The sequence below is a fragment of the Streptomyces sp. B15 genome, assembly GCF_018070605.1.
GTDB classification, from domain to species: Bacteria; Actinomycetota; Actinomycetes; order Streptomycetales; family Streptomycetaceae; genus Streptomyces; species Streptomyces smyrnaeus.
Window position 1 is genome coordinate 1 of the sequence record NZ_JAGPXJ010000019.1, and the last position, 97,830, is coordinate 97,830.

At 71.0% G+C, this 97,830-nt stretch carries 91 protein-coding genes, 5 tRNA genes and 1 pseudogene; 36 read left to right on the plus strand and 61 right to left on the minus strand.

Annotation, left to right across the window (positions count from 1 at the left end; translation table 11 throughout):
• The 4 genes from KBY19_RS11540 to KBY19_RS11555 form a co-directional block, all read right to left on the minus strand.
• Nucleotides 1-772, minus strand: a 772-nt coding sequence (locus tag KBY19_RS11540; RefSeq protein WP_210965705.1) for a thioredoxin domain-containing protein, incomplete at its 3' end; no start/stop codon positions are given.
• Nucleotides 773-846: 74 nt separating this feature from the next.
• Nucleotides 847-1,293, minus strand: a complete 447-nt coding sequence (locus tag KBY19_RS11545; protein WP_185017708.1) for a hypothetical protein — start codon at nt 1,291-1,293, stop codon at nt 847-849.
• Between the two features lie 36 nt (nt 1,294-1,329).
• Nucleotides 1,330-3,441, minus strand: a complete 2,112-nt coding sequence (locus KBY19_RS11550) for a tetratricopeptide repeat protein (protein ID WP_210965706.1) — start codon at nt 3,439-3,441, stop codon at nt 1,330-1,332.
• A gap of 67 nt (nt 3,442-3,508) precedes the next feature.
• The gene (locus tag KBY19_RS11555; protein WP_307842451.1) at nt 3,509-4,165 is read right to left on the minus strand and encodes an ElyC/SanA/YdcF family protein; all 657 of its coding nucleotides are present in this window, start codon (nt 4,163-4,165) and stop codon (nt 3,509-3,511) included.
• Nucleotides 4,166-4,281: 116 nt separating this feature from the next.
• Between KBY19_RS11555 and hrpA the strand changes: the two genes are divergently transcribed.
• The 3 genes from hrpA to KBY19_RS11570 all read left to right on the plus strand — a co-directional run bounded on the left by hrpA (nt 4,282) and on the right by KBY19_RS11570 (nt 8,905).
• The gene (hrpA, locus tag KBY19_RS11560) at nt 4,282-8,355 is read left to right on the plus strand and encodes an ATP-dependent RNA helicase HrpA (protein WP_210965707.1); all 4,074 of its coding nucleotides are present in this window, start codon (nt 4,282-4,284) and stop codon (nt 8,353-8,355) included.
• A gap of 89 nt (nt 8,356-8,444) precedes the next feature.
• Nucleotides 8,445-8,519, plus strand: a tRNA-Asp gene (locus tag KBY19_RS11565).
• Between the two features lie 230 nt (nt 8,520-8,749).
• Entirely contained in the window at nt 8,750-8,905 is a 156-nt protein-coding gene (locus KBY19_RS11570; protein WP_210965708.1) for a DUF6274 family protein, read from the plus strand.
• Nucleotides 8,906-9,396: 491 nt separating this feature from the next.
• Here KBY19_RS11570 and bldC read toward each other — a convergent pair whose 3' ends face one another.
• Both bldC and KBY19_RS11580 read right to left on the minus strand, forming a co-directional pair.
• On the minus strand, nt 9,397-9,603 hold the full coding sequence (bldC, locus tag KBY19_RS11575; protein WP_003949541.1) for a developmental transcriptional regulator BldC: 207 nt from the start codon (nt 9,601-9,603) through the stop codon (nt 9,397-9,399).
• Nucleotides 9,604-10,138: 535 nt separating this feature from the next.
• Nucleotides 10,139-11,014 carry a hypothetical protein gene (locus KBY19_RS11580; RefSeq protein WP_099883123.1) on the minus strand — a complete coding sequence of 292 codons (876 nt, stop codon included), beginning with the start codon at nt 11,012-11,014 and terminating at the stop codon, nt 10,139-10,141.
• A gap of 200 nt (nt 11,015-11,214) precedes the next feature.
• Between KBY19_RS11580 and KBY19_RS11585 the strand changes: the two genes are divergently transcribed.
• Together KBY19_RS11585 and KBY19_RS11590 are read left to right on the plus strand one after the other, a co-directional pair.
• The gene (locus KBY19_RS11585; RefSeq protein ID WP_099883121.1) at nt 11,215-12,339 is read left to right on the plus strand and encodes a Glu/Leu/Phe/Val dehydrogenase dimerization domain-containing protein; all 1,125 of its coding nucleotides are present in this window, start codon (nt 11,215-11,217) and stop codon (nt 12,337-12,339) included.
• A 282-nt stretch (nt 12,340-12,621) separates the two neighbouring features.
• Entirely contained in the window at nt 12,622-12,882 is a 261-nt protein-coding gene (locus tag KBY19_RS11590) for a DUF3073 domain-containing protein (RefSeq protein ID WP_099883119.1), read from the plus strand.
• Between the two features lie 258 nt (nt 12,883-13,140).
• Here the strand turns inward: KBY19_RS11590 and purM are convergent, their stop codons facing one another.
• The 6 genes from purM to purS all read right to left on the minus strand — a co-directional run bounded on the left by purM (nt 13,141) and on the right by purS (nt 20,134).
• Entirely contained in the window at nt 13,141-14,211 is a 1,071-nt protein-coding gene (purM, locus tag KBY19_RS11595) for a phosphoribosylformylglycinamidine cyclo-ligase (RefSeq protein WP_099883117.1), read from the minus strand.
• 157 nt (nt 14,212-14,368) lie between these two features.
• Nucleotides 14,369-15,919 (minus strand): amidophosphoribosyltransferase, encoded by a 1,551-nt coding sequence (purF, locus tag KBY19_RS11600; RefSeq protein WP_099883115.1) that lies wholly within the window; start codon nt 15,917-15,919, stop codon nt 14,369-14,371.
• Nucleotides 15,920-15,973: 54 nt separating this feature from the next.
• Entirely contained in the window at nt 15,974-16,804 is an 831-nt protein-coding gene (locus KBY19_RS11605) for a maleylpyruvate isomerase family mycothiol-dependent enzyme (protein WP_099883113.1), read from the minus strand.
• Between the two features lie 86 nt (nt 16,805-16,890).
• Complete coding sequence (purL, locus tag KBY19_RS11610) at nt 16,891-19,149, minus strand: phosphoribosylformylglycinamidine synthase subunit PurL (RefSeq protein WP_210965709.1); 2,259 nt, start codon at nt 19,147-19,149, stop codon at nt 16,891-16,893.
• A complete protein-coding gene (gene purQ, locus KBY19_RS11615) occupies nt 19,146-19,829 on the minus strand; it encodes a phosphoribosylformylglycinamidine synthase subunit PurQ (protein ID WP_210955950.1) in 684 nt (227 codons plus the stop codon). Before purQ ends, purL begins: the two co-directional genes overlap by 4 nt.
• The gene (gene purS / locus KBY19_RS11620) at nt 19,826-20,134 is read right to left on the minus strand and encodes a phosphoribosylformylglycinamidine synthase subunit PurS (protein WP_099883107.1); all 309 of its coding nucleotides are present in this window, start codon (nt 20,132-20,134) and stop codon (nt 19,826-19,828) included. Before purS ends, purQ begins: the two co-directional genes overlap by 4 nt.
• Nucleotides 20,135-20,490: 356 nt before the next feature.
• Between purS and KBY19_RS11625 the strand changes: the two genes are divergently transcribed.
• From KBY19_RS11625 to KBY19_RS11635, 3 genes are all read left to right on the plus strand, one after another.
• Nucleotides 20,491-20,808, plus strand: coding sequence for an Lsr2 family protein (locus KBY19_RS11625; protein ID WP_210955949.1), 318 nt, complete (start codon nt 20,491-20,493; stop codon nt 20,806-20,808).
• Between the two features lie 441 nt (nt 20,809-21,249).
• Nucleotides 21,250-21,321, plus strand: a tRNA-Gly gene (locus tag KBY19_RS11630).
• An 80-nt stretch (nt 21,322-21,401) separates the two neighbouring features.
• Nucleotides 21,402-21,474 (plus strand) — tRNA-Gly (locus tag KBY19_RS11635).
• Between the two features lie 497 nt (nt 21,475-21,971).
• On the opposite strand, the gene KBY19_RS11640 is transcribed toward KBY19_RS11635, so the two are convergent.
• Together KBY19_RS11640 and KBY19_RS11645 are read right to left on the minus strand one after the other, a co-directional pair.
• On the minus strand, nt 21,972-22,556 hold the full coding sequence (locus tag KBY19_RS11640; RefSeq protein ID WP_210965710.1) for a hypothetical protein: 585 nt from the start codon (nt 22,554-22,556) through the stop codon (nt 21,972-21,974).
• Nucleotides 22,553-22,765 (minus strand): hypothetical protein, encoded by a 213-nt coding sequence (locus tag KBY19_RS11645; RefSeq protein WP_099883101.1) that lies wholly within the window; start codon nt 22,763-22,765, stop codon nt 22,553-22,555. The genes KBY19_RS11640 and KBY19_RS11645 overlap by 4 nt, the downstream gene beginning before the upstream one ends.
• A gap of 145 nt (nt 22,766-22,910) precedes the next feature.
• Here KBY19_RS11645 and KBY19_RS11650 point away from each other — a divergent pair, with 145 nt between their 5' ends.
• The 8 genes from KBY19_RS11650 (at nt 22,911) to KBY19_RS11685 (ending at nt 29,424) form a co-directional block, all read left to right on the plus strand.
• Complete coding sequence (locus KBY19_RS11650; RefSeq protein WP_210965711.1) at nt 22,911-24,179, plus strand: Twin-arginine translocation pathway signal; 1,269 nt, start codon at nt 22,911-22,913, stop codon at nt 24,177-24,179.
• 1 nt (nt 24,180) lies between these two features.
• On the plus strand, nt 24,181-24,495 hold the full coding sequence (locus KBY19_RS11655; protein ID WP_099883097.1) for a 4a-hydroxytetrahydrobiopterin dehydratase: 315 nt from the start codon (nt 24,181-24,183) through the stop codon (nt 24,493-24,495).
• A 174-nt stretch (nt 24,496-24,669) separates the two neighbouring features.
• Entirely contained in the window at nt 24,670-25,194 is a 525-nt protein-coding gene (locus KBY19_RS11660; protein ID WP_099883095.1) for a flavoprotein, read from the plus strand.
• A gap of 148 nt (nt 25,195-25,342) precedes the next feature.
• Nucleotides 25,343-26,323, plus strand: coding sequence for an ABC transporter ATP-binding protein (locus KBY19_RS11665; RefSeq protein ID WP_099883093.1), 981 nt, complete (start codon nt 25,343-25,345; stop codon nt 26,321-26,323).
• Nucleotides 26,320-27,141: an ABC transporter permease gene (locus KBY19_RS11670; RefSeq protein ID WP_210965712.1), complete on the plus strand. Its 822-nt coding sequence runs from the start codon at nt 26,320-26,322 to the stop codon at nt 27,139-27,141. Before KBY19_RS11665 ends, KBY19_RS11670 begins: the two co-directional genes overlap by 4 nt.
• 121 nt (nt 27,142-27,262) lie before the next feature.
• A complete protein-coding gene (locus KBY19_RS11675) occupies nt 27,263-28,630 on the plus strand; it encodes a sensor histidine kinase (RefSeq protein ID WP_210965713.1) in 1,368 nt (455 codons plus the stop codon).
• Nucleotides 28,623-29,261, plus strand: a complete 639-nt coding sequence (locus tag KBY19_RS11680) for a DNA-binding response regulator (protein ID WP_221506008.1) — start codon at nt 28,623-28,625, stop codon at nt 29,259-29,261. The genes KBY19_RS11675 and KBY19_RS11680 overlap by 8 nt, the downstream gene beginning before the upstream one ends.
• Nucleotides 29,262-29,351: 90 nt before the next feature.
• Nucleotides 29,352-29,424 (plus strand) — tRNA-Gly (locus KBY19_RS11685).
• Nucleotides 29,425-29,556: 132 nt separating this feature from the next.
• On the opposite strand, the gene KBY19_RS11690 is transcribed toward KBY19_RS11685, so the two are convergent.
• From KBY19_RS11690 to purD, 4 genes are all read right to left on the minus strand, one after another.
• Entirely contained in the window at nt 29,557-30,477 is a 921-nt protein-coding gene (locus KBY19_RS11690; RefSeq protein ID WP_099883087.1) for a phosphoribosylaminoimidazolesuccinocarboxamide synthase, read from the minus strand.
• 189 nt (nt 30,478-30,666) lie between these two features.
• On the minus strand, nt 30,667-32,298 hold the full coding sequence (locus KBY19_RS11695) for a N,N-dimethylformamidase beta subunit family domain-containing protein (protein ID WP_247690879.1): 1,632 nt from the start codon (nt 32,296-32,298) through the stop codon (nt 30,667-30,669).
• 131 nt (nt 32,299-32,429) lie between these two features.
• Nucleotides 32,430-34,448 carry a hypothetical protein gene (locus KBY19_RS11700; protein ID WP_307843493.1) on the minus strand — a complete coding sequence of 673 codons (2,019 nt, stop codon included), beginning with the start codon at nt 34,446-34,448 and terminating at the stop codon, nt 32,430-32,432.
• 347 nt (nt 34,449-34,795) lie between these two features.
• Complete coding sequence (purD, locus tag KBY19_RS11705) at nt 34,796-36,070, minus strand: phosphoribosylamine--glycine ligase (RefSeq protein WP_185017699.1); 1,275 nt, start codon at nt 36,068-36,070, stop codon at nt 34,796-34,798.
• Between the two features lie 202 nt (nt 36,071-36,272).
• Between purD and KBY19_RS11710 the strand changes: the two genes are divergently transcribed.
• The gene (locus KBY19_RS11710) at nt 36,273-36,968 is read left to right on the plus strand and encodes an SLATT domain-containing protein (protein ID WP_099883081.1); all 696 of its coding nucleotides are present in this window, start codon (nt 36,273-36,275) and stop codon (nt 36,966-36,968) included.
• A 77-nt stretch (nt 36,969-37,045) separates the two neighbouring features.
• Here the strand turns inward: KBY19_RS11710 and KBY19_RS11715 are convergent, their stop codons facing one another.
• The 5 genes from KBY19_RS11715 to KBY19_RS11735 form a co-directional block, all read right to left on the minus strand.
• Nucleotides 37,046-37,705 (minus strand): hypothetical protein, encoded by a 660-nt coding sequence (locus tag KBY19_RS11715; RefSeq protein ID WP_099883079.1) that lies wholly within the window; start codon nt 37,703-37,705, stop codon nt 37,046-37,048.
• An 84-nt stretch (nt 37,706-37,789) separates the two neighbouring features.
• Nucleotides 37,790-38,719 (minus strand): alpha/beta fold hydrolase, encoded by a 930-nt coding sequence (locus tag KBY19_RS11720; RefSeq protein WP_210955943.1) that lies wholly within the window; start codon nt 38,717-38,719, stop codon nt 37,790-37,792.
• Nucleotides 38,716-39,546: a GntR family transcriptional regulator gene (locus tag KBY19_RS11725; RefSeq protein ID WP_210955942.1), complete on the minus strand. Its 831-nt coding sequence runs from the start codon at nt 39,544-39,546 to the stop codon at nt 38,716-38,718. Before KBY19_RS11725 ends, KBY19_RS11720 begins: the two co-directional genes overlap by 4 nt.
• Complete coding sequence (locus KBY19_RS11730; protein ID WP_099883073.1) at nt 39,543-40,985, minus strand: aspartate aminotransferase family protein; 1,443 nt, start codon at nt 40,983-40,985, stop codon at nt 39,543-39,545. The genes KBY19_RS11725 and KBY19_RS11730 overlap by 4 nt, the downstream gene beginning before the upstream one ends.
• Nucleotides 40,986-41,246: 261 nt before the next feature.
• Nucleotides 41,247-41,876, minus strand: coding sequence for a LysE family translocator (locus KBY19_RS11735; protein WP_099883070.1), 630 nt, complete (start codon nt 41,874-41,876; stop codon nt 41,247-41,249).
• A gap of 111 nt (nt 41,877-41,987) precedes the next feature.
• Here KBY19_RS11735 and KBY19_RS11740 point away from each other — a divergent pair, with 111 nt between their 5' ends.
• From KBY19_RS11740 to KBY19_RS11750, 3 genes are all read left to right on the plus strand, one after another.
• Nucleotides 41,988-42,440, plus strand: coding sequence for an Lrp/AsnC family transcriptional regulator (locus KBY19_RS11740; protein WP_099883068.1), 453 nt, complete (start codon nt 41,988-41,990; stop codon nt 42,438-42,440).
• A 96-nt stretch (nt 42,441-42,536) separates the two neighbouring features.
• Nucleotides 42,537-43,121, plus strand: a complete 585-nt coding sequence (locus KBY19_RS11745; RefSeq protein ID WP_099886663.1) for a DJ-1/PfpI family protein — start codon at nt 42,537-42,539, stop codon at nt 43,119-43,121.
• Nucleotides 43,118-43,627: a MarR family winged helix-turn-helix transcriptional regulator gene (locus KBY19_RS11750; protein ID WP_099883066.1), complete on the plus strand. Its 510-nt coding sequence runs from the start codon at nt 43,118-43,120 to the stop codon at nt 43,625-43,627. Before KBY19_RS11745 ends, KBY19_RS11750 begins: the two co-directional genes overlap by 4 nt.
• A 120-nt stretch (nt 43,628-43,747) precedes the next feature.
• Here the strand turns inward: KBY19_RS11750 and KBY19_RS11755 are convergent, their stop codons facing one another.
• Nucleotides 43,748-45,412 carry an ABC transporter permease gene (locus tag KBY19_RS11755; RefSeq protein ID WP_210965714.1) on the minus strand — a complete coding sequence of 555 codons (1,665 nt, stop codon included), beginning with the start codon at nt 45,410-45,412 and terminating at the stop codon, nt 43,748-43,750.
• Entirely contained in the window at nt 45,409-46,512 is a 1,104-nt protein-coding gene (locus tag KBY19_RS11760) for an ABC transporter ATP-binding protein (RefSeq protein ID WP_247690880.1), read from the minus strand. The genes KBY19_RS11755 and KBY19_RS11760 overlap by 4 nt, the downstream gene beginning before the upstream one ends.
• Before the next feature lie 93 nt (nt 46,513-46,605).
• Here KBY19_RS11760 and KBY19_RS11765 point away from each other — a divergent pair, with 93 nt between their 5' ends.
• On the plus strand, nt 46,606-47,082 hold the full coding sequence (locus tag KBY19_RS11765; RefSeq protein ID WP_307842448.1) for a MarR family transcriptional regulator: 477 nt from the start codon (nt 46,606-46,608) through the stop codon (nt 47,080-47,082).
• Between the two features lie 134 nt (nt 47,083-47,216).
• Here KBY19_RS11765 and KBY19_RS11770 read toward each other — a convergent pair whose 3' ends face one another.
• Nucleotides 47,217-48,173: a hypothetical protein gene (locus tag KBY19_RS11770; RefSeq protein ID WP_099883058.1), complete on the minus strand. Its 957-nt coding sequence runs from the start codon at nt 48,171-48,173 to the stop codon at nt 47,217-47,219.
• A gap of 313 nt (nt 48,174-48,486) precedes the next feature.
• Between KBY19_RS11770 and KBY19_RS11775 the strand changes: the two genes are divergently transcribed.
• Together KBY19_RS11775 and KBY19_RS11780 are read left to right on the plus strand one after the other, a co-directional pair.
• Nucleotides 48,487-49,770 carry an adenylosuccinate synthase gene (locus tag KBY19_RS11775; protein ID WP_099883056.1) on the plus strand — a complete coding sequence of 428 codons (1,284 nt, stop codon included), beginning with the start codon at nt 48,487-48,489 and terminating at the stop codon, nt 49,768-49,770.
• 107 nt (nt 49,771-49,877) lie between these two features.
• Nucleotides 49,878-50,462, plus strand: coding sequence for a Uma2 family endonuclease (locus KBY19_RS11780; protein ID WP_210965715.1), 585 nt, complete (start codon nt 49,878-49,880; stop codon nt 50,460-50,462).
• On the opposite strand, the pseudogene KBY19_RS11785 reads toward KBY19_RS11780, so the two are convergent.
• A pseudogene (locus KBY19_RS11785) lies at nt 50,450-50,996 on the minus strand (HXXEE domain-containing protein). The gene KBY19_RS11780 and the pseudogene KBY19_RS11785 sit on opposite strands and share 13 nt — an antisense overlap.
• Before the next feature lie 255 nt (nt 50,997-51,251).
• Between KBY19_RS11785 and KBY19_RS11790 the strand changes: the two are divergent.
• On the plus strand, nt 51,252-51,509 hold the full coding sequence (locus KBY19_RS11790) for a hypothetical protein (RefSeq protein WP_099883052.1): 258 nt from the start codon (nt 51,252-51,254) through the stop codon (nt 51,507-51,509).
• A gap of 79 nt (nt 51,510-51,588) precedes the next feature.
• Here the strand turns inward: KBY19_RS11790 and KBY19_RS11795 are convergent, their stop codons facing one another.
• The 5 genes from KBY19_RS11795 to KBY19_RS11815 all read right to left on the minus strand — a co-directional run bounded on the left by KBY19_RS11795 (nt 51,589) and on the right by KBY19_RS11815 (nt 55,703).
• A complete protein-coding gene (locus tag KBY19_RS11795; protein WP_099883050.1) occupies nt 51,589-52,302 on the minus strand; it encodes a S9 family peptidase in 714 nt (237 codons plus the stop codon).
• A complete protein-coding gene (kynU, locus tag KBY19_RS11800; RefSeq protein ID WP_099883048.1) occupies nt 52,299-53,579 on the minus strand; it encodes a kynureninase in 1,281 nt (426 codons plus the stop codon). Before kynU ends, KBY19_RS11795 begins: the two co-directional genes overlap by 4 nt.
• Entirely contained in the window at nt 53,572-54,393 is an 822-nt protein-coding gene (locus KBY19_RS11805) for a tryptophan 2,3-dioxygenase family protein (RefSeq protein WP_099886662.1), read from the minus strand. The genes kynU and KBY19_RS11805 overlap by 8 nt, the downstream gene beginning before the upstream one ends.
• Nucleotides 54,394-54,604: 211 nt before the next feature.
• Nucleotides 54,605-55,018: a DUF3151 domain-containing protein gene (locus KBY19_RS11810; RefSeq protein ID WP_099883046.1), complete on the minus strand. Its 414-nt coding sequence runs from the start codon at nt 55,016-55,018 to the stop codon at nt 54,605-54,607.
• Nucleotides 55,019-55,067: 49 nt separating this feature from the next.
• Nucleotides 55,068-55,703 carry a YitT family protein gene (locus KBY19_RS11815; protein WP_099886661.1) on the minus strand — a complete coding sequence of 212 codons (636 nt, stop codon included), beginning with the start codon at nt 55,701-55,703 and terminating at the stop codon, nt 55,068-55,070.
• Nucleotides 55,704-55,993: 290 nt separating this feature from the next.
• Here KBY19_RS11815 and KBY19_RS11820 point away from each other — a divergent pair, with 290 nt between their 5' ends.
• From KBY19_RS11820 to KBY19_RS11835, 4 genes are read left to right on the plus strand one after another with little or no spacing between them, the layout of a single operon-like run.
• Nucleotides 55,994-56,635, plus strand: coding sequence for a DUF6875 domain-containing protein (locus KBY19_RS11820; RefSeq protein WP_210965716.1), 642 nt, complete (start codon nt 55,994-55,996; stop codon nt 56,633-56,635).
• Complete coding sequence (locus tag KBY19_RS11825; RefSeq protein WP_307843494.1) at nt 56,632-57,603, plus strand: tryptophan 2,3-dioxygenase family protein; 972 nt, start codon at nt 56,632-56,634, stop codon at nt 57,601-57,603. Before KBY19_RS11820 ends, KBY19_RS11825 begins: the two co-directional genes overlap by 4 nt.
• Nucleotides 57,604-57,646: 43 nt before the next feature.
• Nucleotides 57,647-58,975, plus strand: a complete 1,329-nt coding sequence (locus KBY19_RS11830; RefSeq protein WP_210965717.1) for a kynureninase — start codon at nt 57,647-57,649, stop codon at nt 58,973-58,975.
• Complete coding sequence (locus tag KBY19_RS11835) at nt 58,972-59,769, plus strand: SDR family NAD(P)-dependent oxidoreductase (protein WP_210965718.1); 798 nt, start codon at nt 58,972-58,974, stop codon at nt 59,767-59,769. Before KBY19_RS11830 ends, KBY19_RS11835 begins: the two co-directional genes overlap by 4 nt.
• 131 nt (nt 59,770-59,900) lie before the next feature.
• Here the strand turns inward: KBY19_RS11835 and KBY19_RS11840 are convergent, their stop codons facing one another.
• The 7 genes from KBY19_RS11840 to KBY19_RS11870 all read right to left on the minus strand — a co-directional run bounded on the left by KBY19_RS11840 (nt 59,901) and on the right by KBY19_RS11870 (nt 66,592).
• Nucleotides 59,901-60,368: a hypothetical protein gene (locus tag KBY19_RS11840; RefSeq protein WP_210965719.1), complete on the minus strand. Its 468-nt coding sequence runs from the start codon at nt 60,366-60,368 to the stop codon at nt 59,901-59,903.
• An 81-nt stretch (nt 60,369-60,449) separates the two neighbouring features.
• Entirely contained in the window at nt 60,450-61,481 is a 1,032-nt protein-coding gene (gene fbaA / locus KBY19_RS11845; RefSeq protein WP_099883036.1) for a class II fructose-bisphosphate aldolase, read from the minus strand.
• A gap of 239 nt (nt 61,482-61,720) precedes the next feature.
• Entirely contained in the window at nt 61,721-62,263 is a 543-nt protein-coding gene (locus tag KBY19_RS11850) for an orotate phosphoribosyltransferase (protein ID WP_185017689.1), read from the minus strand.
• Nucleotides 62,264-62,307: 44 nt separating this feature from the next.
• The gene (locus KBY19_RS11855; RefSeq protein WP_099883032.1) at nt 62,308-63,132 is read right to left on the minus strand and encodes an aldose epimerase; all 825 of its coding nucleotides are present in this window, start codon (nt 63,130-63,132) and stop codon (nt 62,308-62,310) included.
• Between the two features lie 165 nt (nt 63,133-63,297).
• A complete protein-coding gene (locus KBY19_RS11860) occupies nt 63,298-64,281 on the minus strand; it encodes a hypothetical protein (RefSeq protein WP_210965720.1) in 984 nt (327 codons plus the stop codon).
• Between the two features lie 91 nt (nt 64,282-64,372).
• Nucleotides 64,373-65,869 carry a polyamine aminopropyltransferase gene (locus tag KBY19_RS11865; RefSeq protein WP_210965721.1) on the minus strand — a complete coding sequence of 499 codons (1,497 nt, stop codon included), beginning with the start codon at nt 65,867-65,869 and terminating at the stop codon, nt 64,373-64,375.
• 144 nt (nt 65,870-66,013) lie between these two features.
• Nucleotides 66,014-66,592, minus strand: coding sequence for a DUF2617 family protein (locus KBY19_RS11870; RefSeq protein ID WP_099883026.1), 579 nt, complete (start codon nt 66,590-66,592; stop codon nt 66,014-66,016).
• A gap of 642 nt (nt 66,593-67,234) precedes the next feature.
• Here KBY19_RS11870 and KBY19_RS11875 point away from each other — a divergent pair.
• A complete protein-coding gene (locus KBY19_RS11875) occupies nt 67,235-68,479 on the plus strand; it encodes a pyridoxal phosphate-dependent aminotransferase (protein ID WP_247690881.1) in 1,245 nt (414 codons plus the stop codon).
• Between the two features lie 299 nt (nt 68,480-68,778).
• Here the strand turns inward: KBY19_RS11875 and KBY19_RS11880 are convergent, their stop codons facing one another.
• Together KBY19_RS11880 and clpB are read right to left on the minus strand one after the other, a co-directional pair.
• On the minus strand, nt 68,779-69,309 hold the full coding sequence (locus KBY19_RS11880) for a YbjN domain-containing protein (RefSeq protein ID WP_099883022.1): 531 nt from the start codon (nt 69,307-69,309) through the stop codon (nt 68,779-68,781).
• Between the two features lie 113 nt (nt 69,310-69,422).
• Nucleotides 69,423-72,062 carry an ATP-dependent chaperone ClpB gene (gene clpB, locus KBY19_RS11885; RefSeq protein ID WP_099883021.1) on the minus strand — a complete coding sequence of 880 codons (2,640 nt, stop codon included), beginning with the start codon at nt 72,060-72,062 and terminating at the stop codon, nt 69,423-69,425.
• Nucleotides 72,063-72,289: 227 nt separating this feature from the next.
• Here clpB and KBY19_RS11890 point away from each other — a divergent pair, with 227 nt between their 5' ends.
• Complete coding sequence (locus KBY19_RS11890; RefSeq protein ID WP_210965722.1) at nt 72,290-73,198, plus strand: serine hydrolase; 909 nt, start codon at nt 72,290-72,292, stop codon at nt 73,196-73,198.
• Nucleotides 73,199-73,317: 119 nt separating this feature from the next.
• Here KBY19_RS11890 and KBY19_RS11895 read toward each other — a convergent pair whose 3' ends face one another.
• Genes KBY19_RS11895 through dnaK form a run of 4 tightly spaced genes read right to left on the minus strand, consistent with a single transcriptional unit; the run spans nt 73,318 to nt 77,634 of the window.
• Nucleotides 73,318-73,788, minus strand: coding sequence for a heat shock protein transcriptional repressor HspR (locus KBY19_RS11895; RefSeq protein ID WP_099883019.1), 471 nt, complete (start codon nt 73,786-73,788; stop codon nt 73,318-73,320).
• Between the two features lies 1 nt (nt 73,789).
• The gene (dnaJ, locus tag KBY19_RS11900) at nt 73,790-74,983 is read right to left on the minus strand and encodes a molecular chaperone DnaJ (RefSeq protein ID WP_099883018.1); all 1,194 of its coding nucleotides are present in this window, start codon (nt 74,981-74,983) and stop codon (nt 73,790-73,792) included.
• Between the two features lie 27 nt (nt 74,984-75,010).
• Nucleotides 75,011-75,754, minus strand: a complete 744-nt coding sequence (gene grpE, locus KBY19_RS11905; RefSeq protein WP_099883017.1) for a nucleotide exchange factor GrpE — start codon at nt 75,752-75,754, stop codon at nt 75,011-75,013.
• Nucleotides 75,751-77,634 carry a molecular chaperone DnaK gene (gene dnaK / locus KBY19_RS11910; RefSeq protein WP_099883016.1) on the minus strand — a complete coding sequence of 628 codons (1,884 nt, stop codon included), beginning with the start codon at nt 77,632-77,634 and terminating at the stop codon, nt 75,751-75,753. The genes grpE and dnaK overlap by 4 nt, the downstream gene beginning before the upstream one ends.
• Nucleotides 77,635-77,905: 271 nt before the next feature.
• Here dnaK and KBY19_RS11915 point away from each other — a divergent pair, with 271 nt between their 5' ends.
• From KBY19_RS11915 to KBY19_RS11925, 3 genes are all read left to right on the plus strand, one after another.
• A complete protein-coding gene (locus KBY19_RS11915) occupies nt 77,906-80,275 on the plus strand; it encodes a (Fe-S)-binding protein (protein ID WP_185017672.1) in 2,370 nt (789 codons plus the stop codon).
• A 572-nt stretch (nt 80,276-80,847) separates the two neighbouring features.
• The gene (locus KBY19_RS11920) at nt 80,848-81,252 is read left to right on the plus strand and encodes an ATP-binding protein (protein ID WP_099883014.1); all 405 of its coding nucleotides are present in this window, start codon (nt 80,848-80,850) and stop codon (nt 81,250-81,252) included.
• A gap of 159 nt (nt 81,253-81,411) precedes the next feature.
• Nucleotides 81,412-82,398 carry a Yip1 family protein gene (locus KBY19_RS11925; protein ID WP_099886658.1) on the plus strand — a complete coding sequence of 329 codons (987 nt, stop codon included), beginning with the start codon at nt 81,412-81,414 and terminating at the stop codon, nt 82,396-82,398.
• Between the two features lie 109 nt (nt 82,399-82,507).
• Here KBY19_RS11925 and KBY19_RS11930 read toward each other — a convergent pair whose 3' ends face one another.
• Complete coding sequence (locus tag KBY19_RS11930; protein WP_247690891.1) at nt 82,508-84,067, minus strand: GDSL-type esterase/lipase family protein; 1,560 nt, start codon at nt 84,065-84,067, stop codon at nt 82,508-82,510.
• A gap of 333 nt (nt 84,068-84,400) precedes the next feature.
• Here KBY19_RS11930 and KBY19_RS11935 point away from each other — a divergent pair, with 333 nt between their 5' ends.
• The gene (locus KBY19_RS11935; RefSeq protein WP_210965723.1) at nt 84,401-85,834 is read left to right on the plus strand and encodes a recombinase family protein; all 1,434 of its coding nucleotides are present in this window, start codon (nt 84,401-84,403) and stop codon (nt 85,832-85,834) included.
• Nucleotides 85,835-85,982: 148 nt separating this feature from the next.
• Here KBY19_RS11935 and repSA read toward each other — a convergent pair whose 3' ends face one another.
• The 9 genes from repSA to KBY19_RS11980 all read right to left on the minus strand — a co-directional run bounded on the left by repSA (nt 85,983) and on the right by KBY19_RS11980 (nt 91,033).
• On the minus strand, nt 85,983-87,374 hold the full coding sequence (repSA, locus tag KBY19_RS11940; RefSeq protein WP_307843495.1) for a replication initiator protein RepSA: 1,392 nt from the start codon (nt 87,372-87,374) through the stop codon (nt 85,983-85,985).
• The gene (locus tag KBY19_RS11945) at nt 87,371-87,538 is read right to left on the minus strand and encodes a hypothetical protein (RefSeq protein WP_210965736.1); all 168 of its coding nucleotides are present in this window, start codon (nt 87,536-87,538) and stop codon (nt 87,371-87,373) included. Before KBY19_RS11945 ends, repSA begins: the two co-directional genes overlap by 4 nt.
• Before the next feature lie 5 nt (nt 87,539-87,543).
• Complete coding sequence (locus tag KBY19_RS11950; protein ID WP_210965724.1) at nt 87,544-87,729, minus strand: hypothetical protein; 186 nt, start codon at nt 87,727-87,729, stop codon at nt 87,544-87,546.
• A gap of 95 nt (nt 87,730-87,824) precedes the next feature.
• The gene (locus KBY19_RS11955) at nt 87,825-88,187 is read right to left on the minus strand and encodes a hypothetical protein (protein WP_247690883.1); all 363 of its coding nucleotides are present in this window, start codon (nt 88,185-88,187) and stop codon (nt 87,825-87,827) included.
• Nucleotides 88,188-88,203: 16 nt separating this feature from the next.
• A complete protein-coding gene (locus KBY19_RS11960) occupies nt 88,204-88,392 on the minus strand; it encodes a mobile element transfer protein (protein WP_210965725.1) in 189 nt (62 codons plus the stop codon).
• A 20-nt stretch (nt 88,393-88,412) separates the two neighbouring features.
• A complete protein-coding gene (locus tag KBY19_RS11965; protein WP_210965726.1) occupies nt 88,413-89,096 on the minus strand; it encodes a DUF2637 domain-containing protein in 684 nt (227 codons plus the stop codon).
• 68 nt (nt 89,097-89,164) lie between these two features.
• Nucleotides 89,165-89,335 (minus strand): hypothetical protein, encoded by a 171-nt coding sequence (locus KBY19_RS11970; protein ID WP_210965727.1) that lies wholly within the window; start codon nt 89,333-89,335, stop codon nt 89,165-89,167.
• Between the two features lie 85 nt (nt 89,336-89,420).
• Nucleotides 89,421-90,701 (minus strand): FtsK/SpoIIIE domain-containing protein, encoded by a 1,281-nt coding sequence (locus KBY19_RS11975; RefSeq protein ID WP_210965728.1) that lies wholly within the window; start codon nt 90,699-90,701, stop codon nt 89,421-89,423.
• A gap of 2 nt (nt 90,702-90,703) precedes the next feature.
• On the minus strand, nt 90,704-91,033 hold the full coding sequence (locus KBY19_RS11980; RefSeq protein WP_209268238.1) for a hypothetical protein: 330 nt from the start codon (nt 91,031-91,033) through the stop codon (nt 90,704-90,706).
• Nucleotides 91,034-91,223: 190 nt separating this feature from the next.
• Between KBY19_RS11980 and KBY19_RS11985 the strand changes: the two genes are divergently transcribed.
• A complete protein-coding gene (locus KBY19_RS11985) occupies nt 91,224-91,982 on the plus strand; it encodes a GntR family transcriptional regulator (protein ID WP_210965729.1) in 759 nt (252 codons plus the stop codon).
• 10 nt (nt 91,983-91,992) lie between these two features.
• Here the strand turns inward: KBY19_RS11985 and KBY19_RS11990 are convergent, their stop codons facing one another.
• The 3 genes from KBY19_RS11990 to dcd form a co-directional block, all read right to left on the minus strand.
• Complete coding sequence (locus KBY19_RS11990) at nt 91,993-92,637, minus strand: nuclease-related domain-containing protein (RefSeq protein WP_307843496.1); 645 nt, start codon at nt 92,635-92,637, stop codon at nt 91,993-91,995.
• A 1,031-nt stretch (nt 92,638-93,668) separates the two neighbouring features.
• Entirely contained in the window at nt 93,669-94,178 is a 510-nt protein-coding gene (locus KBY19_RS11995) for a phosphoribosyltransferase (protein WP_210965735.1), read from the minus strand.
• A gap of 107 nt (nt 94,179-94,285) precedes the next feature.
• Complete coding sequence (gene dcd, locus KBY19_RS12000; protein ID WP_099883011.1) at nt 94,286-94,861, minus strand: dCTP deaminase; 576 nt, start codon at nt 94,859-94,861, stop codon at nt 94,286-94,288.
• 505 nt (nt 94,862-95,366) lie between these two features.
• Between dcd and KBY19_RS12005 the strand changes: the two genes are divergently transcribed.
• A tRNA-Gly gene (locus KBY19_RS12005) sits at nt 95,367-95,440 on the plus strand.
• A 50-nt stretch (nt 95,441-95,490) separates the two neighbouring features.
• On the opposite strand, the gene KBY19_RS12010 is transcribed toward KBY19_RS12005, so the two are convergent.
• The 3 genes from KBY19_RS12010 to KBY19_RS12020 all read right to left on the minus strand — a co-directional run.
• Nucleotides 95,491-96,651, minus strand: coding sequence for a tyrosine-type recombinase/integrase (locus KBY19_RS12010; protein WP_069990541.1), 1,161 nt, complete (start codon nt 96,649-96,651; stop codon nt 95,491-95,493).
• Nucleotides 96,651-96,863 (minus strand): excisionase family DNA-binding protein, encoded by a 213-nt coding sequence (locus tag KBY19_RS12015; RefSeq protein WP_069990542.1) that lies wholly within the window; start codon nt 96,861-96,863, stop codon nt 96,651-96,653. The genes KBY19_RS12010 and KBY19_RS12015 overlap by 1 nt, the downstream gene beginning before the upstream one ends.
• On the minus strand, nt 96,860-97,830 hold a 971-nt coding region (locus KBY19_RS12020; RefSeq protein WP_210965730.1), incomplete at its 5' end, for a replication initiator. The genes KBY19_RS12015 and KBY19_RS12020, both read right to left, overlap by 4 nt.

Here is a 97,830-nt window from a genome sequence, read left to right on the forward strand (position 1 = left end):
TGAACACCTTGTCGGGCTGGGCGCCCGCGATCGGCTGCCCGTTGACGAGGAAGGCCGGGGTGGCGGCGGCGCCCAGCCCGTAGGCCTCGGTGCGGTCCTTGTCCAGCAGCTTCCTGGCGGCTTCGCTCGTCCGGTCGCGGTCGAAGCGGTCCAGGTCCTTCACTCCCGCCTGCTCGGCGAGTTCGTGCAGCCGGTCGGTGGTGAAGGAGCCCTTCTCGTGGTCCTTGTCGGCGTAGACGGCGTCGTAGAACTGCCAGAAGCGCCCCTGCTGTCCGGCCGCGTACCCGGCGAGCGCGGCGCGCTCCGAGCCCTTGCCGAAGACCGGGAAGTTGCGCCACTCGATGCGCAGCAGGCCCTTCTCGACGTACTTGCGCACCAGCTTCGGCTCGGTGTCCCGCGCGAACTTGCCGCAGAAGGAGCAGCCGAAGTCGGCGTACTCGATCATCACGACAGGCGCGTCCTTGTCGCCGCGCGCGAACGGGTCGTCGGCGGTGCGGCGGGCGAGCTTCAGCAGCGCCGGGTTGCCGGCGGCGGTGTCCTCGGAGCGGTCCTCGACGGTGGCGTTGCCCGAGCCGGCGCCGCTCCCGCCCCCGGCGGAGTTGCCGCCGACGGCGTACTGCGAGAGCCAGCCCGCCAGCAGCGCGGCCACGGCGACGAGGGCGCCGATGACCACGCCCTTGCGGGGGCGGGGGCGGGAGGAGGACGAGGGGGACGAGGGGGACGAGGGGGACGAGGGGGACGAGGAGGGCGCGGTGGACTTGTTCGACGGCATGCGAACGTCTCCTGTTCTGCGGAGGTGGAAGGCGACAGCCGGACGCCGACGCGAAGCCGCGTCGGCGGGCGCCGCTACACGCGCAGGACGGAGAGTTCGACAGGGGTGGGAGGAGGTATCGGGGCTGGACCGCGAAGGGGCCGTCCGGCGTGCGCCGCACCGATCGCGCTGTGCGACTGCGGCGTCAGACAGACCGGGAGCGCCAGGGGCAGCAGTTGCTGCTGGCCGGAGGCGGGCACGGCCGGAAGCGCACCGCCGCCGTCCTGCGACTTGTGGCAGCGCGAGGGCCCCGAGTCGTCGGCGGACACGGTCGCGGAAGCGGTGGGCTGCACCCCGGAGGCCGCGGTGGCCTCAGTAGCCACAGTGGCCTCAGTAGCCGCGGTGGCGGCAGTGGAAGCGGACGGCGCGGACGGCGCCGACGACGCGCCCGCGAGGTGCACGGCGGCGCTCAGCGCGAGCAGCACCGCCACGAGGACGGCGGCGGCCCGCCGGGTCCCTCGTACCTGCTCACCACCGTGCATGCCGCCACCCTAACGGGGCACAGCCACCGGCTCGCTTCACCCCAGCACGCGCCGCAGGGCCTCCGTCACCTGCTGCGCGGTCAGCAGCGGCCCGGCCTCCTCCCCCTCGGGGGCGTACGACTGTTCGAGGTGGTCGCGCGCGGCATCCAGGTCGCCACGCTGCTCGGCGACGCGTGCCAGCAGATGCCGGGCGGTGCGGTGCTGCGGGGAGCGCTCCAGCACGGGGGCGAGCAGTGTCTCGGCCTCCTCGTACGCCTCCGGCGTCGCGACTTCCTCGACCAGCAGCTTCGCCAGCTCCATCGACGGGTCGAAGAGTGTGGTCAGCATGAAGCCGCTGTAGCCGCGCCGGACTATGTGGTGGACGTCCCGTGCGGTACGCATCCACTCCACCGCCTCAGCGGCCCGCCCCTGCCCGTGCAGCGCTCGCGCCAGCCAGTACGCGGCCTCGTGCAGCGGGTCCTTCTTCTCGCGGCCTGTCCACGCGAGCCGCAACAGCCCCTCCGCCTCCTGGTACCGCTTCCACCGCACGAGCTGCATACCGGCGCGCCAGCCGTACCAGGCCCTCCCGGCCTTCGCGGCGCGCATCCACCAGCGGACGGCCTCCTCCATGTCGCCGTAGTCGTCACCGACCCGGTTGCCGACCCAGCTCGCGGCGTCGGGCCGGCCGAACCGGGCCGCCTTGCGCAGCCACGGTTCCGCCCTGACCGGCTCGTCCAGCCGTACGTACAGCGCGCCCAGTCCTTCGATCGCGTCCAGGTCGCCCTCCTTGGCCGCGGGCAGGTACAGCGGGACGACTGCCTTCTCGTGGGCGCCGCACTCCTCGTACAGCATGCGGCCGAGCGCGTACGAGGCGGCCGGGGCGTGCGGGGTGCCGGGGTCGGCGGCAGCGCGCTTGTAGTGCCGTACGGCCTCGGGGTAGCGGCACAGCGTCTGCATCAGGCGGCCGAGTTCGAGGTCGGCGGCCGGGTCACCGGCCGCGGCGGCGGCGCGGAGCGCGGGCAACCGGGACTCCGTCTGGGCGTCGAGCGCCGGGGCGGTGGCCTGCTCGGCCTCGGCGAGCTCGGCGAGGGAGGCGGCGACGGAATCGTCGTCGTGGTCGTCGCCCTCGGTGCCGGCCTCGGCGGCCTCCAGCCAGCGGCGGGCCTCGGCCAGTCGCCACTGGTCGCGGTAGTGGTCGCCGAGCCGCCGCTGCTGGAGGCGGTCGCCGGCCTCGGCCCCGGGCAGCAGCGAGGCCTCGTACTTCTCCAGCTCGCCGTACTGCAGGTGTACGGCGCTGAGGGTGCGGGCCAGCGTCCGGGAGTCCGGGTGCCTGCGCAACCCGTCCTCCAGCACCCGGCACGCGTCCTGGTACCGGTCGAGGTTGTAGTACAGGAGCCCGTGACAGCGGTCGGTGCGCGGATCGCCGAGCGCCTGCGCCTCCTCGTACGCCTTCTCCACATCGGGGAGGAAGGACGGGTAGGAAGTGAACCACTCCGGTTCCTTGTGCAGTTCACCGAAGGGCTCGTACCTCTCGTCACCGTCCTCCAGGAACTCGTCGACCTGCTCGTCGAGGTCTGCCGGGCGCTCCTCGGGCGGCAGCGCGCACAGTGCGGCGAGCTCGGTGATCCGGTCCCGGTAGTGCTCGATCCGGTCGGCCAGCTCGACCAGCCGGTCCTCGATCTGTTCGGCGATGTGGTCGTGGAGCGCCGCCTGCTCCAGCTGCGCCCTGGCCTCGCTGGTACGGCCCTGGCGCAGCATGAGCAGCGCGCCGTTGGTGCGGCACTCGACGCTGCCGAGTCCGGCGCCCTTCGCGTACCACTCGGCGGCGCCCTCCGGGTCGTCCAGCCGCTCCAGCAGCAGCTCGGCGAGCCCGAACGAGCAGTCGCCGTCCCGCTCGGCCGCCGTCCGGTACCAGTGTGCGGCCACCGTGAACTGGCCCCGGTCCTTCGCGGTGACGGCACGCAGCCGTGCGGCCTGCGCGTCACCGCCCTCGGCCGCCTCCTCCAACCAGCGAACGGCGTCGTCGACGCGTCCTCGGCCGACGAGGTACTCGCCGTACACCCGCTTGTCCGCCGCGTCCCCCTCCTCGGCGGCGGCGCGGTACGTGCGCTCCTCGGCGGAGCGCTCGAACCCGCCCGAGCCGTCGGTGCTGGTCCCCGTTGATGTCATTGCTGGTGTCGCTTTCTCGCGGTTTGAACAACTGGTGGCGGTGGTTGTGGTGGCGGCGGTGCTTCCCTCACTCCGCCAGGGCGCGCCGGACGCCGGGTTCGCGGGGGCCGAGGAAACGCGGGTCGGGGGTGAACGCGGCGTCGTAGGCCGCCTTCACCGCGCCCGGCAGCTCACGCAGCCCGCCCGCGTACCAGGTGGCGTCCCGTGGCTCGCGCACCGGGATGCCGTACGAGTCGATACCCGCCGCCCGGCACAGCGCGAGCGCGCGGCGCACGTGGTAGTCCTGGCTCACCAGCAGCGCCCGGCGCACTCCGAAGACGCGGGCCGCGCGGGTGCACGAGTCCCAGGTGTCGAAGCCCGCGTGGTCGGCGACGACGCGGGAGGGCGGTACGCCGCGCTCGGTGAGGTAGGCGCGCATGGCGCCGGGCTCGTCGTAGTCGCGCCGGCTGTTGTCGCCCGAGACCAGCACCACCCGGACCTTCCCGGCGCGGTAGAGCCGCGCCGCGGCATCGAGGCGGTGGGCCAGATAGGGGGAGGGCTCTCCGTTCCACAGGCCCGCGCCGAACACCAGGGCCGTCGGGGCCTCGGGGGCCGAGGCGACGTCCTCGCGGACCCGGCTGTCGGTCGACAGCCGCAACCACGTGGCCGGCAGCAGCGCCAGTACGCAGGCGAGCACCGCGCCCTGCACCCACCGTCTGCGGCGCGCCGTCGCACTGCCTCCCACGCCCTGTCCCCCCGTGTCCCCCGCCCGGTTTCGTTGCGTACAGCGACGCGGAAGCCGCGCCCCCGGTTGCAAACCGTTCGCCACTGGCTCCCCGCGGGTGCGATCCTTGGCGTGGTATGTCGACTTCCACCCAGACCCCCGCCCCCTCCCCCCAGGAGCTGACAGAGCGCATCCCGCACCTCATGCTCGGCGACCAGCACCGGCTGGCCCGCCGTCTCGCGGGGGCGCGGAAGATTCGCAAGGGGGAGGCCCGTACGGCTGTCCTCGCGGAGATCTCCGCGGCGATGGACGCCTCCGAGCTGCGCGTGGCCGCCCGCCGCGAAGCGCTTCCGCCGATCACGTATCCCCAGCAGCTGCCCGTCAGCCAGAAGAAGGACGCGATCCTGAGGGCCGTCCGCGATCACCAGGTGGTGATCGTCGCGGGCGAGACGGGCTCCGGAAAGACGACGCAGATCCCGAAGATCTGCATGGAGCTGGGCCGCGGCATCCAGGGTGTGATCGGTCACACCCAGCCCCGCCGGATCGCGGCGCGCACGGTCGCCGAGCGGGTGGCGGAGGAGCTGGGCTCCCAGCTGGGCGAGGTGGTCGGCTGGAAGGTGCGCTTCACCGATCAGGTGAAGGACCACACGCTGGTCAAGCTGATGACCGACGGCATCCTGCTGGCGGAGATCCAGCAGGACCGTGAGCTGCGCCAGTACGACACGATCATCATCGACGAGGCGCACGAGCGGTCCCTGAACATCGACTTCCTGCTCGGCTATCTCGCGCAGCTGCTGCCCAGGCGCCCCGATCTGAAGGTGATCATCACCTCGGCGACGATCGACCCGGAGCGGTTCTCCCGGCACTTCGGGGACGCGCCGATCGTGGAGGTCAGCGGACGGACGTATCCGGTGGAGGTCCGCTACCGGCCGCTGGAGGAGAGCGGGGACGACGACGAGAGCGCGGCGTCCGACCGGGACCAGGTCTCCGCCATCTGCGACGCGGTGGACGAGCTGCAGGCCGAGGGGCCGGGCGACGTTCTGGTGTTCCTCTCCGGGGAGCGGGAGATCAGGGACACGGCGGACGCGTTGGAGAAGAAGTTCACCCGCGAGGGCAAAGGGCCACGCCCCGGCGGCCCCGGCGGCCCCGTCGAAGTACTCCCCCTCTACGCGCGGCTGTCCAACGCCGAGCAGCACCGGGTCTTCCAGCCCCACACGGGCCGCCGCATCGTGCTGGCCACCAATGTGGCGGAGACGTCGCTGACCGTCCCGGGCATCAAATACGTCATCGATCCGGGTACGGCCCGTATCTCGCGCTACAGCCACCGCACCAAGGTGCAGCGGCTGCCGATCGAGCGGATCAGCCAGGCGAGCGCCAACCAGCGCAAGGGCCGCTCGGGCCGAACCTCGGACGGCATCTGCATCCGGCTGTACTCGGAGGAGGACTTCCTCGCCCGGCCCGAGTTCACCGATCCGGAGATCCTGCGCACGAACCTGGCCTCCGTCATCCTGCAGATGACGGCCGCCGGTCTGGGGGACATCGAGAAGTTCCCGTTCATCGACCCGCCGGACCACCGCAGCATCAAGGCAGGCGTACAGCTGCTGGAGGAGCTCGGCGCGCTGGAGAGCAAGACGCGGAAGCTGACCCAGCTGGGCCGCCGTCTCGCCCAGCTGCCCGTCGACCCGCGGCTGGCGCGGATGGTGCTGGAGGCGGACCGGAACGGCTGTGTGCACGAGGTGATGGTGATCGCGGCCGCGCTCTCCATCCAGGACCCGCGTGAGCGTCCGTCGGACAAGCAGCAGCAGGCCGATCAGCACCACGCCCGCTTCAAGGAGGAGAGCAGCGACTTCCTGGCGTTCCTCAACCTGTGGCGCTACGTACGCGAGCAGCAGCGCGAGTTGTCGTCGTCCGCCTTCCGCCGGATGTGCAAGGCGGAGTTCCTCAACTATCTGCGGATACGCGAGTGGCAGGACATCTACAGCCAGCTGCGCCAGGTCGCCAGGACGATGAAGATCCAGCTGGGTGACCGGCACGGCGACCAGGACGGCCAGGAGGCGGCCCCCGACGCCGTTCACCAGTCGCTGCTGGCGGGGCTGCTGTCGCACGTGGGGCTCAAGGACACCGAGAAGAACGAGTATCTGGGCGCGCGCAGCGCCAAGTTCGCGATCTTCCCGGGCTCGGCGCTGTTCAAGAAGCCGCCGCGCTGGGTGATGTCGGCGGAGCTGGTGGAGACCTCCCGGCTGTGGGCGCGGGTCAACGCGAAGATCGAGCCGGAGTGGATCGAGCCGCTGGCGCAGCACCTGGTCAAGCGGACGTACAGCGAACCGCACTGGGAGCAGAAGCAGGCGGCGGTGGTGGCGTACGAGCGGGTGACGCTCTACGGCGTGCCGATCGTCGCCCAGCGGAAGGTCAACTACGGCCGGATCGATCCGGAGACCTCCCGCGATCTGTTCATCCGCAACGCGCTGGTGGAGGGTGACTGGCGCACCCACCACCAGTTCTTCCGGGACAACCGCAAGCTGCTGGACGAGGTCGAGGAGCTGGAGCACCGCGCCCGGCGCCGCGACATCCTGGTCGACGACGAGACGCTGTACGACTTCTACGACCAGCGGGTGCCCGAACATGTCGTCTCCGGGGCGCATTTCGACTCCTGGTGGAAGAAGAAGCGTCGCGAAGAGCCCGACCTGCTGAACTTCGAGAAGTCGATGCTCATCAGCGACCGGGCCGAGGAGATCTCCGCCACGGACTATCCCGACGTGTGGCGGCAGGGCGGCCTCGCGCTGCCGGTGACCTATCAGTTCGAGCCCGGTACGGACGCGGACGGCGTCACCGTGCACGTCCCGCTCCAGGTGCTCAACCAGGTGACCGCCGAGGGCTTCGACTGGCAGATCCCGGGTCTGCGCGAGGACCTGGTCACCGAGCTGATCCGGTCCCTGCCCAAGGCGATCCGCCGGCACTACGTCCCCGCGCCGAACCACGCCAAGGAGTTTCTGCGCCGTACGCGGCCGCAGCAGCCCCAGGCGCGGCCCGAGCCGTTGACGTACACGCTGGCGCGGGAGCTGAAGCGGATGGTCGGAGTCCCGGTGGCGGCCCAGGACTTCGACTGGGCGAAGGTCCCGGACCATTTGAAGATCACCTTCCGGGTGACCGACGAGCGGCGTCGCAAGCTCGCCGAGAGCAAGGACATCGAAGCGCTCCAGCTCCAGCTCAAGTCGCAGACCCGCACGGCGATCTCCAAGGCGTTCGACTCGTCGGCGCGGGCGTCCCGCGACAAGGCCCGCAAGGCGGCCTCGGAGGGTACGCCGCCGCGGGAGACGGCCGGCGGTCCCCCGCCCTCCCTTCAGCGCACGGGGCTGACCAGCTGGACGATCGGCTCGCTGCCCCGCACCTTCGAGACCCGGCGTGCCGGCCAGCCGGTGAAGGCCTACCCGGCGCTGGTGGACGAGGGCGACTCGGTGGCCGTGCGGCTGTACGACACCGAGGTGGAGCAGCGAGCCGCCATGTGGCGCGGTACCCGGCGCCTCCTCCTGCTCAACGTCCCCTCCGACCCCGCGAAGTTCGCCCAGTCGAAGTTGGACAACCAGCAGAAGCTGGCCCTCGCACGGTCGCCGCACGGCAGCGTGCAGGCCCTCTTCGAGGACTGCGTCGCAGCGACGGTCGACCAACTGGTGGCCGCCCGTGGCGGGCCCGTCTGGGAGGAGGAGGCCTTCCGCAAGCTGTTCGACGCCGTACGGGCCGACCTGGTGGAGGCCACGCTGCGGACGGTGCGCCAAGTGCGGGAGGTTCTGGCCGCCTGGCACTCGTGCGAGGGCCGGCTGCGGGCGACCACCAGCCCGGTGCTGGCCGACTCCGTCGCCGACGTACGGCAGCAGCTCGCAGAGCTCATCAAGCCGGGGTTCGTGACCGAGCACGGCGCCGGACGGCTGCCGGACCTGATGCGCTACCTCGTCGCCGCGGACCGGCGCCTCCAGCAGCTCCCGCACAACGTGGAGCGGGACCGGACGCGGATGGCCAAGGTGCACGAGATGCGGGACGAGTACCTGTGGCTACTCGAACAGTTCCCGCCCGGACGGCCGGTGCCGCAGGCCGCGCGGGACATCCGATGGATGATCGAAGAGCTGCGGGTCAGCTACTTCGCCCACGCGCTGGGCACCGCGTACCCCGTCTCCGACAAACGGATCGTGAAAGCGGTGGACGCCGCCGCGCCCTGAGGCTCCGGCCCGCGCGGTGGGTGAGCGACCCGTCGCTCAGGGTGAGTTCGCTCCGAGCCCCTGACCTGCTGTAGAGTTCCATCTCGCGAGGTCCTGTGGAGCAGCTTGGAGTGCTCGCCACCCTGTCAAGGTGGAGGCCGCGGGTTCAAATCCCGTCAGGACCGCACCGTCGAAAGGCCCGTGAGTTCCGACTCGCGGGCCTTTCTGCTGCGCCGGTACGGGGTCGCCGGGTCGCCCTTCGCCCGGCGAGGAGCCCCTCTTCGACCGCGTCGCCATGCCCCTGCTGCGACCTCTTCCTTCCCTCCGCGGCGGATCGGCCGGCCCGTTCGTGGACCCTCAAGGGTTTGACGCCCCGGGGGTCCCGGGGTAGTCCTGGGCAGGGAGGGGGTGGCGCATGGCGAGGGAGCCCGTCGACGCGGCGCGCAGCGAGGCCAGGGCGCTTCTGCGGGGACACCTCGCCGTCGCGGGGCGCCGGCACCATGCGACGCGGCACTGCCCGCTGTGTCATCGCCTGCTGCGACTGGCGATGGTGCCCCGGCAGAACAAGTGACGGACGAGGCCCGGCCGTTGGCGCATTACCGCACCGACGCCGATCGCCACAAGATCCCCCTTATGTGACGGGTGTCACGCAATCGTCCCGTACCGACGGGGAACTTGAGGGCCCCTCAGAAGGCCTCAATTTAATATGTGCAATTGCACTCCTCGGTCGACCGATCCCACAACCGCGCCCAGAACCGCTCAGGCGCGCTCACCGACCCCGCCGCCCAGGCCGCACGTGCCCCTCGCACAGCGGTTCACGACACCGCGTGGCACGGTGGCGAAGCCGGGCGAACACAAGAGGGCACGGGCGCGAAGACGTCGGCCCGGCACCGCGCGGGCACAAAAAAGATCGCGCTGGACCCGGCGGAGTCCAGCGCGATCAACGGACAAGCACTGTTGGGGCAGCGACCTGGCCGTGTGGTGCGCAGCAGGCGGATCGATGGGGTGGGGGCCCCGGAAACGCCTCTGTATGGTGCTGTTGTGCCTGCTCAGAGAGTCTGATCAGGCTTCGCTGCGCTGCTGCGGGATGCCCGCCAGCAGGGCGCGAACCTCCGCCTCGCGGTAGCGGCGGTGTCCTCCGAGCGTGCGGATGGACGTGAGCTTGCCCGCCTTTGCCCAGCGCGTGACCGTCTTGGGGTCCACACGGAACATCGTGGCAACCTCAGCCGGGGTCAACAGCGGCTCGGCATCAGGGGTGCGAGCGGTCATGAGCGGCCTCCTCGGGAGAACCGAACCATCACGGTTCTTTCCTCTAAATTCTGCACCTTGACCCGCGTTGCCCGATATGGCGGACGCGAGCCGAGTCGGTTATAGGACGAACGGCTTGTCCTCGGCACTACAACTACACCATCTGTCCAGCCACGTCGGCCAAACCGATGGAATTGCCCTCTCAGGTGTTCAACCTCGGCGGAAGCCGATGGACCGTCCCATAGCGGACAGTCATCCCGCTGTAACGATCAGTCACAGTGGGAGGAGGGGTCATCAGACCCACCAAGGAGCGCAATACCGATCTATCCGCCCATAGTTGGACGGAAGGAGCCCCGTGCGGACTCCTTGTCCTATTTTGACACGAGGGGTAGCTCTGAGAGCAAGACCCGTTTAAGTGCAATCCATCACGCTTGAGGCAAACACCCGGTTCGGGACGTAGGTCCCACTCCCGCCCCTCCCCCAGCCTTCGGCCGGGAGGTACCCCCGGGGCGGGGGTCGCGTGACAGCCGTCCCCGCCGTACGGCAGGGATGGGGCCTAGCTCGCGTACTGAAGCTGGCGAACCGCCCTCCAGCGCGCTGTCAGCCGCTCGTACGCCGCTCCGGCACGCTCACCGTCGCCCGTGCGGAGGGCCTGGAGGCCCTCCGCCACATCGGCGGCGGAGTGGTCGCCCGCCAGCTGCTCCTCGGGGATGGCGTGAGCCAGCCCGCCGTAGTCCAGCTCGACCAGGGAGCGCGGGTGGAATTCCTCCAGCCAGCGGCCCACATCGATCAGTCCCTCGACGAGCGGCCCCTCTTCCAGCTCCTCGCGGAGCACCTTCAGGCCGCGGGCGAGGCGACGCCTCGCCTGGACCATGGGCGTGCGGTAGCGGAAAACGAACTGCTGACCGCTCTCCTGACCCGATTCCGGCTTCGCAAACTCCCTTTCTTCATCCTCGAAGAGAACGAACCAGCGCACGGGCACATGCCACAGCGCCGTGCGGATCCAGGGACGGGCGTCGGGGTTGCGCTCGCGCCACCGCTCGTAGTCGGACGCGGCCTGCCGGCGCACGACGGGCGGCAGCGCGGCGTCCAGCACCGGCTGGGGCAGGGCGATTTCGTTGTCGGCCGCGGCCTGGGTGAGCGCGGTGAGCGCCTGCCAACTGCGCAGCCGGGTGCGCCAGGGACAGACGCACGTCACGCCGTCCACCTCCGTCACGAACGCCTCGGCGCTCTCCCGCACCGGCACCACCACGGGGGGCACCGGCACCAAGTCGGCCAGGGCGCGGCGGATTTCGTCCTGCGCGGTGGGGAAGCGCTCCTCCTTCGCATATGCGATCCAGTGCGAGCGCTCCGGCTCGGGGAAGGCCGCCAACGGTTCGTAGACCCGCAGATACGCCGCGTACGGGACGACGACCGACGCTTTCTCAGCCACGCATTGCCTCCAAGCCTCACGCCTCCACGAACCGGTCTCATGAGCGAGCCTGGAAGACAGTTGACTACCCCGATCGTGGGACCGCAACGTGCCCGCGACGCGTAGGTCGTACGCTGCTTGGCGACCGGCCCTCCCGGGCTTCGACTGCCACAAGCGGCGTGTCCGCCGAGGGCTACGACGCGATTCCAGGAGTCACTACCGTGATCGAGGTATCACCTTCTGCAAGCGTTCCCGCCGGTCTCCCCGCCGGGGACCCGGTCGTCAGTACCCTCTTCCGCTCCGAGCAGGGCGGCCACGAGCAGGTCGTGCTCTGCCAGGACCGGCCCAGCGGCCTGAAGGCCGTCATCGCGCTGCACTCCACCGCGCTCGGCCCCGCGCTGGGCGGCACCCGCTTCCACGCGTACACCGGCTCGGCCGACCCGGAGCAGGCAGCGGTGCTCGACGCGCTGAACCTCGCACGCGGGATGTCGTACAAGAACGCGCTGGCCGGGCTCGACCACGGCGGCGGCAAGGCCGTGATCATCGGCGACCCCGAGCAGATCAAGACCGAAGCCCTGCTGCGCGCCTACGGCCGCTTCGTCGCCTCCCTGGGCGGCCGCTACGTGACCGCCTGCGACGTGGGCACCTATGTGCGGGACATGGACGTGGTGGCCCAGGAGTGCCGCTGGACGACGGGTCGCTCGCCGGAGCACGGCGGCGCGGGTGACTCCTCCGTGCTGACCGCCTTCGGTGTCTTCCAGGGCATGCGGGCCGGCGCGCAGCGGCTGTGGGGCGCTCCCACGCTGCGCGGCCGGCTGGTGGGCATCGCGGGCGTCGGCAAGGTCGGCAAGCACCTGGTCGCGCACCTGCTGGAGGACGGCGCGCGGGTCGTCGTCACGGATGTGCGGGAAGCCTCGGTACGTGCCGTGTTGGACGCGCACCCGGGCGCCGAGCTGACGGCCGTGGCCGACACCGAGACGCTGATCAGGACCGAGGGGCTGGATCTGTACGCACCGTGCGCGCTCGGCGGCGCGCTGAACGACGAGAGCGTCCCGGTGCTCACGGCCAAGGCGGTGTGCGGCGCGGCCAACAACCAGCTGGCGCACCCGGGTGTGGAGAAGGACCTGGCCGAGCGCGGCATCCTGTACGCGCCCGACTACGTGGTGAACGCGGGCGGCGTGATCCAGGTCGCGGACGAACTCCACGGTTTCGACTTCGCACGTGCGAAAGCAAAGGCGGAGAAGATCTTCGACACCACGGTGGCCATCTTCGAGCGGGCGGAAGCGGACGGCGTGCCTCCTGCGGCCGCCGCCGACCGACTCGCCGAGCAGCGCATGGGCCGATGAGCGGCCGGCTCGCCCCGCGCGGGGCCACCGTGACAGTGGTCTCACCACCCCGCGGCGGGTCTCTCAGCTACAGGAAGGTAAAATCGCCACTGACCAGCACGAGAAGGGTCGACGGGCGCGTCGGACGGCGGCCGTGTCGTGCGGGCGACGTACCGTACGGCGGCGGAAGCAGGTACCGTTGAAGCCCTGAGTACCGGTCTCTCGGTCGAGAGGCCGCTCTGAACTATGAACGCGTGTCAAGACTCTGGGGCCGTCGAGCCCCGTCGTTGAGGGGGTCGAGCCATGGGGCGCGGCCGGGCCAAGGCCAAGCAGACGAAGGTCGCCCGCCAGCTGAAGTACAACACTGGCGGGACGGACCTATCGCGCCTGGCCGAGGAGCTGGGCGCATCGACATCGAACGAGTCGCCGAACGGCGAACGCTTCGAGGACGATGAGCAGGACGACCCGTACGCACGGTACGCGGATCTGTACAACGACGAAGGTGAGGACGACGCGGGCGCGCCCGGGTCGTCGGACCCCCAGTCGAAGCGCCGCGGCGCCTGACGTTCGCCCGTACTGACCCGGTCCGGCAACCGCCGGGCCGGGTTCTGGCGCGCGCTGCGGGTCCATGAGGCGCGAGTCCACGGGGCGAGCGCGCCGCGCGCCGTGCCGTACGGGAACCATCCGCAGCCGCGGGGCCGCCGATGTGGCGCGTTGCCACGTGGGCGACTCACGGTACGTACGGGCACGGCGGCCGACAGCAGCCGGTGCCCGGGCGGTGTGCTGCCCGCCCGCAGCCGCGGGAGATCCGCCGTCAGCCGATCACCGCGCATAGTCACCCGTGAGCGTGACCGCTTCGCCGCGCTCCCCGCGCTCGGTGATCTCGCCGGCCACCCAGGCGTCCACGCCCCGGTCGGCGAGGATCGCCAGCGTGCCGTCCACCGACTCCCGCGGTACGACAGCGACCATGCCGACGCCCATGTTCAGCGTCTTCTCCAGTTCGGCGCGCGCCACCTTGCCCGCTTCGGCGACCACCTCGAACACCGGTCCGGGCCGCCAGGTCGAGCGGTCCACGGTCGCGTGCAGCTCCTCGGGGACGACCCGCGCCAGGTTGCTGGCCAGCCCGCCACCCGTGATGTGCGAGAACGCGTGCACCTCGGTGGTCCGGGCCAGCTCCAGGCAGTCCAGCGAGTAGATCTTCGTCGGCTCCAGCAGCTCCTCGCCCAAGGTGCGGCCGAACTCGGGCACGTGCCGGTCCAGGGCCCAGCCGGCGTGGTCGAACACCACGTGCCGCACCAGCGAGTACCCGTTCGAGTGAAGCCCGGAGGACGCCATCGCGACCACCGCATCACCCGTACGGATGCGATCGGGGCCGAGAACGGCGTCGGCCTCGACGACACCGGTACCGGCCCCCGCCACGTCGTACTCGTCCGGGCCCAGCAGCCCCGGGTGCTCCGCCGTCTCCCCGCCCACCAGCGAGCAGCCCGCCAGGACGCAGCCCTCGGCGATGCCCTTGACGATGTGCGCCACGCGCTCGGGGACGACCTTGCCCACGCAGATGTAGTCCGTCATGAACAGCGGCTCGGCGCCGCAGACGACCAGATCGTCCACCACCATCGCGACCAGGTCGTGGCCGATCGTGTCGTGCACGTCCATGCGCTGCGCGATGGCGACCTTGGTGCCGACCCCGTCGGTGGCCGAGGCCAGCAGGGGGCGGGCGTAGCTCTTCAGACGGGAGGCGTCGAAGAGACCCGCGAAGCCGCCGAGGGCACCGATCGACTCCGGCCGCTGGGTCTTGGCGACCCACTCCTTCATGAGCGTCACGGCACGGTCGCCGGCCTCGATGTCGACGCCGGCGGCGGCATAGCTGACGCCTTCGCTGCTGTTGGTCATCGGTACGTCGTCTCTCGTGTCTGCGGGAAGGAGGAGGGCGCCCCGCCCTCCCCTTCCGTGGAGCCGGAGGTGGGGAGGGAGGTGGCGGGAGCCCGGACGGCCGCCAGGCCGAAGAGGCGGCGGCGCCCCCGCGAGGGCGGGGACGGGGCGGCAGGCGCTAGGGGCGCTTCAGTGCGTCGGCGGCGCCGACACCGGAGGCCAGCCTGTTGACGCCGTCCACGTCGGACTCCACCTCGGTTTCGAGGAGGTGCTTGCCCAGCAGCTCGGGGTCGGGCAGCTCCATCGGGTACTGCCCGTCGAAGCAGGCCCGGCACAGCTGGTCCTTGGGGATCGTCGTCGCCTCGATCATTCCGTCGATGGAGATGTAGGCGAGCGAGTCGGCCCCCAGCGACTTGCCGATCTCGTCGGTCGACAGCCCGTTGGCGATCAGCTCGGCGCGGGTGGCGAAGTCGATACCGAAGAAGCACGGCCATTTGATCGGCGGCGAGGAGATCCGCACATGCACCTCGGCGGCTCCGGCCTCGCGCAGCATCCGCACCAGCGCGCGCTGCGTGTTGCCGCGGACGATCGAGTCGTCCACCACGACCAGCCGCTTGCCCCGGATGACTTCCTTGAGCGGATTGAGCTTGAGCCGGATACCGAGCTGGCGGATGGTCTGCGAGGGCTGGATGAAGGTCCGGCCCACATAGCTGTTCTTGACCAGGCCCGAGCCGTAGGGGATGCCGCTGGCCTCGGCGTAGCCGATCGCGGCGGGGGTGCCGGACTCGGGCGTCGCTATCACCAGGTCGGCCTCGGCGGGGGCCTCGGCGGCCAGCTTGCGGCCCATCTCCACCCGGGAGAGGTACACGTTCCGGCCCGCGATGTCGGTGTCGGGACGCGCGAGATAGACGTACTCGAAGACACAGCCCTTCGGCTTTGCTTCGGCGAACCGCTGGCTGCGCAACCCGTCCTCGTCGATGGCGACGAGTTCACCCGGCTCGATCTCCCGGATGAAGCTGGCGCCGACGATGTCCAGCGCCGAGGTCTCGCTGGCGACGACCCAGCCGCGCTCCAGCCGGCCGAGGACCAGCGGGCGGACGCCCTGCGGGTCGCGGGCCGCGTAGAGCGTGTCCTCGTCCATGAAGACCATCGAGAACGCGCCTCGGACCTGGGGCAGCACCCGCGGCGCCGCCTCCTCGACGGTCAGCGGCTTGCCGTCCTCGTCGGTCTGGCCCGCGAGCAGGGCCGTGACCAGGTCGGTGTCGTTGGTGGCAGCCACCTGGGTGGCCCGGCCGCCCGGGGCTTCGGCCTGCTCGGCGACCAGCTCCGCGAGCTGCACCGTGTTGACCAGATTGCCGTTGTGGCCCAGGGCGATGGAGCCGTGAGCGGTTGCGCGGAAGGTGGGCTGGGCGTTCTCCCAGACCGAGGCGCCTGTCGTCGAGTAGCGCGCGTGACCCACGGCGATGTGGCCGCGCAGGGATCCGAGGGAGGTTTCGTCGAAGACCTGTGAGACCAGGCCCATGTCCTTGAAGACCAGGATCTGGGAACCGTTGCTCACTGCGATGCCCGCGGACTCCTGACCGCGGTGTTGCAGGGCGTACAGGCCGAAATACGTGAGCTTCGCGACCTCTTCCCCCGGCGCCCAGACCCCGAAGACGCCGCAAGCGTCCTGGGGGCCCTTCTCACCGGGGAGGAGGTCGTGGCTGAGCTTTCCGTCACCACGTGGCACGTCTTCGAGTCTACGGCCAGCAACCGGCTCCGCCGAACCGGGGACCTGTGACCTTCAGCCCAGTACGGGGAGGACCGCCGAGAGATCGGCGCGGCCGCCACTGGCTGTCAGATGCGGGGTACCCAGGGCTGCGGCCCAGGTCGTACGGCCGGTGGCCAGCCGGATCCAGGTCAGCGGGTCGGCCTCGACCACGTTCGGCGGCGTGCCGCGGGTGTGCCGCGGGCCCTCGACCGCCTGCACGACGGCGAACGGCGGGATGCGCACCTCGACCGAGGCGCCGGGCGCCTTGGCGGCCAGGGCGTCGGCCAGCAGCCGGACGGTGGCGGCCGTCGCCTGCCGGTCCAGCGCCACCCGCAGGCCCGTGGCGCGCGCCAGGTCGTCGCTGTGCACCACCAGCTCGACCAGCCGGGTCACGGTGAAGTCCAGCATCCGCATCGGGCCGAAGGCGTGCGGGATCAGCAGGTCCTCGCGGACGGCCGACTCGATGACCGGCTCCAGATCGGCGACGGCCCGGTCGATACGGGCCGCCCCCTCGGGGGAGGCCGCCGCGTCCTGGCGGGTGTCCGCGTCCAGTTCCTCGGCGAGGGTGGCGGTCGAGACGGCCCAGCGGGACAGGGAGACCTGCGGCGCCCTGCTGGTCACCTCCGTCTCCGGACTGGCCAGGAAGTGGGGCACCGCGTCGATCTGCCCCGCGATGTGGACGAGCAGATGGTGCACGTCCCATCCGGGCAGCCCGGAGGGGAGGGCGAGCTGCTCGGGCGTGAGGCGGTGCGCGGCGTCGGCCACGGCCTCGACCTGGTTGATGAGCGCGGTGCGGATGCGGGTCGGGTCGTAGGTACGCCGGTCTCTTCCAGAGGGGGTGGTGGCGCGTCGAGCAGGCGGCATACGCGTGAGATTAGCCCGTCCCGCCCGGGAACGAGAGGGAGAAAGCCCCTGCCCGCCTCCTTCCGGGGCGGGCAGGGGCGCGTGCGTCAGCCGAAGAGCCCCGGGAGCGTGGCCTCGTGCTCCCGGCGCAGCTCGTCCAGCGGCAGGGTGAACTGACCCTGGATCTCCAGCGCTTCGCCGTCCACCACACCGATCCGCGCCGCGCGCGGGATGGCCACCAGCGCCCGGCCCTGCGACTCCGAGAAGAGGAAGACGAAGGGGTCGAGCCCGTCGGGTACGACGATGCGGGCGCCCTTGCCGCCCTTGAGGCAGGACTCGGCCAGGGCCTGGACGACACCGCCGTCGGAGACGTCGTGCGCCGCGTCGGCCATGCCGTCGCGGGACGCGGAGATGAGGATCTCCGCGAGCAGCCGCTCCCGCTCCAGATCGACCTGGGGCGGCCGGCCGCCCAGGTGGCCGTGGGCGACCTGGGACCAGGCCGAGCCGCCGAACTCCTCCCGGGTCTCGCCGAGGAGGTAGATCAGCCGGCCCTCGTCACGGAACGCCATCGGGGTGCGCCGGGTGACGTCGTCGATGACGCCGAGCACGCCGACCACCGGGGTCGGGTGGATGGCGGCCTCGCCGGTCTGGTTGTAGAGCGACACATTGCCGCCGGTGACCGGGGTGCCCAGCTCCTTGCAGGCGTCGGCCAGCCCCCGGCACGCCTCGGCGAACTGCCACATGGCGGCCGGGTCCTCGGGGGAGCCGAAGTTGAGGCAGTCGGTGACGGCCAGGGGGCGTGCGCCGGTGGCGGCGACGTTGCGGTACGACTCCGCGAGCGCCAGGCGGGCTCCCTCGTACGGGTCGAGCTTGGCGTAGCGCCCGTTGCCGTCGGTGGCGACGGCGACGCCCAGCCCCGTCTCGGCGTCGATCCGGATCATGCCGCTGTCCTCGGGCTGCGCGAGAACGGTGTCCCCGAGGACGTAGCGGTCGTACTGGTCGGTGATCCAGGACTTGGCGGCCTGGTTGGGGGAGGAGACCAGCGCGAGAGCCGCCGCCCGCATCTCCTCGCCGTTCGCGGGGCGGGACAGCTTCGCCGGGTCGTCCGCCTGGAGCGCGTCCTGCCAGTCGGGGCGCGCGTAGGGCCGCTCGTAGACGGGGCCCTCGTGCGCGACCGTACGGGGGTCGACGTCGACGATCTTCTCGCCGTGCCAGAAGATCTCCAGCCGGTCGCCGTCGGTGACCTCACCGACGACGGTGGCGGTGACCTCCCACTTCTCGCAGATCTCCAGGAAGCGGTCGACCTTCTCCGGCTCGACGACCGCGCACATCCGTTCCTGCGACTCGCTCATCAGGATCTCCTCGGGGGAGAGCGAGGAGTCGCGCAGCGGCACGGTGTCCAGCTCGACCTGCATCCCGCCCGAGCCGTTGGAGGCCAGCTCGCTGGTGGCGCAGGACAGACCCGCCGCGCCCAGGTCCTGGATGCCGACGACCAGGTCCGCGTGGAAGGCCTCCAGAGTGCACTCGATGAGCAGCTTCTCCTGGAAGGGGTCACCCACCTGGACGGCGGGGCGCTTGGCGGGCTTCCCCGTGGCGGAGCCACCATCGGATGCAGCGTCGAAGGTCTCGGACGCCAGGATGGAGGCGCCGCCGATTCCGTCGCCGCCCGTCCGGGCGCCGTAGAGGATGACCTTGTTGCCGGTGCCCGCGGCCTTGGCCAGGTGGATGTCCTCGTGCTTCATCACCCCCACGCACAACGCGTTGACCAGTGGGTTTCCCTGGTAGCAGGGGTCGAAGACGACCTCGCCGCCGATGTTGGGCAGACCCAGGCAGTTGCCGTAGCCACCGATACCGGCGACGACGCCCGGCAGTACCCGCTTGGTGTCGGGGTGGTCGGCCGCGCCGAACCGCAGCGGGTCCATGACGGCGACGGGACGGGCGCCCATGGCGATGATGTCGCGGACGATGCCGCCGATGCCGGTGGCGGCGCCCTGGTACGGCTCGACGTACGAGGGGTGGTTGTGCGACTCGACCTTGAAGGTGACCGCGTAGCCCTGGCCGACGTCCACGACGCCGGCCTGCTCACCGATACCGACGAGCATCGCCTCTGCGCCGGGGCCCTCGGTCGGGGCCTTCTCGCCGAACTGCCGCAGATGCACCTTGCTGCTCTTGTAGGAGCAGTGCTCGGACCACATCACGGAGTACATGGCCAGCTCGGCGCCGGTGGGACGGCGGCCGAGGATCTCCCTGACCCGGGCGTACTCGTCCTCCTTGAGGCCGAGCTCCTTCCAGGGCAGTTCGGTCTCAGGGGTCTGTTCGGCGTGCTTGACGGTGTCGAGGGTGTGGCTGTGGCTCTGGGGACTCATGAGGCGACCAGCTTCTTCAGGGCCGAGGTGAAGAATCCGAGCCCGTCGGTCGTCGGCCCGGTCAGGGCCTCCACGGCGTGCTCGGGATGCGGCATGAGGCCGACCACGTTCCCGGCCTCGTTGGTGATTCCGGCGATGTCGCGGCGCGACCCGTTGGGGTTGCCGTCGAGGTAGCGGAAGACGACGCGGCCCTCCCCCTCCAGCTCGTCCAGGGTGCGCTCGTCGGCGACGTAGCCGCCCTCACCGTTCTTGAGCGGGACGACGATCTCCTGGCCGTCGGCGTAGTCCGAGGTCCAGGCGGTCGTGGCGTTCTCCACGCGGAGCCGCTGGTCGCGGCAGACGAAGTGCAGATGATCGTTGCGGGTCAACGCACCGGGCAGCAGATGGGTTTCGCACAGGACCTGGAAACCGTTGCAGATGCCGAGCACCGGCATTCCGGCCTTCGCCTGTTCGACGACCGACTCCATGATGGGCGAGAACCGGGCAATTGCGCCGCACCGCAGATAGTCGCCGTAGGAGAATCCACCCGGCAGCACGATCGCGTCGACCTGCTGCTTGTGCAGGTCCTTGTCGCGGTGCCAGAGGGCGACGGCTTCTCCACCCGCGATACGGATGGCGCGGCGCGCGTCGCTGTCGTCCAGGGAACCGGGAAAAGTGACGACGCCGATACGGGTGGTCACGCCACTGCTCCCTCGGACGCGGCATCCGTGCCCGCCTCGACGGGACGTTCGTTGCCGTCCGCATCCTGGACGCGGACGGTGAAGTCCTCGATCACGGTGTTGGCCAGAAAGGTCTCGGCGAGTTCGTGTATGCGGGCGAGGGCGTCCCCGTCCACGGGGCCCTCCACTTCGAGTTCGAAGCGCTTGCCCTGGCGGACATCGGAGACACCCTCGAAACCCAGGCGGGGCAGTGCGCGCTGCACCGCCTGTCCCTGGGGGTCGAGGATCTCCGGCTTCAGCATGACGTCGACGACGACGCGAGCCACAGGTACTCCTAGTGCTTAGCGGGGCGCTGCGCTGGCCAGCGTACCCGGCATCAGAATCTACGCGCGTTGATATGTGTACTGTGTTCTGTGCCGATCCTGGTAGGACTTCGCGAAGCACTGGGAAAACCGGCGGGAAAAAAGTAGGGTCCCGATTGCGGCCGGAACCGGAATCAATTCCGCGGGCCGCAATCTTTGTGCACCCTTTGCACTCCGGTGCCGGTGCGGCACATAGTTGAATAAGAACCTGTCTCCTACTCGGGTTCGCCCCGCATACCCGCCGGTCGGCGGGGGGCATTGTGACGACGCCGTAATGCCGGGTGACCCCCTTTCGTGATCCTGAGGAAGGACCGATATCCGTGGCACAGCGCGTAGTAGTCATGCTCTCCGACGACATCGATGGCGGAGAAGCGGCGGAGACGGTCTCCTTCGGCCTCGACGGCAAGACCTATGAGATCGACCTGAACTCCGACAACGCGAAGCGGCTCCGCACCGAGCTGGCGCCCTTCGTCGAGGCCGGCCGCAAGCGGGCCAGGTCCGGCAAGACCTACCGCCGGACCTCCATCGACCCGGATCCCCGTGCGGTGCGCGCGTGGGCGGAGTCGAACGGCTTCGAGGTGCCCGCCCGGGGCCGCATCCCCAAGAAGGTCTACGAGGCGTTCCGCGCCGCCAGCTGAAACGCGGACGCCGCGCGACTACGACGTCCCCCTCCCACCCGGCACCCCCCGGCCTCCGGCCGGTAGGCGACCCCCGACGGCTGCGCGCCGCACGGGGCGGGAGGGGCGCCGCGATAAGCGAGAGCGCACGGGAGGGGCGCCGCGGGCAAGCGGCGCCCTCAACCGCAGGACTCAACCGGGGGACTCGGCGCCGGACGACGGTGTGTCGTTCCTCCCCCGCCAGCCCCCTCCCCCTCCTCGCGCGCCGGCCCCCCAATGACTGATCCCCTCTCGCGACAGATCGCTGCCGCGAGGGGCGGTCCGGCACTGCCCGGCAGTCCGGCTCGGCAGCCGGAACGACAGGGTCCGGGGCTCGACTTGCCAGGGACCCCGGGTGATCGGCTAGAGTCAAGGCACGCCGCGAGGGAGCCACCCGAAAGGGAGGAAACCTCAAGCAAGCGTGCGGGTGTAGCTCAGTAGTAGAGCGCCCTCTTTCCAAGAGGGAGGCGCAGTGTGCGATTCCTGTCACCCGCTCTCCAGTACCGACCCATCGATCGGAAACGATCAGGTAGAGTATTGGTCGCGCCACTCGGTGAGAGCCGGGTGGAGGCATTGCGGACGTAGCTCAGTTGGTAGAGCGCAACCTTGCCAAGGTTGAGGTCGCGAGTTCGAGCCTCGTCGTCCGCTCCGTTCAGTGAAACGCCCGGCTGGGTTCCCAGCCGGGCGTTTCTGCGTGACTCCCCGGGGCGCACGCCTCAGCTGGGGGGCGCAGGAAGCGCGCCCGCACCACCTTTCTAAAATGAGACCCCCACCCTCGGCCCACCCCCACCGGCGTGCCACGAGCGGAGCGAGAAGACGAAACCGCCACCACACGGCGGCAGCAGCCAGCTCCCCCGCAACCACAACCCACCGCAAGGTCGGCTCACGAAACCGCACCCCGCGACGGCAGCGGCACGGCGCGCAACCCCGAACGCACCCGCACAGCCCCCAGAACGCACCGCAACCCACGCCCCCTCCCCCCCCCGTAGCCAGCCGCAAGGCGCGTTCGCACAAACGCAAACCCGGCAACCAACGCCAAATTTACGCATCCCAGCGCTGCCGCCCTCCCAGGGCGCAGCCCTCAGAGCGGACTCCCCAGGCCCCGTACGTGGCGGCTTGCCCAGGGCCGGAGGCCTTTGCGGAGCTCAGGCGCGGTGCGACGGGCGCTGTTGTTCCCGCACGCGGCCTTGCCGTAGCCGTCGGCAGAGCGCGTCCACGCCCTCGGGGATCTCGTCCGGATCGGCCGGCAGCCCCGCACACAACGGGCAGAGCAACTCCTCCCGGCCGGGCCCGGACCCCCGTTCATAGCTGCGCGCCTGAAGGTTGCGGTCGGTGCCGCAGACCGCGCAGCGGTAGGGGGCAGGCGGCAGCACGCCGGTCCGTGCGGCGGCCAGCAACCGCACAGCGGCCTCCAACTGCACCTGCGCCGGGATACCCGACAGCCGACCGGACGGCACATGGAAGTAACGGTCCGCGAGGGTGGACGACTTGTGCCGGACAGCGGCCTCAGCCGCCGCCCATGCGGCCAGACGGCTGGCGTCGTGCGTGGCCCGATGCCGCATCTCGGCGCCCCGCGCCCGCCATGCGAGAACGGTGAGGGCCGCGGCCCGTTCAGTGTCCGTCGCCTCCACCCAGGCGCGGGGTGTCACGGGAGCGGTGTCCGTACCGGCGCCGCTGCGCTCCAGGGTTTCGGCCACCAGGACCAGGAGGTCGCCGGGATGCTGGGTCACCGGGCAACCTCACCGACGGGCATCGGGACGGGGACGGGCCCCTGCGGTCGCGGGCAGCAACGAGCCCGGATCACCGTGGTCCCGTTCTCCTCGGTGGTCGTCAGCCGGATCGGCCTCCCGCAGTTGCGGCATGTGCCGTACTGGGCCTTGCGGGTTTGGTCCACCAGGCAGGCGCCCTGTTCGTGGCTGGATTCATCAGTGACGGTCATGACGCCCTCCTCCGTGCCCAGTTCGCGTGTTCCGCGTACGCATCGTTTGTCACGCTTGGATGATGGCCAGGCGCGACAACCGCCAACTAGGCCGAACAGCGGCCACTCCGCGGCCACTCTGCGGCCACACTCAGGAGCGGTACCGATGACACCCCACACTGCGCCCACAGGTGGCAATGACGCCCTGCGAGCCGCCCGGCTGAAACGCGGCTGGCGCTCGCAGGAAGCAGCAGCCAAAGGAGTTTCGGCAGCAGGTCGTGAGGCACTGGATGACATGCACTTCGAGGTGGCGCCCCGCACGTGGCGCCGTTGGGAATCGGCCAAACCAGGGTGGCCCCGCGACGACTACGCCTTCGCGCTCCACGCTGCGTTCGACCGGTGGCCCGAAGATCTCGGCTTTGAGGTACCGGAGGGATGGCAGCGCGAAGAACCGCCGCCAGATGAAGACGATGTGAGGCGCCGCACCTTCGTCTCGGTGACGGCCGCAGCGCTGACGGTCGGCCCTACTCCGCCCCGCCACGTCGACCCGGCACTGATCACGTACTTTCAGGAGCAACTGGAGGGGCACTACAGGGTCGACATGCTCCTCGGTCCGCATGACCTGATCGGCACTGTCTCAGCCCAGTACGAACTGATCGACCGGCTCATCCGGGTGGCCAAGGGCGAGACGCGCCGGGGGCTTCTGCGGGTCGGTGCGGCCTACACCGCGCTGGTCGGCTGGCTCTACCAGGACGCAGGTGACATGGGAGCCGCAGCCTTCTGGCGCGGCCTGACCCAAGAGATCGCACTGCGCTCCCGCAATCCGCACCTGGTCGCCTACTCACTCGTCAACCAGGCGCAGGTGCGAACAGACCTGCGCGACGGTAACGGCGTCGTGGACCTGTGCGAGGCAGCGCTGGAGAAACAGCGTGTCCTCGCCCCAAAGGTGCGTGTGATGGTGCTTCAGCAGCAGGCCCACGGAGCCAGTCTCACAAGGGACAGAGGAAGCGTCGACACGCTGATCGACCAAGCTACCGGCCTCCTACGCCACGTGGAGGATGATTTGCCCTGGGGCAACGCCTGCCGTCGCACCCCGAATTATCTGGAAGTACAGCGGGCCACTTGTTACGGCAGGCTCGGGCTCGGCCGCGAGGCCAACTCCCTGTGGGAGCAACTGCTGAGCGAGGTTCCTGGGACGGCCAGGAGAGATCGTGCCGTCTACCTTGCCCGGCAGGCAACGGCGGCAGCCACGGCGCAGGAGCCGGACCAGGCCGTCGAGATCGCGAGGGAGGCGGCGCAGATCGCGGTGGACACCGGCTCCGTGCGTATGCGGCGGGAACTGGACACTCTTCAAGGCGCCATGCGGCCATGGCACGATGCGCCCATCGGCCAGGAACTCGCCGAGGTCCTGACCGCCGTGGACGAAAGGGGATGACGTGGACGATGCGCCGCAGCCACTGTCCGATCAGGACATCACCGAACGCTTGGAAGAGCTGCCGGGCTGGGTGCGCTCCGGAGACGAGATCACCCGCAGCTACGGCATCCGCTACCACGGCGGCGTCGCGATGATCGTGCACGTGGCGGATGTCGAGCGGCTGATCGGCCACCACGCGGACATCGATCTGCGCTGGGATCACGTGCGTTTCGCCATCACGACACACGATGCCGGACACAAACTCACCACCGCCGACTTCGACCTTGCGGCGAGGATCGACCACATCGCGGCGGCTCACGGAGCTCGGCCGTATTGATGAACAGCTCCGATCTACACACCAGGAAGGCGTGATTGCCAGCTGGGGTCCACCGTCCCCGGGCCGAAGACCGGAGGATATCCGGCCGCATGGCCATGCGGCGTACACCGAGGTGCTGGTGCCGTCTCCCGGGCCGGACTTGCGTGGCCTCGCACAACGCTGTGGACTCCCCGCATGATGCAGCCCGTTCTCTACCTGATCGCCTGTGCGGCAGGGCTCGCCCAGCACATCGACGACGGTGTACGAGCCGCACAAGCTGCCGGGTGGGACACCTGCCTCGTTCTCTCGCCGACAGCCGCAACGTGGTGGGCACCGCGAGAGGCTGAGTTGGAAGCGCTGACCGGGCATCCGGTGCGCCACCGCTATACCCTCCCCGACGAATCGGGCGGCCTGCCCAAGGCGGACGCGATGCTCGTCGCGCCGTTGACGACGACGAGTGCGTGCAAGTGGGCCGCCGGAATCACCGACACTGCCGCGCTGGGAATTCCTGCGGAGGCCGTCCACCTGGGCGTACCGGTCGTAGCCGCACCGTTCTGGTCGACGGCACTGGGTGCGCAGCCCGCCGTGGGCCGCGCCGTGGCGACCCTGCGCGGGCAGGGTGTGCGGGTGGTGTTCGCTCCGGGCGAGCCGCACCGGCCGAAACAGGGGGACGGAGCGGCGTTCCCGTGGGAGCCGCTGCTCGGAGCGATCCGCCTGTGATCTTGGGTAAGCCGCGTACCGCGCGCCGTGTGTGCCCACGAGTTTCCCCGGCGCCGTACCGTCCACGGCGCCCCGGGATGACGTTTGTCATCCGTACCCATGACCGCGTGCACTGCCCCGGCGGCCGGTTCGGCGGAAGCCTGGAGGCATGGATGCGATCGAGGTCGAGGGACTGAAACGCCGCTACGCGGGGCCGGCGGGGGCCGGGCGCCGTGCCGGGGCGGCCGAGGGCGGTTTCGAGGCGGTGCGCGACATCTCCTTCTCCGTGCGGGAGGGAGAGATCTTCGCGCTGCTCGGCACCAACGGAGCCGGCAAGACCTCCACCGTGGAGGTGTTGGAAGGGCTGGCGCCCCCCAGCGCGGGGGCCGTACGGGTGCTGGGGCTCGATCCGTTCGGCGAGCGGGCCCTCGTGCGGCCCCGTACCGGCGTGATGCTGCAGGAAGGGGGCTTCCCCTCCGAGCTGACGGTGGCCGAGACCGCCGCGATGTGGGCGGGCGTCACCAGTGACGCCCGGCCGCCGGGCGAGGCGCTCGAACTCGTCGGGCTGGGCGGCCGGACCGGCGTACGGGTCAAGCAGCTGTCCGGGGGCGAGCGGCGACGGCTGGATCTGGCGCTGGCGCTGATCGGGCGGCCCGAGGTGCTGTTCCTGGACGAGCCGACGACCGGGATGGACCCCGAAGGACGCCGGGACACCGCCGATTTGGTGCGCGGACTGCGGGCCGAGGGCACGACCGTGCTGTTGACCACCCACTATCTGGAGGAGGCCGAACAGCTCGCCGACCGGCTGGCGATCATGCAGGCCGGACGGATCGTGGCGTCCGGAACCCCGGACCAGGTGGTGGCCCAGCGCCCCTCGCGGATCACCTTCCGGCTGCCCGCTGGGGTCACCCCCGAGCGGCTGCCGCTGAGCGTTCCGGCCGCGGCGGACGGACAGACGGTGACGGTCAAGACGCACGAACTGCAGCCCGCGCTGACCGATCTGCTGCTGTGGGCGCGCGAGAACGGCGTCGCGTTGGAAGGCCTGCAGGCGAGGTCGGCCTCCTTGGAGGAGGCGTTCTTGGAGATCGCCCAGGCGGGCAACCGGCCGGGGCACGGGGACGAGCGAGGGGTTATGGAGGTTCCGGCATGAGCGGGACGACGACCACGGCACGGGCCGCGCAGCGGGGGAGCCGGCCCCGTACCAGCAGCCTGTCGGCGCGGCGGGTACGGGCTCTGGCCCGCGCGGAGCTGACGCTGCTGATACGCAACAAGCCGGCGCTGTTCGTGGCGCTGCTGCTGCCGACCGTACTCACCTTCTCGATGAAGACCACCGCCGAGCAGGCCGATCTGTCGGGCACCGGGCTCTCGGTGGGCACGGCCGTACTGCCGGGCGCGGTGGGGATGGTGCTGCTGTTCGCCATCTACAGCAATCTCGTCGGCGTCTACGTGGGGCGCCGCGAGGAGTTGGTGCTCAAGCGGCTGCGCACCGGTGAGGCGGCCGACGGGGAGATTCTGGGTGCCGCCGCGCTGCCGTCCGTCTCCATCGGTCTCCTCCAGTCGGTGCTGCTGCTGGCCGGCGGGGCGCTGCTGCTGGACGTGGGGGCGCCGGCCCGGCCGGACCTGCTGCTGGCGGGCCTGGTACTCGGGGTGGTGCTGATGGCGGTGCTGGCCGCCGCGTCGTCGGCCTTCACCCGGACGACGGAGCTGGCGCAGCTCACGCCGATGCCGCTGATGCTGGCGACGTTCGCCGGTTCCGGGGTCTTCGTGCCGCTGGAGATCTATCCGGACCGGATCGCCGAGATCTGCCGCTGGCTCCCGATGACGCCGATCACGGACCTGCTGCGCGGTGCCTGGACGGAGCAGCTCGGTGGCGGGGAGACGCTGCGGTCGCTGGCCGTCGCCCTGGCGTGGACGGCGCTGGGCGCGTACGCGGTCGCCAAGCGGTTCCGGTGGGAGCCCCGCCGCTGACCGGCCGTCCGGCCGGCCCGTCTCCGGTGAGAGCCCCGCCGTCGACCGGCCGTCGGGGCGGCCCGGTCGGGGGCCGCATACCGTGTGCCGTAGGTGGGACAGGAACGAGAGGCGGTCGCCGATGATCCGCTGGGGTCGGCACAAGCAGCGGAAGTGGCAGCAGCGCAGCAAGCTGGAGCAGGTCGAGGTCTCGACGCGCTGGTTGCTGCTGCTCACGCCGTGGATCTACTTCGTCGCCGGGATGCCGCAGTTCCTGGTCCAGGTGGACGACCAGCAGTCGGCGAAGACGCTGAGCGGCGTCGTCGTCGTGCTGGTCGTCGTCCAGTGTGTCCTGGGAGTGCGCGGTCTGCCGCGCGGGATCGACTTCTATCTGGGACTCGGCGAGGCCCCGCGCCGCCTGCTGGCCGCCGCCACGGTGACGTTCGCCCTCACCACGGCGGTGGTCACCGTGCTGGTCGCCCGCGACTGGGCGGGGGACGCCGCCGGACCGGCGATGGCGCTTTTCGCCGGCGTCCCGAGCGTGACGGGGGTGTACGGGCTCGTCGTATCGCGGCGCCGGTCGGCGGCCGTGACGGCCGGCGGCTGCCTCTTCGTGTGCTGCCTCTTCGCGGCGGCGGGCATGGCGTGGCCGTCCCTGCTGGGCACCTTGTTCGTACTGGGGCTGGGCGTGCTGGTCGGGATCTTCTCGCCGCGCTGCTCCGCCTGGTACCTGTCCGTGATGCGGGAGCTCGACGAGGCGAAGGAGGCCCAGTCGCGGCTGGCCGTCGCGGAGGAGCGGCTGCGCTTCAGCCGGGACCTGCACGATGTGATGGGCCGCAATCTGTCGGTGATCGCGCTCAAGAGCGAGCTGGCGACCCAACTGGCCCGGCGGGGTTCGGAGTCGGCTCTCGCACACATGGAGGAGGTCCAGCGGCTGGCACGCCAGTCGCAGAGCGAGGTGCGCGCCGTCGTCCGCGGATACCGCGAGACCGGCCTGGAGACCGAACTCGCCGGGGCCCGCGCGGTGCTGCGGGCCGCCGGGGTCGACTGCCGTATCGAGTCCGCTCAGCCCGAACTGGCGCCCGGAGCGCAGTCGGCGCTGGGGTGGGTCGTCAGGGAGGGCGCCACGAACGTGCTGCGGCACGCGGAGGCGAGCCACTGTGCGATCCGCCTCATGGCCGGTGCGGCCGACACCGCCGTGCTGATCATGGAGAACGACGGTCTGCGGCCCGGGTCGGCCCCCGGTGGCTCCGGCCTCACCGGTCTGAGCGAACGGCTGGCGGCCCTGGACGGCACCCTGACCGCCGAACGGGACGAGGCCGCGCGGCTCTTCCGGCTGCGGGCCGAGGTACCGCTGTCCCATGGCCACCGGGCGGTGCCACCGGTGGGGGAACCGGATGCGGGTGTGCTCGCCGGCACAGACACCGACACCGACACCGACACCGACGCCCACGCCCACGCCGATGTCGGTGAGACGGCGGGTTCGGTGAGGGGAGAGAGTCTTGAGTGACGAGGGAAGGGGACAGCACCCGGCGGCCATCCGCGTGCTGCTGGCGGACGACGAGCATCTGATCCGGGGCGCGCTGGCCGCCCTGCTGGCGCTGGAGGACGATCTGAGCATCGTCGCCGAGGCGGCCTCCGGGCCCGAGGCGCTCGCCATGGCGCGGGCGCACCGGCCGGACGTGGCCGTACTCGACCTCCAGATGCCGGGCGCCGACGGGGTACGGGTGGCCGTCGCGCTGCGGGACTCCCTGCCCACCTGCCGGACGATGATCGTCACCAGTCACGGCAGGCCCGGCCATCTCAAGCGGGCGCTGGCGGCGGGGGTCCGGGGATTCGTGCCCAAGACGGCGTCCGCCGAGCAGCTCGCGGAGATCATCCGCACCGTCCACCGGGGCAGCCGCTATGTGGACCCGGAGCTGGCCGCCGACGCCATCAGCGCGGGCGACTCGCCGCTGTCCGCCCGGGAGGCGGAGCTGCTGGAGCTGGCCGCGGACGGGGCGCCGATCGCGGAGATCGCCGAGCAGGCGTCGCTGACCCAGGGCACCGTCCGCAACTACCTCTCGGCCGCCGCCGCCAAGCTGGGGGCCGAGAACCGCCACACGGCGGCCCGGATGGCTCGCGAGCGCGGCTGGATCTGAGCAGCCCCCGGCACGGTCCCGGACCCGGGAGAGGTCCGGCTATACTGGGCCCCGCACCACGGCGGCCCGCTCGGGCCGGGTGTGGGGTGTGCGGACGTAGCTCAGTTGGTAGAGCGCAACCTTGCCAAGGTTGAGGTCGCGAGTTCGAGCCTCGTCGTCCGCTCGGGATACACAGCACTGCACAGCATCACAGCGGCCCCGGTCCTGCGACCGGGGCCGCTGTGATGCTGTCTGTCGTGTGCCCTGTGCGGCCTGCCGTGCGCTGTTGCGGCTGCGGGCTGCCGGCTGCGCGGCGTCAGCTCCAGGGGACGCCGGTGAGGCGTTCGTACGCCTCGATGTAGCGAGCGCGGGTGGCCTCCACGACCTCGTCGGGAAGCGGGGGCGGCGGCTGCTCGGAGGTGCGGTCCCAGCCCGACTCCGGGGAGACCAGCCAGTCGCGGACGTACTGCTTGTCGAACGAGGGCTGGGAGCGGCCCGGCTGCCACTGGTCGGCGGGCCAGAAACGGGAGGAGTCGGGGGTGAGCACCTCGTCGGCGAGGGTGAGCACCGGCTCGCCGTCGCCGGTGCCGGTGTCGTCCCAGCCGAACTCGAACTTGGTGTCCGCCAGGATGATGCCCCGCTCCCGGGCGATGTCGCGGGCACGGTCGTACGCGGCGAGGGTCGACTGGCGCAGCGCCGCGGCGGTCTCCGGGCCGACCCGGCGGGCGACCTCCTCGTAGGCGACGTTCTCGTCGTGCTCGCCCACGTCCGCCTTGGTGGCGGGGGTGAAGATCGAGCCGGGCAGCTCCGAGCCGTTCTCCAGGCCGTCGGGGAGGGCGAGCCCGCACACCGTCTGGGACTCCTGGTACTCGGCCAGCCCGGACCCGGCGAGATAGCCGCGGGCCACGCACTCGACGGGCACCATGCGCAGGGAGCGGCAGATCGTCGTGCGGCCCTCCCAGTCGGCGGGGGCGCCCGCGGGCACGTCCGTGCTGATCACATGGTGGGGCAGCATGTCCGCGAGCTGCTCGAACCACCACAGGGACAGCCGCGTGAGGATGCGGCCCTTGTCCGGGATCTCGGTCGGCAGGACCCAGTCGAACGCGGACAGCCGGTCGCTGGCGACCATCACCAGGTCGCCGTCCTGGTTCCGGTAGAGGTCGCGCACCTTGCCCGTGTGCAGATGCACCAGGCCCGGGACCTGGGCGGGCTCGGGCTTTTCGACGAATCCCGTCACGTTCTTTCCTCCCTGGGGCAGCCGACTTACCTCGGCGGGTGCCCCGATTCTTCCTTGTCAGCTGAGGGAGGTGGTCAGCGGTGCCCGCCGTGGGGGCTTCTCACCATGACGATTCACCCACCCGCCCACAGCGGCCGTCACGCGTCAGCGGCCGGAACCGTGTCGACGGCTGCGCTGCCCGCGCAGCGCTCAGTCCCGTTTGCAGATGCGGTCCAGCAGATTGCTGGTGGCGCGCTGGATACGGGAGTCGATGTAGCCGGGGCGGTCCAGGGCGGGGGACCAGGCGAAGGTGCCGGAGGAGAAGACCAGGGCGCCGGAGGTGGCGCGGTACAGAGAGGTCTCCTGGTGGCGCAGGGCGCCGCCGCGGTCGCGGTAGGGCGAGTGCGCCAGCAGGATCCGCCAGGTGTGCTCGGGGAGCACGGTGCGGGGGAAGTAGCGGTCGGCCTCGCCGGCGACGAGGCCGGGCAGTTCGTCGCCCTCGTAGGCGCCGGTGGCCTCCCACAGCCAGTGCTCGGCGTTGCGGACGATCAGCGGATAGGGCTCGGCGACCTGGCCGGCGTACTGGATGCCCAGCAGCCCCTGCTCGGGCTCGCCCTGTTCGCGCCAGAGGGCGGGGCGCCCGGGCCCGCGCCGTTTTCGGCAGGTCAGCAACCGGTCGGGGGCGCCGGAGGGCAGCGCGTCGAGTTCGACCTGCCAGTACATGGTGTTGGCGGACAGGAAGACCAGCGCGGTGCCCGCGTCGCGGGCGCGCGCGGCCGCCCGGCGCATGGGGACGGACCAGTATTCGTCGTGACCGGGGAAGACCAGTCCCCGGTAGCGCGTGGGGTCGATGTGTCCGGCGTGCAGGTCGCGGGTGTCGGCGTAGGCCAGGTCGTAGCCGTACCGCTCGGCCCAGCGGATGAAGTCGTAGGCGTGGCCGACGTGCAGGGGGAGGCCCGAACCCGCGAAGGGGCGGTCGAAGGAGACGGTCATCGCCGCTTCGCTCTCGCCCAGCAGCCGCCCCTGGTCGTCCCAGGCGTGGTAGAGGCTGGCTCCGGTGCGGCCGTCCTCGGGAAAGAGGTTGTACGCCTGCCAGGTGACGTCGGGGAGGACGAGCAGCAGATCGGCGGGGTCGCGGTCGCGGACGGTGAAGGGGATGTGCGAGCGGTGCCCGTCGGCGGTGGTCATGACGGCGACATAGGCGCCGGTCGACCAGTAGTCGGGGATCTGGAGCCGCCAGGAGAGCCACCAGTGGTGGCAGGAGACGGTGCGCTCGGCGGTGAGCGGCGCGGGCTGCATGATGCCGGACAGCCGCGGGCTGGTGGTGATCTTGGTGGCGCCCGCGCCGCCGTAGTGGCCGATGCGGTAGACGTCGACGCTGAACGGCTGCGGCGGATTGACGGTGATCCGGAAGTCGATGGACTCGCCGGGCGGGGTGCCGCCCGCCACGGAGGCGAAGCCCTTGATCTGGCAGCGCACGTCGTCCGCGGCGGGCGGGGCGTTGCCGGACAGGCCGCGGCTGCGCGGCCTGGGGACGGTCTGGCCGCCGCCGGCCAGCTCGCGGACCAGTTCGGGCGTGCACGAGGTCTGGCCCGGTGCCTGGTCGACGCAGTCCACGTACCAGGGCACGAGGCGGCCGTTCTCGAAGTAGTTCTCACTCACCCGCAGCCAGGGCAGCGGGCCCTGGCCGAAGGGATCGGTCACGGCGTGGGCCAGCGCGCCCGACTCCCATCGCCGGATCGGCTCGTCCCCGCCCGCGAGAGATGCGGGCTGTTCGTTCCTTGCGGGCTGCTCGGTCCGCTCGGTCGCACGTACGGGCTGCCCGGTCCGCTCTGTTCCCATGCTGCTCCCTCCCCGGCACCCTCGCTCCGTTCCACGGTGCTGCCGCTGTGCCGCGGGTGTGACGGCAGACAGCACATCACATTACGCAAGGGTGTGGTCACCCTTCGTCGCTAAATGGCTGGAGATGATCTTCAGACGAGCCGAACGGGCTTCTCCGGTCGCACACCGACCGATGCCAGCCAGTCCCGCAGCCCGGCCGCCTCGCCGTCCTCGACGAGGGCGAGCACCAGGGCGCCCAGCTCGTTGCTCCGCTCGCCGTCGACGTACAGCGCCGGGCCGTCCAACCAGTCCAGACCCGGTGTGGCTCCCGCGGTGTCGACGGCGGCGCAGCAGACGGCTGCCGTGACGTGGTCGGCCAGCAGCTCCTTGCCGCCGCGCGGCGGCTGGAGCGGCAGCCCCATGGGGGCGAGGGGCGCGAGGTGTGTGTCCCCCGCACCCGGCAGGGACCCCGCGCCGGGGCTCGCACCGATGACACCGGGGGCGCTCGCCGCCTCCGCGCGCGCCACCTCCGCACTGATACGCGCGGCCAACGCCTCGACACCGCCCGGCGACGCGAACCGGTCCAGCACCCGGGCCAACGTCGGTCCCGGCAGCTCGTGATCGGTCCCGTCGTCGGGCGCGGTTCTGCCGTACCGGGAGGAGAGCGGCCCGTCCCCCTCGGCTGTCCTCGGTGCGGTTCCGACGGTCGTCGCCGGGGCGGGGCGGCCGACGGCCAGCGGGGGTGCCGCGCTCTCGGCGGGCCGGGGGGCGGCGGCAGGCTGCGCCGGGCCGGTGGTGTCCAGTGCGGCGAACAGACGGGCCGCCTCCGCACGCCAGATGCGGTCGACGACCTCCTCCGGATACGCCGACCACTCCACCGGGGTCCACTCCGACGCCGCCTCGTGCGGTCCGGCAGCCGAGGGCAGCGGTGGGCGCGGCCCCAGAAAGAGGCGGGCGGCGAGCAGCGAGACGGCGCCGTCCACGTTGCCCGGCTCCTTGAGCAGGTCGCAGGCGGGGCGCTCGCCGAGCCGCGACGTGAAGCCCTCGGCGAGCCGGTCGCGGCGGGACAGCTCGGTCAGCGCGCAGACCACCCCCGCGTCCAGCCGGGTGGGCCACAGCCCGAGCCGCCAGGCGGGCAGCGCCACCCGGGTCAGCAGCCGGTCCCACCCGGCGTAGGCGAGGCCGACCTGTTCCTGTGCGGCGGCCCGCAGCCCGTGGTCGACGGCCTGGGCGCGGTCGGCTGCGGCAGCGGCGACGCCCTGCTCCATGGCGGCGGCGTGCGGACCGGCGGCGCGGAGCATCAGCCGGGCGACCGGCCCCACCAGACGGTGCACCACCCGGCGCAGCACGGCCGCGCCACCGCGCGCGGCGCGCCCGAGCGGTCCGGAGGGCGGACGGGATCCGGAGGGGGCGGCGGTGCCGTGCGGCCCGGACTGCTCGGCAGGTTCCGGCGCTCCGGGCGGTCCCGGGCCCTGGGCCGAGGCGTGGCCGAACGCGTCCAGCCGCTCCATGGGCCGCTCGGCGTTGGCGACCGCCGCGTCCAGACCGCGTACGAAACGACGCGCGGCAGCTATGTCGGGATGTGCCGAGGGGCCGGTGCCCGCGACGACGGGGGCGAGCAGGGCCCGCAGTTCGGCGACGCGCATCCACCACAGGAACGGCGACCCGATGACCAGGACGGGAGCCGTGCCGCGCGGCCCGCCCCCTCCCCTGGCCGTGCCCGAGCCCTCGCCCGTGGCGGTGCCGGAGTGCGTACGGTCCTCCAGCCAGCTGTCGCAGTCGGGGGTGAGCGCGATGGCGGACGGGGCCGGGACCTCCAGGCGGTCGGCGAGGTCGCGGACCAGGGCGTGCAGATCGGGGGCCGCGCGCTCCTCGACGGGGACCGTCGGCGAGACGGCCGGGCGGCCCCGGGCGATGACGAGACCGGCGACCGCGGCGCAGGCCAGCGCGACCACGGCGAGCCCGGTGACCGACCAGCGCGCCGTCTCCCAGCCGGGGCCGGGGCCGAACTGCCCCGTCGTGCGCCCCACCCACAGGATCACCGCGACGGCGGCCGGGAGCAGGGCCACGGCGAGCGCCGTGCTGCGCACCCGGAGCACGGCCAGGGCGTGGGCTCGCGCGGAGCGCGCCACCGTGCGACGGCCGAGGACTGGACCACCGGGACCGCTCACGTCTCACCCCCGCACCTTCCAGGCTTGCAGCCGGGCTCTCCGGCTTCCACCCACTGTGTCACCGTGCTCCGACACCGCAACGCGCGCTGCGCCGGACGACGGACGGTCCACCGGCGGTCGGTGGCACCGCGCGCGAGCAGCCCGTACGCCGTCCGCACACCGCTCGGGGCACGCCTGACGGCGGCGCCACCGCGCTTGTCGGGCACCATAGTTGGGGCTCTGGCAGGCGTCAGCCGTAAGCGGGCGTCGTCACTCGATGGAATGGCTTTGGGGAGAGCTCTTGCCCGCGCCGGACCGGAGGTATATGGGTCGCGGCCGGCGGAACCGGCTCCGGCACAGCTGCCGGGTCAGCCCTCGGCGGCCTGAGCCGCGGCCCGCCGGGCGATGTCCGTGCGGTGGTGCGAGCCGGCCAGCCGCACCCGGCCGACCGCCGCGTACGCCCGCTCGCGGGCTTCGGCGAGATCCACCCCGGTCGCGGTGACCGACAGCACGCGGCCACCCGCGCTGCGCACCGTGCCGTCCTCGTCCGCCCTGGTTCCGGCGTGCAGGACGTACGCCTGAGGGCCGTCCTCCTGTTCGATCTCGGCCAGGCCCTCGATGACATCACCCGTACGAGGCCCCGCCGGATAACCGTCGGCAGCGACCACGACGGTGACGGCCGCGCCGTCGCTCCAGCGCAGCGCCGGGAAGTCGGCGAGCGCCCCGGTGGCCGCCGCGTACAGCAGCCCGCCCAGCGGCGAGCGCAGCCGCGCGAGGACGGCCTGCGTCTCCGGATCGCCGAACCGGGCGTTGAACTCGATGACCCGCACACCGCGCGAGGTGAGGGCCAATCCCGCGTACAGCAGCCCGGAGAACGGGGTGCCGCGGCGGCGCAGCTCCGCCACGGTCGGCTCCAGGACCGTCGTGGTGATCTCGTCCACCAGCTTCGGGTCCGCCCACGGCAGCGGCGAATAGGCGCCCATACCGCCGGTGTTGGGGCCCTCGTCGGCGTCGTACGCGCGCTTGAAGTCCTGTGCGGGCTGCAGGGGAACGACGGTCTCGCCGTCGGTCACCGCGAAGAGGGAGACCTCCGGGCCGTCCAGGAACTCCTCGATCACGACGGCGCCACCGCAGGCGCGGGCGTGGGCGCGCGCCTGCTCGATGTCGTCGGTCACCACGACGCCCTTGCCCGCGGCCAGGCCGTCGTCCTTGACGACGTAGGGCGGGCCGAACGCGTCCAGCGCGGCGTCGGCCTCCTCGGGGTTGGTGCACACATAGCTGCGCGCGGTCGGCACCCCGGCGCCCGCCATGATCTCCTTGGCGAACGCCTTGGAACCCTCCAGCATGGCCGCCTCGGCGGACGGGCCGAAGACGGGGATACCGCGTTCGCGGACCGCGTCGGCGACGCCCGCCACCAGCGGGGCCTCGGGGCCGATGACGACGAGGTCGGCGCGGACCTCCTCGGAGGCGGCGAGCGCGGCGACCGCGTCACCGTCGAGCGGGTCCACGGCGTGCGGCGTGGCCACCTCGGCGGTCCCGGCGTTGCCGGGCGCACAGTGCACGGCGCCGACCTCGGGGTCGAGGGAGAGCGAGCGACAGATTGCGTGTTCGCGGGCACCGCCGCCAATGACCAGAATCCTCACGCCGCCAACCCTAGCGGGCCGTGCGCCGCCGCTTGAGCGGCCCTTACGAGTGATACGGCGGCGCCCTATACCCGATCGTGCGCCACTTCTGGGGGGAAATCGGCGCGGATCGTCGGCGTGGTCCCACTTTTGGCGGTAGGAAGGGAGGCCGCCGGAGCGCCGGGACCACCGGGACCGCCGGACACACGACGAAGGAGCATGGGTGAAGCGGGTCAAGCAGCCGGATCTGCTGGGGCGGGGGTTCCCGTCCGGGGACTGGAACGAGCCCGCCGAGCGCCTCGAAGAGCTGTACCAGTGGGTGGAGCAGGAGGCGATGCGCCTCGTCGAGTGGTATCTGGCGGACCGGGTACGCAAGCGCCGGTGGGCGCGCTGGCTGCGGGGCGGTGTGGTGGCAGGGGCCGCCGTGGGCGCCCTGGTACCGCTCGCCGATCTGGCGGGCGTCGCCTTAGCGCAGGGGCGCTCCGGCTACATCGGCTATGTCGCGCTGCTGTGCGCCGCCGTCTGCGCCCTCGCGGACCGCTGGCTGGGACTGACGTCCGGATGGATGCGGGACGTCGCCGCCGCGCTGGCCATCCATCGGCGGCTGGAGACGCTGCGGTACGAGTGGGCTGCCGAGAACGTCCGCGAGGTCCTCGGCCCGGCCGAGGGGACGGCCGGTGAGGCGGCCGAACGGGCGCTCGCGGTGCTGCGGCGCTTCTCGGAGGACGTGAACGAGACCGTACGCGCCGAAACGGTCGACTGGATGGTCTCCTTCCGTACCGCGGGCTCCCCCCTCGTACTGGCCTCGCAGAGCGCGGGCCCCGGCGCACGGGGCACCCCGCTGCGCCGGCTGCCGCCACCGCCCAACGGGTCCGGGGGCTGGGCCACCATGCCCCGCCAGCGGCCACCGGGCGGCTGACCGGTGGTCCCCGCCCTCGCGGGGCGCGCCTCCCCGGCCCGCGGGCCGGTGCGGGAGGCGCGTCCGCGCGAGGGCGGTCAGCCGAACACGATCATCGACCCCTGGGCCAGACTGCGGGTGGCGGCCGCGTGCAGGCTCAGCCACACGTGCCGCTCCCTGCCGAAGGGGGTGCCGTCCTCGTAGCCGATGGCGGCGGAGGCCGCGGGCTCGTCCAGTTCGGTGGGGCGCAGCGGCGCGGCCGGCGCCGGCGGCGGGTTGTCGGGGTCGATCCCCAGGTGCGGGCCCACCAGCTGCAGTTCCCGCAGCAGGCCGTGGCTGGAGCCCAACGGGCCGCCGCCCTCCAGCAGTTCGTCGTCGTACAGCGGGGCCTGGAAGTCCACCGGGATGTAGGCGCCCGCGTGGTCGTAGTGCCACACCAGGTGCGACTGCTGCGCCGTCTGCTCGAACATCTCCAGGAGTTGCTCGTAGTCGCTGCCCAACTCCCCCACCGGCGTGACCTCCAGGCCGGAGGCCAGCAGCAGATAGGCGCGGCGCAGATAGTGCAGGGCCTCGTAGTCGAAGCCGGCGACCGGGGCGACGTCGCCGGAGAGGCCCGGCATGTAGCCGAAGACGGGCACCGTGGGCAGGCCGGCCTCGGTGAGTGCCCTGTCGTAGGTGGCGATCTCTTCCGAGAAGGGGTTGTCGGGGCTGTGGCAGAGCACATCGACAAGGGGTACGAGCCAGAGATCACAGGCCAAGGGGCGCTCCAATACCGTCAGGGACCTGCCTGCAGCCCAGCGTAGTGCGGCCTCCTGCGGTCCGTCCCCTGCCGGGCGCGAAGCTCACGCACCCGTTCCGGACCCGGGTGCGCCCCCGGAGCGCTCCGTCAGCACCCGCAGCACCGCGGAGGCGTGCGTCCACAGCAGTGCACCACCCGCTCCCGGCACAACCCGCCGTACGGCGCCCGGAATCCGTGCCGCCAGCCCTTCCCCCTGGTCGGGCGAGTGGCCGAAGTCCTGGTCGCCGTACCAGAGATCGACCGGCACACCGATCGCCGCCAGGTCGATGTCCCAGCGCCCCATGGCCAGCACCGTGTCGCGGGCATATCCGTCGGGGCCCTGCGTGGACGCCTCCCGCAGCGCACGTCGGTAGGCCACCGCGAAGTCGGCGCTCTCGTAGACGGCGCGGTCGCAGGGCGGGCTGCCGGCCAGCACCATCTCCCACATCCTGGCGGGGGTGAAGGCCGCGAACTCCGCGTGCGCCGCCTCCGGTTCGCCGGTGGCGAGCGCCGTGAGCCGGTACAGGTCGGCGGGGAGTACGTCGGTGAAGGGCGGCTCGGCGAAGCGGGGGTCGGCCACCTCGTCGGCGCCGGAGACCACCGCCAGCGCACGGATCGCCCCATGGGCCGCACAGGCCAGCGCGAAGGGCGCCCCCTGGGAGTTGCCCACCATCGCGGGCCGGTCCAGTCCGCGCGCCCCGGCGAACGCGGCGACGTCGGCGGCGAAGTCCGCGAACGTGCGGCCGGGCGCGGGCGTGGAGGCGCCGAGCCCCGGGCGGTCGAGGGCGATCAGCCGCACGCCGAGCGCGTCGACGACGCCGGCGCCGAAGCCGAGGGAGCAGGTGGTGGCGGCGCCCGGTGAGAACAGGACGGGAACGCCGTCGGCCGGTCCCCACTCCGCCCACCCCAGTTCCCGGCCGTCCGGCAGCGGCGTGCGCCCGGTGCGGGCGGCGGGGGCGACCAGGGGGCGGACGCGATCAGGATGAACGTTCATGCGTCCGATTCTGCGGAGTGGTCCGCCGAGTTGTCCGCAGCATTTTTCCGCAGGCCGTCCGTGCCGGCGCCCCTCGGGCCCGTCGCCGGGCCGTCGGTGGCGGTGTCCGCGCCCACCTGGGCCAGCGCGTGGTGGTTGTAGGTGGCGATGACCTCGCGGGCCGCCCGCGCGTCCCCCGACTCGACGGCGTCCAGCAGCGCGTTGTGCCCCGACCACAGCCGGCCGCGCAGCGAGGCGTACCCGCGCAGCACCGGGACGGCGAACACCCAGCACTGGACGCGGAGCCGATCGAGGAAGTCGCAGACGTAGGGGTTGCCGAGCAGCCCGCTCAACTCCCGCCAGAACCGCAGGTCGTAGGCGATCAGCACATCGAGGTCCCCGGCGCGCGCCGCGCGTTCGGCGGCGTCAGCGCGGCGGCGTACGGAGGCCAGCACCTCGGGCCGCAGACCGCCGAGCGCCCGGCGGGCGACCGAGGCACCGGCGGCGGTCGCCGAGGCGCCCGCGCCGTCCGCCGGCTCCCCGGCGGGCTCCGGGGTGCCCTCGATCCCCTGGAAGACGCCGTCCACCACCAGCTCCCGCGCCTCGCACATGGCCCGGTAGTCCGCGAAGGTGAACTCGTGCACCCTGAAGCCGCGGTGCTGTTCGACGTCCAGCAGCCCCTGCGCCGCGAGATCGACCAGCGCCTCACGGACGGGCGTCGCGGAGACGCCGTACTGCTCGGCGATCTCCTTGACCGTGAAGTCGCGGCCCGTGGCGAGGCGGCCGGCCAGGATCTCGTCGCGCAGTGCCGTGGCGATCTGCGAGCGCAGGGTGCTGCGTTTGATCACGCCCCCGTGCCCCCTGCGTCCGCCGTCGCGGCCCCGGCACCCGCGGTGGTGTGTGCGTCGGCCGCGGTCAGGGCCTCGTCCAGCACGTCCAGACCCTCCTTGAGCTCGGCCTCGGTGATGTTGCACGGCGGTACGACGTGGGTGCGGTTCATGTTGACGAACGGCCACAGGCCGCCGCGCTTGGCCGCCGCGGCGAAGTCGGCCATGGGTGCGTTGTCGGCGCCGGTCGCGTTGTAGGGGACCAGCGGCTCGCGGGTCTCCCGGTCACGCACCAGATCGAGCGCCCAGAAGGCGCCGGTGCCGCGCACCTCGCCGACCGAGGGGTGACGGGCGGCCAGCTCGTGCAGCGCCGGGCCGATAACGGTCTCACCCAGCTGCGCGGCGTGCTCGACGATACCCTCCTCGGCCATGGTGCGGATCGTCGCGACGGCGGCGGCGCAGGCCAGCGGGTGGCCGGAGTAGGTGAGGCCACCGGGGTAGGGGCGCCGGTCGAAGGTCTCGGCGATCTTCGCGCCGATCGCGACCCCGCCGAGCGGCACATAGCCGGAGTTGACGCCCTTCGCGAACGTCAGCAGATCGGGTACGACGCCGTAGAGGTCGGCGGCGAACCAGGTGCCGGTGCGGCCGAAGCCCGCCATCACCTCGTCCAGGACGAGGACGATGCCGTACCGGTCGCAGATCTCCCGGACCCCCGCCAGATAGCCGGGCGGCGGCGGCATGATCCCGGCGGTGCCGGGGATGGTCTCCAGGATCACGGCGGCGACGGTCTGCGGCCCCTCGTACGCGAGCGTCTGCTCCAGGTGGGCCAGCGCCCGCTCGCACTCCTGCTCCTCGGTCTCGGAGTAGAACGGCGTGCGGTACAGGTGCGGCCCGTGGAAGTGGACGACGCCCGCGGTACCGCTGTCGGAGGCCCAGCGGCGCGGGTCACCCGTGAGGTTGATGGCCTGCTGGGTGCCGCCGTGGTACGAGCGGTAGGCGGAGAGCACCTTGGGCCGGCCGGTGTGCAGGCGGGCCATGCGGACGGCGTGCTCGACCGCGTCGGCGCCGCCGTTGGTGAAGAAGATCTTGTCGAGGTCGCCCGGGGTCCGCTCGGCGATCAGCCGGGCCGCCTCGGAACGCGCCTCCACGGCGAAGGCCGGTGCGAAGGTGCACATCTTCGCAGCCTGCTCCTGGATCGCGGCGACGACCTTGGGGTGCGCGTAGCCGATGTTGGTGAAGACGAGGCCGCTGGTGAAGTCGAGGTACCGCTTCCCCTCGTAGTCCCAGAAGTACGCACCCTCGGCGCCCGCCACCGGGAGCGGGTCGATCTGCCCCTGCGCCGACCACGAGTGGAACACATGTGCCCGGTCGGCGTCGTACACCGCCTGACCGGCGGCGGGGTCCGGGACGGAGGTGGCTGTCGAGGCGGCGGACGGATCGGGCGATGAGGGGTGCTGCATTGTCACGGTCGGTACCTCGGTTCACTCGCGTGGTGTCCGCCCGGCCCAGGACGGACGCCTTCCGGGCGGGGAGGCCCCCGGAAGGGTGACAGCCAGCGTAATGTCGCCCTCCACTTCAGCGTGCGGGGAGGGCGTGGAGCGAGGTCGAACGAGGAGAGAAACGCCGAGAGAAACGGCACGAGGAACGCCACGAGCAACGGCACGAGGAACGGCAGGAGAGAGGTATCGCGCCGGCCGACCACCGTCCGCGGGACGGCCGCCTCAGTGCGGCAGCTGCTCCACCAGCAGCACGGCGCCCAGCAGGATCATCGCGATCCCGGAGAGCCGGGTGATGACGCGGGCGGCGGTGGGGCGGGCACGCAGGACGGTACGGGCCAGCGAGCCCACCCCCAGATAGACGGCGCCCGCGATGCACATGTGCAGCAGCCCGAGCAGCCCGATCTGCACGGCGAGCGGCCAGTGGCCGTGCTGGTCGGCGAACTGGGGCAGCAGCGCCACGTACAGCAGCAGCGCCTTGGGATTCAGTCCGCTGACGCCGGCGCCTTTGAGCACCCGGGAGCGGGCGCCCGGTCCCGCGGCGGCGCCCTCCTCGGCGCGCGGCGGCCCCGCCTCCTTCGCCCCGGCGAACGTCGTGGCGCCGAGCCAGACGAGATAGCCGGCGCCCAGCATGGTGAGCGCCGTCAGTACGCCGGGCGTCCGGGCGACCACGGCCGCCACCCCCGCCACGACGACGGCCGTGAGCCCCACGTACCCCAGCATCAGCCCGCCGACAGCCGGCACCACGGACCGGTCCCGCAACCCCGAGGTGATCGCATACGCCCAGTCCGCGCCCGGGACGAGGACGAGAAGAAAGGAAACGGCGAAAAACGCGGCTATGGAGCTGGCAGCCATCGGGCGGTCCTCCCTCTCTGACGGATACAGGGAGGAAGAATAGAAAGAAATGCCCCGAAGGTGTTCCCCGATCCAGTCGCCTGACGCGCCCCCCATGGAAGAATCTCCCCCATGGACGACATGGACCGGCAGATTCTTGCGGAGCTCCAGAACGACGGCCGCCTGACCGTCACCGAGCTGGCCGCCCGCGTGGGCCTCAGCCTCTCCCCGTGCCACCGCCGACTGCGCGAACTGGAACGCAGCGGCGCCATCCGCGGCTACCGCGCCGTGGTCGACACCGACGCCGTCGGCCTCACCTTCGACGCCCTCGTCTTCGTCACCATGCGCCAGGAGGACCGCACCACCATCTCCGCCTTCGAGCAGGCCCTCACCGAACTCCCCCAGGTCGTCCAGGCCCAGCGGCTCTTCGGCGACCCCGACTACCTGCTCCGCGTCGTCACCGCCGACCTGCCCGCCTTCCAGCGCCTCTACGACGAGAACCTCGCCACCCTGCCGGGCGTCCAGCGGCTGAGCTCCACGCTGGTGATGAAACACGTCGTACACGAACGCCCACTGCCCGCGTGATCCGCGGGTGGCGGCTCGCGCACAGTCTTGCTTGACAGCACGCTGTCGAAAAGACAGTATTCTGTCATTCGCCATCGAGCGCCCATGGAGGCCGCCATGACCGTCCATCTCGCCGTGTACGACACCGTCGCCGACTGGGAGTACGGTCACGCCGTCGCCCACCTGCCCGGAGGGGTGCGCACCGTCGGCCTCACCGGCGACACCGTCACCACCAGGGGCGGTCTGCGCATCGAGCCCGACATGACGCTCGACGGTCTGCGGCCCCTGGACAGCAGGCTGCTGATCCTGCCCGGCGCCGACAGCTGGACCAGCGGCGCGCTCGCCGACTTCGCGTACACCGCGCGGGAGTTCCTGCACGCGGGTGTGCCCGTCGCCGCCATCTGCGGAGCCGTCTACGGCCTCGCGGACGAGGGGCTGCTCGACGAGCGCGCGCACACCAGCGCCGCCCGGGAGTTCCTCCAGGCGGCCAACGGCTACCGGGGCGGCGACCGCTACCGCGACGCCGACGCGGTCACCGACCGCGATCTGATCACGGCCGGACCGACCGAACCCGTCGCCTTCGCCCGCGAGATCCTCTCCCGGCTGGGCGTCTACGAGCCCCCCGTCGTGGACGCCTTCTACCGGCTCCACCAGCACTCCGACCCGGAGGCCTACGCGATCCTCGCGGCGGCGCAGGCATGACGGGGCCGACAGCTGAGCAGGGCCGCCCGGTCGAGCGGCCCGTCGCGGCCCACCCGCCGAACGGGACCGAGCTGCTGAGCGAGACCGCACTGGCCGTCTTCCGGCTCAACGGCCAGTTCCTGGCGGCCTCCGAGCTGATCGCCCGTCCGGCCGGGCTGACCGCCGCCTGGTGGCAGGTGCTCGGCGCCGTGCTCCGCGAACCGCTCCCCGTCTCCGGGATAGCCCGCGCCATGGGCATCACCCGGCAGAGCGTGCAGCGCGTCGCGGACCTGCTGGTCGAGCGGGGCCTGGCCGCGTACGAACCCAACCCGGCCCACCGCCGCGCCAAACTCCTCACCCCCACCCGGGAGGGCCGCGCCGCCGTCGAGCGCACCGTCCCCGGCCACGCCGATCTGGCCCACCGCCTGTGCGAAGAGCTCGGCGGCGAGGCCGAGTTCGCCCGGGTGGCGGAGGCACTGCGGCGGCTCTCCGACGCGATGGAGGCCCTTCACCCGGAGAAACCGTGAGTGGTGAGCGGTGAGCGTGACTGGCGGCCGGCGCTGCGGTACGCGCCCGCCGGATGAGCCGTCGGGTGAGCCGTCGGGGCGCCCCGCCCCCGGCAGGAGGGCGCCCCGTGCCCGGACGCGTTACTTCGTCTCCAGGTCCCGTGCGCGGAACCCCGCGAGACCGGCTGCCACCAGGGCGGCGGCCACCAGCGTCAGCAGCACCATCGGGGTCCAGCGCATCTCCTCGGCGGGGAGTTGCGGGACGTGGCCGAAGGGGGAGAAGTTGTTCAGCCAGGCGGGCAGGTCGAGGAGCTTGCCGAGGTAGCCGACGACGAAGCCGTAGACGGGAACCGCCCAGGCGAACGCGGTCGCGCGCGGCGCCCAGCCGAACAGCAGGACGGCGAAGCCGCCGGTCACCCACAGCGCCGGGGCGTAGGCCAGGCCCCCGCCCACCAGCTGGGTGGCCAGGGAGCCGTCGCCCGCGGAGGCGGCCCCCGCCAGGCCGAGGCCGAGCGCGCCGAGCAGCAGCACGAGGGTGCCGCCTACCAGTGCGGCCACCAGGTGGGAGCCGACCCAGCGGGACCGGGACAGGCCGGTGGCCAGCAGGGACTCGACGCGGCCTGCGGTCTCCTCCGAGCGGAGCCGCAGCGTGGCCATCACCACGAAGAGCGAGGCGACGACGACGACCACGAGCATCACCATCGAGGCGAACGACTCCACGAGGCTGCCGCCCGTCTCGGCGAGCGCTTCCCGGACGTCGTCCAGATCCTTGAGCATGTCGTCGACGTCACCGAGGAGCGAGCCGTACATCGCGCCGAGCAGCAGCAGCGCCGCGCCGAAGCCGACGAACAGCCCGCGGTGCAGCCGGACGGCGAAGCCGAGCGGGTGGGTGAGTGCGGCGGAGGCACCGGGGCTGCCCTGCCGGGGCGGCAGCAGGCCGGCGCCCACGTCGCGCCGGGTGCTGAGCACGTACCCGGCGGCGGCCGCGCCGACGGCCAGGGCGAGGGCGGGCAGCAGCGGCCACCAGCGGTTGTCGGCGAAGGGGTAGGCGCGCTGGATCCAGCCGACCGGGGAGAGCCAGGAGACGGCTTCGGTGCCGACGTCACCCGCGGCGCGCAGCGCGTAGGCGGCGCCCAGCACGGCCAGTGCCAGGCCGGAGGCGGCCCGGGTGTGCGCGGACAGCTGCACGGTCACGGCGGCGACGCCCGTGAAGACGAGGCCGATGACGGTGAGTGCCGCGCCGTAGAGCAGGGCTCCGCCCGCGGTGGCGCCGCCGAGTCCGGCGCCGGGCAGCGTCCCGGCCAGCAGCAGGCCGAGCACCACGTTGGCGGTCGCCGCCGTGGCGAGGGCAGCGGTGAGGGTGGCGTGCCGGCCGACGACGCCGGAGCGGACGAGCTCGGCGATGTTGCTCTCCTCGTCGGCGCGGGTGTGCCGCACGACGGTCAGCACGCTCATCAGCCCGGCCAGGATCGCGCCGTAGCCCAGCATCAGCAGGCTGAGCATGGAGGCGGGGGTGAGGTGGGAGAGGTAGTGCTCGGGTCCGGTCATGGCGAGCATGGCGGGGCCGCTGAGGGTCTTGACCATGTCGGCGGCCTTGTCCGGGTCGTCCGGCGCCATGTCCGTGGCCTTCTGGACGGTGGAGAGGGTCAGGAAGACAACCGCCAGCACCCAGACGGGCAGCCGCACCCGGTCGCGGCGCAGCGCGAACAGGAAGAGGGTGCCCGTACCGGCGAGCGCGGTACCGGCCGGCCGGCTCTCCTGGTGCACGGCCCCGGTGCGGGGCGTGGCGTCGGTGACGGTGCTCATCGCGATCCGCCCTCCGTGGCCGGGTCGGTGGACTGTCCGGCCTGGTCAGGGAGTTGCGCGGCCGCGGAGCCGCCCTGGGCCGCCGCCGAGGAGCCGGAGGTGCCCGGGGAGTCCGGGCCGGGGCCGGACGGGGCGTGCCCGCGCTCGGAGAGCTCGTCGCCGTAGTGCCGCAGCATCAGCTCTTCGAGCGTCGGCGGGTGGCTGACGAGGCTGCGCAGACCGAGCCCGCTCAGCCGGCGTACGGCCGCGTCGAGGTGGGCGCCGTCGACGGCGAAGCGCACCCGGTCGCCCTCGGTCACCAGGTCGTGGACGCCGGGCAGGTCGGCGAGGCCGGCCACCTCGGAGCTCGCGCCGGCCGACGTCCCCGGCAGGTCGATCTCCGCCTCGATGGTCGTACGGGTCAGATGGCGCATCTCGCCGAGCGTCCCGGACTGCACGATCTTGCCGAGCCGGACGATGCTCACCCGGTCGCAGAGCTTCTCGACCTGGGACAGGATGTGGCTGGAGAGCAGGACGGTGCGGCCCTGGGCCTTCGCCTGGACGATGACGTCCTGGAAGACGACCTCCATCAGGGGGTCGAGCCCGGCGGTGGGCTCGTCCAGCAGCAGCAGTTCGGCGTCGGAGGCGAGCGCGGCGATGATGGCCACCTTCTGCCGGTTGCCCTTGGAGTAGCTGCGGCCCTTCTTCGTCGGGTCGAGGTCGAAGCGCTCGATCAGCTCGGCCCGCTTCTTGGGGTCCAGACCGCCGCGCAGCCTGGCGAGCAGGTCGATGGCCTCGCCACCGGTGAGGTTGGGCCACAGCTCGACGTCGCCGGGTACGTAGGCGAGCCGCCGGTGCAGGGCGACCGCGTCGTGCCAGGGGTCGGCGCCCAGCAGCCGCGCGGTGCCGGTGTCGGCGCGGAGCAGGCCGAGCAGGATGCGCAGGGTCGTGGACTTCCCCGCTCCGTTCGGGCCGAGGAAGCCGTGCACCTCGCCGGTGGCGACCTCGAGGTCCAGTCCGTCGAGGGCACGGGTCCGGCCGAAGGTCTTGACGAGGCCGGACACGGAGATCGCCGTGGTGGCGGGCGCCGCGGAGCGGGTGGCCGTGATGGACGCGTTCATGTTTTGGAAGCTACGCTCATTTCACAAATTTGTGAAGTTAAGGAAGCGTTAGGGTCGTCCCCAGGACCGCTGAGCAGGGAGAAGCTGACAGACGTGGCAGAAGACTCCGTGGAGGACTACGAGAAGAGGGTCTCCCCCTTCGTCGAACGGTTCGCCGCCGACCTCACCGAGGCAGGCATGCAGCGCATGGCGTCCCGTGTCTTCGCCTGCCTGCTCGCCTCCGAGGACGGCGCCCTCACCTCCGTCGAGCTGAGCGAACGGCTCCAGGCCAGCGCCGCCGCCATCTCCGGCGCCGTGCGCTACCTCGCACAGGTGGGGATGATCTCCCGGCAGCGCGACCCCGGCTCCCGCCGCGAGCGCTACACGCTGCACCAGGACGTCTGGTACAGCACCCTGCTCAGCCGCGACAACGTGCTCAGCCGCTGGCTGGTCACCCTGAACTCCGGCGCCGAGGCCCTCGGCACCGACTCCCCCGGCGGACGCCGGGTGCAGGAGAGCGCGGAGTTCCTCGAATTCATGCAGCACGGGCTGGAGGACATGCTCAAGCGCTGGCAGTCGCGCAAGGGTTGAGCCCTCTCTCGTGCTCCGATGAGGGGGTGCCCCTGGCCCCCGCTTGCGGACTGCGGGTGTGTCGTGGCCGTGGGGGTACCCCCAGCTCGAAGAGCTTGGGGGAGCAGGGTGGGCAAGCGCAGCCTCCACGCGGGTCAGCCTGCTGGTAGGACCAGCTGCCAGGCGCGGGGACGCACGGTCCAGGTGCGGGACTCGGCGGGGGCGGCCGAAGCCCCGGCATCGGCGTCGGCGCGGTAGCGGAAGCCCTCCGGCGCCGAGACCGTCACGGTTCTCGCCCGTACCCGCACGGGCGTGCCGGTCAGCGGCTGGACGGACACCTCGGCGAGCCCGTCGGCGCCGGTCGTCCGCACCGTCACATCCGTCACCGGCCGGTCCGGACCGGCCACCACCGCGCCGTCCGCCTCCACCCGCAGCCGCTGCACCGAGTGCCGGTGCGGCGTACGGGGTGCGGGGGCCGTCGGCACGGCCCGCCGGTCGTCCGCCGTGCGCTCCCCCGCACGGGGCTTGCGGGACTGCGCCGCGCGGGACTGCACCGTGCGAGCCAGCGCCTGATACATCCGCCGCCACGGCGGGGGCGGGGACGCGGGGTTGCCCCCGCGGCGCGGCGGGACGGCGGGCGGATGCCCTTCGGTGCGCAGACCGCCCAGGACGACCCCGTCCTCCTCGTCGACCAGCAGGTCCAGCGCGCGCGGGTTGCCGCGCAGCACCGTACGGGCCGCCGAGACCGCGTCCAGCGGCAGCCCGAGGCTGCGGGCGAGGGCGACCGAGGGCCCGTTGCCGACCGGCACCACCGACAGCGCCGTCTCCGCCAGGGCGCGCTCCCCGTGCAGATGCTGGACCGCGCGCAGCAGGGCCCGGTCGTTGCCGACCAGAACGGGGCGTCTGCCGCCGCGCCGGGCCAGCAGCCGCGGCGTCTGGTCCGGGTCGTCGGGGAGACACAGCTTGAGCCCCGGCGTGCCCGCACGCAGCACGTCACGCGCGATCCGGACGGACTCGGCGTCCGTGAGCCGGGCAACCGGGTCGACGACCACGAGCAGCGGAACCTCCCCCGAGCTGTTCGCACGGGGGGAGCCCCCGGCGGCCTGGTCCACGCTCGCGGGGGGCCTCGCGGAATCTGGAGCCGACACCACGATCCTTCCTCATGAATCCGGAGGGATCCGGATGGTTCCGATGCGTACTTCCCTTGCGTACTGAGGTGGTGCTGGTTCGTACGTCCGTCCGGCTCGGGGCACTCCCCTGTTCGTCACCCGGGAGAATTGTTCGGTAATCTCTCGGTGCAAGAGCCCCTGCCGCTGTTGCGCCAGGGGCTTCCTCTATCTGGGGTACCGGCCTGCGGCTCTTGCGAGGGCGCCGAGTGGCGCCACCGCACGTGGGACATGCCCCGCCCGGAAGGGGTGTACGCCTGTGCCCGCACTTGTGCTGCTCGGTGCTCAGTGGGGTGACGAAGGCAAGGGAAAGGCCACCGATCTGCTCGGTGGCTCCGTGGACTATGTGGTGCGCTACCAGGGCGGCAACAACGCCGGCCACACGGTCGTCGTCGGCGACCAGAAATACGCGCTGCATCTCCTCCCGTCCGGGATCCTCTCCCCGGGGTGCACCCCGGTCATCGGCAACGGAGTCGTCGTCGACCCCTCGGTCCTGCTCTCCGAGCTGAGCGGGCTCCAGGAGCGCGGCGTCGACACCTCCAAGCTGCTGGTCAGCGGTAACGCGCACCTGATCACCCCGTATCACGCGACGCTCGACAAGACGACGGAACGGTTCCTGGGCAAGCGCCGCATCGGCACCACGGGGCGCGGCATCGGCCCCAGCTACGCCGACAAGATCAACCGGGTCGGCATCCGCGTCCAGGACCTGTTCGACGAGTCGATCCTGCTGCAGAAGATCGAGGCGGCGCTCGACTTCAAGAACCAGGTGCTGGCCAAGCTCTACAACCGCCGCGCGATCTCCGCGCAGCAGGTCGCCGAGGAGCTGCTGGGCTACGCGGAGCAGATCCGCGGCTACGTCGCCGACACCACCCTGATCCTCAACGACGCGATCGACGAGGGGAAGGTCGTCCTGTTCGAAGGCGGCCAGGGCACGCTGCTGGACGTGGACCACGGCACGTACCCGTTCGTCACCTCCTCCAACCCGACCGCGGGCGGCGCCTGCACCGGCGCCGGAGTCGGCCCGACGAAGATCAGCCGGGTCATCGGCATCCTGAAGGCCTACACCACCCGGGTGGGCGCGGGCCCCTTCCCGACGGAGCTGTTCGACGACGACGGCGAGGCGCTGCGCCGCATCGGTGGCGAGTTCGGCGTCACCACGGGCCGCAACCGGCGCTGCGGCTGGTTCGACGCGGTCATCGCCCGCTACGCGACCCGCGTCAACGGCCTCACCGACTTCTTCCTCACCAAGCTGGACGTGCTCACCGGCTGGGAGCAGATCCCGGTCTGCGTCGCCTACGAGATCGAGGGCGAGCGCACCACGGAGCTCCCCTACAACCAGAGCGACTTCCACCACGCCAAGCCGGTCTACGAGTACCTCCCCGGCTGGAGCGAGGACATCACCAAGGCGAAGACCTTCGGCGACCTGCCCAAGAACGCCCAGGCCTACGTCAAGGCCCTGGAGGAGATGTCCGGAGCCCCCATCTCCGCCATCGGCGTCGGCCCCGGCCGCGACGAGACGATCGAGATCAACTCCTTCCTCTGAGCACCCGCACGTCCACCGTCCACCCGTTCGGGCCAACCGCGAGGGAATCCCCCTCCGCGGTCGGCCCGGCGGGATCACCCTGGCCTCCGCCTGGAAGGAGGCACAGCATGACGGCTATGGCCGAGCGCACGTCTCGTATGACGGTCGAGGAGTTCGAACGGCTCGCCTCGACCGCCCCCGAGACCGTCACGTTGGAGTTCATCGACGGACGGATCGCGGAGAAAGCAGTGCCGGACGGAGATCGCGGAACGATCACCATGTGGCTGCTGCGGCAGTGCATGCAGTCCCGCCCGGAGCTTGCTCTCCATCCGTTGCAAGGTCTGAAGGTCGGCGCCTGCCGCAAGGGCAGAGCGCGCCCGGACGGCTCGCTCGTACCCATCGATCATTTCGTGGGCCAGGGTGAGTGGGCCGACCCCGCAGGGGTGCTGATGACCGTCGAGGTCACCTCCTACGACTCCGACACCGACCAGCGGGACCGCCGGGAGAAGCCGGCCGCGTACGGGGCGGCGGGTATCCCCGTCTATCTCCTCATCGACCGCGACCGGTGCGAAGTCGTCGTCCACACCAATCCGAACCAGGAGGCAGGCCGCTACCGCGATCTGCACACGGCGTCGTTCGGGGAGCAGGTGGACATCCCCGATCCGGGCGGGATCTCGTTGGAGACGGAGCCGCTGAAGCGCTACGTGCACTGAGGCCCGCGCCCTTCCAGGGCGCGCAGCAGCAGGTCGGCGACGCCGTGTGAGACCGCTGTCGCGGCTGCGGCGGCGCCGATGCCGAGCACCACCTCCCGTGCGGTCGTCGGGCGGAGTACGCCCGCTGCGCGCAGCCGCTTGCGGGCCCGGGCGGTGAAGGGGATCACCAGCAGCGGGGAGGTCACCGAGCCGGGGGTGGAGCCGCGGGTGGCGGCGGCCTGGGCGAGGTGCAGGAGGCCGTGCAGCCCGAATCCTCCCCCAGCTACCGCTGGGAGGTGCCCCCAGCGCCCCCTGGTAGAAGCCGCCGCGGCCCCCCGTGCGGTAGCCGTCCGCGGCTGCCGCCGCCACGATGACGGCCATGACGCCGACCGCGGTGGCGAACCGGCGGCCGTCCATCGACTCCAGCCGCGCCCACAGCGCCTCCGGTACGCCGGGTATCCGCTCCCGCAGCTCGGGAAGGCGGGTACGGGTCCAGCGGGGCATCATGGCTACTTCCTCCGCGTCGTGCAGCGCCCATGCCGCGAACAGGCCCAGGGTGACGCCGACTTCTACCGCCTCGGTCCGGTCTGTGTTCGTGGGGGAAGCGTGCCGGGGGGCGAGCGAGCGGGGAGCAGCCGCCCCGTGGATGTCTGCCGATTCGGGGGTCCGCGCACCTCGGACGCGTCCGTGCGGGGTATACGACCGGCACATACGGACTAATGATGATCGTTCAGCTGCGAGGTGTGGAAGGGGTCTCGACGCACAGGCAGAACCGCGCGAGACCGCGCACCAGACCCGCAAGGAGCACCTATGCGCATCCGCACCGCGACCGCAGCCGCCGTCCTGGCGTCCGCCGCCGTCCTCGGCTCGGCGGGCACCGCCTTCGCCGGCGACAGCAACTGGTCCTCGTTCGCCCAGGACTTCAGCCGGCACAGCCTGGACGCGCGAGTCAGCAGCAGCGACAACGACACCACCTCGATCAAGAAGTTCGAGACCACCAACGTCTCCGACAACCTCATCACCGACTTCAACACGGGCGCGAGGATCGGCGAGCTCGAACTCGACTGAGCCGTCACACCCCGGGGCGCTGCCGCGTCCACACGCCTCCGGCCCCGCCGACAGCGGGGCCGGACGCGTGTACGACGTACTAGCGAAGGGAGCGGACCAGCACGTCGAAGGCGGGGGTGCGGGGGGTGATGGGGGAGTAGTGGCCCACGCCCGGCATGAGGTGGAGGCGGGCGCCCCAGTTGTTCGCGTAGCGGCGGGAGAGCTCGATGGGGACCTCCTGATCGGCGGTGCCGTGCAGGATCTCCACCGGTGGACGGGGCAGCAGCCGCATGGGGTCCGCCTCCGACAGCAGGGAGGCGACCTTGTCCTCGCCGCCGAGCAGATCGGCGACCACTCCGCCGTTCAGCCGCATCTGGTGGGCCCGCTCCAGGTCGGCGACCGGAGCCACCACGACCACACGCCCGGCGGCCCGTTCCCGCTTGGCCGCCGCCCACAGGGCCAGGTGGCCGCCCGCCGAGTGACCGAACAGCACGCTGGGCACCGCGCCCAGGTGGTCGAGGGCCGCGTCGACGTCCTCGACCGTCGCGGGCCAGCCGCCGTCCCCGCCGATCCTGCGGTACTCCACCAGTGCCACCGGTATGCCCTGGCCCGCCAGCGCGGCGGCGAACGGTGACAGGTGGCTGCGGTCCCATTCCTCGCGCCAGAATCCGCCGTGCAGCAGCACCACCCGGCCACCCGCTGCGGCCTCCCCGTACAGGTCGATGACCTGCGAGGGGTGCGGCCCGTACCGCTCCTGGCGCTCCGGCGCGGCCGGCTGCAGGTCCAGCAGGGCCTTGTACTCGTCCTGGCTCATCGCATTCCCCCGGTCACCTGACCAAGGACGCGGGCGGCACGCTCGACGTCCTGGAACGCAGTGTAGAGCGGGGTGAAACCGAAGCGCAGGACTCCGGGACGGCGGAAATCGCCGACGACACCGCGCGCGCCGAGCTCCCTCATCACCGGCTCCGCCCGCTCCGCCGGGTCGCACAGCAAGGAGATCTGGCTGCCGCGCCGCGCGTGTTCGGCCGGGGTCACCGAACGCACCGAGAGCCCTCCGCCCGCCGAGCCGCCCGCCGAGGCGTCCGGCCCGTGGGCGGCGACGCAGCGCAGGAAGAAGTCGGTGAGTGCCAGCGACTTGGCCCGTACGTCCTCGATCCGCACCCCCTCCCAGACGCCGAGCGCCGTCTCCAGCGCGGCCATGGACAGGATGTCCGGGGTGCCCACCCGGCCGCGGACCGCGCCGCTCGCGGGCTCGTAGTCGGGCGCCATGGCGAACGGGTCGGCGTGCGAATTCCAGCCGGGCAGCGGGGAGTCGAACCGCTCCTGGAGTCCGTCGCGTACATAGAGGAAGGCGGGCGCCCCGGGGCCGCCGTTGAGGAACTTGTAGGTGCACCCCACCGCGAAGTCCACTCCGTGCGCGTCCACTCCCACCGGCAGCGCACCGGCGCTGTGGCACAGGTCCCAGACCGCCAGGGCGCCCGCCGCGTGCACGGCGGCGGTCAGGGCGGGCAGGTCGTGGAGGGCGCCGGTGCGGTAGTCGACGTGGTTGAGCAGCACGGCCGCCGTGCGGGGACCCGCCGCGGCGGGCACGTCCTCGGGCGCGAGGGGGCGCAGCGTGCAGCCGGTGAGCCGCGCAGCGGACCCGGCGATGTAGCCGTCGGTGGGGAAGGTGGCCGCGTCGACGAGGAGTTCGTCGCGTGCCGGGTCGTCCTGCCGCGCGATCCGCACCGCGCCGACCACGGCCTTGAGGACGTTCACGCTGGTCGAGTCGGAGACGACGACCTGTCCCGGTGCAGCGCCGATGAGCGGCGCCACCAGCGCGCCGACCCGCTCCGGCATGGTCCACCAACCGGACTCCTCCCAGGACCTGATCTGCAACCGGCCCCACTCCCGGGAGACGACCTCCGCGAGCCGTCCCTCGACGGCCTTGGGCAGCGCGCCGAGGGAGTTCCCGTCGAGGTAGACGGTGGCCGGGTCGAGCACGAAGTGCTCACGCAGATGGGCCAGGGGGTCGGCGGCGTCCCGGGAGAGGGCTTCCTCGGCCAGTTCGCCGGCCGGCACCGGTGCGGGAACCGCGGTGGGGTCAGACATGGCTGCGCGCCGTCCACAGCTCGGGGAAGACCTGCTTGGCGGCCCGCTTCTCCAGCCAGGCGACCCCTGCCGAGCCGCCGGTGCCGACCTTGGCCCCCATCGCCCTGCGGGTCGCCACGAGGTGGTCGTTGCGCCATCGCCAGACCAGCTCGGCGACCTCGGTCAGCGCCTCACCGAGCCGGTGTGCCGCGGAGCCCGGGTCGCCCTCGTAGACGCGTACCCATACGGCTTCGACGCCCGGGTCGGGCTCGTGTTTGCGGGCGACGTCCCGGCGCAGCACCTCTTCGGGCACGTCCTCCCCCTGCCGGGCGAGGAAGCGCAGCGCCTCGTCGTAGAGGCTCGGTTCGTGGAGCGCCTTCTCCAGTTCGGCGTGCACCCGGGGCGATCCGCGGTGCGGCACCAGCATGGAGGCGGACTTGTCGCCCAGCAGGAACTCCAGCCGCCGGTACATCGCGGACTGGAAGCCGGAACCCTCGCCCAGCGCCGAACGGTAGGCGTTGAACTGGGCCGGGGTCAGATGCGCCAGCGGCTCCCAGGAGGCGTTGAGCGAGATGAGCTCGTAGGTGGAACGCTTCAGGGCCGCCAGCGCGCCCTCGATGTCGTCCTGCCGCAGCCGGGTCGCCGCCGTCTGCCACTCGTGCACGATGACGGTGAACCACAACTCCATGACCTGGGTGGTGACGAGGAACGCCATTTCTCCGGGGTCGTCGGAGAGCGGGTCCTGGAGGTGGGTGAGGACGTCGGCGCGGACGTAGTCCTCGTACGGTGTGGTGCCCGCGAAATCCAGTACCGGGGCATCGGGGTCGTGTGACATCGCTGTCTCCACTCGCTGTGCTTCCGGGTAGCGGTCCGCTCCTTCCAGATAGACATCGGAGCCCCGGTCCCCTCGGGCCCCTGGGGGCCCACTGGCATCATGCGCGCTGTGCGACGGCGGCGGCAAGGTCACCCGTCTCGAAGCGGGTGCCCTCACCACCGCCGTACACCCACCGGTCACCGGGCGCCGGTCACCAGTGCCGACAACCGGCTCAGCCCAGGGTCGCGGCCGCCGTCGGTGAGCTCTCCTTCAGGAAGGAGGAGCACCGCTCGTACTCATCCTGCTCTCCGATCGCCTGGGCCGCACGCGCGAGGGCGTGCAGGGCGCGCAGGAAGCCGCGGTTCGGCTCGTGCTCGAAGGGCACGGGTCCGTGCCCCTTCCAGCCGTTGCGGCGCAGCGCGTCCAGCCCGCGGTGGTAGCCGGTGCGCGCGTAGGCGTACGACTCGACGACGCGGCCCGCCTCGAACGCGTCGTCGGCGAGCTGCGCCCACGCCAGCGACGAGGTGGGGTACTGCGCGGCGACCTCGGCGGGTGCCGTCCCGGCGGCGAGCAGCTCGCGGGGCCCGGGATCGTCGGGAAGGTGGGTCGGGGGCGGACCCCCGAGCAGGTTTTCATGAATGGCCATGACTCCCAGTGTGCCTGTACGGACCGACGTCCTGGCGCCTCCCCCGGGGTCAGGGCGCCGCCTGCCCCGGTAGGCCCTGCCCCGCGGCCCCCGCGGTCTCCCGCGGGGCGAACAGCCGCTGGAAGAACTGGATCAGCGGCCCGATGGTCAGCGCGTGGACCACCGTGCCGATACCGACGGCACCGCCCAGCAGAAAGCCCGTGACCAGGACGGTGACCTCCAGCACCGTCCGCACCAGCCGGGTGGAGCGGCCGGTGACCCGGCACAGCCCCGTCATCAGACCGTCCCGGGGCCCGGGTCCGAAGCGGGCGGCGATGTACAGGCCGGTCGCGGCTCCGTTGAGCACCACGGCGACCAGGAACAGCGGGACCCGGACGAGCAGCGGTTGCGGCGTGGGGGTCAGGGCCAAGGTGGCGTCCATCGACAGGCCCACCAGCAGCACGTTGGAGACGGTGCCCAGGCCGGGTCTCACCCGCAGCGGCACCCACAGCAGCAGCACGGCGGCGGAGGCCAGGACCACGACGGTGCCGATGCTCAGCCCGGTGTGCTCCGCGACGCCCTGGTGGAAGACGTCCCAGGAGTTGAGGCCGAGCCCGGCGCGCAGTTGCAGGGCGACGCTCACGCCGAAGAGGACCAGCCCCGCGTAGAGCTGGGTGAGCCGGCGCGGGACGTTGCCCCGCGCCAGGCCGAGGGCGTCGCGGAGCCCGACGGCGCTGCGGAAGGGGCGCGAGGAGGGGTCCACGCCCCCATCGTGGCGCGGCCGCGCCCGGGCGAGGCGGGGAACGCTCGGCCCGGCCGGTGGCAACCACGCAAAGCAGCCATGTCTCAGCGGCCTCTCGTACCGCCTCCCTGCTTTCCCGTCACCTGCGCTCCGCCCCACCAGGCACGCCTGCCCGGAGCAGGCCCCCGGCGCCCCGCACACGATGACGGAGATGAGTCTGCCGTACCCGCCCGGGATGGCGTGATTCTTACCGAATGGACTTATCCAACGGGGACAGTGGCCGGCGCCGCCCGGCACCACGGGACGCGGCGTGGCACTGGTTCGAGGAGTTCCTGTGCCGGCCGCACGGCCGGCTGGGGCGGGACGGCCAGGTCTGCCCGTTCGTCGGCCCGGCGATGGAGGCGGAGACGCTGCGGGTGGCGGAGTGGGAGGTCGGGCCGGAGCCGGACGTGGCGGATCTGGTGGCGCTGGTGCACCGGATGGTCGACACCTTCCAGGAGATGGAGTGGCCGATCCGCAACCGCACGCTGCACGCCTTCGTCGTCGTCCTCACCGGCCTGGACGCGGCTGCGCTGCCGCTGCTGGACGAGGCGCACCGCAGGGTCAAACCGGAGCTGGTGCGCCACTACCTGATGCTCGGTCAGTTCCACCCGTCGTGCGACGAGCGCGCGGCCCGCAACCCGGGCCTGCGGGTCTCGCGGGCGCCGGTACCGCTGTTCGCCCTGCGGCACATGGCCTTCCACGACGTGCTGTTCCTGGACGACGACGAGGAGTGGTTCGGCGCCTACCACGCGCGGTTCGGCCGCCGGTACGCCTCGGTGACGATGCCCGACCGGCTGTTCGCCGACCGGTACGCACGCGCCTGCGAGAAGTGGCTTGCGGGGTGCGGCGCGTGACGGCTGCGAGCCACAGCGGCCACGGCGACCACGGGTGCGACGGCGACCACGGCGGCGGCCACGGCTGCGAGCTGGGCGGCAAGGGCAGCGACGCCGAGCGGGCCCGACTGGCGGCGCTGCGCGACGGCGAGCCCCTGGTGGAGTTCGCGGGCGGCACGACCCCGTACATCGACTACCAGTCCATCGACGTCCTCCTCTCCCTCCAGCAGCCACGCTCCGACGCACCCGCCGAGCTGCCCTTCTACGTCCTGGGTCAGGTCAAGGAGCTGCTGTTCAAGCTCCTGTACGAGGAGCTGGTGCGGGTGCGGTCGCTGCTGGACGAGGACGAGGTGTGGCAGGCGACCTGGGTGCTGCGCCGGGTGCAGCGGGAGGCCGGGCTGCTGTGTTCGACCTGGGACGTGCTGGGCTCCCTCGCCCCCACCGAGTTCAACGCCTTCCGCGACAGCCTGGGGCAGGCCTCGGGCCTCCAGTCGTACATGTACCGGATGGTGGAGTACGTCCTCGGCAACAAGGACCCCCGGCTCGCCCGCCCGCATCTGGGCGTCCCCGGGGTGGCCGAGCAGGTGCGCCGGGCGCTGGAGGAGCCCAGCGTGTACGACGCGGCCCTGGCGCTGCTCGCCCGGCGTGGCGCCCCGCTCCCCGCGACGGCGCCGGAGCGCGACTGGTCGCAGCCCTACGCACCCAGCGACGCGGCCGAGCGGGCGTGGGCGCAGGTGTACGCCAAGGGCGGCGCCCCGGGCGGGGGCCCCTCCCGGCCGGAGTCCGGAGGAGAGCTGTTCTGGCTCGCCGAGGCGCTGGCGGACGTGGCCGAGGCGATGTGCCGCTGGCGGTCCCTGCATCTGCTCACCGTCGAACGGATCATCGGCACCAAACCCGGCACGGGCGGCACGCACGGGGTGGCCTGGCTGCGCCGCGTGAGCGAGCACCGGTTCTTCCCCGACCTGTGGGCGGCGCGGGGACGGCTATGAGGGCGCGAGGACATCAGGCGGCGGAGGATCCAAGGGGGCGCAGATGACGACGACGCAGCCGGAAACGCAGGGGCACCACAACGGCCACCAGAACGCATACCAGGACGTGTACCCGGAGGTCCGCCAGGAGGAGGCCGTCGAGCTGAGCACCGTCCGGCAGCTGGACGCGGCGGATCCGCTCGCCGCCTTCCGCACCCGCTTCGCCCCCACACCTGACGGGTTGGTCTTCCTCAACGGGGCCTCCCTCGGCCGCCTCCCCGCGGCCACCGCCGACGCCACCGACGCACTGGTGCGCGGCGAGTGGGGAGACCGGCTGGCCGAGGCCCGCACCCAGTGGCTCGACCTGCCGCAGCGGGTCGGGGACGAGTTGGCCGCCACGGTGCTGGGCGCCAGGCCCGGCGAGGTGGTGGCCTCCGACTGCACCAGCGTCAACCTCTACAAGCTCGGCGCCGCCGCACTCCGCGACCGGCCGGGAGCCGTGGTGCTGGACGACGACAACTTCCCCACCGACCAGTACGTACTGACCGGGCTCGCCGAGGAGTACGGCCGCGAGGCGCGCGTCGTGCGCACCGACCCGGACCGCGGACCGCAGCTCGACCAGCTGCGGCTGGCCGTCGAGGGCGGGGCCGCGCTGGTGTCGCTGTCGCTGGTCTCGCACCGCTCGGGCGCACTGGCCGACATGCGCGCCGTCCAGGAGATCGCCCACGCGGCCGGAGCGCTGGTGCTGTGGGATCTCAGCCACGCGGTGGGGGCGCTGCCGCTGCGGCTGACGGCAGACGACGCGGACCTGGCGGTGGGCTCCACCTACAAGCACCTGTGCGGCGGGCCCGGCGCCCCCGCGCTGCTGTACGTCCGCGAGGAGCTGCACGGCAGGCTCACCCAGCCCGTGCACGGCTGGTACGGGCACCGCGAACAACTCGCCATGCGCACCGACTTCTACCCCGACCCCAGCATCCGCCGCTTCCTCACCGGCTCCCCGCCCGTCCTCTCGCTCGCCGCCCTCCGGCCCGCGGTACGACTGCTGGGCGAGGCGGGCCTGGCACGGATGCGTGCCAAGAGCACCGCGCTGACCGGTCTGTTCCAACGGCTCGCCACCGAACTGCTGACCCCGTACGGCTTCCGCCTCGCCGGCCCGTCCGACCCCGCCGAGCGCGGCGGCCACCTCACCTACGCGCACGAGCGGGCGCGGGCGCTGGTGCCGCTGATCGCCGAGCGGGCGGGCGTCCTGGTCGACTACGGCGCGCACGACCGGATACGTGTCTCGCCCGCGCCGCTGTCCACCCGCTTCGAGGACGTGTACGAGGCGGTGCACCGCATCCACCGGCTGCTGAGGGAAGCGCCGGGGGACGAGCCGGGGAAGGAGCGCGCATGACCGCCGAGGAGAGCCGGGCCGGCCGCCGCAGGAGGGTGCTGGTCACCGGGGCCTCGCGGCCCACCGGCATCGGCGCCGCCATCGCGGCCGTGCACGCCGAACGCGGGGACGCGGTGGCCGTGCACTGCCGTGCCGACACCGCCGCGGGCGAGTCCGTCGTGGCGGGCCTGGCCGGAGACGGTCACGCACTCGTCGCCGGGGACGTGGGCGACCCGGAGCAGGTCCCGCGCCTCTTCGACGACGCGGTGGCCGCACTCGGCGGCGTCGACATCCTGGTCAACAACGCGGCCGTGCACATCGAGCACCCCGTCGCGACCACTCCCTGGGAGGAGTGGGAGCGGCTGTGGCGCCGCACCCTGGAGGTGAACCTGCTGGGCGCCGCCCATCTGTCCTGGTGCTTCGCCCACCATCTGCTGCGACGTCCGGAGGGGTCGCGAGGGGGCCGGTTGGTCATGGTCGGCTCCCGGGGCGGCTATCGCGGAGAGCCCGACGTGCCCGCGTACGGCGCGAGCAAGGCGGGCATGCACGCGCTGGCCCAGTCGCTGGCCGTGGCGCTTGGCCCGCACCGGATCGCCGTCGCCGCCATCGCGCCCGGCTTCACCCGTACGGATCTCACCCAGCCCCTGCTGGACAGCGCCGAGGGCAAGCGCATCGTCGCCGACCACCCCTTCGGCAGGATCGCGGAGCCCCGCGACGTGGCCGAGGCGGTCGCCTGGTTCACCGCCGACTCGCCGGGTTCCGAGTGGGCGACCGGCGCCGTGCTCGACCTGAACGGAGCGTCTTATCTGCACTGAGCGGGGCGCCCCGAAGGGGCGCGGGGCTGCATCCGATATGCGGCTCCGCCGCGTGGGCGCTCGCGGCGACAACACCCCCGCACTCCGCCACGCGCAGAAAGGGGCACCCCTCCCCCGGCATGCGAAGAGCGTCACCGCACCAGCCGGGCGGCCACCGAAACAAACGCTTCAATGGCCTCCCGAGCCCCCCGCGCCCGGCTGAGGTGCTCAGAGTGCTCCCCCGCCTCGGAGATCTCCATCGTTTGCTGGTAGGCGAGCTCGGCGGCGCGGGCGACGCTCTGGTCGTGGGTGAGCAGCTTGACCCGGTAGAGCGCCTGCCGGGTGACCGTGCGCAGCCGGTGCGCCTCGTCGCGTGCCTCCTTGTACGACTCCCCGCCCGCGTCCTCCCTCTTGCGGTACCAGCGGGTGGCCTGGCCGTGGCGGTAGTCCTCCACTGCCGCCGCGAACGCCGTGTAGGTGGCTATCCACTCCTGGCGCAGCGCCTCGGCGCGGGTGAACTCCTCGTTGCGCCGGGAGGCGAGGCGTTGGAAGACATGGGTGATCACCGATCCCAGCAGCGTGCCGGCCACGGCCACGACACTCGTCCAGATGGCTTCCATCGCACCAGTCGAACACAGAAGCCCCCGGCGCACCGGGGGCTTCTTGCGTACTGCTTGCGTTCCGCTTCCCGCGTTCCGCTGCTACTTCAGGCGGGTGCCCGTCGAGCGGAGGTTGGCGCAGGCGACCTGGACCCGGTCGGCCATGCCCTTCTCGGCGGCCTTGCCCCAGCTGCGCGGGTCGTAGACCTTCTTGTTGCCGACCTCGCCGTCGACCTTCAGCACACCGTCGTAGTTGCTGAACATGTGCGCGGCGACCGGGCGGGTGAAGGCGTACTGGGTGTCGGTGTCGAGGTTCATCTTCACCACGCCGTTCTGCAGCGCGGTGGCGATCTCCTCCTCCGTGGAGCCGGAGCCGCCGTGGAAGACGAAGTCGAACGGCCGGCTGCCCGCGGGCTTGTCGAACTTCTCCGCGACGCCCTCCTGGAGGTCCTTGAGCAGTTCGGGCCGCAGCACCACGTTGCCCGGCTTGTAGACGCCGTGCACATTGCCGAAGGAGGCGGCGAGCAGGTAGCGGCCCTTGTCGCCGAGGCCGAGCGCCTCGGCGGTGCGGACGGCGTCCTCGACGGTGGTGTACAGCTCGTCGTTGATCTCGTGGGTGACGCCGTCCTCCTCGCCACCGGTCGGGGTGATCTCGACCTCAAGGATGATCTTCGCGGCGGCGGCCTCGGCCAGCAGTTCCTGGCCGATCTGCAGGTTGTCCTTGAGGGTCTCGGCGGAGCCGTCCCACATGTGGGACTGGAAGAGCGGGTTCTCACCGCGCTGCACCCGCTCGCGGGAGACCGCCAGCAGCGGGCGGACGTAGCCGTCGAGCTTGTCCTTCGGGCAGTGGTCGGTGTGCAGGGCGACGTTGACGGGGTACTTCTTCGCGACGATGTGTGCGAACTCCGCGAGCGCCACGGCGCCGCTGACCATGTCCTTGCTGTACTGCCCGCCCAGGAACTCGGCCCCGCCCGTGGAGATCTGAACGATGCCGTCGCTCTCCGCCTCGGCGAAGCCGCGGAGCGCGGCGTGCAGCGTCTGCGTCGAGGTGACGTTGATGGCGGGGTAGGCGAACTTGCCCTCCTTCGCCCTGTCGAGCATCTCGTTGTAGATCTCGGGGGTTGCGATGGGCATCAGACCGCTCCTTGGGGTGTGCGTGGTGAATCCGGCTTCGGCTCAACGGAACGACGTCATCGTCGTGCCCATCTTCCCAGACGGGGCCGGATGCTCCGGACGCGAGTATTCACAAGTTCACTAAGTGACAGGTGTGCCATAGGCGCCACATGTGCCACATGCGCTGGATGTGACACATGTGGTGTGGCGCAGGTGGTTTCACGTGAAACGACGGGCGGGGGCACGGGGGGCATTGGGGCTCACCCCAGTTCGAGGTCGTCCAAATCGAACGCGTATACGTACGGCACCCCGGCGCGTTCCATCGCGGGAGCCGCGCCGCGCTCCACGATCGTCGCCACCGCGACCACCTCGGCACCCGCCTGCCGGGCCGCCTCCACAGCGGTGAGCGGCGAGTTCCCCGTCGTCGAGGTGTCCTCGACGATCAGCACCCGGCGCCCCGCGACATCCGGGCCCTCGATCCGGCGCTGCAGCCCGTGCGCCTTGCCCGCCTTGCGGACGACGAACGCGTCGAGGTGCCGACCGCGGGCCGCGGCGGCGTGCAGCATCGACGACGCGACCGGGTCGGCCCCCAGGGTGAGACCGCCCACCGCGTCGTAGTCCAGATGCGCCGTCGCGTCCAGCATCGCCTGGCCCGCGAGCGGCGCCGACTCACCGTCCAGGGTGATCCGGCGAAGGTCGATGTAGAAGTCGGCCTCCGCACCGGAGGAGAGCGTGACGCGGCCGTGCACCACGGCCTTGTCCTTGATCTGTCGCAGCAGCGCGGCGCGCACGTCGTCATTCATGAGACCTCAGCCTATGCGTCCCGCGACCGTCTCCCGGCAGCCGCCTAGAGCCGCTGCCAGCTCCAGGTCGTCGTCAGCTCCAGCGGGTCGATGGGAGTCACCTGGCGCGGGTGGGAGTTGAGCCCGTTCGGGGGGCCGGACTGCGGCTCCACACAGACGGCCTCCTCCGGCTCGTCGTAGACCACGACGTACTCGGCCCGCGAGGTCATCCGCAGCGACAGCTCGGACGGCCACGTCAGGGTGACGTCCACACCGCCCGGCATCCCGAAGCAGTCGTCCCAGGGGCCGGGCCGCGGCTCGATGCGGGTACCGGTGGGGATGTGGTCTGCGCCCCGCTCCTCCTGCCACTCGGGGGAGAAGTCGATCCGCACGTCCTCACCGCCCTGGCCGAGGTTGCGCAGGAACCACGGGTGCCAGCCGGCCTGCGCCGGGAAGGAGACGTCGAAGGTCTCGACGGCGAGCTTCAGGGTCAGCGAACCGCCGTCCTCGGCGAGCTCGACGACCTGGGTGACGCGGCCCTCCCAGGGCCAGGGGTCGGTCAGTTCATAGGTGAAGGACGCCTTCGTCCCGGTGGCACCGGGCGCCTGGCGCCACACCGCGTCCCGCACGGTGCCGTGGATGGCGTGCGGCCTGTTGTTGAGCGGCAGTTGGAACATCTCACCGCCGTTGCGGAAACGCCCCTGTGCGGTGCGGCCGCACCACGGCGCCATCACGAACGAGCCGTACTTCGGTCCCTGGCGCAGGAGTTCGGTGCCGCCCACCCGGAGGGAGGCGAGTCGGCACCCACGCTGGGGCTCGACCGTCACCTCTGTCCCCTGGGCGCCGAGCACGACGGACGTGGCTTCTGCGGAGGTGGGCAGATCAGTCATACAGCGACCATAACGGCGGGGTCCGCGACGCCGCCGCAAGACCCGCTGTCGGCGGTACTGCGCCGCCGGTTGCGGGCGGCAGCCGATGGCGGCACAGGTTGGCGGGGTCGCCGGTCGGCGGGGTCGCCATCTGTGGCGGGGTCGCCGTCAGTGGCGGGGTCGCCGTCAGTGGCGACGGCGCAGCGCCCGGCCGAGCACGACGGCGCCGGCGACCACAACGGCGGCGGCGGGCGCCGCCCAGCGCAGGGTGGCGGTCGCCGAAGCCTGCTCGGGAGCGGGGACGGGCGCGTAACGGCCGCGCGGTGGAGCGTGGTCCACCTCCTCCGCGCTGCGCCCGATCATCGTGCGCCGCGCATGGGCGGCCTCCGCGCCGAGCCCGCCCGCGTCACCGGGCGCGCCCGCGGCGACGTAGCTCTCGTCCGCCGCTTCCGCCCCGTCCGCCGCATCCGCCGCATCCGCCGCCTGGGCGGCGTCGAGTTCGGACTCGTCGTCGCGGCCCAGCGAGGAGGGCGGCACCTCCGTCTCGAACAGCGGGGTGCGGTCCGGCTCGGGCTCCGGCTCCGGGATACCGGGGATGGCCCGCTCGTTGTCGCCGGGCGCACCGATGCCGCCGGCCACCGGACCTTCGCCCGCTTCGCTCCCGCCGCCGTCGGCCGCCTCCGGGCTGCCCGCGGGCGGCTCGTCGCGGATGCTGTCACCGAGCGCCGCGGCGAACCGGTCGAGCAGACGCACCCCCGCGGAGGTCGCGGCCTTCTCGTCCAACGCCGCGAGCCTCCCGGTGCCGGTCACCGTGCCCACACACACCAGTGCGGTGCCCTCGCCGTCGTCCGCGGAGCGGGGCTCGATGGTGAGCACGAGTTCGACGGTGCCCTCCCCGCGGGCCTCGTTGCCGCTGCCGGCCACCTCCAGCCGCTCCAGCGCGTCGGGCGCCGCGGTGACGCCCGTACCGCCGCGCGGGGTGAGGGTGAGTGTGCCCCGGTAGGTGATGGTCGAGCCGCCGATACGTACTTTCATGCGGCCCGGCAGCTGTTCGGTCGCCTCTTCCGGCTCCAGTTGGAACCCGGGCACGCAGCGGGCCACACGGGCGCTCTCGGCCAGGGCGGCCCGCACAGAGCCGACGGATAGCGGTACGTACACCTCGTGCTCCATGGGTCGGAGCCTATTACTCCGCAGTCCGCCACACCTATATGACTGCGCCGCCTCTTTGCCGCCGGTCGCTCCGGGCGTGGTCGCGAGGGGGTCAGTGGGTGTAGCGGGGGTGCATCAGGGTGGAGGGAGGCAGCCGGGGGTGCTGCCGGGCGGGGCAGGTGGGCGGCGCGGGGTGCGCGTGCCGGGCGAGCAGATGGTCCCGGTCACCGGCGTAGGGGCACGGCTCCAGTCCCACGGCGCGCAACGTGGCGTGCACCGTCCAGAAGTTGTGTCCGTACCCGGCGCCGGGCGCGCCCGCCCGCAGCGCGAACCGTCCCTCGTCGGCCAGGACCCGCGCGGCGAGCCCGTAGAACTCCTGCGAGTACAGCTTCAGGTCGCCGGAGGCACTCGGCGGGGGCAGCGCGGAGACGATCACATCGAACCGGGCCGCGTCCGCCCGCGCCCGGTCCCGCAGCCGGCCGAAGGCGTCCGCGTGGACGAAGCGGACCCGCGGGTCGTCCAGCGCGCCGCCGTTCAGCGCACGCAGACCCGGGTCGTGCCGTGCCAGGCGTACGACACCGGGGTCCGGTTCCACCACGGTGACCTCCCGGACACCGCGGGAGCGCAGCACCTCCCGCAGGGCGAGCCCGTCACCCCCGCCGATGATCAGCACACGGGCGTTCGGGCCACCGGCCATGGCGGGGCGGACGAAGGCCCGGTGTCCGTCGCGTGCGTGCCGGCCCCGCAGCGCCAGCCTGCCGTCCCGGTAGAACCGCAGTTCGCCGGCGGCGGCCCACTCGCTGCGGGCCGCGCCGCCGGTGAGCACGAGTTCCTGGCGCGGGGTGTCGACGGCGACCCGCACCTCGCCGCCGTAGACGGCCTCCCGTGCGGCTTGCTCGAACGGGCCGACGAACGCCGTCCCCGCGAGCAGCAGGACCAGTACGCAGCCGTTGGCCGCCAGCAGCCGCCGACGCTCCCGTGCCGCCAAGTCGTGCCGGAAGAGCCACTGCACGACCAGGCCGCCGGCCAGCACATTGACCACCCCGGTGAGCAGTCCGCCGGTCAACTCCCCGGCGAGCGGCAGCAGGAGGAAGGGGAAGGTGAGCCCGCCGACGAGCGCTCCCACGTAGTCGGCGGCGAACAGGTCGGCGAGGGCGCCGCCCGCGTCCTGCCGGCGGATCCGCTGGATGAGCGTCATCAGCAGCGGCATCTCGGCGCCGATCAGCACCCCGACGGCGAAGGAGGTGACGACCAGCGCCACCCGGGCCCCGCCCAGCCAGGCGAAGGAGGCGTACAGCGCTATCGCCGAGCCACCGCCGACCAGTGCGAGCAGCGCCTCGACATAGCCGAAGCCCGCGGCGGCGTGACAGCGCAACCGCTTGGCCAGCAGCGAGCCGACACCCATCGCGAAGACCATGACGGAGAGCACCACGGACGCCTGGGTGACGGAGTCGCCGACCAGGCAGGAGGCCACGGCGACGAGTTCGAGCTCATAGACGAGGCCGCAGGCGGCGCACACGAACACCGAGGCGAGGACGAAGCCGCGCCCGAACCCTGCGGGGACGGGCAGGCGCGCGCTCTCCACATAAGGCTGGGGACGGTCGATCATGAATGCACGCTACGTCACATACCGGACACTTCAGGTCACTCACACGGGTTCTTCCGCGCCGTCGAATCTCTCAACGGCTGTGTCTTTCCTCGGAGTTGAGCACGTCGCATACGCGCTCCCCTCGCCCCACCGCACGGGCGGCCCTCAGGCCATGGCCGGTCCGCAGACCGGCACCGTGACCGGCCCACCCGGCCCCGGGACACCCCCCAACCCCTCCCGCACTCTGGTGGCCACCCGGGTACGCGTCGAGACCAGGCAGCCCTCCTGCGGATAGGAGTGCCAGGTCCGCCAGCGGATCTGCCCCTCGTGCCGCTGGACGAGCAGCGCGGTGAAGGCGCTCGGCGCGCCCGGGAAGGTACCGGCGAAACCGTTGGGATGGTCCGCGACCAGTGCGAGCAACTCCTGTGCGCGCCCCGCGAACGAGCCGGGTGACAGCCTCTCGACCCGCGCCGCGAACTCGTACTCCCACTCTCCGAAACGCTTGGAGACGCCCAGCGGGAGCGGGGTGCTGCGGCCCGGCAGGCAGGCGACGGTCTCGGAGCAGCTGCCGTACTCCTCGCCGAGCAGCACCTGGTGCGAGGCGCCGAGCAGCCGCAGCTGCACGCGGGTGTCCTCCAGTTCGACGTCCATGCAGGCGAGTGCCGGCAGCGGTGCCCGGCCCAGGTCCCAGGCGAGGTCGTGCGCACGGGTGTCGGTGTAGGCGGTCTTCAAGGTGGTGAGCATGGGTCGGCTCCGCAAACACGCAGGGAGGGTGGGCCGCCCCACCCCTCGAGCTCCCGAGCCTCCGGGCCGGGGCCGGGAGCACTCGGGGACGACAGTTCACGATTCACCGAATCACGGAACGCGCTGCGTCCTCAGCGCTTTTACCCAGGTTCTGCGGATTTCCATCCCATAGGTATGGAAGAGGTCAAGTGTTCCCTTCCCGACGCGGGCGCCGTCGCACACCCGACCGTGCGCACCGCGCACACCCCTCAACCGCCGCCACCACCACCCCCGCCACAGCCGCCGCCCCCGCCGCCACCTCCGCCGCAGGAAGAACCGGCACCACAGCCGCCACCGCTCCCCCCGGCGCAGGACGAGCCACCACTGCCTCCACCGGCCCACCAGGAGCCGCCCCCACGGCGGGGACGGGTGGACCGGCTGGGCCCCGCCGACTTGGCGAGAGCGGCGATGAACGCGAACACCGCCACCACGCCGATGAACACCAGAACTTGGGACATCTCGTTCCCCCTCGAGATCCTGGGACAGCAGTGCGGCTGTCGTACAGCTGTGGTGCCGTCCGCGGCTGTAGGCGGCTCCTGCCCGGTCCCGTGGGGGCACAAAGCCGGGTTGAGGAAGATAAGAGCTTGCCGGAGGATGACGGCCATGACTGCTGGCCAAGCTGCTGTCCCGGGGACGCCGGGCGCCCGGGGTGCCTCCGGGACGGAGACCGGGCGAGGGCGTCCACTGCTCAACCGCCGCCTCGCCGAGTTCGGCACCACGATCTTCGCCGAGATGTCCGCGCTCGCCGTCCGGACCGGCGCCATCAACCTGGGACAGGGCTTCCCCGACACGGACGGCCCGGAGGAGATCCGGGAGGCCGCGGTGCGCGCCCTGCGGGACGGGCGCGGCAACCAGTACCCGCCGGGTCCGGGCATCCCCGAGCTGCGGGAGGCCGTGGCCGAGCACCAGCTGCGCTTCTACGGCCTGCGGTACGACCCGGACACCGAGGTGCTGGTCACCGCCGGTGCCACCGAGGCCATCGCCGCCTCGCTGCTGGCCCTGGTCGAGCCCGGGGACGAGGTGATCGCGCTGGAGCCGTACTACGACTCGTACGCCGCCTCCGTCGCGATGGCGGGCGGCACCCGCGTGCCCGTCACCCTGCGCCCCCGCGACGGCGCCTACCACCTCGACCTGGACGAGCTGCGTGACGCGGTCACCGACCGCACCCGGCTCATCCTCCTCAACACCCCGCACAACCCCACCGGCACCGTGCTGCGCCACGACGAGTTGGCCGCCGTCGCCGAACTGTGCGTGGAGCGCGATCTGCTCGCCGTCACCGACGAGGTCTACGAGCACCTGGTCTTCGACGGCGCGCACCACCCGCTGGCCGGCTTCCCCGGCATGCGCGAGCGCACGGTGAGCATCTCGTCGAGCGGCAAGACGTTCTCGCTGACGGGATGGAAGGTCGGCTGGGTCACCGGCACCCCCGCGCTGGTGACCGCGGTCCGCTCGGCCAAGCAGTATCTGACCTACGTCTCCGCCGGGCCCTTCCAGTACGCCGTCGCCGAGGCGCTGGCGCTGCCCGACAGCTACTACACCGCGCTCCGGGAAGGCCTGCGCACCCGGCGGGACCTGCTGGCCGGCGGGCTGCGCGAGGCCGGTTTCAAGGTCTTCGACCCGGCGGGCACCTACTTCATCACCACCGACATCCGCCCGCTGGGCGCCGGCGACGGCGTCGACTTCTGCCTGGCCCTCCCCGAGCGGGCCGGCGTCGTCGCCGTGCCCACCCAGGTCTTCTACGACCACGCAGCGGAAGGGGCACCGTACGTGCGCTTCGCGTTCTGCAAACAGGAGAGCGTGCTGGCCGATGCGGTACGGCGGCTGCGCGGTGCGGCGGGCACCGGCTGACCCGCCGCCCCGCAGCGCTCGCGAGCTCCCCCGAGTCCGCCCGCGACCCCCGTGCGCGGGACCCGCTCGTCCCCCGTGGTTCCCCCGGCTACGGGTCCCGCGCTCTGCTGAGGAGTCTCCCGGCACGGGATGCTGCGCGGTACCTGACGGGTGTCAGGGGGCGCGCGGCAGGCCCTGGGGTGCGATGCGGCCGCGCCGTCGCGCTCCTGAGTCGTCACACCGGCTGGCGGCTGCGGACAGCGCGAGGGGCCGGGCGCACCGGAAAGTGCGCCCGGCCCCTCGGGCGGGGTACCGACGGCCTAGGCGCTGTCGCCGTCACCCTCGGAGGAGTCGATGTCCTTCTCCAGGCCGAACTGCTCCACCAGCCACTTGTCGAACTCGATGGAGGCCCGCACCCAGCTGACCGTGGACGAGACGAAGTGCTCCAGCGAGACACCCGTGCCGACGAGCATCTGCGCCTCGCCGATCAGACGGACACTGCCGTCGTCGTGGGTGTGGCTGTAGACCTTGGGCCACAGGGTGCGGCGGTTCCAGTCGTCGATGGCCTCGAGGAGCTTGGGCTTGTCCTCGATGGTGTGCGGACGGTCGTAGAACGTACGGACCGAGAAGACCTGCTGCTCCGCCTCACCCCGGAACATGAAGTAGGTGCGGAACTCCTCCCACGGCGCCGCGAGGTCTCCCTCGTCGTCGACGACGTACTTCAGCTCCATCTGGTCCAGGAGCTGCTTGACGAGGTCCTGGTCGGGGATGATCGGTCCGGTGGGACCGGACTCCTCCGGCTCCTCGGGCTGGCCCCCGAAGTTCGGGATCGAGGACGGGTCGATGCTCACGTGGGTGTTCCCTTCATACGGCTCCGGCCATCCTCCCGCACCAGCCCCCCGCAATGACAACCCTGCGCCTCGCGAGTACCGGAGGGGCGCGTTTCGGCCCCTCCGGTGGAGGATCAGTCCGCCGCGGGCGCGCCGTTCGCCGAGCCCACCATCAGACCGTCCCAGCCCTCGACCCGGTCCACCCGGACGGTGTCACCGTCGCGGACCTCGCCGGCGAGGATCTCCCGCGCGAGCTGGTCGCCGATGGCGGTCTGCACCAGCCGGCGCAGCGGTCGCGCCCCGTAGGCCGGGTCGTTGCCCTCGGTCGCCAGCCAGTCCAGCGCCTCGGGTGTGACGTCCAGCTCCAGCCGCCGTTCGGCGAGCCGCGCCTGGAGCGCGTCCACCTGCAGCTTGGCGATCCGCCGCAGCTCGTCGCCGGCCAGCGCGGAGAAGACGACCAGGTCGTCCAGCCGGTTGAGGAACTCTGGGCGGAAGGCTGCCCGCACCGCGGCGAGCACCTGCTCGCGCTTCTCCTCCTCCTTCTCCAAGGGGTCCATCAGGAACTGGCTGCCCAGGTTGGAGGTGAGGATGAGGATGGTGTTGCGGAAGTCGACGGTGCGGCCCTGGCCGTCGGTGAGACGGCCGTCGTCGAGGACCTGCAGCAGCACATCGAAGACCTCGTGGTGCGCCTTCTCCACCTCGTCCAGCAGGACGACGCTGTACGGGCGCCGCCGTACGGCCTCGGTGAGCTGGCCGCCCTCCTCGTAGCCGACGTAGCCGGGCGGTGCGCCGACGAGTCGGGCCACGCTGTGCTTCTCGCCGTACTCGCTCATGTCGATGCGGACCATGGCCCGCTCGTCGTCGAACAGGAAGTCGGCCAGCGCCTTGGCCAGCTCCGTCTTACCGACACCGGTGGGGCCCAGGAACATGAAGGAGCCCGTGGGGCGGTCGGGGTCGGCGATACCGGCCCGGCTGCGCCGCACCGCGTCGGAGACCGCCCGCACGGCCTCGGCCTGACCGATCAGCCGCTTGCCGAGCTCCTCCTCCATCCGCAGCAGCTTCTGGGTCTCGCCCTCCAGCAGCCGGCCCGCCGGGATGCCGGTCCAGGAGGCGACGACGTCGGCGATGTCGTCCGAGCCGACCTCCTCCTTGACCATCTTGTCGGCCTTGCCCGGCTGCCCCGCGGCGGCCTCCTTCTTGGCCTCTTCCTCCGCCTCGGTGGCGGCCGCGAGCTCCCGCTCGACGGCCGGGATCTCGCCGTACAGAAGCTTGGAGGCGGTGTCGAAGTCGCCGTCGCGCTGGGCGCGCTCCGCCTGGCCGCGCAGCTCGTCCAGCTTCTCCTTCAGCTCACCGACCCGGTTGAGGCCCTGCTTCTCCTTCTCCCAGCGTGCGGTCAGACCACGCAGCTCCTCCTCCTTGTCGGCCAGCTCGCGGCGCAGCCGCTCCAGCCGCTCCACGGAGGCCGGGTCGGTCTCCTTGTCCAGCGCCAGCTCCTCCATCCGGAGCCGGTCGACGGAGCGCTGCAGCTCGTCGATCTCGACCGGGGAGGAGTCGATCTCCATACGGAGCCGGGAGGCCGCCTCGTCCACCAGGTCGATGGCCTTGTCGGGCAGGAAGCGGGAGGTGATGTAGCGGTCCGAGAGCGCCGCGGCGGCCACCAGCGCGCTGTCGGAGATCTGCACCTTGTGGTGCGCCTCGTAGCGCCCCTTGAGCCCGCGCAGGATCGCGATGGAGTCCTCCACGGTGGGCTCGGCGACCAGCACCTGCTGGAAGCGGCGCTCCAGTGCCGCGTCCTTCTCGATCCGCTCGCGGTACTCGTCCAGCGTCGTGGCGCCGACCATCCGCAGCTCACCGCGGGCCAGCATCGGCTTGAGCATGTTGCCCGCGTCCATGGCGGAGTCGCCGCCCGCCCCGGCGCCGACGACGGTGTGCAGCTCGTCGATGAACGTGATGATCTGCCCGTCGCTCTCCTTGATCTCGGAGAGCACCGTCTTGAGCCGTTCCTCGAACTCACCGCGGTACTTGGCGCCCGCCACCATGGCGCCCAGATCGAGGGCGACCAGCCGCTTGTCGCGCAGCGACTCGGGCACATCGCCCTTCACCACGCGCTGCGCCAGCCCCTCGACGACGGCCGTCTTGCCGACACCCGGCTCGCCGATGAGGACGGGATTGTTCTTCGTACGACGGGAGAGCACCTGCACCACACGGCGGATCTCCTGGTCCCGGCCGATAACCGGGTCCAGCTTGCCGTCCCGGGCCGCGGCGGTCAGATCGGTGCCGAACTTCTCCAGGGCCTTGTAGGTGCCCTCCGGGTCCGGGTTGGTGATGCGCCTGCTGCCGCGCTGCGCGTTGAAGGCGTCCAGCAGCTTCTTCTCGTCGGCGCCCTGCTGCTTGAGCAGCTCACCGGTGGCTCCGCCCTTGGCGGCCAGCGCGATCAGCAGATGCTCGGTGGAGACGAAGCTGTCACCGAGGTCCTTGGCACGCTGTGCGGCGTCCGCGATGACGGCGAGCAGATCGCGGTCGGCCTGCGGCCGGCTGACGGTCTGGCCCTGCACCGTGGGAAGCGCCGCGAGCTGCCGCTCGGCGCCCGAGCGCAGCGCCGCCTGGTCGGCCTCGACGGCGGCGATCAGGTCCTGGATGTTCTCGTTGTCCTCGCCCGTGAGCAGGGCGAGGAGCAGATGGGCGGGGGTGATGTCGGGGTGGCCGTCGCTCACCGCGCGGTCGTTGGCCGCGCTGATGGCGTCCCGGCTCTTGTTGGTCAGCTCCGCGTCCACTTCTCCTGCGCTCCTCCTCCTGTGCTGTCTGCAGGCGCCCCGGGCACCTGGGTGCCCCAGCGGTGCCCGCGCCCCGGAAATGGCGCTTGCTACCTACAGCATGCAACAAGTTGAGTCTATTCCGCTCAACTCAAAAACGTCTACGATCCTTCTTAGTTCCCGGCCGCTTCCGGCCCCGGGTACCCGCCCAACGAGCCGCCCCGCAGCGGCATTTGGAGCTGACAGAAGTGAAGATTGGCATTGCTGGCACCCACCGTGTCGCCACGGTGATGCTCACCTCCGGCGCCGTGCTGACGACGGGCGCGCTGGCCGCCCCGGCCGCCATGGCGTCACCGGCCACTGTCGCCGCCGCGAAGAAGCCGTCCATCACCGCCAAGGGCGGCTATGTGATGAACAGCGGCACAGGCAGGAGCCTCTACACCAAGGCCGCCGACACCCGGCGTTCCACCGGCTCCACCACCAAGATCATGACGGCCCGGGTGGTGTTGGCGCACAAGAACCTCAACCTCTCCCGCAAGGTCACCATCCGGAAGGCCTACAGCGACTACATCGTCCGCAACACCGCCTCCTCGGCGCGGCTGATCGTCGGCGACAAGGTCACCGTCCGCCAGCTGCTCTACGGTCTGATGCTGCCCTCGGGCTGCGACGCCGCCTACGCGCTCGCCGACACCTTCGGCAAGGGCAGCACCCGCAAGGCACGGGTGAAGTCCTTCATCGGCAAGATGAACTCCACCGCCAAGAGTCTCGGGCTGAAGAACACCCACTTCGACTCGTTCGACGGCATCGGCAAGGGCCGCAACTACTCCACCCCGCGCGACCTGACCAAGCTCACCCGCGACGCGATGCGCCACTCCACCTTCCGCTCGGTCGTGAAGACCCGCTCCACCAAGCAGAAGACGGTCACCAAGAGCGGCGGCTACCGGTACATGAACTGGCGGAACACCAATCCGCTGCTGGGCAGCTACTCGGGCGCGCTCGGCGTCAAGACCGGCTCGGGCCCCGAGGCCAAGTACTGCCTGGTGTTCGCCGCCAAGCGCGGTGGCAAAACGGTGATCGGCACCGTTCTGGCCTCGTCCTCCGCCGCCAAGCGGTCGTCGGACGCCAAGAAGCTTCTCTCTTACGGCTTCGCGAAGTAAGCCCTCACGCTGTGGGGCCGAGCCCCGCCCCCTCGTTGTGGGCCATCGTCCCGCCCTTGGCGGAACAGATGCCCGCAACAGGGAGGGGCCCAGGCCCCGCAACCCCGGGGTCCCGAGGATTACTCCCTCGGTTTGGGGCGCCAGACGACCAGGGCGCTGGAGGAGCGCACATCCTCGTACGGCACCAGATCGCGCCGATACGAGGCATGCACCTGCGCCTCGCGCTGCTGCATCGCCGCCGCGGCGCCCTCGACCGCGGCGGACAGCTCGGCAACCCGCTGCTGCAGCGCCGCGACCTGGTTCTCCAGTTCGATGATGCGCTTGATCCCGGCGAGATTGATGCCCTCGTCCTGGCTGAGCCGCTGCACCTCGCGCAACTGCTCGATGTCCCGCGCCGAGTAGCGGCGGCCCCGCCCGGGTGTGCGGTCGGGCGAGACCAGGCCCAGCCGGTCGTACTGCCGCAGGGTCTGCGGGTGCAGCCCCGAGAGCTGGGCGGCGACCGAGATGACGTAGACAGGAGATTCGTCCGTCAGCTCGTACGCCGCGGAGCGCCCAGCCGCGAATCGTCTGCGTCCGTCCCGGCCGTCCACCTCAGTCTCCCTTCGCTGCCTTGAACAACGCGGCCCGCGGATCCTCACCCGCCGTCGCGTCCCGGTAGGACTCCAGGGAGTCCTTCGCCTTGTCGTCCAAATTCTTGGGCACCGCGACCTCCACTGTCACCAGTAGGTCGCCGCGGGTTCCGTCCTTGCGGACAGCGCCCTTGCCCCGGGCCCGCATGGTGCGCCCGGACGGCGTACCCGCCGGGATCTTGAGGGTGACGGGTGGGCCGCCGAGCGTGGGGACCTTCACTTCACCACCGAGTGCGGCCTCGGGGAAGGTGACCGGCACGGTGACCGTGAGATTGTCGCCCTTGCGCCCGAAGACCGGGTGCTTGTCGACGTGCACGACGACGTACAGGTCACCGTTGGGTCCGCCCCGCTCGCCCGGGGCGCCCTTGCCGCGCAGCCGGATGCGCTGCCCGTCGGTGACGCCCGCGGGGATGCGGACCTGCATCGTGCGCGAGCTGGTCGCCCGTCCGGACCCCTTGCAGACCTCGCACGGATCCTGCGCGATCAGACCGCGCCCCTTGCAGTCCACGCACGGGTCGGTCAGCGAGAAGCCGCCGCCGGTGCCGCGCGAGACCTGCCCGGTGCCCACACAGGTGGGGCACACCCGCGGGGTGCCGTTCTTGTCCCCCGTACCGGCGCACTCCTTGCACGCGGCGCTGGAGGACATCCGCAGCGGGACCGTGGCCCCGTCGACCGCCTCGGTGAAGCTGAGCGTCACCTCGGACTCGATGTCCTGACCGCGCCTGGGCTGGGTACGGGTCCCGGTACCGCCGCGGTTGAACAGGCCGCCGAAGACGTCGCCCAGCCCGCCGCCGAAGCCGCCGGGCGAGCCGGCACCGCCGCCGCCCTGGCCGCCGCCGAACAGGTCGCTCAGGTCGAAGTTGAACGTTCCGGCACCACCGGGCCCGCCCGGTCCGCCGCCGGGCCGGAAGCCTCCGTTGCCGAAGAGGGTGCGCGCCTCGTCGTACTCCTTGCGCCGCTTGGGGTCGCCGAGCACGTCGTACGCCTCGGAGGCGTCCTTGAAGCGCTCCTCGGCCTTGGGGTCACCTGCGTTGGCGTCGGGGTGGTTCTCCCGGGCCAGCTTGCGGTACGCCTTCTTGATCTCGGCTTCGGTTGCGTCCTTGGGGACGCCGAGGACCTTGTAGTAGTCCTTCTCGATGAAGTCCTTGGTACTCATCCTCGACGTCCCTCCTCCCGTACGCGGTCAGCCCTCGTCCGGGCCACCGTTCTCCTCTTCAGCCGCCGACGCCTCGGCACCGGCCTCACCCTTGCCGCCCGTACCGCCTGCGGCACCGGGCTGCGGCTCGGCGACCCCGACCCGTGCGGGACGGATGGTCCGCTCGCCGATTCGGTACCCGGGCTGGAGGATCTGCACGCACGTCGTCTCCGTGACATCCGGAGAGTAGGAGTGCATCAGCGCCTCGTGGACCGTCGGATCGAAGGGCTCGCCCTCCTTGCCGAACTGCATCAGCCCCATCTTGGCCGCGACCATCTCCAGCGACTCGGCGACCGACTTGAAGCCGCCCACCAGCTCGCCGTGGTCCCGGGCCCGGCCGATGTCGTCGAGCACCGGCAGCAGCTCGGTGAGCAGGTTCGCGACGGCGATCTCCTTGACCGCCGCGCGGTCCCGCTCGACCCGGCGGCGGTAGTTCTGGAACTCCGCCTGGAGCCGCTGCAGATCCTGGGTGCGCTCGTTGAGCGCCGTCCGTACGGCCTCCAGCTCGCCGCCCTGTCCGCCTTCGGCGGCCTCGCCCTGCTCCGGGCCGGCGCCTTCCGCTTCCTGCGTCTCCTGGGTGCTCACTTCGGCCTCACTGCGCTGCGCTTCCCCGGCCGGCGCCCCGGGCGCCGCCTCCTGCTCGGAGGCGGCGGCCCGGTCGGCATCGGTCAGCTCACCGGCGTCGGCGGGAACGTCAGGCTCCTTGCCGAAGCCCGCGGTCTCCTCCGTCACGCCGCACCGTCCTTCGGCTTCTGGTCCTCGTCGACGATCTCGGCGTCCACGACGTCGTCGTCTCCGGCGGCACCGCCCTCGGGCTTGCCCGCGCCCGCCGCACCGGCACCGGCCTCGGCACCGGCCTCGGCACCGCCCTGGGCCTGCTGGGCCTCGGCGTAGAGGGCCTGGCCCAGCTTCTGGCTGGTGGCCGCGACCTTCTCGGAGGCCTCGCGGATCGCCGCGGTGTCGTCGCCCTTGAGCTTCTCCTTCAAGTCCTCGAGGGAGGTCTCGACCTCCGACTTGGTGTCGGCCGGGACCTTCTCCTCGTTGTCCTTGAGGAACTTCTCCGTGGTGTAGACCAGCTGCTCGGCCTGGTTCCGCGTCTCGGCGGCCTCACGGCGCTTGTGGTCCTCCTCGGCGTACTGCTCCGCCTCGCGCATCATGCGCTCGATGTCTTCCTTCGGAAGGCTGGAGCCGCCGGTGACCTGCATCTTCTGTTCCTTGCCGGTGCCCAGGTCCTTGGCGGAGACATGCATGATGCCGTTGGCGTCGATGTCGAAGGTGACCTCGATCTGCGGCACGTTGCGCGGGGCCGGGGGCAGACCGGTCAGCTCGAACATGCCGAGCTTCTTGTTGTACGCCGCGATCTCCCGCTCACCCTGGAAGACCTGGATCTGCACCGAGGGCTGGTTGTCCTCGGCCGTGGTGAAGGTCTCCGAGCGCTTGGTCGGGATCGTGGTGTTGCGCTCGATCAGCTTGGTCATGATGCCGCCCTTGGTCTCGATACCCAGGGACAGCGGAGTGACGTCCAGCAGCAGGACGTCCTTGACCTCACCCTTGAGCACACCCGCCTGCAGCGACGCACCGATGGCCACGACCTCGTCCGGGTTCACACCCTTGTTGGCGTCCTTGCCGCCGGTCAGCTCCTTGACCAGCTCGGCGACGGCCGGCATCCGGGTGGAGCCACCGACGAGCACCACGTGGTCGATCTCGCTGAGCTGGATGCCCGCGTCCTTGATCACGTTGTGGAACGGCGTCTTGCAGCGCTCCAGCAGGTCCTGCGTCAGCTGCTGGAACTGCGCGCGGGTCAGCTTCTCGTCGAGGTGCAGCGGGCCCTCGGCGGAGGCGGTGATGTACGGCAGGTTGATCGTCGTCTCGGTGGACGAGGACAGCTCGATCTTGGCCTTCTCCGCCGCCTCACGGAGGCGCTGGAGAGCCATCTTGTCCTTGGCCAGGTCCACGCCGTGGCCGGACTGGAACTGCTTGACCAGGTAGTCGACGACCCGCTGGTCCCAGTCGTCACCACCGAGGTGGTTGTCACCGTTGGTCGCCTTGACCTCGACGACACCGTCGCCGATCTCCAGCAGCGAGACGTCGAAGGTACCGCCACCGAGGTCGAAGACCAGGATGGTCTGGTCCTCCTTCTCCAGCCCGTAGGCGAGGGCCGCGGCGGTCGGCTCGTTGACGATCCGCAGCACGTTCAGGCCCGCGATCTCGCCGGCCTCCTTGGTGGCCTGCCGCTCGGCGTCGTTGAAGTAGGCCGGCACGGTGATGACCGCGTCGGCGACCTTCTCGCCCAGGTACGACTCGGCGTCCCGCTTCAGCTTCTGCAGCACGAACGCGCTGATCTGCTGCGGGTTGAATTCCTTGTCGTCGATACCGATCTTCCAGTCGGTACCCATGTGCCGCTTGACCGACCGGATGGTCCGGTCGACGTTGGTGACCGCCTGGCGCTTGGCCACCTCGCCGACGAGGACTTCGCCGTTCTTCGCGAAGGCCACGACGGACGGCGTGGTCCTGGCGCCCTCGGCGTTGGTGATGACGGTGGGCTCACCGCCTTCGAGAACACTGACGACGGAGTTCGTCGTACCCAGGTCGATGCCGACCGCACGAGCCATTTCGGGTTCCTCCAGCTTGGTCTTGAGTGAAGCTGACTCAAGAGTGCACGACCGGGGAAATTGCGTCAAGAAGACTGAGTCAGGGGGACTCAAGGTGTGTGATTACAGTACGCGCATGGACGCCTGCGGCCGCTCAGGGAGCCCACCGCCACGGGGGCGACGCAAATCACCGGGGCGCGCGGTACAGCCGACCGCGACAAGTGGGTAGTCTCGTACGGACTGGATAAGTTACTGCTTAGTAAACGCCGCCTCCGTGCTCCGAGGAGCCGCTATGCAACTCGCCGCGATCGTCGTCACGCTGCTGCTCACCGCGGTCGGCGTTGCGCTGTTCGCCCGCGCCATCGCGCAGATCTACCGCTTCGTCAAACTGGGACAGCCACTCCCGGCCGGCACGCGGAAGGACAGCCCGAAGCAGCGAACGGCCACCCTGGTCAAGGAGTTCCTCGGGCATACGAAGATGAACAAGTGGGGCGTCGTCGGCGTCGCCCACTGGTTCGTGGCGATCGGCTTCCTCACCCTGCCCCCGACGATCGTCAACGCCTACGGCCAGCTCTTCCAGGCCGACTGGACGCTGCCGGTCGTCGGCGGCTGGCTGCCGTACGAGATGTACATCGAGTTCATCGGCCTCGCCACCACCGTCGGCATCGCCGTCCTCATGGTGATCCGGCTGCTGAGCCTGCCCTCCCGAGCGGGACGCAAGTCCCGCTTCGCCGGCTCCAAGGCATGGCAGGGCTACTTCGTCGAATACATCATCTTCATCATCGGCCTCGCCATCCTGATGCTGCGCGGCCTCGAAGGCGCGCTCCACCACGTGGACAGCTACGACCCGGCCTACTTCGTCTCGTACCCGCTGGTCGCGGCATACAACGGGCTGGACGTCAGCACGCTGCAGAACCTCGTCTACTTCTGGGCGCTGATCAAGCTGGGCACCACCATGATCTGGATGATCACGGTCGGCCTGAACACCAACATGGGTGTGGCCTGGCACCGCTTCCTGGCCTTCTTCAACATCTGGTTCAAGCGGGACGCCAAGGGCGGTGCCGCGCTGGGCGAGCTCCAGCCGATGATGTCCGGCGGCAAGGTCATCGACTTCGAGACGGCCCTCGACGACGCCGACGGTGAGGACGCAGAGGAGGTCCGCTTCGGCGCCTCCCAGGTCGAGGACTTCTCCTGGAAGGGCATCCTCGACTTCTCCACCTGCACCGAGTGCGGTCGCTGCCAGTCGCAGTGCCCCGCCTGGAACACCGGCAAGCCGCTGTCGCCGAAGCTGCTGATCATGTCGCTGCGCGACCACGCCCACGCCAAGGCGCCGTATCTGCTGGCCGGCGGCGGCAAGACCATGGAGGGCGAGGAGAAGGCCACCGAGGAGCAGCTGAAGGACGTTCCGCAGAGCGCGCTGGACGAGGCCGAGCGCCCGCTGGTCGGCACCGCCGAGGACGGGCCGAACGGGCTGGGCGGCGTCATCGACCCGGACGTGCTGTGGTCCTGCACCACCTGCGGCGCCTGTGTGGAGCAGTGCCCCGTCGACATCGAGCACGTCGACCACATCGTCGACATGCGCCGCTACCAGGTCATGATCGAGAGCGCGTTCCCCTCCGAGGCCGGGACGATGCTCAAGAACCTGGAGAAGAAGGGCAACCCCTGGGGCCTGGCCAAGAAGCAGCGGCTGGAGTGGACCAAGGAGCTGCAGAAGGAGGCCGGCTTCGAGGTGCCCGTCGTCGGCAAGACGATCGAGGACCTCACCGAGGTCGAGTACCTGTACTGGGTCGGCTGCGCGGGCGCCCTGGAGGACCGCGCCAAGAAGACCACCAAGGCCTTCGCGGAGCTGCTGCACATCGCGGGCGTCAACTTCGCCATCATGGGCGGCGACGAGAAGTGCACCGGCGACTCGGCCCGCCGACTGGGCAACGAGTTCCTCTTCCAGCAGCTGGGCGAGGAGAACGTCGGCACGCTCAACGCGGCGTTCGGCGAGGACGACGACGATCCCGGGACGAAGAAGCCGAAGTCCGCGAAGAAGATCGTCGCGACCTGCCCGCACTGCTTCAACACGCTCGCCAACGAGTACCCGCAGCTGGGCGGCCACTACGAGGTCATCCACCACACCCAGCTGCTGCAGCACCTCATCGACGAGGGCAAGCTGGTGCCGGTCACCCCGGTCGAGGGGCTGATCACCTACCACGACCCGTGCTACCTGGGCCGCCACAACAAGGTCTATACGCCGCCGCGCGAGATCATCGGCCGGGTGCCCGGACTGCGGAACGAGGAGATGCACCGGCACAAGGAGCGCGGCTTCTGCTGCGGCGCCGGCGGTGCCCGCATGTGGATGGAGGAGCGCATCGGCAAGCGGATCAACAACGAGCGCGTCGACGAGGCGCTGTCGCTCGACCCGGACATCGTCTCGACGGCCTGCCCGTTCTGCCTCGTCATGCTGACCGACTCGGTCAACGGCAAGAAGGCCGCTGCCGAAGGTGACTCCGCCACCGGTACCAAGCCGAAGGAGAACCTGCAGGTCGTGGACGTGGCCCAGCTGCTGCTGGACTCCGTGAAGACGCCCGGCGAGCCGCCGGCCTCGGACGGCGAGACGGAGAAGGACCCGGAGCCGGAACCCGACCCGGAACCGGAGCCACAGCCCGCGAAGTAGCCACGGCCCCGGGCCCGGCCGCAGGGGCGGGCCCGGCCCGCGCTTCCCGGCCGTGGTCCGGAGGGGTGGTTCTCGGTCTGTCCGGTCCAAGGCTTCCGGTGGCTTGATCCGAGTGCATTCCAGCTTTCACGATGGCCGGTCCCGTGTGCACGGGGCCGGCCATTGCGCGTTTTCCGGCAAGTCGTGGTCAAATGCGATCAGTTAAAGCACCACACGAGCCAAACCGTGGTCGCGGTATACCCATTGCAGCGTGCCGGGCCTAGCCTCCTAACCGCGCTCACGCACGCGGAGCGGAGCGGCTGGAAAGGCGAGGAGGAGCACCAGGTGGCGGACCGTGAGGCCCCGGGTCCTACGGCCCAGGACGGACCGGCCGAAAGCGACCGGCCCCCGGGCCCCGAGCCGAGTGCGGCCACCCGGCCCCGGCTCACCGGGCGGCCCCCTTCCACCCTCCGGTCCCGGCCCACCCTCCGGCCCCGGCACGCCATCCGGTCCCGGCCCGCCGTCCGGCCCCGGCACGCCATCCGGTCCCGGCCCGCCGTCCGGAACCGGCCCACCGTCCGGGAGGGCGTCCCATGCTGACCCCCGAGCTGTTGTGCCGCCTCCGCTTCACCCTCCGCGACCTGCCCAGACTGCGCGCCGAGGTCGAGGCGCGGGCCGCCTCGGCCGGGTTGAACGAGCCGCGCAGGGGCGAGTTCGTCGTCGCGGTCGACGCCGTGGCCACCAACGCCGTCGAGCACGCGGGCGGCGGCGGCCAGCTGGTGCTGCGGCACCTCGGCGACGAGCTGGAGTGCCAGGTCGCCGACTCCGGCCCCGGCTTCACCGAGGACGTCATCCCCGAACTGCTGCCCGGCCTGGACGGTGCGACCAGCGGGCGCGGCCTGTGGCTGGCCAAGCTGGTGACCGACCGGCTCACCGTCGCCGACGCGGCCGGCCAGGGCTCCGTCGTCACCTTCGCCGTCCGCCTCCGGGGGGAGTGAGCCCTCCTCCTCGGTAAGGTCCCGGCAGTACCGCCTCCACCCGAGGTGGGGGCCGCGCCATCGGTTTCCCCTAGGGGATGTCACAGGTCAGCAGCGATGTCCGGCCATCTCAGCCGGCTGTGGCGCGCCGGGGCCGCGGAACACGGTACGTTCGATCGCGTGGCTGGTTTCAGGAGCGGACGCGGCCGGGACTCCCGGGGCGCGCAGCAGCATGGGCAGTACCCTCAGCACCCGTCGGGTCCGCCGTACCCGCAGCCGGGCCCCGGAGCGGGCCCCGGCCCGTGGCAGGGCGGCGGTCCCGTGCAGGGCGGCGGTCCGGGGCACGGCGAACCGGAGTACTTCGGTGACCCGCAGCCGCGCTACGGGGCACCGCAGGGACCGGCACCGCACGGCGGACAGCCCGGCGCCCCGCAGGGCTGGCACGGGCAGGACCCGTACGCCAACAACCCGGGCCACACCCAGTCGTTCAGCATCCACGATCCGTACGGCCCCGAGGGCGGCCCCGGTCCGTACGGGCCCGACGGCGGGCCCGGCCCGCAGGACGGCTACGGGTACACCGACGGCGCCATGTACCACGCGGGCGACGCGCCCGCCCCGCCGTCCGGTCCCCGGCTGCACTGGAAGCAGCTGCTGAGCGGCGTCGTCCTGCGGCCGAACGCCACGTTCTGGCAGATGCGGGACTACGCGGTGTGGGGCCCCGCGCTGATCGTCGCGTTCATCTACGGGCTGCTCGCGGTCTTCGGCCTCGACCAGGCCCGCGAGGACGTCCTCAACACGACGCTCTCCCAGGCCGTCCCGTACGTACTGATCACCGGCGTCGCCGTGGTGATCGCCGGACTGATCATGGGCGCCGTCACCCACACCCTGGCCCGCCAATTCGGCGGCAACGGCTCCTGGCAGCCCACGGTCGGGCTCGCCATGCTGATCATGTCCCTGACGGACGCGCCGCGGTTGGTGTTCGCCCTCTTCCTGGGCGGGACCGCGCCGCTGGTGCAGATCATCGGGTGGGCGACCTGGGTGCTCGCCGGCGTCCTGTTCACCTCGATGGTCAGCCGCTCCCACGACCTGCCCTGGCAGAAGGCGCTGGGCGCCTCCGCCATCCAACTGCTGGCCCTGCTCTTCCTGATCAAACTGGGCACGCTGTAGGCGACCGGCTCACCGAGTGACCGGCTCAGCCGGTGGGCCGAGTCACCGGCCCAACCAGTGGGCCGAGTGACCGGGGCGGCCCAGGGCCGCCCCGGCGTAATCCGACTCCTCAGCCGACGAACCGCTGCGCCGCCGACCCGTCGCACGCGGCGAGCTTCGCCCGTGCCTCGGCGCCGGGCAGCGTCACGCACAACCCCGTGTCCGAGGCCGGCCGAATGGTCGACCCGTCGCGTACGAACTGCTGCGCCGCGGCCCCGGAGCAGTTGCCGAGCTCCAGCCCGGCACCGCCCTTGACGCCGCCCTCGCTCTGTACGCACCTGTCGTGCGTCTGCCCCGCGTAGAGGGCCTTGCCCGCCGCGTCGTACCACCACTGCTGGTTGCGCTTGTCCGCCCCGCAGGCCCAGCCCCGCACATCGGTGCCGACGGCGCTGGCGGCACCGTCCGCGTCCAGGCAGCTGCCGGTGCCCGCGTTGCGCAGTGGCTTGAAGACGTCGTCCCAGGCGAGCTGGTAGAGCCTCGGCTGCCCGGCACCGACGGGGTCCGCACAGGAGGCTTCCCGTACGCCCTGCTGCCCGGCCTGGTACATCTTGGTGAAGCATGTGGCGAACGCGCCGTGGCCTCGCTCGTTCGGGTGGAAGGACTGCCGTACGGAGTTGGAGTCGGGCGGGAACGGATTGCTGAGGTCCACATACAGCCCGCGCGCCCAGGTGTTCTCCATGCACACCTCGTGACCGTGGAAGAGGCGGGAAGCGTCCAGATAGCTGACGCCGGTACGCGCTGCGGCCTGCCGGATGCCCTTCTCGAACTTCGACACCGCCGTGTTGCGGCCCCACGCGGCGTCACTGGTGTAACCGACACAGCCGCCGATGAGCTTGCCGGGGAACTTGGGGTTGTCCTTGATGTCGGGGCCGATGGGACTGGGGTAGGCCATCAGGACGAGCTGGTAGTCGCCGTCGGCGTAACCGGCGTCCCGCATCACCGTCCTGAGGTCGCCCACGGTGCGCTCCACCTTGGGCACGAGCCCGTCGATACGGGCCTGCCAGCCGGGGTCGTACTTCGGCTCGCACGGTCCCTGGAACGTCAGATAGCGGGTGACGCAGTCGGTCATCACCGGCCCGAACTGCAGATCGTCGTTGGCCCCGACGACGAGCATGATCTGCTTCAACCGCGTGTTGCGCGCCTTGATGGCGAGGCTGTCGCTCTGCACCAGTTCGTCGGCGTACTGCTTGGTGCCGCCGATCCGGATGTTCTCGGTGCTCGCGCCGGAGCAGGCGACGTTGTACGTCACATCCGCGGCGACACCCGTACGGTGGACAGCCGCATCGGGCGACCTGTGGCACCAGTTGTCCGGACCGTCGGTGCCCGGCTCGTACGTGCCGACGCCCTCGCCGGAGATCTCACTGTCACCGAGCGAGATGAGACTCGTCCTGCGGTCGGCCATGGGCCGCACATCGGGGCTGCCGTAGAGCTTGCGGGCCTCCTCGGCCCGGATCTTCTCCAGCTCGGGCGACAGCGGCGTACTCACACTGCCGCCCGCCCTCGCCCCGGCCTTCGTCTCGGCCCCGCTCCCGGGCACGGCCGCCGCCGCACCCGCACCCCCACACACCATGAGCAGAGCTGCCGCGAGCGCTGTCGCGGATCTCGTACGCGCCGTACGCGTACGCGCCATACGCGCCATCAGGTGGTCTCCCTACGGCCGGCAACGGTTGTTACCAGCGGTACCTACCCGCAGGTACCGGAGAAGGGAACCACCCGTGCGGGGATCGGACGGCGAACGCCGCCCCACGCTCAAACCTCGACACCCCTGCCACGCCACCGCGTTGACGCTCCCGGCCCCGCTCGCGGACCGGACCCGTACCGCTCCGGGACCACCCGGAGACCCCCCTCAGGCGTCGAGAACCTGACCCTCACGGCAGACAACAGGCCGCTCGACGGACCAAGCTGACTTGACTATATGAGGGTAGTAGTCTGAACCCTGCTATCGAGGCAGGGGAGGCCGAACGTGGCGCGCAAGGTGGGGATCTATACCCGCATCTCGCGAGATGACGAGGGTGACGCGCTTGGCGTTGCTCGTCAGCAGAAGGACTGTGAACGCCTGTCCGATCTCCGAGCATGGCAAGCCGTGAAGGTCTACGAGGACAACGACGTATCCGCCTTCAAGCGCAACGTGGTACGCGACGACTTCGAACTGATGTTGAAGGATCTGCGCGCCGGCTTGATCGATGGCATCGTGGCCTACGACCTCGACAGGCTTGCCCGGCAGCCTCGCGACCTCGAACGACTCATCGAGATCTTTGACGAGCGGCCCCGCTTGGAGTTCGCCACCGTCACCAATGACATCAATCTCGGCACCCCGGACGGCCGGACCATGGCCCGCATCATGGTCGCGTTCGCCAACAAGTCGTCCCACGACTCCTCACGCCGCATCAGGCGCAAGCACCTCGAACTAGCCCAGCAAGGCAGGGACAGCGGCGGACCCGCACCCTACGGATGGCGTAAGGACGATCGCACCAAGGTCGACCCCGATGCTGCGGCAGCCATCCGAGAAGCCCAACGCGAGATCCTCGCCGGCGTCCGCATCGGCACCATTCGAACCAGGTGGCAGGAACAAGGTCTCGGCAACCCCCGCGCGGGAACGAAACGAATGGCCCACCACCACGTCGAACACATCCTGACAAGCCCGCGATTGGTCGGCTACCGGACCTATCACGGCGAGATCCTGTACGGGGAAAACGGCCAGCCCGTTCGCGGCGACTGGGAAACCATCAACACCGTCGAAGAGTGGGAAGCAGTCTGCGCAGCCGTAGCCGAACGCAAGCAGAAACGGCCCGGCAAGTTCCTCGCGCGCAAATACCTACTCTCGGGCATCGCTCGGTGCGGCCTCTGCAAGAACAAGATCCGTGGTCAGAACAATCCCCGTTGGGAACCAGGCTCCAGGGCCGCCAAGTACACGTACCAGTGTTCCGGGGTGAACGGCGGTTGCGGCAAGGTCAGCCGTACCGGCGAGCCATTTGACAAGCTGATCGCTCAGCTCGTTCTGGAAGAGCAACGCGAGCGAGCGGCGGTCACGAGCGTGCCGATCGAGCGACGCTGGCCACGCGATGCGGAGTTGGAAGAGATCGAGCAGGACATGGCCCAGCTCGTCGAGGCGGAGCGATCGAAACAGATCTCGGTGGCCACTCTCTTGCAGCTCTTGCCTGGCAAGGAACGGGCACGCGACGAGCTGAAACTGGAGAGAGCCCGCTTCTACAAGGAGCAGAAGCAGGCAGAGGCCAAGGAGAACGCTTCCGACCTGTCATTGGACGAGTTCTTCGCCCTCCCGATCGAACGGCAACAGGAGATCGTCTTGCACAGCCTGTCCGCCGTCATCATCCATCCCGCCGGGAGAGGCCGAAGGAAGTTCGACCCCAGCCTGATCGAACCCGTGTGGCACTGAGGTTCAGGCCCGGCCCTGCAGCACGAGCGCACGTCGTACCCACTCTTCATCCCGCTCAGGGGCGCGACGAAGATGCATGCGCAGCCACTCTTCAGTGGTCATCACCTTCGACTCAGACGAGGCTTTCCGAGACTTCGAAGCAGTTGCCTTACTCATCGGATGCGCCTCCTGACAGCTCTTGACGTGCGGTTTCGCGTTGCTCAGCCAGGTCCCGGGCGATGGATTGAGCGAGCCAGGATTCGCCGGGGGTGTGGCCGTGGCCGGCGTAGGTCCAGTGCGCGAGCGTGAGTGTGGTTGTCTCTTCGGTCGCGTCGTCGGGGTCGGGCAGGCCGAGGGCTTCGCGTTGCTGGGCTGCGCGGTAGTCGGCTCGGGTCTGGCGAAGGGCGCCGAGGGTGGTGGAGTAGCGGCGGCTCTTGGTGGAGAAGTGGCCGCGGAAGCCGAGCATGTGTGCCCAGTCGCGTAGGCGGCGGTCGGGGTAGGCCGGGTGCAGGTCGAGGCATGCGGCGATCAGCCGGGCGGGGTGCTCGGGGATGTCGAGCAGGGCAAGGGCTTCTTTGTTGCCGATGCGGCGATCAACGGTTCCGGTTGTCTCAGCGGCTTTGGTGGCGTACTTGGCCACGTAGGAGGCAACAGCCGCTTCGGTGAGGTCTTCGCCGTTGCCGAACGCGCCGATGGGTTGGATGTCGAGCTGTTCACCCCAGCGCAGGGACCAGCCGGGGCAGCCGTGTTCCTCGTTGGGGTCGACGGTGACCACGACCCGGCCGGCGGCAGCCCGGATCGCTGCTTCGAGGAGCGCGAGGGTGGCCCAGTGCGGGGGCGGGGAGTCGGGGCCGGCCGGTCCGTCGAGGCGGATGACCGCATGGAAGTGCACGGCCCCGCGCTTCTGGTACTCGGCGACCTTGCCGAAGGAGACGCGGCACTGTTCCCGAGCCGCCTTTTGCGTGAGGCCCGCCCGTTTCGCGATCTCGCGGCGGAGGTAGATCGTGAAGCGCTGCCACAGCTCGGAGGCATGGTTGTTCCACAGCACCGCACCCGCGTAGTCGTAGGTGTACGGGTTCAGCGGTGTGCCCAGGGCCGGGTCGGTTTCGGCGTGCCGGGTGCCGCAGCGGCAGGGGCGGTTACCGGGCCGGTTGTGGACCGGACCGAACGACGGAGCCGTGAGCGTGGTGAACACCCGTGGGTGGTCCCGCACGGTCTCCGGGGTGCCTTTGGCGGGGTCGCCGGTCAGTCCGGCGCGGATGAGGTGGAAGGTGTCGCCGGCGTAGGTCCAGGCGCAGGCCGGGCAGCGGGAGGCGCGGCGGTTGCCGCAGGCGATGCGCAGCCGGCCGCCGGGTTCGTTGTCGGTGCTGTAGGAGTGGAGGACTTCGCCGGTTGTGCGGTCGCGGAGGACGGTGGAGCCGGTCAGGTGGATGGGGTCGGAGCAGCCGCCGGTGCGGCGGATCTGGTCTTGGATGCGGTCGAAGCCGGGGGACCCGGCCAGCCTCAGCAGGTCACTGAGGGTGGTCGGGTCCAGGCCCGCCATGGTGGCGGTGTCGGTCACTTGTCGCCCTCCCGCACGGTGTGGCCGTCGATCCAGTCCTCGGCACAGACCTTGTGGACGGGCTTGCCGCGGTCGGAGCGCAGTGGGGTGGGCTTGTGGCAGATCACGCAGGGCTTGTCACCGGTGTGATCGAAGTGCTCGGGCGAGCGCCAGTCCAAGGCCACGGCGATCACCTCCCGGAGCGGGCGGCGGCCGGGACGATGGAGCGGGCGCCGGCACCCTCGCAGGCGCGGCAGGTGACCGCGGTCGTGCGGCGAGTGCCGTCCGGGTAGCGGGTGCCGGTGTCGATGGCCACGACGGGGAAGCCGTCGCAGTCCCGGCAGCGTCGGACGCGGGCAGGGGTGGGCTGGGTCATGATGGGTGGTGTCCTTTCGGATCAGTGGGTTCGGAAGGGTGTGAGGCGTCCGGGGCGGCGGATACTTGGCGGTTGAGGCCGCCCCGGAGGCCGTATTACTTGCGGTAGCGCCGGGCCCCCTTCGAGCGGGGGAGGCTCTTGGCGCGTCGGCGAGAGGATCGGGCGGTGAGCTGCCGTCCCTTGGTTTTGCTGGCGCGGTTGAGGCTGTAGCTCAGGCCGCAGGTTGCGGACAGCACGGCGACGATGGACGCGGCGATGATCTGCACCACGAACGCGACCACGAGCAGCACCACGACCGCGCCGACAGTGATGGTCAGCGCCAGCAGGATCGGGCCGCGGTAGTTGCGGGGGGCTTCCTGCACGATGACGACCTTCCGGGCGTCGGTGCCGGGCGGCATCTGCCGGTAAAGCTCGGTGGGGATGTGTCCGGCACGGAGCTGTTCGTCGGGCAGGTGCATGACAGGTCGCCTCCTTTTAGGGGGTGCAGCGGTGGGTGCGGGCCGCCAGTTCGGCGGCCGGGCGGTCGTTGTAGTCGGCGGAGAAGCCGCAGCCGGGGGCGGTGCAGGCAGCGGTGTGCTTGGTGCGGCCCCGGCCGTCGTTGTAGGAGCCGACCTGTACCGGGCCGATGCGGCGCACGTCGTAGAAGCGGTTCGGGCGAGCCATGGCGGAACCTCCTTTCGAGGTCAGGCGAGTTGGGTTGCGATGGCGTTGGCGAGCGGTTCGGGGACACCGAGTTGGGTGCGCAGGGTGGCGGTGTCGATGTCGGAGCCGGTGCGCTCGCGGTACTGAGTCGCGAGGGTGCGAGCGTGGTCAATCAGCGCCGGCGGAACACCCGGCGACGGCGCGGAGGTCGGGGCGGGAGCGGTTGCCGGTTCCAGCTCGGGTGTCTCCTCCGGCGCCGGCTCGGGGAGGGAGACCGCAGGCGCCGGCTCGGGTTCGACCGAGGGGGTGTTCTCCGGCTCCGGCGATGCAGGCTCGGGAGCCGGGTCGGGTGCGGTGTGCTGGGGAGCGGCGGTGTGGACGAGCAGGGTGCCGCCCAGGAACGCGAGTGCAGGCCAGCCGGCGACCAGGATGCGTAGCCACGCGGGCACCGCATCGAGGTCGAGGAGTCCGGCCGTGGCGATGTTGGCACCGAGCGAGGCGACCAGCGCGACGAGGAACCAGCACCAGGCCGCAGCTTTGTCACCACCGGCCCGAAGCCGGCGCCAGGCCGCCACGAGCAGCAGATCGACCGAGACGGGATAGGCCCACGCCTTCCACCCGTCCTGACCAGCAGCGGCGGCAAGGTCGTGCAGGTGAGCGAAGGAGAGCGCACCAGCGATCACGGCTTGCACGAGTACGGCGTCCGGACGGATCGAGCGGAACATCTCTTCACCTCCTTCCAGATGAGCCGGGGCGAACCGGTGTTGTCGGTGATCCGCCCCGGGGCGGTGATTCACTGGGCTTCGCCGCTGCCCCAGCACTCGGTGCACAAGGCGGACTGCTTGTCCTCGGTGACGCGGTTCTTGCGGGCGCCGACGCGGACGGTCTCGCGGATCTCTCCGGCGCCCTTGCAGTCGGGGCACTCCTTCGCCCGGCGGCTGGTGGGCGGTTTGCGTGTGGGCATGGCGGGTCCTTCCGGTTTTCGGCATGAACGAGGTAGGGACCTGGCGCGAAGACGGTCGCGCCGACCGTGGAGCGGGAGCGGGGAGCTAGGGCCGGAAGGGCTTGAGGAAGGCCGGTTCCGGGGTGAGGTCGGCGAACTCGCGGCAGACCGCGACCGCTTCCCCTGTGCTCATCTCGGGGGTGCGGATGAGGGACCAGCCACCGGAGGTGTCGCCGGCCACGGCCACCCCGGGACGGTCCGGCGCGATCCTGGTGACAGCCTGAAGGGCGTCCGGGGCGATGTCCTTGAGCCCCATCTCAGCGGTCTGGAGATCGTTGACGCGGTGAACCACACGGCCGGTGAGCTGTGCGCGGAGCATGGTTGCGCCCTTGCCCAGCTCGGAGCCGAACCGCTGCCCGCACGCCTCCAGATAGATGCCGACCGCGCGGGCCATCTGCGCCAGCCGTACCAGGTGCTGAACCATCCGATCCCGGCGTTCCTCATCCTTCCTCGCCGAGACCAAGAACAGCTCAGCCACCTCATCGATCAGCACCACCAGCGGCACCGGCCGCACCGACTCAGGCAACTCCCACAGATCGGAGACGCCATGCGCGCTCAGCAGGTCGAACCGTTCTTCCATCTCTGCGACCAGCACCTCCAGCAGTTCCGAAGCGATCTGCGGAGTGGTCGCCAGCGCAGAGAGACGCGGCGCGTACCGGGTCTGCTCGACACCGCGTTTGCAGTCGATGCCCACCAGTCCGACCGGGAGCCGAGCCAGACCGGCTATCAGGTTGCGCTGATACACCGACTTGCCCGACTGGTTCGCACCCAGCGTCAGCGCGTGCGGCACCTGCCGGTAGTCGCGGTAGAAGACCGTGCCGTCCTCCCGCAGCGCGACCGGAACCACCATCGGCCCCGACGCCTTCAACCGGCGGGGCATCCGGACCCGGGCCAGCACGTCATAACCCGTCATCCGCAGCTCGACCACACCCGGACGAGCCTCCACCACGTTGACCGAGCGGACACCCCACGCATGCCGCAGCCGCTCAGAGGCCGCCGCCACATCAGCCGGCTCCAGACCGGCCGGAAGCCGCAGCGAGACCCGCAACCCGGTCGAGGTCGGCGACACCCGCCGCACCTTCGCGGGCACCGGACGAACCTCCCGACGCGCCATGTTCCGGGTGACGAACGCCCGCAGCCCCGACGGCTGCACCGTCAGCCCGCACACCTCCATCGTGGACCGGTAGGTGAGGGAGAAGCGGCCCCAGGTGACCGGAAGCCCGACCACCGACCAGTACACGCGCGGGGCACGGACCTTCGCGTAGCCGAGCCCACCAACGCCGGCAGCCAGCGAAGCCACCTCGGTGACCGTCACCAGATCGGACATGCTCAGGCCCCGGCGGTGATCGCGACCGCGCGGAAGGCGATGCCGTGCCGCTTCTGCCCGTTGAACTCGTTCTCCCAGTCCCGAGCCTTCAACCCGACAACGGAGACCGGCGTACCCGGCACAAGCCCCTCCGGGACACCCGTCTCCGGAACGGTCACCTGGTAGAGGTTCCCCTCCCCCTCATCCGAGACCAGCAGGCCCACCGTCGACAGGCCGGCTCCGGTCTCCCGGTCCACCGCCCGCTCACCGGTCTTCTTGTTCGCCATCTTCGGCTCCGGCGCAGTCGCTACGAACACCGTGGCGGACGAAAGGTCGATCTTGAACGAAGGCATGGATGTCCCCTCTCACACGAGGTTGCCCCTTGTGAGCAACCTCTCTAGAGATGACTCCATGGAAGCGCACCTCTCTAGAGACGTCAAGGGCTTCTCTAGAGATGAAACAGGTGAGTCACAGGAGGCCGGCTCGAATGCCGGAACGAAGAACGATCCCCTAGGCTGTCTAGAGAGGAGAGGAGGGATCAGCATGGCCACCCAGGGCAACGGACGTCAGCCGAAGTATCAGCGCATCGCTGACACTCTGCGGGAAGCGATCCAAGCTGGCGAGTACGGCCCAGGCGATCGACTACCAGGAGAGAACGACCTCATGGCCACGCACGACGTGGCTCGCATGACAGCGCGGCAAGCGCTTGGCGCATTGCAGAACGAGGGGCTAGCTGAGTCGCGCAAGGGGGCCGGCGTCTTCGTTCGTGACTTCAAGCCGCTCAGGCGGCGAGGCATCCAGCGGCTATCGCGCGATCAGTGGGGCTCAGGTCGCTCCATCTGGTCGGCGGACACCGAAGGGCGCACCTTGGTCGTAGATCAAGTGGACGTCTCCGAGGTGGAAGCACCGGAGCGCATCGCAAAGGTGTTCGAAAGTGAGACCGGCGCGCCGGTATGCGTGCGTAGTCGCCGTTTCGTCTTGGACGGGAAGCCTGTACTTCTCTCGACTTCTTACCTTCCGGCCGATTTGGTGTCCGGATCGGCGATCACTCAGGAGGACACGGGCCCCGGCGGTACATACGCGCGTTTGGCCGAGCTGGGCTACAAGCCTGTGCATTTCCGCGAGGAGATCCGTTGCCGCATGCCTTCGCGAGACGAAGCCAGCGGATTGGATCTGTCGATGGGTACGCCTGTAATCATGATCTGCCGCACGGCATTCGCCGACGAAAACCACCCGGTTGAGGTGAACGAAATGATCCTCGACTCGGCTTCCTATGTTCTGGAGTACGATTTCGACGCGTAGTTGCGCACCGCTACGCCCATGTCGCCTGCCGCCGTGCCACTTGATAGATGTGCTGGACCATCTCAGGTGGCAGCACGGGGCTCATCCCTGACAAGAGACTCACTATCTTGGCAGCCTCCACGACGAGGACAGGGGGCGCTGCGTTTTTCACGGAGAGTTTGGCAGCATCCACGATGCAGATGATTGGTCGAACTGGAACCGGCAAAGTGCAATGCCGACCGAGAGTCTTTCCCGTGCGCTGCGCCTCATGCTGACTGATAGCAATATGCCGAGTGGGGGCGCGATTCACAGTGATGGCACGGTCTCCGTACCAAACCGTCTTACCCTTGTGGCGCTTAGAGTTGACGGTAAATACACCAGCCGGACCGATAACCAGGTGATCTATGTCTGATCCGCTTGGCCATTGGATCGCATGCAAGACCTGCCAGCCCCGAGGACGTAACCTGTTCAACTGACGACCCGTGCCCCGTTCCCCCTTCAAGCCATCCGCCCAGGAGCGGATCTCAGATCCGGGGTAGAGCCGCGCGAGCGTGCGTTTCACCCTGTTGGGTTGTAGCTCCATAAGTTTCCTGCGCACGGCTGCACCAGGCTCGTTCGATGCCAGATCGCTCACTGCCACCCTCCGTCGTGTGTTCCTCCACAGGTAGGGCAGCATGCACCCGCCATGGCGACAAGACCGCCTAGGACAACTGGGACGCCAGTAGGGCCTGTTAGAACTTTCCCTACTTCATCAAGGCTCGCTGCGCTCGCGGGTGGTGGGGAGGGGAGGGGGGTCCCTTCGGGCTCTTCCCGGGGCGGGAGCCTGGCGGCGGTAGGACGCCGACGAGGGCGGTAGCCGGCCAGGACCGACCGAGCGCGCTACGCCCATGAGGCCCCGATCGGTGGCACGGGTAGGCGCGGGAGGGCTTCGCCCTTCCTAGGCGGTGGGGCTTCCCGGTTCGCGGCCAGGGGTGGGGGCTCTTGCCCTTCGGGCATCCGGCGCCGGCGAACCAATCGGCTCTTCCAGCCGCCGCTACGGGCTACACCACGCAGGCCCGTACAACGGGCCCGCGCGGAGCTCGGGGCTCGGGGCTCCGCTCCTGCCTCCGGCCCGCGCCGCCCCGGCCCCGGCCCCGCGCCACCCAGAGGGAGCCACGAGATAGCCCGCTACACGCTTCGGCACGCCTTGAAAGCATCGCGCCGGACCGCGCGCTGAGACCCACCCTCATGCCGCAACACCGACACCCCAACACGAGCGCACAGCCCCACGAGCAACCCTCAGCCCAACGAGGCACCAGGACACCGGCGGCAAGGTTCGAAGGGGACGGGGCGCCCGCGGGCGAACCGCCGGGGCGCGCAGGAAGTGAAGGGACAGGGAGGGGGAAGGGTGGGCAAGACAGCCATAGGCCGTGGCCCGCAAGGAAAAAAGCATGCCTCCGGCGGGGGCGCTCAGGCTCCGAGAGGGAAGGGGGCAGCGCGTGCGTCTGCGGGTGCATCGTGGCTGAGGTGGGGAGGGCTTCCCTCCCGCCTGCCGACGACCCAGGCAAAGCCGAGCGGACGCGGCCCAGGGCGTCAAGGTCGTTCGTACAGTAGCGCGCTCCACCTTGACGCCCTGGACCACGCCCACTCCACATACGTGTGGGTCGACGGCAGACGGGAGGGAAGCCCAGGGGCGGGTATGGGCTAAGGAAGTCTGAAAGGTGCAGGTCAGAGCGCTTCCTTGTTCTCCTTGGGCGCCTCTCCCGACCTATGCACCGGAGGCAAGACACTCCAGGGGAAGTTGATCCACCGGTCGGTCCGCTTCCAGACGTAGTCGCACTTCACCAGCGAGTGCGACTTCTCGTAGACCACCGCGCTACGCGCCTCGGCCACATGCTCGGCGCAGAAGTCCTGCACCAGTTTCAGCGTCTTCCCGGTGTCGGCGACATCGTCGGCGATGAGCACCTTCTTACGGCTCAGGTCGACGACGTTGGGCACGGGAGGAAGCATCACCGGCATGGCGAGGGTCTCCCCCACGCCGGTGTAGAACTCCACGTTCATCACATGCAGGTTCTTCACGTCGAGCGCGTAGCCGAGCCCGCCCGCCACGAAGAGGCCGCCCCGGGCGATCGAGAGGATGATGTCCGGCTCGTATCCGTCGTCGGCCACCCGCTGCGCCAGCTCCCGGATGGCCTGCCCGAAGAGGCTGTACGTCAGATTCTCGCGCTCGTCACTCACGTCACTCACGTCACTCACTGGCAGCCCTCTTCGCTCTCTCTCATCTTTCTCTCCCGCCGCCCTCTCGTCCTCTCTCGCGCCGCTCAGCAGCTCAGCGGCTCAGTGGCTCAGACGTGGGTGCGGTGGAAGTTCTGATACGAACGGGACGGCGTGGGCCCGCGCTGGTTCTGGTAGCGGGAGCCGTACTGCGCCGACCCGTACGGAAACTCAGCGGGGGATGTCAGCCGGAACATGCACAGCTGGCCGATCTTCATACCGGGCCACAGCTTCATGGGCAGCGTCGCGACGTTCGACAGTTCGAGAGTCACATGCCCGGAGAAACCCGGGTCGATGAAGCCGGCGGTCGAATGCGTCAGCAATCCCAGCCGCCCCAGCGAACTCTTCCCCTCCAGCCGCGAGGCCACATCCTCCGGCAGCGAGACCACCTCGTACGTGGACGCCAGCACGAACTCCCCGGGGTGCAGGATGAACGGATCGTCGCCCTCGGCCTCGATCAGCCGCGTCAGATCCGCCTGCTCCACGGCGGGGTCGATGTGCGGGTACCGGTGGTTCTCGAACACCCGGAAATACCGGTCCAGCCGTACATCAATACTGGAGGGCTGCACCATGGCCGGATCGTAGGGATCGATCCGCACCCGACCGGCATCGATCTCGGCCCGGATGTCCTTGTCTGAGAGAAGCACGGGCCGAGACTACGCGCACGAAGCGGGGCCGGCCCAATCGGACCGGCCCCGCACGATGAGGACTCCACGAAGGGACGCCCGGCGGATACGCCCGCTCACTCCCCGTCGATCAGCCCTTCCGCTGCCGCCCCACAGGCACCGCCTGCCGCAGCCTGCCGCACCGGGGACAGCGCAACAGCCGCCCTGGCCCGATCCGGGAGGATCCGAGCTGCTGCATCGGGAACGTCGAGGTGCTGAACACGTGCCCCTCGGCACACCGGACGACGGTGGTTTCCATCGCTTCCCTCTCCCCAGTCACGTGGATGCGTGGACGACAAAAGCCACGTTAGGGGATGAGTCAGACGCCCCGACGCCCGGCACTCCGCCCCCACCGTACGCCCCCCAACTCGCTTGCCCGCCACCCCTGAACGCCCCCGGAAACAGCAAAAAGACCCAGGCCATATGCGGCCAGGGTCTCCCATGAGGTAGAGTGTCCGACGACGAGCCACCCCATACTCGGCTCCTCGCGGGCGTAGTTTAATGGTAGAACATGAGCTTCCCAAGCTCAGAGCGCGGGTTCGATTCCCGTCGCCCGCTCCACGACGAAGACCCAGGTCAGCGACCTGGGTCTTGTTTGTTGTCGAGGGCGGTTACGTGTCCCGTGCCCGTTGCGTGCCCGATGGCGGTGCCGCCTTGTTCCCGTCGGTGCGTGCCCGACGAGCCTGTACGTAGGCGTCGATGCCGTCGGCCACCTCGCGCTGCCGGTCGTCGTTCGAGTGCTGGTACCGCAGCGCCGCCTTCTCCGAGGACTGGCCGGCTCGGACCATCGTGTCCTTCAGGGTGGCGCCCGATCGCGTCGAGATCGTGTGGCCCGTGTGACGTAGATCGTAGAAGCGAAAGGTGGTCGGCAGGCCCACTCTCTCTCGCGCCTTCCGCCACTTCCGCCCGAAGGAGGACCGCCGGAACGGGGCGCCCTTCTCCCCCACGAACAACAGCCCATCGGGTTCCTTCTCGGCGAACAGCTCCAGGTGCAACCGCAGCTCCGGCTCCACGAACGCGGGCAGCGCGATGAACCGCTTGCCTGCCGCCGACTTCGTGTCGCCAGGAGCGCGGCGGCCGGTGCACAGCTCCGGCTCGGCCGTACGAATCCAGACGCCGACGCGGACCAGGTCCACATCCGGCCGCCGCAGCGCCGCTTGTTCCTCCGGCCGGGCAGGCCCGTACGCCTGGATGTAGACCATCAGCCGCCAGCGGGGGCCCACGGCGTCAGCGAGGGCGTCCACCTGGTCCACCGTCGCCACGGGACGCTCGTCCGCCATCTCTTTGCCCGCTCCCCGGATACGGCAGGGATTGCGACGCAGCAGCTCGTCATCCACCGCCGTCTCGAAGATGGACTTCAGCAGACGGTAGGACTTGGCAACGGTCGTCGGCCCCGTCTCCTTGAGCCGTTCGGTACGCCAGGTGCGGACGTGCGGAGGCGTGACGCTGTCCAGGTCCACCTCTCCGAAGGTCGGCAGGATGTGCAGGCGCAGGAGGCGGCGGTACAGCTCATCCGTGGTCGCCGACAGCCCGCGCTCCGCCACCCACTGAAGCGCGTACTCCTCGAAGTTGACCGCGCCCGCGTCAGGGTCCCGCCATTCACCGCGCCGCAGCTCGGTCTGCTGCTCGGCCAGCCAGTCGTCCGCGTCCCGTCTGCTCTCGAAGGTGACAGGAGCCGGGCGGTCCATGCCGTCCGGGCCGAGGTACCGCGCCTGAAACCGGCCGGAGGGCAGCTTGCGGATACGCCCGAAGCTCCGCTTCTTCTTCGCCATTACGCAGCCCTCCCGTAGCGGGAGCGTGTGCGGTGGCGCGGCTGGACTGTGCGCGCCTCGATGTAGGCGGTCAGTGCGCTTTCGGGGATGCGGACGTGCCGGCCGACCTTGACGAAGGTGATCCGGCGCTCGGCGATGAGACGGCGCGGGAAGCGGGGTGTGGTGCCGAGGACTTCGGCGACCTGGTCGACGCTGAGGTACCGGTCCGTCATCGGGCGCCGTCTCCTTCCGAGGTGTGGGTGTTGGGGGTGTCCGCGAGGGAGGCGGATAGCCATTCCTCGGTTGGGGTGAGTCCGGTTCCGGCGTAGGCCCAGTGGGCGAGGACGAGGGTTGTCGTCTCGTCTGCGTCGTCCACAGGGTGTGGGTTGTCTCCGCGTGCGATGGCCGCTTGGAGGCGTTGCCACTCAGCGCGGGCATTGCGGAGCGCTCCGAGGGTGGTGGAGTAGCGGCGGGTTTTGGTGGAGAAGTGACCCCGGAAGCCGAGCATGTGGGCCCAGGCGCGCAGGCGGAGATGCGCGAGGTCTTTGCGAGCGCCGAGGGCCCAGGCAGTGCGGATGAGGCGTCCGGCGTGCGCGGGCAGGTCGAGGGCGGCCAGCTCGGCGATGAAGCGCAGACGGCGGTCGAGGGTGCCCGTTGCCGTCTCGGCGCCTTTGGTGGCGTACTTGGCGATGTAGGCGGCAACGGCGCGGTCGGTGAGTGCTTGGCCGCCGTCGAGGTCAGGGCCGTGGATGGTGCGGATGTCGAGCTGGCTGCCGAAGGCGAACGTGTGGGTGCGGCCGTCGAGAACGGGGCCAGGCACGACGGCGCGGGAGGCGGCGGCGCGGATGGCGTCGCCCAGCAGCTCGGCGGATGCCCAGTGCGGGGGTCGGGCCTCCCCGCCGGCTGGGCCGTCGAGGCGGATGACGGCATGGAAGTGAACCGCGCCGCGCTTCTGGTACTCGGCAACCTTCGCGAAGGAGATGCGGGCGCGTTCGGGGAGCTCCCGTTGGGTGAGTCCGGCGCGGCGTGCGATCTCTCGGCGGAGGTGGATGGAGAAGCGGCGCCACAGAGAGCCCGCGTGGGCGTTCCAGAGCACCGCGGATTCGTAGTCGTACCGCTCAGGGTCCAGCGGCGACCCGAGCGCCGGATCGTCGGCAGCGTGGCGACGGCCGCAGCGGCAGGCGCGGGTGCCGGGCCGGT

What these genes read in the sequence shown, in the direction of transcription:
- KBY19_RS11545 (WP_185017708.1), bottom strand. Translation starts at nt 1,293, where the DNA reads ATGCACGGTGGTGAGCAGGTACGAGGGACCCGGCGGGCCGCCGCCGTC.
- KBY19_RS11550 (WP_210965706.1), bottom strand. Translation starts at nt 3,441, where the DNA reads ATGACATCAACGGGGACCAGCACCGACGGCTCGGGCGGGTTCGAGCGC.
- hrpA (WP_210965707.1), top strand. Translation starts at nt 4,282, where the DNA reads ATGTCGACTTCCACCCAGACCCCCGCCCCCTCCCCCCAGGAGCTGACA.
- KBY19_RS11570 (WP_210965708.1), top strand. Translation starts at nt 8,750, where the DNA reads ATGGCGAGGGAGCCCGTCGACGCGGCGCGCAGCGAGGCCAGGGCGCTT.
- bldC (WP_003949541.1), bottom strand. Translation starts at nt 9,603, where the DNA reads ATGACCGCTCGCACCCCTGATGCCGAGCCGCTGTTGACCCCGGCTGAG.
- KBY19_RS11590 (WP_099883119.1), top strand. Translation starts at nt 12,622, where the DNA reads ATGGGGCGCGGCCGGGCCAAGGCCAAGCAGACGAAGGTCGCCCGCCAG.
- purM (WP_099883117.1), bottom strand. Translation starts at nt 14,211, where the DNA reads ATGACCAACAGCAGCGAAGGCGTCAGCTATGCCGCCGCCGGCGTCGAC.
- KBY19_RS11605 (WP_099883113.1), bottom strand. Translation starts at nt 16,804, where the DNA reads ATGCCGCCTGCTCGACGCGCCACCACCCCCTCTGGAAGAGACCGGCGT.
- purL (WP_210965709.1), bottom strand. Translation starts at nt 19,149, where the DNA reads ATGAGTCCCCAGAGCCACAGCCACACCCTCGACACCGTCAAGCACGCC.
- KBY19_RS11645 (WP_099883101.1), bottom strand. Translation starts at nt 22,765, where the DNA reads ATGACCGTCACTGATGAATCCAGCCACGAACAGGGCGCCTGCCTGGTG.
- KBY19_RS11650 (WP_210965711.1), top strand. Translation starts at nt 22,911, where the DNA reads ATGACACCCCACACTGCGCCCACAGGTGGCAATGACGCCCTGCGAGCC.
- KBY19_RS11660 (WP_099883095.1), top strand. Translation starts at nt 24,670, where the DNA reads ATGATGCAGCCCGTTCTCTACCTGATCGCCTGTGCGGCAGGGCTCGCC.
- KBY19_RS11665 (WP_099883093.1), top strand. Translation starts at nt 25,343, where the DNA reads ATGGATGCGATCGAGGTCGAGGGACTGAAACGCCGCTACGCGGGGCCG.
- KBY19_RS11670 (WP_210965712.1), top strand. Translation starts at nt 26,320, where the DNA reads ATGAGCGGGACGACGACCACGGCACGGGCCGCGCAGCGGGGGAGCCGG.
- KBY19_RS11675 (WP_210965713.1), top strand. Translation starts at nt 27,263, where the DNA reads ATGATCCGCTGGGGTCGGCACAAGCAGCGGAAGTGGCAGCAGCGCAGC.
- KBY19_RS11695 (WP_247690879.1), bottom strand. Translation starts at nt 32,298, where the DNA reads ATGGGAACAGAGCGGACCGGGCAGCCCGTACGTGCGACCGAGCGGACC.
- KBY19_RS11720 (WP_210955943.1), bottom strand. Translation starts at nt 38,719, where the DNA reads ATGAACGTTCATCCTGATCGCGTCCGCCCCCTGGTCGCCCCCGCCGCC.
- KBY19_RS11730 (WP_099883073.1), bottom strand. Translation starts at nt 40,985, where the DNA reads ATGCAGCACCCCTCATCGCCCGATCCGTCCGCCGCCTCGACAGCCACC.
- KBY19_RS11735 (WP_099883070.1), bottom strand. Translation starts at nt 41,876, where the DNA reads ATGGCTGCCAGCTCCATAGCCGCGTTTTTCGCCGTTTCCTTTCTTCTC.
- KBY19_RS11740 (WP_099883068.1), top strand. Translation starts at nt 41,988, where the DNA reads ATGGACGACATGGACCGGCAGATTCTTGCGGAGCTCCAGAACGACGGC.
- KBY19_RS11745 (WP_099886663.1), top strand. Translation starts at nt 42,537, where the DNA reads ATGACCGTCCATCTCGCCGTGTACGACACCGTCGCCGACTGGGAGTAC.
- KBY19_RS11750 (WP_099883066.1), top strand. Translation starts at nt 43,118, where the DNA reads ATGACGGGGCCGACAGCTGAGCAGGGCCGCCCGGTCGAGCGGCCCGTC.
- KBY19_RS11755 (WP_210965714.1), bottom strand. Translation starts at nt 45,412, where the DNA reads ATGAGCACCGTCACCGACGCCACGCCCCGCACCGGGGCCGTGCACCAG.
- KBY19_RS11760 (WP_247690880.1), bottom strand. Translation starts at nt 46,512, where the DNA reads ATGAACGCGTCCATCACGGCCACCCGCTCCGCGGCGCCCGCCACCACG.
- KBY19_RS11780 (WP_210965715.1), top strand. Translation starts at nt 49,878, where the DNA reads ATGACGGCTATGGCCGAGCGCACGTCTCGTATGACGGTCGAGGAGTTC.
- KBY19_RS11790 (WP_099883052.1), top strand. Translation starts at nt 51,252, where the DNA reads ATGCGCATCCGCACCGCGACCGCAGCCGCCGTCCTGGCGTCCGCCGCC.
- KBY19_RS11795 (WP_099883050.1), bottom strand. Translation starts at nt 52,302, where the DNA reads ATGAGCCAGGACGAGTACAAGGCCCTGCTGGACCTGCAGCCGGCCGCG.
- kynU (WP_099883048.1), bottom strand. Translation starts at nt 53,579, where the DNA reads ATGTCTGACCCCACCGCGGTTCCCGCACCGGTGCCGGCCGGCGAACTG.
- KBY19_RS11805 (WP_099886662.1), bottom strand. Translation starts at nt 54,393, where the DNA reads ATGTCACACGACCCCGATGCCCCGGTACTGGATTTCGCGGGCACCACA.
- KBY19_RS11810 (WP_099883046.1), bottom strand. Translation starts at nt 55,018, where the DNA reads ATGGCCATTCATGAAAACCTGCTCGGGGGTCCGCCCCCGACCCACCTT.
- KBY19_RS11820 (WP_210965716.1), top strand. Translation starts at nt 55,994, where the DNA reads ATGGACTTATCCAACGGGGACAGTGGCCGGCGCCGCCCGGCACCACGG.
- KBY19_RS11830 (WP_210965717.1), top strand. Translation starts at nt 57,647, where the DNA reads ATGACGACGACGCAGCCGGAAACGCAGGGGCACCACAACGGCCACCAG.
- KBY19_RS11835 (WP_210965718.1), top strand. Translation starts at nt 58,972, where the DNA reads ATGACCGCCGAGGAGAGCCGGGCCGGCCGCCGCAGGAGGGTGCTGGTC.
- KBY19_RS11840 (WP_210965719.1), bottom strand. Translation starts at nt 60,368, where the DNA reads ATGGAAGCCATCTGGACGAGTGTCGTGGCCGTGGCCGGCACGCTGCTG.
- fbaA (WP_099883036.1), bottom strand. Translation starts at nt 61,481, where the DNA reads ATGCCCATCGCAACCCCCGAGATCTACAACGAGATGCTCGACAGGGCG.
- KBY19_RS11850 (WP_185017689.1), bottom strand. Translation starts at nt 62,263, where the DNA reads ATGAATGACGACGTGCGCGCCGCGCTGCTGCGACAGATCAAGGACAAG.
- KBY19_RS11855 (WP_099883032.1), bottom strand. Translation starts at nt 63,132, where the DNA reads ATGACTGATCTGCCCACCTCCGCAGAAGCCACGTCCGTCGTGCTCGGC.
- KBY19_RS11860 (WP_210965720.1), bottom strand. Translation starts at nt 64,281, where the DNA reads ATGGAGCACGAGGTGTACGTACCGCTATCCGTCGGCTCTGTGCGGGCC.
- KBY19_RS11865 (WP_210965721.1), bottom strand. Translation starts at nt 65,869, where the DNA reads ATGATCGACCGTCCCCAGCCTTATGTGGAGAGCGCGCGCCTGCCCGTC.
- KBY19_RS11870 (WP_099883026.1), bottom strand. Translation starts at nt 66,592, where the DNA reads ATGCTCACCACCTTGAAGACCGCCTACACCGACACCCGTGCGCACGAC.
- KBY19_RS11875 (WP_247690881.1), top strand. Translation starts at nt 67,235, where the DNA reads ATGACTGCTGGCCAAGCTGCTGTCCCGGGGACGCCGGGCGCCCGGGGT.
- dnaJ (WP_099883018.1), bottom strand. Translation starts at nt 74,983, where the DNA reads ATGAGTACCAAGGACTTCATCGAGAAGGACTACTACAAGGTCCTCGGC.
- dnaK (WP_099883016.1), bottom strand. Translation starts at nt 77,634, where the DNA reads ATGGCTCGTGCGGTCGGCATCGACCTGGGTACGACGAACTCCGTCGTC.
- KBY19_RS11915 (WP_185017672.1), top strand. Translation starts at nt 77,906, where the DNA reads ATGCAACTCGCCGCGATCGTCGTCACGCTGCTGCTCACCGCGGTCGGC.
- KBY19_RS11920 (WP_099883014.1), top strand. Translation starts at nt 80,848, where the DNA reads ATGCTGACCCCCGAGCTGTTGTGCCGCCTCCGCTTCACCCTCCGCGAC.
- KBY19_RS11930 (WP_247690891.1), bottom strand. Translation starts at nt 84,067, where the DNA reads ATGGCGCGTACGCGTACGGCGCGTACGAGATCCGCGACAGCGCTCGCG.
- KBY19_RS11950 (WP_210965724.1), bottom strand. Translation starts at nt 87,729, where the DNA reads ATGACCCAGCCCACCCCTGCCCGCGTCCGACGCTGCCGGGACTGCGAC.
- KBY19_RS11955 (WP_247690883.1), bottom strand. Translation starts at nt 88,187, where the DNA reads ATGCACCTGCCCGACGAACAGCTCCGTGCCGGACACATCCCCACCGAG.
- KBY19_RS11960 (WP_210965725.1), bottom strand. Translation starts at nt 88,392, where the DNA reads ATGGCTCGCCCGAACCGCTTCTACGACGTGCGCCGCATCGGCCCGGTA.
- KBY19_RS11965 (WP_210965726.1), bottom strand. Translation starts at nt 89,096, where the DNA reads ATGTTCCGCTCGATCCGTCCGGACGCCGTACTCGTGCAAGCCGTGATC.
- KBY19_RS11970 (WP_210965727.1), bottom strand. Translation starts at nt 89,335, where the DNA reads ATGCCCACACGCAAACCGCCCACCAGCCGCCGGGCGAAGGAGTGCCCC.
- KBY19_RS11975 (WP_210965728.1), bottom strand. Translation starts at nt 90,701, where the DNA reads ATGTCCGATCTGGTGACGGTCACCGAGGTGGCTTCGCTGGCTGCCGGC.
- KBY19_RS11980 (WP_209268238.1), bottom strand. Translation starts at nt 91,033, where the DNA reads ATGCCTTCGTTCAAGATCGACCTTTCGTCCGCCACGGTGTTCGTAGCG.
- KBY19_RS11985 (WP_210965729.1), top strand. Translation starts at nt 91,224, where the DNA reads ATGGCCACCCAGGGCAACGGACGTCAGCCGAAGTATCAGCGCATCGCT.
- KBY19_RS11990 (WP_307843496.1), bottom strand. Translation starts at nt 92,637, where the DNA reads ATGCTGCCCTACCTGTGGAGGAACACACGACGGAGGGTGGCAGTGAGC.
- KBY19_RS12010 (WP_069990541.1), bottom strand. Translation starts at nt 96,651, where the DNA reads ATGGCGAAGAAGAAGCGGAGCTTCGGGCGTATCCGCAAGCTGCCCTCC.
- KBY19_RS12015 (WP_069990542.1), bottom strand. Translation starts at nt 96,863, where the DNA reads ATGACGGACCGGTACCTCAGCGTCGACCAGGTCGCCGAAGTCCTCGGC.